The organism is Leifsonia sp. Root112D2 (assembly GCF_001424905.1).
Lineage (GTDB): Bacteria > Actinomycetota > Actinomycetes > Actinomycetales > Microbacteriaceae > Root112D2.
In genome coordinates, this window is sequence record NZ_LMCU01000001.1 from 1,476,404 (window position 1) to 1,589,801 (window position 113,398).

A 113,398-nucleotide genomic window follows, 5' to 3' on the forward strand; every position below is an offset into this window, starting at 1 on the left:
GCGGGGTTCATTGCGACCCCCAACCGCGCGCTGTGGCTGGAATACATCCTGCAATCGCTGCGACCGACTGGTCTGGGCCTGCGGCAGATGCTTGACGTGGCCCTCCTGATCGACGGCCATGCGCGCAACGTCGCCGCGCTGACCCGTGCCGTCGACGCGCAGGATGAGGCGCAGGACGTCGCCGCGCCATGGTTGGCATCGCTGCTGACGCAGGAGCGATTCCCGATGCTCGCGCAGGTGCTGTCCTTAGGCGAACTCGACGAGGACAGCGCGCGTGATCTGGAGTTCGGCCTCGGTCGCATCATCGACGGTATCGGTTTCCTCGCTGCCGAGGTTGACCGGCGGTAAAGCACGCCCACGGCGAACATGCAGTTCGCGCCCAGCGCGGGCGCGATAGCCTTATCGCACCATGAACGCCAAGAAGATCTTCCGCGGCCCGATCCTGTATATCGTGCTGGCCGTGATTGCCGTGTGGATCGGCTCCAGCCTCATCACGATGTCCGGATTCAAGGGCGTTACCACCGAGCAGGGCCTGCAGTATCTCAAGGACGGCAAGGTTGCCAGCGCCAAGATCATCGACGGCGATCAGCGCGTCGATCTCACACTGAGCAAGGCCGACAAGACCAACGGCAAGCTCGTTCAGTTCAACTACGTCTCGCAGCGCGGTGCCGACATCGTGAAGGCCGTCGACAGCGCCAATCTGCCCAAGGGCTTTGACGACGAGGTTCCGCAGCCCAACTGGCTGCTCTCCGCCCTCGGCATTCTGCTGCCCGTGCTGTTTCTCGGCGTGATCTTCTGGTTGATGCTCTCGGGAATGCAGGGCGGCGGCAACAAGGTCATGCAGTTCGGCAAGTCCAAGGCCAAACTCGTCTCCAAAGAGAGCCCCAAGGTCACCTTTGCGGATGTCGCGGGTGCCGACGAGGCTGTCGAGGAGCTTGAGGAGATCAAGGAGTTCCTGAAGGAGCCGGCCAAGTTCCAGGCCGTCGGCGCGCGCATCCCCAAGGGTGTGCTGCTGTACGGCCCTCCCGGAACCGGTAAGACGCTGCTCGCGCGCGCCGTCGCCGGTGAGGCGGGAGTTCCGTTCTACTCGATCTCCGGTTCTGACTTCGTAGAGATGTTCGTGGGTGTCGGTGCAAGCCGCGTGCGCGACCTCTTCCAGCAGGCCAAGGAGAACTCCCCCGCCATCATCTTCGTCGACGAGATCGACGCCGTCGGTCGCCACCGCGGCGCCGGCATGGGCGGCGGGCACGACGAGCGCGAGCAGACCCTCAACCAGCTTCTGGTCGAGATGGACGGCTTCGACGTCAAGACCAACGTGATTCTCATCGCGGCGACCAACCGTCCCGACATCCTCGACCCCGCACTGCTGCGCCCCGGCCGCTTCGACCGTCAGATCGGCGTTGACGCCCCCGACATGCAGGGCCGCAAGCAGATTCTTGAGGTGCACGGTCGCGGTAAGCCCCTCGCCAAGGGCGTCGACCTCGAGGTGCTGGCCCGCAAGACGCCCGGCTTCACGGGCGCCGACCTGGCCAACGTGCTCAACGAGGCGGCGCTGCTGACCGCGCGTTCCAACGCGCAGCTCATCGACAACCGCGCCCTCGATGAGGCCGTCGACCGCGTCGTCGCCGGCCCGCAGAAGCGCACCCGCGTGATGAAAGACCAGGAAAAGCTCATCACGGCATACCACGAGGGCGGCCATGCCCTCGCCGCCGCCGCGATGCGTCACACCGACCCCGTCACGAAGATCACGATCCTTCCCCGCGGCCGTGCCCTCGGCTACACGATGGTGATGCCGCTGGAAGACAAGTACTCGATCACCCGCAACGAACTGCTTGACCAGCTGGCGTACGCCATGGGTGGCCGTGTTGCCGAGGAGATCGTGTTCCACGACCCGACAACGGGTGCGTCGAACGACATCGAGAAGGCCACGGGCATCGCGCGCAAGATGGTCACCGAATACGGCATGAGTGCCGATGTCGGTGCCGTCAAGCTGGGGCAGTCATCCGGTGAGATGTTCCTGGGCCGCGACATGGGTCACCAGCGCGACTACTCCGAGCAGATCGCCGAGCGCGTCGACGCCGAGGTGCGCGCGCTCATCGAGAAGGCGCACGACGAGGCATGGGAGGTTCTCAACGAGAACCGCGCCATTCTCGATCGCCTGGCTGCCGAGCTGCTCGAGAAGGAGACGCTCGACCACAACCAGATCGCTGAGATCTTCAAGGACATCACCAAGCTGCCCGAGCGCCCGCAGTGGCTTTCGAGTGGCAACCGCCCGATTTCGGATGTTCCCCCGATCGCTTTTCCGAAGGCATCCGCCCCCGTGAACCCGGGAGCCGTCGACGGCGGCATCGACTCGGAGCCGCCCAGCAAGCCGAAGCGCGCGCCGGCCCGCAAGCCGCGCCCCGCCACGGCGTAGCGCTGCACAGGAAAAACTTCACCGTGACAACGAAGCCAACGACGGCGATCGACCGGCAGCGCATCCAGGCTGCGGTCAGTGAGTTGCTGCTTGCCATCGGTGAGGACCCGGATCGGCCCGGGTTGCGGTCGACCCCTGAGCGGGTGGCGGATGCCTACAGCGAGTTCTTTGGCGGGCTTGCGGAGGATCCGCTCGAGTACCTGGCCGACTCCGTGCCCCTCGGCGAACACGAGGCCGAGACCGTGCTGCTGCGCGGCATCGAGTTTCGTTCGATCTGCGAGCACCATCTGCTGCCCTTTCTCGGCGTCGCGCACGTCGCGTATCTGCCGAACGAACGCGTGGTGGGGCTCGGTCGGCTGCCACGGGTGGTCGAAGCGCTGGCCGCCCGCCCGCAGCTGCAGGAGCGCCTGACCGAGGAGATTGCCGACACGCTGCAGGAGGGGCTCGACGCGCGTGGCGTGCTCGTGGTGCTCGATGCAGTACACGGCTGCGTGACGACCCGCGGGCCGCGTCAGACCCAGAGCTCCACGGTGACCGTCGCCAGTCGCGGCGCGCTCGCCGACCCGGTGGGCCGTGCAGAGATCATGGCTCTCATCGGCGGAGTGGGCGCGTGAACGCATCCGCACGGCGGCCGCACGGTCGCACACAGATCATGGGCGTGCTCAACGTGACTCCGGACTCGTTCAGCGACGGCGGTCTCTACATCGAGACGGATGCCGCGGTTCGGCACGCGCTCGAGCTCGCGCAGAACGGCGCAGACATCATCGACGTCGGCGGCGAGTCCACGCGCCCCGGTGCGGTGCGCATCGGCGCGGTCGAAGAGCAGCGGCGCGTGTTGCCGGTGATCCGTGAGCTGGCCGATCACGGCATCCGGGTCAGTGTCGACACTATGCACGCCGAGACCGCCCTGGCCGCCGCGAAGGCGGGCGCGGCCATCATCAACGACGTGTCGGGCGGACTCGCCGACGAAGCCATGGCGAATGCGGTCATCGAGACAGGGCTGCCGTTCATCGTCTCGCACTGGCGCGGCCAGTCCGACACGATGAACGAGTTGGCGCAGTACACGGATGCCGCGGGCGAGGTGCGCGCGGAACTGTTCAACCGGGTGGGCGAGCTCGTCGTGCTCGGTGTGCACCCCGACAAGCTGATCATCGACCCGGGGCTGGGCTTCGCCAAGCACGGCGCGCACAACTGGCAGGTTCTCGCGCACCTCGACAGTTTTCTGGGTCTCGGGCTCCCCCTGCTCGTCGGGGCGTCGCGCAAGCGCTTCGTCGGCGAGCTGCTGCCCGAGAACACGCCCATTGCAGCCCGGGATGCACCCAGCGCCGTCATCAGCGCGCTGGCGGCCCAGGCCGGCGCATGGGGCGTGCGCGTGCACGACGTGGTGAGCACGCGTGCCGCGCTCGACGTGGTGGATGCGTGGCAAGCTGGATACGGAGGGGATATCGCATGAGTTCTGCGCAACGTTCTGGCGCCCTACCGCCGGTGGGATCCGACAGCATCACGCTCACGGGCCTGCGCGTGCACGCGCACCATGGCCTCTACGCCTTCGAGCGCGAGGCCGGCCAGGAGTTCGTGATAGACGTCACGGTGTGGCTCGACCTCTCCGCCCCGGCCGCGAGTGACGACGTGCGCGGCACGATCCACTACGGAGAGCTGGCGCTCGAGGTGACGGATGCCGTGCGGCGCGACCCCGTCGACCTCATCGAGACCGTGGCCGAGCGGGTGGCCGACGTTGTGCTCGCCCACGAGGCGGCCGACGCCGTGCGGGTCACGATCCACAAGCCCACCGCTCCCATCGAGGTGCCGTTCGACGATGTTGCAGTCACCATCGAGCGCGCCCGTGCACGCCGGAGCCTGGAGGATCGCGCCAGCGATCCCGCGACGCTTGTCGCCCGCGAGCCTGCGAGCGAGGGCACCTTTTCGACTGGTGCCGGGGAGCCTGCGTGACGCCCGCCGCAATCGTGCCCCGTCCCCAGCGGATGCGGCCTGCCGTGCCGGCCGTGCTTGCCTTCGGCAGCAATCTCGGTGACCGCGAGGCGACCATTCGTGCCGCGGTGGCCGATGCGGGGGCCGTGGCGGGCATCCGGGTTCTGAAGGTGTCGTCGCTTATCGAGACCGCGGCGCTCAAGCCGACCGGTGTTGATCGCGACGCGCCTGCCTACCTGAACGCCGTGGCGACGATCGAGACCGTGCTCGATCCGCATGCGCTGCTGGAGGCCGTGAACGCGATTGAGGCGCAGCATGGCCGCGTGCGCGAGGAGCACTGGGGCGATCGCACGCTCGACATCGACATCGTCGACTATGACGGCAGGCAGAGCGCGGATGCGACGCTGACGCTGCCGCATCCGGGTGCCGCGTCGCGCGTCTTCGTGTTGCAGCCGTGGCTCGAGATCGACCCGGATGCCGTCGTGGCCGGCCGCGGTCGCGTCGAGGCCCTGCTCGCCGCCGTCGGAGGAGAGCACTGATGCGGCGCTCGCACGCCACCCCGCTCATCGGCCTGGGGCTGGCCGGGGCGGTTGTGGGGTTTCTGCTGGAGCTCGGGCTTGTGGCCTCAAGCCTGCCGATGCTTGTGCCGCCGGTCTCGCTGCCGCTCACGCTCGTGGCCATAGCGGCCATCGTGGTGGGCTTCGCGGTTCCCATCTACCGGGCCGTGCACGGCAAGACCAGCGCGCGCATCGACCCGTTCCAGGCGATGCGCGTTGCGGTGCTGGCCAAGGCCTCGAGCCTGGCCGGCGCAATGCTCACGGGTGCCGGGGTGGGCCTGCTGGTCTACATGCTCAGCCGCACCGTGCTGCCCCAGGGCGGCACCATCGGCCTGACCGTCGGCGCGACGGCCGGCGCGGTCATCCTGCTGATCGGCGGCCTCGTCGCTGAGCGCCTGTGCACGCTTCCGCCGCCCCGTGACGAGGACGTTCAGCCGCACCCTTCAGCCAGCTGACGGTTGCAAACGAGAAACGCCGCCCGAGGCGAGCCTCGGACGGCGTGTTGCGTGGGGCATCCGCAATTCGGTGAAACGGCGAGCGGATGCCGCGCGCAGCTACTTCTTCTCGGAGCGCTTGTCGACCGCACTCACGATGCGCCAAGCGATCGGCAGAACCGAGGCGGCAATGGCCCACTTGACGACGCCACCGATGAGGAACGGGTAGACGCCGAGCGCGAGCACGGTGCCGAGGTCATTCGGGAATCCGAGCGAACCGAGGATGAAGGCCATGTACGGCAGGCCGAACGCGAACGGCACGAGGCTGGCGCCGAGGAAGCCCAGGCCGGAGAGCAACGGGCGGCGATCCCAGCGACGCTCGGAGAACCAGCCGATGAGCGCGGCGGCGAAGACGAAGCCGATGATGAAGCCGAAGCTCGGGTTGCTCACCATCGAAACGCTTCCATCGCCGCCCGCGAAGATCGGCAGGCCGGCGAGACCGAGCACCATGTAGAGCGCCATCGAGCTGGCGCCTCGCCATGAGCCGAGTGCCGCGCCCACGAGCATCACGCCGAGGGTCTGGCCGGTGATGGGAACGGGCCACATGGGAATCTGCACCTGCGCGAGGGCGGCGACGATGGCGACTCCCGCCACGATGAGAATAGCGTTGTTGACGGCGCTGCGCGGAATGATGCGGTCGGCCAGTGTCGGCCGGGACAGTGTTGGTCGAGAAGCTGCGATGGTGGTCGAAGACATGAGACCCCTTGCTCGTCTGAGCCGAGCGGACCCTCCGCTCGCACTATTCACCCTAGAGCCAGTTGGGTATCCGGTTGTTTGCACAGCCGACACATGTGTTCATCGAATCTCTTGTGTGATGTGTACACCACAGGTGGACGTGATGACGCGCGACTACCATGGGACGGGGCGCCGCAGGGGCGCCCATCCGCTGATTTCGGGGGTACCGTGTCGCGACGTCTCGACGTGCAGGCCGACTGGAAGCGCGTCTCGCCGAAGTATGTGCTCGTCGTCATCGTGGGCTCGCTGAGTTCCGGCGTGGTCGCCAGCGCCGTGGCCGTGTTCCTGTGGCTCGTCGCGCAGCTCTGGTGGGCCTGGATAGCACTCATCGTCATTGTCGTCATCACTCTCGTGATGCTCATCGTGGCCCCCCGTCGTGCCCGGTCGATCGGCTACGAATTGCGTGCCGACGACCTGCTGTTTCGCCGCGGCATCATGTTCCAGCGCTTCGTTGCGGTTCCGTATGGCCGCATGCAGCTCATCGACATCACGCGGGGACCGGTGGGGCGGATGCTCGGCCTCGCCGACCTGAAGTTCGTTACGGCAGCAGCATCCACCGGTGTCACCATCCCGGGCCTGCCCGATGAAGACGCCGGTGAGTTGCGCGACCGTCTCGTGGAGCTGGCGGAGAGCCGCCGGACCGGGCTGTGACCACTCCCGAGGGGCCGGTGACCGGCCAGCCGCAGGAGCTGGAGGCGCGGCAGCCCGTTGCGGCACAAGCCGAACGTATGGCCGACGGCGAATGGCACCTGCTGCATCCGGCAACGCCGCTGCTTCGGGGCGGCATCGGCTTCATCGCCGTGCTCGGCATCGTGATAGCGAATCTGCGGGAGCGGCTCACCAACATGGCCATCGGCCTGTTCGGCGGCAACCAGGGTGCGCCGCCGAACTCGAACTACGACGGCGACCCCATCGACCAGCTCGTCAACCATGGCCTGGTCGGCTGGGCTCTGCTCGCGCTCGCCGTGCTGCTCCTTCTGGCGCTTGGCGCGTTCTACCTGTCGTGGCGCATGCACAGCTTTCGCATCGGCGAAGACGCGGTGGAGGTGCGCAGCGGCATCCTGTTTCGCAGGCATCGCAAGGCGCGACTCGATCGCATCCAGGGCGTGAACGTCTCACGGCCGTTGTTCGCCCGCATCTTCGGCACGGCCAAGCTCGAGGTCGGCGTCGCCGGGCAGGATGCGAACGTCGAACTCGCGTATCTCGGCTCGGCCCTCGCCGATGAACTGCGCCGCGACATCCTGCGGCGGGCAAGCGGCGCGCACAAGGCTTCGGTCCCTGAGCCTGCCGAAAGGCCCGCCACACCGGATGCTGTGCCAAGCTCAGCGACCGTCTCGCCCACCTTCACGGTGCGCGCGACAGAAACGCTCAACCGTCGCGTCAACGAGTTCCTCGCGCCCGAGCTCGACCCGGACGCCGCACCACCGGAATCGGTCGTCAAGATTTCGCACGTGCGGCTCATCGGCTCGATAGCCCTGCACGGCTTCACGATCTTTCTGTTGATCGTCGTCGGCCTGCTGATCGCCGGCGTGGCGAGCGGCCGGTACTGGCTGCTGTTCGCGGTGCTGCCCGGGCTCCTCGGTTCGGTGGGCTTCTATGGGCGGCGCTTCACGAAATCGGTGAACTACACGATCGCGGGCACCGCCGACGGCGTGCGGGTCGGCTTCGGCCTGCTCTCTACCAGCAACGAAACCCTGCCGCCGGGCCGCATCCACGCCGTTGAGGTGATGCAGCCGGTGCTGTGGCGGCCGTTCGGCTGGTGGCAGATCCGCATCAACACCGCGGGACATTCGAAGCAGAAAGGTGCGGCGGGGCAGCCGAACACCACGATGCTGCCCGTCGGCGACATCACGGACGTCGTGCGCGTGCTGGAGCTGATCCTGCCCGGGTTCGGCACGGAGGAGCATCGCGGGCTGATCACCGCCGGAATGATTGCACGCGCCGGTGACGAGTTCACCGCCGCACCGCGCCGCGCGGTCTGGCTGCGCCCCTTCTCCTGGCGACGCACCGGGTACACCGTCTCAGACGGCGCGGTGCTGCTGCGCTCCGGAGCGGTGTGGCGACGGCTGGTATTCGTGCCGCTCGCACGACTGCAGAGCGTTGAGGTCTCCCAAGGACCAGTGCGCCGGATGCTGCGCCTCGCGATCGCGCGCCTGCACACCGTGGACGGTCCCGTGCACCCGCGCCTGTCGGTGGTTGACGCGCAGGAGTCGCTGGTGATGTTCGAGCACGTCGCTGCCGAGGCGATTGCCGCCGAAGGCGCAGATACGAGCCATCGCTGGAATTCGCGCGCGATGGAGTGGGGGGTTCCGAGGCAGCGTGCTGCCGGGGACGATGACGGGGCTGCGAGCAGGCAGGAGGGCAACGCATGAGTGCACAGCGGTCCGGGCGTCTGGGTGTTGGCATCGTCGGCGCTGGCAGGGTCGGCCCCATTCTCGGTGCGGCGCTCGCCGGTGCCGGACACGCCATCGTTGGTATCTCCGCCGTCTCCGAAGCGAGCCGTGAACGCGCCGGTGCGATTCTGCCGGGGGTGCCGATTCTCGACGTTCCCGCCATTCTCGAGCGCAGCGAACTCGTTATTCTCGCCGTGCCCGATGACGAGCTGGTCGCCCTGGTTGCCGGGCTCGCAGCCACCTCCAGCTGGCAGCCCGGCCAGCTCGTGCTGCACACCGCGCCCGGGTTCGGGGTGGGCGTGCTGGAGCCCGCGCTGAAGGCGGGGGCGATTCCCCTCGCGGTGCATCCGGCCCTGTCATTCACGGGCATGAGCATGGATCTCTCACGGCTGGCCGAGACATACTTCGCGGTGACGGCGCCTGCACCGGTGTTGCCGATAGCGCAAGCGCTCGTCGTGGAGATGGGCGGTGAGCCCATCGTCATCGACGAGGAGGATCGGCCCGCATACGGCGAAGCGATAGCCACGGCCACGGCGTTCTCGCGGTCGATAGTGGGCCAGGCGGCCGGCATCCTTTCGAATATCGGAGTGGAGAGTCCCGGCGCCTTTCTCGGCTCGCTCGTGCGTTCGGCGGTAGATGACGCGCTGCGCACGGCGACCACGACCGGCAGCGCCGATCTTTCCGGACTTCTCGATTCATCACAGCGAGCGGCTTTCGATCAGGAGGATGGGGAATGACCGAGCAGCGCCCCACGGTGTATACGACGGTCGAGGAAATACGCGCGGCCACGGCGGATGCTCGCGGTCGCGGCGACGGCATCGTGCTCGTGCCGACGATGGGGGCCCTGCACGCTGGCCACCGCGAATTGGTGCGCAGCGCCCGCGAGCTCGGTCAGACGGTCGTCGTCTCCATCTTCGTCAATCCCCTTCAATTCGGGCCGTCCGAAGACCTTGACCGCTATCCGCGCACCCTCGATGCCGATCTCGATGCGCTGGCGGGCCTCGCTGACCTGGTCTTCGCGCCGTCGGTCGCCGAAATGTATCCCGATGGCGCGCCGACGACTCGGGTTGCGGCGGGCGAGGTCGGCTCACTTTACGAGGGCGCCTCGCGCCCCGGCCATTTCGACGGAATGCTCACCGTGGTCGCCAAGCTGTTCGGCATCGTGCAGCCGGACGTTGCGGTGTTCGGCCAGAAGGACGCCCAGCAGGTGTTCCTGGTGCAGCGCATGGTGCGTGACCTCAACCTGCCCCCGCGTCGCGTCGCCGTCGTCGACACCGTGCGGGAGGCCGATGGGCTGGCCCTTTCCAGCCGCAATCGCTACCTCGACGAGGCCGAGCGCCTGGCGGCCGTGACGCTGTCTGCGGCACTGACTGCCGCGGCATCCGCTGCCTCACGGGGGGCGGATGCCGCGCTCGCCGCAGCGACCACAGTGATCGACGCCGAACTAGCCGTTAAGCTGGACTATCTTGTTGTCGTCGATCCGGCGACGTTCCTGTCAGTCGCCGCCGATCATCATGGCTCGGGCCTCATGCTCGTGGCGGCACGCGTCGGAACGACCCGTTTGATCGACAACGCGCGCATCACCCTTGACTGAACCTGGACGAAAGACACCCATGAGCGACACGCAGCCCGCCGAACCTGAATTCAGCGACGACGAGGTCAGCCAGCAGAAGGCCGTGCGACTGGCCAAGCGCGAGCGGCTCATCGAGTCGGCGACGTCGTCAGCCGGCGGTGCGTACCCGGTGTCGGTGCCCATCACCGACACGATCCCAACCGTGCGGGCGCGTTTTAGCGAGCTTGAAACGGATGCCACGACCGGTGTCACCGTGGGTCTCGCGGGGCGCGTCGTGCACGCCCGCAACACGGGCAAGCTCTGCTTTGCGAGTCTGCAGTCGGGCGACGGCAGCCGTATTCAAGCCATGGTCTCCCTCGCAGAGGTGGGCGAAGAGTCGCTTGCGGCGTGGAAAGAACTCGTCGACCTCGGCGACCACGTGTTCGTCTCCGGTGAGGTCATCTCGAGCCGTCGTGGTGAGCTCTCGGTCATGGTGCGCGAGTGGCAGATCGCGGCAAAGGCGATTCTTCCGCTGCCCAATCTGCACAACGAGCTCAACGAAGAGACCCGGGTGCGCAGCCGCTACCTCGACCTCATCGCCCGCGAGCAGGCTCGCGTCAACGTCGTCAACCGGGCCAAGGCGGTTGCCAGCCTGCGCCAGACCTTCGCCGAGCGCGGCTTCGTCGAGGTGGAGACGCCGATGCTGCAGGTGATGCATGGCGGCGCATCCGCTCGCCCGTTCGTGACCCACTCGAACGCGTTCGACACGGAACTGTTTCTGCGCATCGCGCCGGAGCTCTACCTCAAGCGCGCGGTCGTCGGCGGCATCGAGAAGGTCTTCGAGATCAACCGCAACTTCCGCAACGAGGGGGCGGACTCCACGCATTCTCCGGAATTCGCGATGCTCGAGCTGTACGAGGCATACGGCGACTACAACTCGATGGCCTCTCTCACGCAGACCATGATTCAGAACGCGGCGCTAGCCATCAGCGGAAACCACGTGGTGACCTGGGCGGATGGCACCAACTACGACCTGGGCGGTGAGTGGGATCGGATCAGCATGTATGACAGTCTGTCTGCGGCATCCGGTCGTCTGATCACGCCGGCGACATCTGTGGATGAATTGCGCGAACTGGCCGCTGGGGAGGAGCTCGACGTCGAGCACCCCACGCACGGCAAGTTCGTCGAAGAGCTCTGGGAGCACTTCGTCAAGGACTCCCTGGTGCGGCCCACCTTCGTCATGGACTTTCCCGTGGAGACGAGCCCGCTCGTGCGCGCACACCGCGGCATCGACGGGGTCGTGGAGAAGTGGGATCTCTACGTGCGCGGCTTCGAACTGGCCACCGGATACTCCGAACTCGTCGACCCTGTCGTGCAGCGCGAACGCTTCATCGAGCAGGCGAAACTCGCCGCACGCGGAGACCTTGAGGCGATGCGTCTCGACGAGGAATTCCTGCGTGCGCTCGAATTCGGCATGCCTCCGACCGGCGGCATGGGCATGGGCATCGACCGTCTGCTCATGGCGCTGACGGGTCTCGGCATTCGCGAGACCATCCTGTTCCCCCTGGTCAAATAGGCGCAGCGAAAGCTGCGCAGTGAAATGAGCGACGCGATGACGAATCCCACGAATGACGACACGCCCGCGGGCGAGAAGCCCACGGGCGATGAGACGCCGAACGACAGTAAGCCCGAGCGCCAGGGTCCCACGAAGGCCCGCATCACCATGTGGATCGTGGTCGGCGCAGTAGCCCTCTACTTCATCGGCAACGGCCTGTACGGCATCCTCACCAAGTAGCAGAAAGGCCCCTCACGCTACGAGCGCGGCGGATGCTGCCCGGCAGCGCCTCGCAGGTGCGCCTGCGTCAGCGCCTCCATCTCCTCGTCGCTCAACTCGTCCATCGTGCGGGCCTCGCGCTTGTCCGTGCGCATCCAGCGCAGGAACAGGATGATCAGCACCGGAATGTCCGAGATTTCGGCGATGAACCAGAGGAAGTCGCCGGAAAGCTGCTGATCCCGCAGAGGGTTGGGAAACCATCCGGGGAACGCGCCAACCAGGGCCGGCGCATGATCGAGCACCGCCCCGTTGAGCCGCAGCAGGATGGCCGGAACGGCATCCACAACCAGTTCCACGAATGCCAGCATGAACTCGGCCGTGATGAACAGGCTCGTTCGCAGCATGCTGCTCTCGACGATGGGCAAGACCATCAGCAGGCCCACGAGCGGCACCAGCAGGGTGATCGACCATTCGCTGAAGGGATTGTCCCGCAACACATACGCCACCGGAGTCAGGAAGATGAGAAAGGCGAAGAAGGCGAAGATCGGCGCGAACATGGCGTTTCCCATGATGCGCACCGGCCACGAGCGCAGCACGCGCTCCATGGTGCGCAACGGAAACCCGCTGAGTGCCGCGCGCGCGAGTTGCACGGGCCGTCCGAGCGTGAGCAGCGACGGAACCGCGAACAGCAGCAGCGCGATGCGGGTCGTGAATGCCCAGCGCAGATCGAGGCTCCACGCGCCGAGAAAGCCGAAGGAGACCCACGCGAACGAGCCGAGTCCCAGCAGGTAGAAGCCGAGCGTGGGCAGCAGCGGCCAGCGGATGCCTGCGCGGCGCGCGAGCACAATCCCCGCCGCGTAGAGTGCCGCGGCTATCAGAAGTGCGACGAGCGCGACCGGGTCGAGACGCCAGGTTGTGAAGAAGTCGATGAGGGAAGGCGTGTGGTCTCCATTCAGGCAGGGGCGTTACCATTATCAGACCATGAATGATTTCTGGAGCGGCGTTATCTGGTCGCTCGCGCCGACCGTCATCGTCGGGCTGCTGTTCTGGCTCGTGATGCGCGCGATCATGCACGCCGATCGCACCGAGCGCAAGGCATACAACCGGCTCGAGGCCGAAGAGCGGGCGCGGCGAGGGCTGCCACCCACGACGATCCCCTAAGTCGACCGCGCAGCAGCGCGGAAATGTCGCCCCAACCGGCTACGGTATCGATAACGACAATCGTCGATCGAGGGGGTGAGGCGATTCGTGGACAGCGCCACCTTCACCGCGATTCTCGTCATCGTTCTCCTGGTGATCGACTTCATCATTCGTATCGTCGCGATCATCGTCGTGCCCCGCAATCGGCGCCCCAGCTCGGCAACCGCCTGGCTGCTCGCCATTTATTTCATCCCTTACCTCGGGGTGCTCTTCTTTCTCCTCATCGGCAGCTACAAGCTGCCGAAGCGTCGGCGTGAGAAGCAGGAGGAGATCAACCGCTTCATTCTCGACAGCACGCACGGCATGGAGCGCGTGCGCAAGGATCACCCGTGGCCGCCCTGGCTCGAATCCGTGGTGCAACTCAACCGCAATCTGGGTTCCATGCCCCTGGTCGGCGGCAACACCGCCAGTCTCATCGGCGACTATCAGGGCTCTCTGGATGCCATGACCGCGGCGATTGCCGGTGCCCGCCGCTACGTGCACGTCGAGTTCTACATTCTCTCGCTCGATAAGACGACGGCACCGTTCTTCGATGCGCTTGAGGCGGCGGTCGCGCGGGGCGTGGTCGTGCGGGTGCTGCTCGACCACGTGGCATCCATGCGGTCAAAGGGGTATAAGAAGACCATTCGTCGGCTCGAGACAATGGGCGCGCAGTGGCACCTGATGTTGCCCGTGCAGCCGCTCAAGGGCAAATACCAGCGACCGGATCTGCGCAACCACCGCAAACTGCTTGTCGTCGACGGCGACCTCGGTTTCACCGGTTCGCAGAATGTGATCGATCGCTCGTACAACAAGCGCTCGAACCTGCGCCGCGGCCTGAAGTGGAAGGAGCTGATGACACGGCTCGAAGGGCCGATCGTCGCCGGTCTCAACGCGATCTTCATCACCGACTGGTACGCCGAGACCGACGAGCTTCTGGGGCGGGAGGTGGAGATCGCTGACGAGATCGAGCACGGCGATACCATCGACTGCCAGGTCGTGCCGAGCGGTCCCGGGTTCAAAGGCGAGAACAACCTGCGCCTGTTCCTGGCGCTGCTGTATTACGCGCAGGAGCGCATCGTGATCACGAGCCCGTATTTCGTGCCAGACGAGTCGATGCTCATGGCCATCACCACCGCCGTCGGCCGGGGGCTGAAGGTCGAGCTGTTCGTTTCGGAAATCGGCGACCAGGCGCTGGTCTATCACGCGCAGCGCTCGTATTATGAGGCGCTCCTCAATGCCGGCGTGACGATCTGGATGTACAAGAAGCCGTACATTCTGCACGCCAAGCACTTCAGCATCGACGACGACGTGGCCGTGATAGGCACGAGCAATATGGACATGCGTTCGTTTCAGCTCAACATGGAGCTGTCGCTCATGGTGCGCGGCCACTCCTTCGTCGAAGCCATGCGCGAGGTCGAAGACGGCTATCGGCGCGACAGCCGCCAACTGACCATGGAGGAGTGGGAGAAACGCTCGCTCTGGAAGACGACGCTCGACAACCTGGCCAGACTCACCTCTGCGCTGCAGTAGCGCATGTGTGCGCTCGCGGGAACGCCGGCACTCAGCGCAGCAGATAAACCTCGCAGTGCGGCTCGGCCGCGCGGGCGAGCCGGCGGTCGGCGGTGATGAGCCCGACCTGCAGGGTGGCGGCGAGTGCGACATACATCGCGTCGTATGGGCTGATGTTGTCACGCAGGCTCCATGCACGGTTGGCCAGAGCGTCATGCGCGTACCTCGTGATGTCAATGCGTGCATAGCTCATGCGGAGCTCGTCGGCCTCGGTCAGGCTGATGGCAGATCGAGTAAGCATCTTGCGAGTGGCATTGAGGAATTCGGGGTCGATCAAATGAGGTGCGTGCAACTCATGACCGGCGATCTCTGGGTGCGTGACTGTGCCCTCCGGGCCGTGCCGTACGAGTAGTTCCACAAGAGCGCCGCTGTCGATCACCCGACTCACCGTTCTTCTCGACCCTCGCGAATGACGTCGAGAATCGTCTCGCGATCAACGCCGAGAGGTTTCCATGCCCGTGACTCTGCATCGCGCAGCTGTGCTGTCTCCTCTGTATGTTCTGCCACTCGACGCTCCCACCGCTCCCGCAGACGCTCACGTTCGGCAACCTCCGTGAGCGTTCGGCGCAAGTACTCAGAAAATGACAGGCCTTTGCGGGCCGCCACGGTCTTCAGGGTGACTTGCACCTCAGGGTCGAGGTTTCGCACTTGTATTGCCGCTCTCATGATCCGATTCTACGCGCGAATGCATGCATATAACAATGACCTGCATGCATTCGCGTGTTCCTCACCAGTCTGTCGCGCACGACCGAGGCTGGGAGCGGCGGAAGGAGAAACTGTGCAGAACTCTTCGAGCCAGCGGATGTGCAGTGTGCTCAGCGGCGGGGGCGCAGGCGCACGTTCGGCAGCGCCGGTGCGGGGAGTGGGGTGCCGTCGTAGTCGGCGACGTGGCCGAACCGGCCGCTCGCATCCACTTCGTCGATGACGTCGCGCTGCCACGCCTCGCGAAATCCGACGACTTCGTCGTGGCTGCGACCCACGAAATTCCACCACATGATCAGCTGTTCGCCGAGTGGTGTGCCACCGATGAGAATGACGCGAGCTGTGGCATCCGTTGTCAGCGTGATTTCGGTGCGACCGGGGCTCAGATACGCGAGTTCGGATGCCTGCACGGCGGCGTCGCCGACCGTAACCGGTCCAGCGTCGACGAGCACGCCGTGCTCGAATGCCGGGTTGAGATCGAGGCTGAGTTGCGCTCCGGGCTCGAGGTCGAGTTGGGCCGCGACGAGTGGGCTGAAGATCGCAACATCGGTGCTTTGGCCGGCCAGCTCGCCCATGAAGACGCGAATCTGCGCACCGTCACGATGCAGAACGGGCGACTCGTAGTGCTCGAAGAACGGCTGCATGGAACGCGCCTCATCGGGCAGCGCAACCCAGAGTTGAACGCCGTGCAGCGCCGTCGTCGCGGGCGTTGAAACCTCGGAGTGGCTGATGCCGCGCCCGGCGGTCATGAGGTTGAGCTCGCCCGGTCGCACCATCGCGTGGCTTCCCACGCTGTCGCGGTGCTCGATCTCGCCGGCGAACAGCCAGCTCACCGTCTGCAGGCCGGTGTGCGGATGCGGCGGCACGCGCATGCCGCCGGTCGCCGAGACGTCGTCCGGCCCGTAGTGGTCGAGAAAGCACCAGGCACCGATCGTGGAGCGCTCGCGCTGGGGCAGCGTTCGCCGCACGGTCATGGCGCGGGGGCCGCCGAGCGGCACGTCGCGAGGCTGCAGAATCTCGATCGGCGGATGCGCGGGAGCGCTCTCGGCTCCGACTGTGTCCGCCTGCGCGTCCGCGCCTGTGGCCGGGGGCGGCGCCGTGCAATCGGCGACCACCTCGGCGGGGTCGGTCTCGAGATTGCTCATGGCGGCATCCTATTCCGCGCCGGGTTGGCGCTCACGGGGCGCGATGCGTCGCATCCGTCGTGGTGACGAGCAGTTCGCCCACCTCGCAGTCGAGCGCGGCGCAGATGGCCTCGAGCGTTGAGAATCGAATCGCCTTCGCACGGTCGTTCTTCAGCACAGACAGGTTGACGATGCTCACCCCGACACGGCGGCTCAACTCGGTGAGCGTCATCTCGCGCTCGTCGAGCAACTCGTCGAGCCGACACCGGATGCCGCTGCCCGGCTCGACTGCCCCGCTCACCACTAAACGAGACCCTCAGTGTCGCGGCGCAGGCGCTCGGCAACGAGCTGAGCCCGCTCCCTGTCCCGCTGCACCTGACCGCCGTACCGGAACGCGATGCCCACGGCAGCGAGGGCAAGCGCGATCAGCACGGGCCAGAGGCTGACGGTGAAGTCTTGCGTCGGGGCCGGCCAGCCGGTCTCCGAGACTCCGGCCGCGACATCCTTGTCGGCGATAGACCACCCGGTGACGGTCAGCACCTGCTGCGAGGCCATGTTGCCGCCGATCGCGTAGCAGACCTGCCAGCCGAGCCCGCCGATGAGGATTGCGGTGGCGGCGATGGACATGATCCGCGGCAGGATTCCGCCGAACGGTTTGCCGCCGAGCAGTTCGAAGCAGAGCATCGCTATCACGATCGCGATGGCCAGGAAGGTGGCGCCGATCAAAGCGTCGCCGCCGGCCAGCCAAGCTCGCGCTGCGAAGTCGAGACCCTTCACCGACACTGTTGCGTTGTCGAAGCCGCCGCCTGCCACGCTTGCCGTTGGCCCCTGTTCGATGACGACGGATGGCTTGAGCGATGGCCAAAAGGTCGCCACGGGCATGGCGACTTCCACGCTTGCCCCGGCAAGCTTTCCGATGACCTGCGCGAGCATTCCTATGACGTCGGCAAGCGCATAGATGACCGCGATGACTCCGGTAGTGCGCAGCAGTCCTCGACCGCGGGTGACCTCGGGAGCCGGCGCGAAGGTGCGGCGTCGCATCCGAGCGAATTCTCGCGTCGATCGACGGGTGAATGAGGAGCCAGTGTGCATCAGACAAGCCCCTCCGTGTCCCGGCGCAGGCGTTCGGCGAGACGTTTGGCGCGAGCCGTCTCGTGCTGCAGGCGCTCGCCGGCCCGGAAGGCGGCAACGATCAGCCGCAGGGCGATGCCAGCGAAGAACGGCCAGGCATCAAGGCTGGCGGCGAACGGAAACTCAGATCGAGGCGGATCCGCGTTGAGCTCGGAAGCAACCATCCAGCCTCCGAAGCCGGTCAGTAGCTGCCCACCCAAGCCTCCGAGAATAAGCGCCCACGCGCTGATCGAGAGCATGCGCGTGAGGGCGGCGGCGAACGGTGCACCCTGTCCGAGTCGAAAACAGAGATACATAATGGCGGCCGCGACCACGACCACGGTGAGAGCCATGACCAGGATGCCTCCAGCGAGCAACAGCCGGGGCCCGGGGCTCAAGCCTGTGACAATGAGCGCTGCGGTCGGGTGGGTGCCGGAGACAATAGACGCGGGCCCGGATGCGGAATCCGTCGGCACCGCGGAATTCGCCGCCAGCGTCACCTGCACCCGCTCACCGAACGTCTCGGCGATGCGTACTGCAGAGGAGCCGATCGTGACAGCACCGGCGATGAATGCCGCGAACGAGATCGTGGCGAGATTTCCGCGATTCGGCCAGTGTGAGGCCGCACCGTGTCGATCGTCGGGGCCGTCCCACTTGTCGGCTTGAGGGGCACGGTTGGAAATCCCGGCCTCGGTGAGTGAAGCGGGTGCATCCGGCCCGGTCAGGTCGATTGGTGCGATGCGGGGAAAACGGCGGCGGCTCATGTCTGCCTTAACGATTGTCGATAACAACGAATATCGATAAAGTAGCGGATGCCGCGAAACCGTGTCAAGCATCCGGTACTGCCGCTGCTCGTGGCTGCGTCGGGCGCGTGCGCCTCCGTCGGGGACGAGAGTGCCAGTTCATGCCGAGAGCAGGTGTTCCACCGGCCGATCTCGGCACGAACTGGCACTCTCGACGAAGCGACCTTGCCGGCTTCGCAGCCCACCCCGTCACGCCTACGGCGAACAGGGGCAGTAAACCACCCGCTCGCTGGTTACTCTCGATGTACCGGCACCAATTCCTGCGCGGTGCCTAAGGAGTCAGCATGTTTGAGAGATTTACCGACCGAGCCCGTCGCGTCGTTGTTTTGGCCCAGGAAGAGGCCAAGATGCTCAACCACAACTACATCGGCACCGAGCACATTCTGCTCGGCCTCATCCACGAGGGTGAGGGTGTTGCCGCCAAGTCGCTCGAGTCGCTCGGCATCTCACTGGATGCCGTGCGCGAGCAGGTGCAGGACATCATCGGCCAGGGCCAACAGCAGCCCACCGGTCACATTCCCTTCACCCCGCGTGCCAAGAAGGTGCTCGAGCTGAGCCTGCGCGAGGCGCTGCAGCTCGGCCACAACTACATCGGCACCGAGCACATTCTGCTCGGCCTCATTCGCGAGGGCGAAGGTGTCGCAGCCCAGGTGCTCGTCAAGCTCGGTGCGGACCTCAACCGGGTGCGCCAGCAGGTCATCCAGCTGCTGAGCGGCTATCAGGGCAAGGAGCAGGTGCAGGTCGGCGGAAACGACCAGACCACTGCCCAGGCCGGCAGTCAGATTCTCGACCAGTTCGGTCGCAACCTCACCCAGGCTGCGCGTGACAACAAGCTCGACCCGGTGATCGGGCGCGAGAAAGAGATCGAGCGGGTCATGCAGATTCTCTCGCGTCGCTCCAAGAACAACCCCGTGCTGATCGGTGAGCCCGGCGTCGGCAAGACCGCCGTCGTCGAGGGCCTCGCCCAGGCCATCGTGCGCGGCGACGTTCCCGAAACGCTGAAGGACAAGCAGCTCTACACGCTCGACCTCGGCTCGCTCATCGCCGGCAGCCGCTACCGCGGTGACTTCGAGGAGCGCCTCAAGAAGGTGACCAAGGAGATCCGTACCCGTGGCGACATCATCACGTTCATCGACGAGATCCACACCCTCGTCGGGGCCGGAGCCGCCGAGGGCGCTATCGACGCTGCAAGCATCCTGAAGCCGCTGCTCGCTCGCGGTGAGCTGCAGACCATCGGTGCGACCACGATCGACGAGTACCGCAAGCACTTCGAGAAGGATGCCGCGCTCGAGCGCCGCTTCCAGCCGATCCAGGTCGCCGAGCCCACGCTGCCCCACACGATCAACATCCTCAAGGGGCTGCGCGATCGCTATGAGGCACACCACAAGGTCTCCATCACGGATGGCGCGATCGTGGCCGCGGCGAACCTCGCCGACCGTTACGTGAGCGACCGCTTCCTGCCCGACAAGGCCATCGACCTGATCGACGAGGCTGGCGCCCGCCTGCGCCTGTCGATCCTGTCGGCCCCGCCGGAGCTGCGCGAGTTCGACGACAAGATCTCCGCCGTTCGTGGTCGCAAGGAGGCCGCGATCGAGGATCAGGACTTCGAGAAGGCCGCGAGTCTGCGCGACGAGGAGAAGAACCTCCTCGGCGAGCGACTGCGCCTCGAGAAGCAGTGGAGGAGCGGCAACGTGCAGACGACCGCCGAGGTGGATGAGGGACTCATCGCCGAGGTGCTCGCGCAGGCCACGGGCATCCCCGTCTTCAAGCTCACCGAGGAAGAGTCCGCTCGCCTCGTGTTCATGGAGAAGGCGCTGCACCAGCGCGTCATCGGCCAGGAGGAAGCCATCAAGGCGCTCTCCCGCACCATTCGCCGTACGCGTGCCGGCTTGAAGGACCCGCACCGCCCATCCGGCTCGTTCATCTTCGCCGGCCCCACCGGTGTCGGTAAGACCGAGTTGGCCAAGGCGCTCGCCGAGTTCCTGTTCGATGACGAGAACGCCATGATCTCGCTTGACATGAGTGAGTACGGCGAGAAGCACACCGTCTCGCGGCTGTTCGGTGCCCCTCCGGGCTTCGTCGGCTTCGAAGAGGGCGGCCAGCTCACCGAGAAGGTGCGCCGCAAGCCGTTCAGCGTCGTGCTGTTCGACGAGATCGAGAAGGCACACCCCGACATCTTCAACTCGCTGCTCCAGATTCTGGAGGAGGGGCGTCTGACGGATGGCCAGGGGCGCGTCGTCGACTTCAAGAACACCGTGATCATCATGACCACCAACCTCGGCACCAAGGACATCACCGGCGGCCCCGTCGGCTTCCAGATCGAGGGCGACACGCAGACCGGTTACGACCGCATGCGTGGCAAGGTCGTGGAGGAGCTGAAGAAGCAGTTCAAGCCGGAGTTCCTGAACCGCGTCGACGAGACAATCGTCTTCCCGCAGCTCTCCAAGCCGGAACTGCTGCAGATCGTGGATCTCTTCATCAAGCGCCTCAGCGAGCGGATGCTTGACCGCGACATGACCGTGGAGCTCACGGTCGCCGCGAAGGAGCACCTGATCGAGGTCGGATTCGATCCCACGTTGGGTGCGCGTCCGTTGCGTCGCGCCGTGCAACGTGAGGTGGAGGATTCGCTCAGTGAGAAGATTCTGCAGGGCGAGCTGAACGCGGGCGACCACGTGCACGTGGACTTCGTGGCCGGCGAGTTCGTCTTCACGACGACGAAGCACGAGGAACCCGTGAGCGTCGGAGTGAACACCGGCACGACGATCGGCGCGGGTTCGGTGACGCCCGATCTCGCCATCACGGGCGAGAATCACGCCGCCGGCTAGACCGCGCGAAATTATTGCACAGAGCGGGGCCGACCTTCGGGTCGGCCCCGCTTTTTCGCGTCCGCGTGTGTCAGCTGGGACCGCGTCGACGAGCCGGGACCGCCGTTTGGGGCGGGCATCCATTGCCGGATGACGTGCTGGACCGGACTTTTGACGGCAAACCGGATGCTTCGGCCAGTTCTTCCGGTTTGCCGTCAAAAGTCCGATCCAGCGTGAATGGCGCGGCGCGCGGGGTGGCCTCAGTGACGCTGGCGATGATGGTTAGTGACGCTCCCACAGGTGGAGGCCCTGCGACATCGCGGCCAGGATCTGCGCTTCCACGTATGACCAGTCGTAGAGGATCTGCGCGTAGGTGAAGCGCAGCACCGTGTAGCCCCGCAGAGCCAGCCGGGCGTCCTGCATGAGATCTCTCGAGCGCTGCGACGACGTGGAGTGGGGACCATACCCATCCGCTTGAATGACCAGCCGATCGCCGATGAGTCCGTCCACCGGATGCCCGTCGATGACGATCTGAATGCGCAGTGCGATGCCGCGTTGCCCCAGTCGAACTCGGATGACTGTTTCGATACCGGAATCGGCTCCGCCGTCGCAGTCCTCGATGACGGCCTGCAGCCGCCCGCCCACGGAACGTGCGAGGCGCTTCAGTTCGGCGAGATCAAGCATCCGCTTGTTGATGCCGGAATCGATGATCGCGACCGCAAGCTCATGCGGCTGGCACTGGGCGATGTGCAGAAGCATGTTCGCCAACGGTTCGATCGTGTCGGTGAGGTGCACAGGCGCCGGTCCGCGCCCCCAGTGCAGCAACGGAAGCGGGGCGGCGCGATCTGTCACCGGCGCCGAGAATGTACGCGGCACCGAAACATGCAGGCGTTCGTCGTCCAGGGCCCATAGTCCGCGAAAGCGTGCAGCCGAGACGCAGCTGAGGCGCCCACCGAGCCGCGCCGCGCGCAGCAGTGCTGTGTCGCATCCGTTTACCGCAACACGATGGCGATCAACCCGTTGCAAAAGACCCGCGTCGATCTCCTTGCGCACGCGGTATGGCGTGACGCCGAGGTTGCGAAGCGTCGTGCGGTGCATGATGCCGCCATGTGAGCGAACGATTGATTCGACGTACATGCCACGAGGATGCCGTGAGAAGAGTTGCGCATGGAGCAGCGGAAGCGAATCTGTGGATAGTTGTCAGCGAGCGGTGCCTGTGGAGGAGTTGGAGGCCCGAGACGGCAGGCCGAGGGCAGGGCCCGTCGACCGACGGCGGCTGTTGCGCTGCGCCGGACTTTTGGCGGCAGACCGGATGTCTCGATCGATTCTTCCGGTATGGCGCCAAAAGTCCGGTCTGCGGGAGCAGGACGGAAACGGGGCACGAGAACGGGAACAGGACGGGCGCGGCGCGGGCGCCGGCGGCGGCATCCGTAGACTTGAGGGGTGAGCAGAGACCCCTTCGTGATCAGGCGTGCACGTACCGGTGACGTTGCGGCCATCAAAGAACTCGTGGAACCGCTCGTGCAGCGACGTATCCTGCTCGGCAAAGAGACGGTGGTCTTCTACGAGGCGGTGCAGGAGTTTCGTGTCGCCGAGACCCCGAGCGGCGAACTCATCGGATGCGGCGCCCTGCACGTCATGTGGAGCGACCTCGGCGAGGTGCGCACCCTCGCCGTGGCGCACGACTGGCTGCGCAAGGGTGTGGGACACGCGCTGCTCGAGAGGCTCGAATCCGATGCGCTCCAACTCGGGCTCAGCCGCCTGTTCTGCCTCACCTTCGAGTTGGAGTTCTTCCAGCGCAACGGCTTTGAAGACATGGGTGACGTCACCGTCGATCCCGAACTGTATTCCGAGCTGCTGCGCTCTCCCGACGAAGGGGTCGCCGAGTTTCTCGACCTGGCCCGGGTCAAGCCCAACACCCTCGGCAACACGCGTATGATCAAGCACCTCGACCAGCACGCGCCCCTCAACACGCCCTAAGCAGGTGACGCTCCGTCGCAATGCCGGGCGTCGTCTCTGCGCGCCGATACTCTGAGGGCATGTCGACGTTCAAGCACCCCGTCGGCCCGCAATCGGGCAAGGTCTACTGGCGACGGCGGCTGCTGGTGATTCTCGGCGTCGTGGCCGTGATAGTCGTCATCGTGCTCATTGTCGTGCGCCCCGGTGCGGGCAAGGCCGACACCGCGAAGACCCCGCCGCCGAGCACCACGACAACACCCAAGACCTCCTCGCCCCCGAGCACCGTGATACCGACGGATGCCACTACCGCCGAGGGCGCGCCCTGCAAGACCGCGAACGTCACGGTAGAGGCGCTGACGGATTCGACCAGCTATGCCGCTGACCAGCATCCGCTGCTCTCGCTCTCGTTGACGAACACGGGGCCGAAGTCCTGCACGATCAATGCGGGCACGGCCAAGCAGGTGTACACGATCACGAGTGGCTCTGAACAGTACTGGATCTCCACCGACTGCCAGACCAAGCCGGTGAACACGGAGATTTTGCTGGCGCCGAACAAGACGGTCACCTCGACACCCATCGCTTGGGATCGCACCCGTTCGGACAAGTCGACATGCACGGAGACGCGCACACAGGTTCCGGCGGCCGGTGCCTCGTATCATCTGCAGACCTCGGTGAACGGCATCGTCTCGAAGACCACGAAACAGTTCGCCCTGAACTGAGCGCCGTAAGGTGTGAACGAGGCGTGCCCGAGGCGTGACCAACGCCGCACGTGTGACCAGCACCGTCAGGAGATAGCGTGACCGACCCGACTGCACAGACGCCACCGCCCGGCTGGTACGACGACCCCGCTGGATCATCGCAGCTGCGCTGGTGGGACGGCACGCAGTGGACACAGCATCTGCGTGCGAGGGCGGATGCTGCTGCACCCGTCACCGGGACGTCCACCGCAACAACACCGCTCGCATCCGCTGCGCCCGCTTATGCCTCGGGGGTCGTGCCGCCCGTTGCGCCTTCGAAGGTGGCCGCCGGAACTCCGGTCTACACCGGCTTCATCTGGGCGATCGTGCTGCTGCCCGTACTCTCGATCATCGCCCTGGGCTTCTTCGACATCCGTGGCTACATGCTGCGGTCGATACAGCTCGACGGCCAGGCTTCGTCGTCGATGGCCGGCATGTCGATGCTGTTCGATCCGATGTACCTGCTCATCATGGTGCTGGGCTGGGCGGTCTACGCCGGTACCGTGGTGCTTGCCTACTTCGATTGGCGTGCCCTCACTCGCGCCGGATTCGTGGCGCCGTTCCACTGGGCCTGGTCGTTCCTCAGCGCAACGGTGTACGTGATCGGCCGCTCGGTCATCGTGCGCCGACGCGCCGGTCATGGCCTCGCGCCGATCTGGGTGCTCATCGGCGTGGTGATACTTGGCGTCATCGTCGCAGGGGTGAAGGTGGCCGACGCCATCGCGGGTATCGTCGCCACTCTTCCGAGGTACTGACACGCGACGCTTGCAAGCTCGCCGCGCATAACTCATGCAGATTTGCGCGACGCTCCACCGCATCCGCGTATCTGCGGAGAGGCCCGCCGCACGAGGCAGATTCTGCAGGAGTTGTGAACGCAGCGGCGGCGATACAGTCGTTACATGAGCGATGACGGCAGGCTCTCTGACGGAAGTCTCTCTGACGGCAGGCTCTCCAAGGTTGGGCGCACCGCGTTTGCGGTGGCGCTGGCACGTGCGATCGAGAGCGAACGCGACGATGCCTGGTTCGTCGACCCTCTGGCCAGGCAGGTCGCGCCGTTCGTCTCGGTCGAGTCGATGGACAAGCTCAGCCCCGGCCTGGTCGCCTGGATGGCCGTGCGCACGCGCTTTCTCGACGAGCTCATGCTGGGGGCGGCCGGGCGCGGCATCCGCCAGTTCGTCACGGTGGGCGCCGGTCTCGACGCCCGCGCGTTCCGGCTGGCGCTGCCCGCCGACTCCACCGTCTTCGAGGTGGACAGGGCGGATGTCTTCACCCAGAAACGCGCGCTGGTGCTCTCCGCGGAGCTCGCGCCGGTGGGCAGCCGTCGGGAGATCGTCGCGGATGTACTCGATCCCGCGTGGACTGCGGCGCTCGAAACGAGCGGGTGGCAGCGCGGCGAGCCGACGCTGTGGCTGCTCGAGGGCTTCCTGATCTACTTCGACGAGCGGGCTCGCACGCGTCTGCTCACAACGCTGGCCGAATCATCGGCCGCGGGAAGCGAGCTCGGGTCGACGGTGGATGCGCGCGCGGGGGCGAAGCGGCATCCGCTCTGGCATTCGTTCGAGGGCGTCGACCTCGGCCGGTGGTTCGCCGAATGCGGGTGGGAGGCCACGCTGACGACGATGCGGCAGGCATCGGCCGGCTACGGTCGCCCTGTGCCGCCGGGGCGCGGCGAGACCCCGACCCTTGTCGCAGCCCGCCTTGCCCCGGTGGTTGACCACCGGTAGGCACGACGCAAAACCTCGTACCCTCGTACCCTCGTACCCTCGTGCCGTCGACCGCAGACTCGCAAGTCGCGAGCCTAAAAGTCGCCAGCCTAAACGTCGCCAGCCTAGAAGTCGGGAATGCCGCGTTCGTCGTCGGCGCGCGCGAATGCGGTGACCATCGCCTCACGGATGTGCGCCGAGCGGTCGTCGATGCGGGTGCGAAAGCCCAGGCGGCTGGCTTCGCTCGCGCGCTGTTTGCCGCTGGAAACGGGCCGGATCTCCCCGGCCAGGCTGATCTCGCCGAACGCCACCGTGGTGTGCGCGATGGTCTCGCCCTTGGCAGCGGATGCGATGGCCAACGCTATCGCGAGATCCGCGCCGGGCTCGGTGAGGCGCACGCCACCCACGGTGGAGACGTAGACATCCTTGTCGCTGAGTTTGGTGCCGGCGCGCGACTCGAGCACGGCAAGCAGCATGGCCACGCGCGAGGAGTCGACTCCGTTGGTCACGCGCCGCGGATTGGGGGCGCTGGTGGGGAGCACGAGCGCCTGCACCTCGACGGGCAGCGGCCGGCGCCCCTCCATGGCCACCGTGATGCAGGTGCCCGAGACGGGCGTGCCGCCGCGGCTCAGGAACAGCCCGCTCGGGTCGGCGACCTCGGCGATGCCATCACCCGTCATTTCGAAGCAGCCGACTTCGTCGGTGGGCCCGAAGCGGTTCTTGAGCGCGCGCACGAAGCGCAGGCTCGTCTGCCGGTCACCCTCGAACTGGCACACGACATCGACAAGATGCTCGAGCAGGCGCGGGCCCGCGATGGAGCCGTCTTTGGTGACATGGCCAACGAGCAGCACGGGCAGGTTGCGCTCCTTGGCCACGCGAATGAGAGTGGATGCGACCTCCCGCACCTGGCTGGGCTGGCCCGCCAGCCCCTCCGAGAGGGAACTCGAGACGGTCTGCACCGAGTCGACGATGACGAGCTGCGGCTTGGTGGCATCGATCTGCGCGAGGATCGTGGCCAGATCTGTCTCGGCCGCGAGAAACAGATTGTCGTGCAGCGCCCCCGTACGCTCGGCGCGCATGTGCACCTGGCTCACCGATTCCTCGGCGCTCACATACAGCACGCGCGACTTGGCCGCCGCGGCCTTCGAGGCCACCTCAAGCAGCAGGGTCGACTTGCCTACGCCCGGTTCGCCCGAGAGCAGAATGGCCGCACCCGGCACGATGCCTCCGCCCAGCACCCGATCGAATTCGTCGATGCCGCTGGGCCAGTGGGTGACGGCATCCGCAGTGGTGAATGAGGTGATGGGGCGCGCGGCCCGGGATTCTTCAAGGCGTACCGGCTTGAGCGCACGCAGGATGCCGGTGCTCGCGCCGTTCTCCACCACGGTGCCCCACTCCTGGCACTCGCCGCAGCGGCCGGCCCACTTGGGGGTTGTCCAGCCACACTCAGTGCACCGGTAGTTGGTCTGGGCCTTGGCCACGCACGCCTCCTCGATCTCTACTCACTGTAAGCGAGGCCACCGACAGCGGCGGATCGCTACACGGTCGCGGCGTCAGACTCCTCGGTCGATGTGATCGCGTCGGCTTCTGCTGCCGCGATGCCCTGTTCCTGCTCCAGTTCTGCGTCGATATCCGTCGCAGCCTGCTCGAACTGTGAGTTGTACAGGCGCCAGTACGCACCGCGCGCGGCGATCAGTTGCTCGTGCGCGCCCTGTTCCACGATGTCGCCGTGCTCCATCACCAGAATGAGGTCGGCATCGCGGATGGTGGAGAGACGGTGCGCAATAACGAACGAGGTACGCCCCGACCGCAGCGCCGCCATCGCATTCTGCAGGAGCAGCTCCGTTCGAGTGTCGACCGACGAGGTGGCCTCGTCAAGAATCAGCACGCTCGGGCGCGCCACGAACGCACGGGCGATGGTGATGAGCTGCTTCTCACCCGCCGAGACGTTGGAGGCATCCTCATCGAGCAGGCTGTCGTAGCCGTCGGGCAGTGAGTGCACGAAGCGGTCGACGTAGGTGGCCTTGGCCGCCTCGAGAACCTCGTCGTCGCTCGCATCCTGCCGGCCATAGCGGATGTTCTCGCGAATCGTTCCGGCGAACAGCCACGGGTCCTGCAGAACCATGCCGGTGCGCGAGCGCACATCGTGCCTGCGCAGATCGGCGATGCTTTGCCCGTTGAGCAGAATGCGTCCGCTGTTCAGCTCGTAGAAGCGCATGATGAGGTTCACGAGTGTGGTCTTGCCCGCGCCCGTCGGCCCCACTATCGCCACCGTCTGCCCCGGCTCCACAGAGAAGCTGAGGCCCCGAATGAGCGGGCGGTCGGGAGTGTACGAGAACGCGACATCCTCGAACACAATGGTGCCGTCGCCGTCTACGGGGGTGGCAGCGTCCGTCGCATCCGGCTCCTGCTCGTCGGTGTCGAGCAGATCGAAGACGCGCTCCGCGGATGCTGTGCCCGACTGCACGACCGCCGCCATTCCGCCAAGCTCCGAGAGGGGTTGGGTGAACTGCTGCGAGTACTGGATGAACGCCTGCACGTCGCCGAGACGCACCTGACCGCTCGCGACCATGAGCCCGCCGAGCACGGCGATGCCCACATACGTGAGGTTTCCGATGAACATCATGCCGGGCATGATGATGCCGGAGAGAAACTGCGCCTTGAAGGAGGCCTGGAAGAGCTCCTGGTTCTCGGCCTTGAACTTGCTGAGCGCGTCCTGCTCGCGACCGAAAACCTTGACGAGTGCGTGACCGGAGAACGATTCCTCGACGCGGGCGTTGAGCCGCCCCACCTTGCGCCACTGAATGCCGAAAGCCTTCTGCGACTTAGGCCCGATGATGCCGAAGATCACGGCCATGAGCGGCAGGCTCACGAGCGCGACGAGGGCGAGTTGCCACGAGATCGAGAACATCATGATGAGCACGCCCACCACGGTGAGCACACTCGTCACGGCCGACGAGAGCGACTGCTGCATCGTCTGCGTGATGTTGTCGATGTCGTTGGTGACCCGGGAGATGAGCTCGCCGCGCTGCACCTTGTCGAAGTAGCTGAGCGGAAGCCGGTTGATCTTGGTCTCGACATCTTCACGCAGCTTGAACATGGTGGTCATCATGATCACGTTGATCACGTAGCCCTGCACCCAGCTGAGAATGGATGCCACGAAGTAGAGCGCGAGCACCAGGATGAGCACCTGGGTGAGGCGCACGAAGTCGACGCCCTGGCCCGGGGTAATCTGCATGGCCGAGACGATATTGGCGAGGTCCCCCTGACCGGATGCGCGCAGCTGCGCGACGGCTTGCGCCTGCGTGAGGCCAGCGGTGAGATTTCTCGAGATGACGCCCTCGAAGATGATGTTGGTCGCCTCGCCGAGCACCTTGGGCGCGATGACGGAGAGCACAACTCCTATCGCGCCGAGGAGCGAGACGAAGGTGAAAGCGACGGCATGCGGCTTCAGCAGGCCGAGCAGCCGGCCGAAGCTCTTGCCGAAGTTGCGGGCCTTGCCCGGCTTGACGCTCGACCAGTCGTCGGCGCCGAGACGGGCCTGCTCGGCAAGCTCGAGTTCGAGCTGTTCCTCTTCGGAGAGCGGGGCAGGGGTCGAGGTGTTCGTGCTCATGACTGGGCCTCCACGCCGAGCTGGGATTCGACAATTTCGCGGTAGGTCTTGCAGGTCTCGAGGAGTTCCTCGTGCGTGCCGAGGCCCACCATGCGGCCGTCGTCGAGCACGACGATGCGGTCGGCGTCGACGATGGTCGAGACGCGCTGGGCGACCACGATCTTGGTCACCTCGGGAAGTTCGCGCCAGAGCGCCTGCCGCAGTCGGGCATCCGTGGTGAGGTCGAGCGCAGAGAACGAGTCGTCGAAGACGAGAACCCTGGGCCTGTGCACGATGGCTCGCGCGATGGCGAGGCGCTGGCGCTGGCCGCCGGAGACGTTGGTGCCGCCCTGGGAGATTCGAGCGTCGAGACCGCCCTCCATCTCTGCAACGAAGTCACGGCCCTGCGCGATTTCAAGCGCATTCCAGAGCTCCTCATCGGTCGCGCTCTCCCTGCCGAAACGCAGATTGGATGCGACGGTGCCTGTAAAGAGGAACGGTCGCTGCGGAACGAGCCCGATGCCGTTCCACAGGGCATCAAGGTCGGCGTGGCGCACATCGACCCCGCCGACGAGCGCGCTCCCACCCGTCACGTCGAAGAGACGAGGAATGAGCGAGACGAGCGTGGTCTTGCCCGCGCCGGTGGAGCCGACGACGGCAACGGTCTCGCCGGGAGCGGCCGTGAAGGTCACCCCGCCCAGCACCGGATGCTCGGCGCCCGGGTAGGTGAAGCTCGCGTCGCGGAACTCGACGGTGCCGGGCGTCGGAAACTCGGTGACCGCATCCGTGGGCCGGGTCAGTGTCGACTCGCTCGCGAGCACCTCGCTGATGCGCTCGGCGCTGACGGCGGCGCGCGGAATCATCATGGTCATGAAGCTCGCCATGAGCACGCCCATGAGAATCTGCATGATGTACGCCATGAACGCGAACAGGGTACCGACCTGGATGTCGCCGTTATCGATGCGAATGCCACCGAACCAGATCACGCCGACGACGGTGACGTTGAGCACGAGCATCGCGAGCGGAAAGAGCAGCACGAACAATTCGCCGACCTTGCGGCCGATCATCATGATGTCGTGGTTGGCGCCCTCGAAGCGTTTGGCCTCGATGTCTTCACGCACGAAGGCGCGCACCACTCGGATGCCGGTGAGCTGCTCGCGCATGATGCGGTTCACGGCGTCGAGCTTGGTCTGGTAGCTGCGGAACAGCGGCACCATGCGCCCGATGATGAGTACGGCGATGATGAGCAGCGTGGGCACGGCCACCGCGATGAGCCAGCTGAGACCGATATCTTGCCGCAGCGCCATGATGATGCCGCCGATCGCCAGCAGCGGCGCGGTGACCAGCATGGTGGCGCCCATCATCGCGAGCATCTGTACCTGCTGCACGTCGTTGGTGTTGCGGGTGATCAGGGAGCCGGGCCCGAACTGCGAAACCTCACGCTCGGAGAACGCGCTGACGCGCTCGAACACACCATCGCGGATGTCGCGGCCCATCAGCATGGCGGCCCTGGCAGCGAAGAAGGTGGCGATGATCGAGCAGGTGATCTGGCCAAGCGAGATGACGAGCATCAGCACGCCAGTCGACCAGATGTAGTTGGTGTCGCCCTTGGACACGCCCTTGTTGATGATGTCGGCGTTGAGGCTCGGCAGGTAGAGGGAGGCCATGGCTGACGCGAACTGGAACAGCAGAACGGCCGCGAGCAGCCAGCGATACGGCTTCAGGTAGCGCAGGAGGAGTCTTCCAAGCATGGGAGTCCTTCGAGGTGTGTGATGGCCCGGTTTGCGGTGCTGACCGGAGCCGGAGGGCGACGATGGTGAAGTTGTGAGGCTGGTGACGTGTGCTACCGGCTCAGCGTATGACGCACGTGCGACATTCCTGCCGGGACGGAGCCCTGCCGGAACGGAGAAAAGAGCGCCTTCTCGTCCCCGATGCGATCTGCGCAGCATTAGAGCATGTCACTTGCCCGGCCCGAGGTCAAGCATTCGGCCACAAGTCCGTGCGGGTTTCGAAGGGCGAGAGCACACTGGGCCCATGTCCAACTTTCAGTTCACGCTGCATTCCGGACGAAGGATCGGCATCACGGCGATGGGGGAGCCGGCGGCCTCCCGGGTTCTGGTGTTGTGTCATCCGGCGCCCGGTTCGTCGCATTTCGACCCCGACCCGATTGCGTCCATGCACCGCGATGAGCACATTATTGCCATCGACAGGCCGGGCTATGGATCATCGGATCCCCTGCCCGCGGGCCAGTGGCCGAGCGTTGCGGGGGCTGCCGACGACATCGCCGAATACCTGCGTTCCTCGGAGAACTCTGCGCATGCCATCGACGCGCACCAACTCGACAGCGTGGGGGTCGCGGGCTGGTCGGCCGGCGGCCGGGTGGCGCTCGCGCTGGCCGCGCGGCATCCGGATATCGTCGACCGCGTCGCCGTCATCGGCACGCCGGCGCCCCACGAGGAGGTGTCGTGGATCGCGCCCGAGTTCGTCGAGCTGAGCGCGCATCTGGCCACGCTGTCTGCGCAGGATGCCGTCGAGCAACTCAGCGAGACGTTCAGCACCCGGATGTCGGCGCAGATGCCGTCGGAGGATCCCGAGAAGCCGGTGCCACTCGTCGGACTCGGGGCGACGGATGCCGACGCTGGCGTACTCGAGATGCCCGGCGCTCGGGATCGGCTCGAGGTGATGGTGCGCGACGCGTTCCGGCAGGGCCCGATCGGTGTCGTGACGGATATTCTTGCGTACGCCGCCCAGCCGTGGGGCTTCGATCTGAGCGACGTGGCGTCGAAGGTGCTGCTGCTTTACGGGGAGGCCGATGAGAGCGTTCCGCCTCGCCACGGCGAGTGGTACGCGGGGCATCTGGCCGATGCGCAGGTGGAGACGGTGCCGAATGCCGGGCACCTGCTCATTGTGCCGATGTGGGCGCGGGTGCTCTCTCATCTGGCGGCCGGATCGACATGGACGTCGATGCCCTGACGCCTTTTCGCCGAACGACCGACGCGGTCACCGCGGGCAGAAATGCGGATGCCCACACCCGGTAGCCGCCGTCATTCGGGTGGAACAGATCGATGGCGAACTCGGTGAGGATGCCGCGCAACCCGCGACGCCTGGTCGTCTCATGCAGAGGCACCACCTCAAGACCGTGCTCGGCGGCCACCTCGCGCACGATGCGGTTGGCCACAGCAACCTTGCGCTCGTTCCAGGGAAGGTAGAAGCACGGCAGGTCGGCGACTATCGCGTGCTTCGGCAGGGTAGCGAAGACCTCGCGGATGTTCGCCTCGAACAGTGCGGCGTCGAATTCCACGATGTCGTTGGCCCCGATGGCTACCGTCACCAGGTCGGGCTTGAGCTTGCGAAACTTTGGAAGCTGGTCGGCGACCGCGAGGGCCGTTGTGGCGCCGGAGACGCTGAGATTGACGACGCGCAGGCTCTGGCCGGTGAGTTCGCGCATCCGCTCAGCGATGAGGCCCACGTAGCTGTGTGCGGGGGTGCTGGCGCCGATGCCCTGTGCGGCGCTGTCGCCGATGGCGACGTAGAGCAGGGAACCCTCCTGCTTGGCATAGTCGCGCCACCACTTGGAGTTGACCGGCAGCGTCTCGTTGAGAATCGCGGAGTTGCGCCGCATGCGCTCCTGGGCCGCCCGAATGCCGAGGGCGCCCGCGGCACCCACCACGACGGTGCCGGCCAGCGCGACGACCGTGCCGAGTACTCCCCTATTGGTGCCCACTGCTCAAACTTTACGCCGCGCGGTGGTTCTCGCCCGGCGGATGCGGCCGGTTGGTGAATGCAGCCCGGCTCGCGTAAACTCATCCGCGGTACCGTGTCCGAGCGGCCGAAGGTGCAACTCTCGAAAAGTTGTGTGGGGGAGACTCCACCGTGGGTTCAAATCCCACCGGTACCGCCACCAGAAACCCCCCTGTATCCCTTATAAACACTGGGATTCAGGGGGTTTTGTTAACTCTCTGATGCGTCCTTTGACCACAATTTGACCACATTTGAATCGGACTTGGCCTGATTGAGCGCGATTGCCACCGCGTCTAGGTCGTCATCGAATAAATCGGCATATGTGTCAAGAGTCATGGCTGCAGAGGCGTGTCCGAGCATTCGCTGCACGGCTTTGACGTTTGCACCTGCCGAAATGGCAAGGCTCGCGGCGGTATGCCTGAGGTCGTGGATTGTGAGCGACGTGGGCACGCCTGATCGCCTTTTGGCGTACACGAACCAGCCGCGTCGGGCATCGGGCTGGCGCTGGTGGTTGATCCCATCTCCGAATAGGAGCTCGTCGCGGTTGCGAGCATCGCCTTGTTGCTCACAGAGTTCCTTGATCGGGAGGGACAGGAATTCGGGGTAGGGGACGCTGCGCGATTGGTGCGACTTAGGCGTGCCGACGTGGATCGTGCCGGACACGCTGACGGCATTCTCCACAACGTTGAGGCGTCGTCGGCGAGTGTCGATGTTGCGGATGCGGATTCCGGTGGCTTCACCCCAGCGAAGACCTGTATAGGCGAGCAGGAGTACGAGAGTGGAGTGCTTCCCGGACTCGTCGGCTAATGCTTGCACCTGTTCGTGGCTCAGGTATATGTGTGGCTTCTTGATCTTCCGGGGGAGGTCAATTCCGCGGGCAGGATTCGAAGGTATGCGGCGGTCTTTCGTGGCGTTGTCGAGAATTGCGGCAAGTACACCGTAGGCGCGCAGCACCGTGGTTGCTGACCTAGGTTGAATCGTTTTCCCGTCGCCCGTTGTGAGTCGGGACACCCAGGCTTGGACGTCCGAGTGTCGGATAGATCCGACTTGATGTTTTCCCCAGTACGGTTCGACTTGGAGTCGCCATGCGATTTGGACCGGACGGAGGCTTGACGGCTTCAGGTGCGTTTGTTGGACGATCCAGTCCCTCCCGAGGGCTTCAATGGTCGTCCTACTTGCTGCGGGGTCGATGAATTCCCCTGTCGCCTTCTTAACTTCCACGGACGCAAGGTAGAGCTCCGCGTCTCGCTTCGTCCTGAAGCCCCGCTTTGTGGTCTGAGCGTGATCTGGCTTTCGGTAGTTGACGCGGTACCGTTTTCCTTCGGTGGTGACGTACGCGGTGATAGTCCCCATGACTCTACGATCCTGGTTCGCTGCCTGGCTCAACGGTCCAGCCTGCTGCCTGGAGTAGATCTTCGAGGTGGCGTGCCTCGGATAGGACGGCGGCTAAGCGGCTCTCCGTGACTGGGGCTGCCGTCTGCAGGTCTGGGTCTCCGGCCTCGGACTGGACTTCGAGGACGGTCTGAAGGCGCCGGGCTTCTCGGCGAAGTGCGAGGAGTTCACGGAGGGCATTGAGTTGATCAATATCAGTTCGCTCCGTTGCAACTGCCGAGCGATAGCCGCCCATGGGCGTGGCAGTGAGCCAGGAGTCGAACTCGGCTGCGCTCATGTCTTCGAACGAGTCGTCGAGATTGGGCAGGTCCAGTTTCGCGTCGGGTGTGCCCATGGGGGCGAGAAGAAAGCTGGGCGGGATGTTGAGTACTCGGGCGATGTTGAGGAGCTGGCTGACGGTGAGTTCGACTTTGCGGCCAGATTCGATGTTCTCCAGGGTCGCTGCGGTGACGTTGCTTCCGGGCATCGCTGCGGCAAGTTCGCGCGCGGTGCGATAGCCGCGTTGCCGTCGAGCCGCTTTGATACGTGCGCCAATGCTCGATTCCGAGCGATAATTCGTCATTTCGACAGACTAGTCGCGTTTTTATTGTCAAACTAACGAATTGGGCTTATTGTCATTTCAACAGTCAGATGTTGATTGTGTTGTCAAAATGACGGAGATTCATGATGATTGGGGAATTCATTCAACCGTCGGATGTTGTTGAACTGACGGGATTGTCGATCGCGGCACTTGCGCAGCTGCGGTATCAGGGACGGGGGCCGCGGTTCTATAAGCCGACGCCTCGCACTGTCCTATACAAGAGATCCGAGGTCATCGACTGGCTGGAATCGAGCGCTCAACTCCGCACCGGGGTGTCGGCATGAGCGCCAAGTCCGCGGACGGGAGCCCGTTGCGGGTCGAGGCATGCGCGGATGTCGTGGAGGACTATGGCGGATACCTGGTTCCAGTGGATCCGATGGAGGATCTCCAGTGCGACAGCTGCCAGTGAACAGAGGGCGTCTCTCCGGTGTGTCCAAGTCGGTATACCCCCGAATGGGGGTAGCCTCTGGTGCTGATGGAAGAGGTGCGCAACCGCGGTTCCGAGGCGCGAGTGCGCGTAGTCGGGGTTACCGGCGGGCGGTGACCTCCAGTGGCTGATCGTCCATCACACACTCCCGGGAACCGGTTCGTGCTGTGGGCAACCAGCGTAGGAGTCTGCGCGCTCGCCGCAGGCGGCTTCACCCTGTCCTTTTCAGCGCTTGATGATTTGGCTGTCGCCTCGGGGATCGATCATCAGTTGGCGTTCTTGTGGCCGTTGATCGTGGACGGGTTCATTGTCGTGGCCACCGCGGCCGCATTCGCCCTGCGCTCTCGAGGCCCTGCCGTGACCTGGTACCCGTGGCTGGCACTGGTTCTGTTCTCGGCCATCAGCGTCGTCGGCAATTCCATCCACGCCGCAAACGCCGCCCGGATCGGCGTGCCGGTCCCGGTCGCAACAGTGGTCTCCGCTGTCCCAGCGATAGCGCTTCTCGTGGCAACCCACCTTTTGGTTGTCATCGTCGATAGCCGCCGCCAGCCCGCAGCGGGGGCGATAGGACAAACGGTGCGTGCGGCAACGTCAGCGGATCAGCCGCAGAGGCGGTCCGGCCCAGTCGCGGCACTTGTCCGTGTCGGCGAGCCGGATGTGGTGGCGCGACTCCGGGAGCGGCGCACGGCAGGTGCCGCGATCACGGGGGCTGTTATTGCCGACCTGGAGGGTGTCTCGGCCCGCACTGGTCGTCGCCGCCTGGAGGTGTTCCGGGAGAAGTTCCCGGAACTGTTCGAAACCAGTGAAGGAACATAACGAGGGATGTGATGGCAATGTCGTGGGGGACTCTCGCGCAAACCGAAAACACCAACTGCCTGAACGAATTGCTGCACGCTGTCGACTCGATGCGCGCATTCGTCATCGACCGGATGCGCGGCCGCCCCAACGAAGTCGACCAGGTTCTTCAACTGGTCCGCGAGACGGTATGGCATCGCGCCCACACTTTCAATCCGAACCTCGGCGGCTGCAACGCCTTCGTGTTCGGGATCACCCGCAATGTGGTTCGCCGCGAACTCGTCCGCCGCACCCCACCCACCGAGGAACTGGACGAGGAGATACCCGAGGTTCGGCAGCCTGACCCGCTGCAGGCATTAGTGGCCCGGTTCGACACCCACCGGTGGATGCGCCTGGTTGCCGATGCCGTGGGCGAGACCGACTGGGCACTCATGGTCGAACTCGCCCTCACCCACACCGACCCGTCCGTTGTAGCGAGAGAGCACAAGCTCACCCCGCGCAGTCTGCGAACAATCCGGGAACGGGTTGCCGTGACCGCCGCCACCATTCGTGCAGCACTCGCCGCCGCGGACGGAGACCTGCCCGTCACGGCATCCGTGATCGTGCATTGCCTCCCGGCACAAGGCGGACTGCGAGAGGTCGCAGGCATGCTCAACGATGACGCCTCCACTATTGCCGCGAAATTACGCATCCATCCCGGCTCGGCCCGGGCGCGCATCGCCACCGCGAAACGGCTACTAACGGTGGCGCAAACCGTCCTGGAACACGAGCTCGCCGCATGAGCGCCCTCGCCACTGGTCTCGGCGCCACCATCGCCCGATCCAAGGCCGGCCGCAGGCTGCTCGCGCTGTGCATGGCCGCGATCGTGGCTGTGCCCATTCTTCTGGTTGCGGTACCGGTCTCGATGATCGTCGTCATGGGCAGCGGCTCCGTGCACGCCTTCGGCGGTGCATGCCTCGGCGCTGCACCAACTGTCGGCCCTGGCCAGAGCGTCGATGGGTATGGTCCCGCGCAGTTGAAAGTCGCTGCAACGATCATCACCGGCGGCCAATCCCAGGGCATCGATACGCACGGGCAACAAATCGCGGTCATGGTCGCCATGGGCGAATCCTCTCTCACCGCACTTGACCACGGTGACGCCGCCGATAACACGACCATCGGAGTATTCCAGCAAGGTGCCTCCTACGGTAGCCGTGCGAAACGGATGAACGTGGCCACGGCCGCGTCTGCCTTCTACTCCCGCATGATCGCCGTACCTGGGTGGGAGACAATGGACCCGTCGACGCTCGGGCATATGGTGCAGCACAACGCCGACCCGCACCACTACACGCCCTACTTCACGCCGGCTGGCAACATCGTCGCCGCACTGACTGGCGTCGCCAGCAAGTCTTGCGCCGTTCCGGTGGATGCCAAGGCTGCGGCTGCGATCCTTGTCGAGGCGGTCAAGTCGGGGAAGTTGACCTTCCTTGAGAACAGCTACCGGCAGCAGATCTTCAACATCGCGACCGGCACAGCGACGCAGGCATGCACCCTTGACCCGCACATTCTGCAGATCATGGTGATCGCCGTGAACAACTTCCGCCAGGTCGGAGTCAGCGACCTCAACCGGCGCTGCACCGGAGACACCCCGGGGATCGGGACCGCCTCAGCGCACTGGCAGGGCAAAGCCGTCGACTTCTATGCCCTCAACAAACGCTCCCTCACCGGCAATGACGACCTCTCCAAACAACTCATCCACATCCTCGACCCCTACGTCCCCCACGGCTCCGGACTCGGGCAAGTCGACTGCCGGCCCGGCGCTGACCGCTTGCGTGAACTGAAGAACTTCACCGCGCAATTCCGTGATAGCTGCGATCACCAACACATTCAGGTCCCCTAACGAGGGAATTTGAGGATGTGCGCGCCAAAACCGGGTCCGAACGGGAACGTGTAAGTGAAGTGGTACACGAAAGGGCCACAGGGGAGGGAGCTGAGCCTCATGCGCAAGACAACCGCTGTCGGATCCGTTGCGCTGGCTGTGCTCCTCGCAATCTGTGGATGCACCGCTGCACCACGGCCGCCGCAGCAAGATCATGCTTTCACGACCGTGCCCACTCCCTCCGTGTCAGCCCCGGCCAGCACTAGGCCGTTGGCGTCTGAGTTCGTCGACTCCGTGCTCGTCACCGTCTATCCCGCAGGGCAGTTCACCTCGAGCGTGGGGTGCGGTTGCAAAATCAACGACAAAGCGACCGAGGAACTCTTCCCTGCAGGAACACCCGTGCTTGTGCTGCGGATCAGTCTCAGTGGAGTGTGGAAACCCACACAAGGCGACACCACCACGCAGAACGTTACCGGCACAACGCTGACGGGCACCCGTTTCGACGGGCGCCCCGAAGCCGCGGTCCTCGACACCACAGACGGCAGCCGCGCCGCACACCGATTGGGCCTCCCCTGGCTGCCAGCCGGGCTCTTCGCCGGGCACTCCACCTGGACCGTCCCGAACAAGCACGAGCGGTCCTTCGTCGCAGCCTGGTACGTGCCCCAGGGAGTCGACCGGCTCCTGTTGAAGGTGGATATCCCCTCCGAAGGCAAGCCAACTGATCTGTTCGTCGATCTTCCCGACCCGGTCCTGAAGCTCCTGAACGCGAGCGCGAACTAACGGCAGCCTCATGCACGGACAAGACGTACCAGCTGAATGAAACACGGATTCCGAAACAGGTGAATGAAGGAGAAAGTGATGTTTGCAGCAGTGACTGAAGCCTTGACCGAAGCCGTCATCCGCGCCCACGCGCGTACCGGCCTGATCTACTCGGTCAATAGTCCAACCCCCGACTTCTCAGGGCCGGGAGTGTCCGCCTTGCAGTCGGTCGCGAACGTCGTTTTCGCGATAGTCCTCACCCTGGCCGTTATCGGCGGACTTATCGCCGCCGGCTTCATCGTGGTTGGCCATATTTCCAGCAATGGCCGCGTGCAAAAGATGGGCATCGTCGGACTGGTCAGTTGCGTCTGCGGTGTCGCGGTTGCTGGCGGCATTGCGGGGCTGATCAACTGGGGCCAAGGCCTCAAGATCGCCTAGGCACCCTGATGATCATCCAACTGGCTGCCGCTGACCCGTGGTCGCCGAACTATGGCTGCTTCGTCACGGACTGGGGCTGCGGGGCCGCCCAAACCGTCGCTGGATTCATGGGCTCCATGATCCGAAACCTTGGCGACTTCATCGCCACACTCATCAGTGGTTCCTTCAATACGAATATCGATCAAGGTAGCTGGAATGTCGCCCATAGCCAGTTCCTGTTTTGGATTGCTGTGGTCTCCCCGGTGATTCTCATCATCGCCCTTGTCCAGATCGGCATCGCCATGGTCCTCCAGGATTGGGGCCGCATCGGCCGCACCGCCGCCGGGGCAGCTCTGGCGATCCCGTTCAGTGCAATCTGCGTCTGGGCGATGCAACAGTTCTCCTCGATCACCGACGATGTCACCGTGAATCTGACCAGCACTATTCAAGGCGGGAGCCTCGCTGACGGCCTGCTGCGGGTCCTGGGGCTGACATCCGCGCCGGCGCAAACGACCATCCCTGGCCTGGCTGCCGCAGCGTATGGCCACGACTCGGTCATTTACGGCCTGTCAGCCCTCGGAGCCACCGCCCCGACGGAACTCGGCTCCTATGCTCTGGCGCTACTGCTTGTCAGTGTCATGATGATCGCCTCGCTGTTCTTGTTCATTGCCATGTCCATCCGCGAGTTCGGGCTACTGGCTCTTGCGGCGATGGCGCCGATCGGCCTGATGATGATCGGCCAACCGAAGTTGTCCGCGTGGGCGCACAAGTGGATGAACGTCACCACCGGTCTGCTGCTGGCTAAACCGTTGGCGGCCGGCATCATCCTGCTCGCCGTGCAGCTAACGAAGTCCTCCACCAGCATCGCAGTCATCCTCATCGCCGCCGGCGCAGTGGTCGCCGCCGCGTTCTCGCCCCTGTGGGCAACCAAACTGGTTTCCTTCGCCGGCACCGAAGTCGGCACAGCCCTACATCATCGCTTCTCCGTAAGAGATCAAGTCTCCCGAGCCGGCACGGCGACCGCCCCTGTGCGAGCGGCAACCCGCGTCGTGAAAGCAGGTCGATAACCCATGAGCACACTCAGCGCGGAAACCCTCCTCAGCGAAGAAGGCGCACCCCGAGTCAGATTCGCCTCCCGAGAACGCCGCGGCGTCTTCCTCGGCCTCAGCTTCAGCCAGCTAATGGTCATCGGCAGCGTCGTCGCAGCCCTGCTCATCACCCTGCTGGTCAATGTGAACGCGATCTGGGTGGTGCTGCCGGTCGCAGCCATCGTGTTCTTCTTTGGCGTCGGCACCTACCGGCGGGAGCCGATGATGCTGATCATCTGGCAAGCCACCCGCTACGGCATCCGAGCCATGAAGGGCCAAACGAAGTTTCGCCGCGACGTGTGGATGCGTGTATCCGCCGCAAGCCTCACCGTCGGGCAAGCTCATGCCGCTGAAATCGCGCCCCACGTTGCTTCCCGATTCCTGCTACCTGGGGCGCTGGGAGATGTGCAGATCGTGCAGATCCCGGGCACGGGTGCTTTCGTCTACAACGCCCGCGGCAACCTTGCCTCCATCACGCTGAGGGTCGGCTCGCGGGCGTGGGCATTGCGGGACAAAGGCACCCAGGAGGGCGCCTATGACGGATTCGTGGAATGGCTCAGCTCCCTGGAAAACATGCCGGGCCTGACCGAAGCCACCGCCCGCATCCGCGTGGACCGGGCCTCCACGAACGAACTGCGCGACTACCTGAGCGCCCGGCAAGAACAATTCCACCCAGAGGTAACACCAAAACTGGTGCAGGAGTATTGGAAGCTGACCCAGGCCGCATCGAAACGGTCAATGGGATTCTCCAACACAGTGACCTTGACCTTCTCCACGGCAAAGCTCAACGCGGTGATCCGGGACGCGGGCCGCGGCATGGCGGGGTTGGCCGCCGTGCTGAAAGAACGAGTCGCGGCCTTGGAAACAGCCATGGAACACGCCAGATTGAGCATGGCCGGATGGCTAGACGCCGACGAACTCGATACGGCGCTTGCCGCTGCCGCAGATCCGGTTGCTGCCTCGAGTCGGCGCGAGAGGCAGGGCGCCGAACAGAATTCCGTCCAGCTGAATCCGCCGATCATGGGTATCGACGAAGGCTGGGACCACCTGCGCGTCGATGAGAGTTGGCATCAAACGTTTTGGATCGCCGAATGGCCTCGAACCGATGTGCGAACCGGGTTCCTGGAACCGCTGCTGTATGCCGGCGACTCCACCCGGGTGATCACTCTGCAGGTGCGACCGATCGCCATCCACAAGGCTCTTGCCGAAGTCAACCGGGCACAAACCGACATGGAGACCGCCGCGACAATCCGCATGAAGCTGCAGTCACGCATCACGCTCGAGCACGTTCGCGAGGCCGAAGCCCTGGAGGTGCGCGAGAGCGACCTCGTTGACGGGTTTGGTGACGTGCAGTTCCGTGGCTTCGTCACGGTCTCGGCCGAGTCCACGGACGCCTTGGCGAAGGCACGCAGCGAGATCGAACAGGCCTCCCACACGGCCCGGGTCTCACTCGCGTCGTTGTCAGGGCAGCAAGCGGCCGGCTTCGTCACTGCCGCGCTTGTTGTGCCGGTAGAGGGGGACTGATCATGCGACACAACACCGTCATCGGCCGACTTCCCGCCACCGAGACCGCGGCGGAACGCGCACTGCGACGCCGCACCGAACACGAGCAAGCTCCGGCTTCTGCTCGGCGCCGTTCCGTGTTGATACCGGGGGAGTTCCCGATGTCGAAGATGCCGGCCTGGGGCTGGCATCACCCCGAGAACCTGCGCGGCCCCCTCCGGGCAGCGCCGCCGGCACACCGAGGATCCTCGAAAGTGTTGGGTGGCGCGTACCCGTTTCTGGCCGAAACCGGCGACATCCTCACCGGCGCATACATCGGCGAAAACCAACTCTCAAGGGCCCCATTCTGCTTCGACCCCTGGGACGCCTACTCCGCCGAAGCCGTCCGCTCCCACTCGGTGGCGATCATCGGGGTCAAAGGCACCGGCAAATCCATGCTCGCCAAATCCTGGTCCACCCGCCTCGCCCGGCTGGGGCGGAAGATCGCCGTCCCGCACGACCCAAACGGCGAATGGGTGAACGTTGCCGAATATGTGGGCGGCAAATCCATCAGCGTCGGCCCCGGCAAGCCGGCCCGCATCAACCTGCTCGACGAAGGACCCCGCGACCGGGTCTTCACGGATATGGACTGGAATCAGAACGTGCTGCAGTACCGGCGGGCGACAATCAAGACCGTGGTGCGGCGGCTGCGCGAAGGCGGCAACCTGGAACCGGTCGAACACACAGCCCTGGATATCGCTCTCGACGCCCTCCGCAGCCAAACAACTGTGACCGTCACCCACGTATACGACCGACTCATCCTGCCGGATGCGGACCTGCCGGCTGAAGTGGCCGAGGCCGGGCACCGTCTCGCGCACGCGCTGCGGCGCATGGTCTCCGGGGACCTGACCGGGTTCTTCGACGGCCCTTCCACCGTCCGTTTCGACTCGGACACCCCCATGATGGTCGTCGACACCTCCGCCCTGAAAGGCGCCTCCCCGGAAGCGCAAGCGCTGGCCCGTCTAGCGACGGCGAACTGGATCCGCCGCTCCACCCTCGGCGGCAACCGGCAAGCAAGGGTCATCGTCCACGAAGAAGCCGCCGTCGAACTCCTCAACGACGTCTCCGGCGGCGACGGCCTCGCCGACCGGGTCGAGGATGAGAAAGTGGCCCGGCATTTAGGCACCAGCAACTGGTACCTGCTACACCGCATCGCCGACCTCGACGCCCTCGGCGACCGCAACAGCGCACTGCACTCCCGCGCCCTGGGACTGTTGGCCGATTGCGAAACCCGCGTCTCCTACGCCCAACACACCGGCGAAATCGCCAGGTCAAGGGAAGTCCTCGGCTGGAACGATACCCAATCAGACCTTGTCCGCAAGCTCCGCAAAGGGGAGGGTCTTTGGCAGATCGGCCAGGACCGGGTCGCGAAGGTGAAGAACATTTGCACCGACTACGAAATGGGAGTCTTCCGCACTGACGCGCTCGGCGGTGAACGCCGATGAGACACGCACCCGCCCCGTGGGCAACAGCCGCGCTCTACGCCCTGTTCGGTGCCGTCATCGCTGGAGGACTGGCCACCGGTATCGGCATAGTAATCATCCATCTGGCGTGCGGGAGCGGAGGGGAGCCGACCGGGGTCTTCGCCGGCCTTCAACTTGCGTTCGGGGCCGACACGTCTGGGTTCACGATTCCGGCTGGCTGTGCCGCACCCGTCACTGCTGTTCGCGTCGCCGACATCGTTGTCCTGGTTCTATTGATTGCTGCGGTGGTTGCTGTGGCTGTGTGGTGGTTTCGGTTCAAGCAATCCGACCGGTACTTCATCCGTGAACTCAAACTCCGCGATGGCCTGGCGAAACCGGGCGAGATTAGACGCTTCGTCTCCGCCCGCGCCGCCCTGCACCGTGCCCACACGCTGCGGCCGTTGACCAAGAATGCGGTGCCGTCGGATGTGGGCTGGAAAGTGGGCCGCTCCCACGGCCAGGACGTGTTCGTGTCCATTGAAGACTCAGTCGTCGTCGAAGGCGCACCCCGCTCCGGCAAAGGTTACCGGTTCATCATCAACGCCATCCTCGACTGGACCGGCCCCCTGATCACCACCTCCACCCGCAACGACAACCTCTCCGCCACCATGAGCACCCGCGAGAAGCGCGGCGAGGTCACCGTTTTCGATCCACAGGAACTCTCCGGGGTGCGCTCGAGCCTACGGATCTCACCCATCACCGGCTGCGAGGACCCACTCGTTGCCGACCAGCGCGGGCAGGCCATCGTCGCCGGCACCGCCCTCGGCGCTTCCCGTACGAATCAGGAGTGGGCGCACGTTGCCTCCTCCGTTCTCTCCCGGCTCCTGCACGCGGCCGCCGTCACCGGCCGCGGCGTTGACACTCTCGCCAGATGGGGATCCAACCCCCGCCTCGCGCTGGAAGCAGTCAGTATCCTCACCAACCAAGGCACGCCCGGATGGGCCGAAGACTTGGACGCGATCATCAACGGCGACGAGAAACTCCTCGCCTCCTCCTGGTTCGGCGTCTCTGGAGCCGTCCGCCCTCTGGCCATCCCGAGCATCCGCGAAGCCATGACACCCGACCGAGGAGATGAGTTCGATCCGGATCGTTTCCTCTCCGGCCAAAACACCCTCTACCTGATCGGAACCGGCGCCGGCGCCGGATCCGTCGGCGGCTTCCTCGGCGCAGTCCTCGACGACATCGTAGAAACCGCCCGCCGCAAAGCACTCGCCTCACCCGAATCCAGACTCAACCCGCCATTGGCGCTGATCTTGGACGAGATTGCGAACATGTTCTCCTGGCCGGCACTGCCACGGATCATGGCCGACGGCGGCGGCATCGGCATCTCCACCATCGTCGTCCTCCAAGCCCTCTCCCAAGCCGAAACAGCCTGGTCTCGGGCCGAAGCCGACACCCTCTGGTCTGCTGCCACCGCCAAACTCCTCCTCGGCGGAGCCTCCGACGTCGACCACCTGCGCGACATCGAATCGCTCCTGGGCACCCGCCGTATCCGCAACACCGGCCACTCCTACACCGACAGCAGCTCCACCACCAGCATCAATAGTGAGAAGACTCCGGTGATGGCTCTCGACGAGATCCGGCGAATGCCCGAAACACTCGGGCTTCTTGCCTACCGCAATCGCCGCGGTGTCCTTCTTGACCTTCACGGGTGGACCGCCCGGGCCGATGCCGCGACGATCAAGACCGGCAAGAGCCGCACGGAAGCCGATCAACAGATTTTGTTCGGGCAGCAGTATGAGGCGGCCCAGGAACGGCGCACCAGGATCGGTGGGGCGGCCTGATGTCCAATCATCGCCGGCCCGCACGGTTGAACAGTTACCGCGGCCACTACCTGCACTCACTGGCCTGGTTTGCCCGCCGTGCCCGCTGGTTTGCCGAGGAGCAGCTCGAGCATGGTGAAGTCCGCTGCGCTCTTTGCCGTGGTGTCGGTACGGATCGTACTTTCGAGTTGCACCACCTTGACTACCGGGGCGTCATTGAATCCAGCCACGGCTGGGCAGCCCACGAACATCACGACGATCTCGTCGCTTTGCACCCGCGCTGCCATGAATGGGTTCACACCCTCATCGACCGCGACAAAGCCCTCTCCGGCCTCGTCTCCCGCCGCGCCGCCTCCGCGCAAGCGATCGCCCGCCTGCGGACCAAGGTCGCACAAACACTCACGGACGGGGAAACCGCATGAACGAGGAAACACCGATCGAGGATCTCCTCGACGCCCTGCCAGCCGAATGGGACGCCAACTCGGGCAATCGTGATGCCGGGATGCTGGGGGTCACCGTCATCAACTGGCGCACCCTCGAGGATGACTCCGCTCCCGCAGTATGGATGCAATTGGGCGACTGGGTCGACTGGCTCACCCGCCGCTACAGCATCCCGGCCCGCAAGATCCCACCTTGCTGGTACCAGCACGGGGCACTGGTGGAAGAACTCTCCGCCCTGCACACCGCCTGGCTGGTGTCCTTCGACGCCATGGACGCCGGTTACGGGCCCATCGGCTGGCACGAACGCCTTGCCGCAGCCCTCCCACGCCTGACGACCTGGTACAACGGCGAATGCCAGACCGGCCACACCACCCTGACAACACCCCCACAAACCACGCCCGACGACACCGAAGTCTGGAACAACTGGATCGGCGAATCCCACAGCGGATAGAAGATGCGCGCCTGGTGCGCGCGCAAATACTCCTCGAATTGGAACTTGTAGGTGAAAGCGATCGACACCAGGTCGAGAGCACCGAAGGAAAGGCATGACAATGAGCACACGAGTTCCCATTACCATCGAGGGAAACCTCACCGCTGACCCCGTCTACGGCGAATCCGAGAACGGCACCAAATACGCCAAATTCACCGTCGCCGTCACCGACCGCAAACTCGAAGACGGCAAATGGATCGACGGCGACACACAGTTCCACCGCACCACCGTCTTCGGCCACACCGCCGAGCACGTTCGCGAGAGCATCACCAAAGGCGACACCGTCCTCGTCAACGGCACCCTCGAATTCCGCCACTGGACCGACCAAGCCACCAGCGAAGCACGCGTCTCCACCGAGATCGTCGCCGACGCCATCGGACCCTCACTCCGGTATGTCAGCGCCGAACTCAACCGCCGCACCCCAAAAGCTGACGGCCCGGCCGCCTCAACGACCGCGCCCGTCACCACACTGCAACCAGCCGACGCCGCAGAAGTAGCGTTCTAAACCTTGATAGCACTTCGCGATCAGTCAGGGGCCCGGATACTGTCCGGACCCCTGACTGATCGCAAAGATGCAAGCGGCCGCCAACGACGGCGAAGCGCCGCCTCTCCCCGGTCAGCTAGATGCAACCTGGCGCGCGCGACGTATGCTCCGGTCATTCCAAACGGTTGACGCGCTTCCATTCGTCGACATTGAAGCCGCGGAAACCCGCACTTACCTCAACATTCACGCCGCGCGGATGCTGGACAGTCTCCACATCACAAACCTCGACGTCTCCATGGTCCGAGGTCGCTCACGGTGGCTCACTCGCGGGCTCGCGGAATGCGTATACAACTCACGAAACAAGGTCGGCGACGCCCTCTTCGCAGGGATCCGATACATCTCCCGATTAGGCGACTATGAATGCTGGGCTATATTCGACGGGACCGACGTCGTGCAACTCACCGAACAACGCGTCGACATCGACAACCCTGCACTCGTCACCGTCGCAGAACGACACGGACTGGCGCTCGTATGAAGTCAAAACTGAATGAGCTTGCTGAACTTCCGAAAGCTTGAAACCCAGCGACTAGAAGTATCTCCTTGATGTTTGGTCGTTGCGTATACCCCACGCGGGATTTTATTGACCGGGCACTTTCTCGGGCGGGGCTTGCCGGACGGTCCCGCCAGCGCGTGCGCCTTGAATCAGCCCTCGATTGAGACCGCCCGTCAGCGATCGGTCTATTTGCTGGCCGTCGCGCAGTTGGCGAGCGCACCACGCGAGTCTCCGAGGTCTGCCGATTCTCGACCGGAGGCTATTTGAGGAGGTCCTTTTTGCGACCCTCTTCGATGAGGTACGACACAAACGCGGAACATACTACGAGTACGTACTTGGCAAGCGCTTGGTCAGCGTCGGCTGCTTCGACTCCTGCGTGGCGTATGCCCGCAGCGTCCGAGGTCCAGCCGTACATCTTCGACCATGCGCTCTTGAGGGCGGGGTGGATTGTCAGACCTGCGGATTCGAGCCTGCCCAGCCCGGCTCCGAGAGTGCCTTCTCCGGTCACCCTCTTGACAATGGCTTCGACTGCGGAGATTGATTCCTTAATGGAGTTGGGGTAGTCGGGATTTTGCCGGTCCGCGAGTAGCTCGACTGCGCGGTCGAGGGCATGACGGGCCCCGGCGATACTGTCGGTATTCTTCTGAGCGCTCACCACTGCCTCAGCCTCGGCAGTGGTATCGATCGGCGTTATCTCGTTGCCGATAAATCGATAGCCGACGAGGAAATGCTCAAAGCGGTTGTTGAACGTGTCCGTGAACGTCGATCGAAGGTCTTCGGTGGCGTGCGTCTTGTAGCGGTCGAGGTACTTGACGACTGCCTCGATCAGGTCGAGTACGTCGTACCAATCAGCATTGAGAATTGAAGCCTTGATCTCCGCCCATACGTTGGCCTCGCTCTTCATTTCATCGCGAGGTCTCTTATACTCCCACGTCCACACGGCGCCCAAGACGGCTGCTTCGGTGGTGTCGGCCGAATATGTTTGAGAAGCCACGTTCCGCAGGGTGCCGCGGAGGGTCACAAAGACATTCCAAAGCTCTGTGCGGGTCTCGACGTCGAGGGCGTCGCGCTGGGTGAGCGAGCGAACGGCGCGTTTGCCTATGCGTTCAGCGAAGGAAGTCATGTGGTCAGGCTACTAATCGGCGGCGACAACAACGTGCTTTTAAGGCGCCGGACGTTTTCGACTTTGAGAAGGCGCGAGTACACGGTCGCAGGTAGGCATCGGGCGCGGCGCGAACGATGGCACACCATTTGTGGGTATACACGGTGATCTCGCGCTGCTCGATGGCTGATCCGTTTATGCGATAGTTCTTCGCACCGCCTCAGACCGTACGGGGAATCGACCGGCGGAACCGCGACACGCACGATGGCTGAGGGATTTGACCGGTGCAGTCTGAACAGCCAGATACAAGTCCGGCGACAAGTAACGTTGTCGACATGACGCTCGTCGTTGAATTGGCAGATAACGCCGTCGACAGGTACACCGACACACTCTCCGAGGTCGCCGCAGCGCTTGCTGTCTCTGATGTGGAAACTGCTCGTGAGCGGTTAGCACCAATCTCCGGAGAGTTGTGGACGGGGCGGCTTTCTTTCGCGGTCTCTGCCGGTGCCGGGGCCCCCAGCACGACAGCGCGCAATGTTTCCGACCGGATCCGAGCGCAGGTTTTCCTTCGCGACGGCCTACGCTGCACCTACTGTGGCGGCAGGGCCATTCCTCGTTGCGTTTTAGTGGCGATCAGCGACGTGTTCCCAGAGTCATTCGCTTACGACCCGCACTACGGCCGCGGTCGAATCCACCCTGCGTTCTGGGCTGTGGCCCCAGAGGCGGATCATGTCCTGGCGCATGCCCGCGGTGGGGCCGGGGAGATGGACAATCTGACCACCCTGCACACAACGTGCAACGCGCGGAAAGCAAATTTGCTGGTTGCAGAGCTGCCCGTGGTCGTTCCCGCCAAAGAGATCCCGGGATGGGACGGCCTTCTTGCCGAGTACGCGGGGACCGTTGCCGCCGGAAATACTCACGGAAAGCGACACTCCGCCCCCGGGTACCACCAACGATGGTCGAGGTACTTCGAGTTGCAATCTCTGGGATCCGTGTTTGATCCTGGTCTCAACGCCACGCCCCTGGACGACCGACTCGATGAAGGTCTACTGCCAGATGAGTTGTACAGCAGTACGTTGCCGAGTGCACCTTTCGTCGACCGGTGAGTGCGACGTCGCTCTTCATCGATCTGGCGCTCGTTCAGCGTCCCGTCAACGGACGAGGTGACAGGCTACTCCCCGCGAGCCGCGGTTTCTACGGAGTTCTTGCTGGTCTGATCGTTACGGGATCGCACTACGGTGGCACGGTCGCAGGCTGGGCCCGGTTTGCCGCATCTTGGCCGGCGGGCATCAGGCGACGACCGAAGCAATTGCATCGGAGCCACCACGCGACAGCAACGATGTGGCGATTGTGCCAGCAAGACCACCCAACAGCGCGCCGATAGCTTGCCTCGTTTCGGGGCCTCGCAGCGCCTGATCCAGACCGGTGCGAACGCCGGGGGAAAAGCTGTAGACGAGTCCGCATATAGTGCCCGCGCCGCCTAGAACGACCGGGGCAAGCCACTTGGGGGTGTTCTTATCCATGAGTTATTCCTGTCTGCTCTACAATATGTATATACGAGATGTTATATTCGTATGAGTTGAACTTATACATGTATTAGTAAGGTGTCAACATTATGGGCAACCGATCCGCGGGCGAGGTGCTTGCCGAGGCGCGCAAGAGCCTCGGTTGGAGCCAGGCAAAGCTCGCCGAGACTCTTGGCTTCAGCACTGTCCTAATTTCGAAGATCGAAAGCGGCGTGCGCACTCCATCTGAAGCGTTCATCCAGGCTTTGTCGTCTCATCTGCCCGAGAAGGCGGAGGCCGTTCAGGAAGCTGCAGGCTCTGAGACTCATCCGGATAAGCGCAAAAACGCGAGCCTGAAAATCGTGGATGCGATGAAGCTTGCGAAGAAGAACGGCGAGCGAGCCAACCGACTCAAGTCGCGGGCCGAGCACGCCCAGCGCGAAGCAGACGAGATCGCCCAACATCTCGACGAGAGAGTCAATGAGTTCGATCGTGAGGTGGTCGATCCGTTCTCTCGACTTGTGTCGCGCGTTACCGACCTGCCCGATGACGTAATCATGCACGCGGACCTTCAGCCCTCGCGTGCAAACCCCGAGTTCTCCGACGCGCTCAAAGACTCCCAATTGAAGACCAGCAAGAGCATCGTCTCCCTACTAGGCGCGGGCGTCCTCGGAAGCGGTGCCGGTGCAGCGGTCGGGGCCGGAGCTGCAACTGCCACGTACATGACGGTCGCGAGCATCGCTATGGCATCCACAGGCGCCGCGATCTCTAGCTTGTCCGGTGCTGCCGCCACCTCGGCGACTCTCGCCGCCATCGGTGGAGGTAGCCTGGCCGCAGGCGGCTTGGGAATCGCGGGAGGAACCGCGCTGCTCACCGGGATCGTCGCGCTGCCGGTAATTGCCGTTGCTGCGGGTGCTGTGTTGGCAAGCGGCGGGCGCGTCCTGGAAAAGCAGAAGTCGGTCGAGCAAAAGATCCAACAGGCCGAGACTGACTTTGAGGCGAATGAGGTCATCTTGCGCAGGTTCGTGGCTCGCGCGGGGAGGATCAACGAGATCTTGTCCGTGGCACTACTCGCTGCGCGTAACCATCGACGCACCATAGAGCGCGCATTGCCTGATCAAAGCGACGTTGCATGGTCTGAACTCGATCCATCCACGCAGGCTTCGGTGCGGCGCGTGGCAGAAATCGTCCTAGCGTGCCTGACCGTGCTCGCGCTGCCAATTGGCATGAACCTGAAGCAGGGCGCACCGAAAGACGCCATGCACGCCGAAATCGTCGACGAGAACTCTGTTCCTCAAATCGCGCCCGAACTGGAAGCGGGCCGCGAGCTTGAAAACGAGTTCATCGACTACGCAATCGAAGAGTCGTTCGGCCAAGTCGTTCGCTGAAGGTTCCCCTTACGGAGCGGACAAGGTCCTGCCAAGAGGCTCTATTGCGGCCGACACCGGATCGACCAGAATCGGTGGGTTTGCATCAATAGGCGGCTTGAACCGGTTGCGACCCGCTGCCCATAGTCCCGTTGCATCTTATGGATGTCCTTAAATAGGGGGGCGTAAGAAGATTGGTACCGATGGCCGGGGTATCAGTGCAGACTGAGTTTGTGATTGGTGAAGCACCGTTGGCTAGGCCGTACGGCGTCTCAGCCGAAGACGCGATTTTGTTGTGCCGTGAATGGATGATTTACCTCGGCGCGACCGACACTGTTGCCGCATCCAGCGAGAGTCGTAAGCTCTGCGATTTGTACAGCTCTCGCTACCTCGCGTGGGTCGACAACCGGCGCGGGAACCTCGAAGAGGGCCAGGTGATGCAAGCGGCCGATCTCTCCTCGACAGACGGGCGACGAGGCTTGATTTTCGTCCGTGGGGGCGTTCTCCCCGAGGCACGACAACAGGCGGATCGGCTTGGGGTGGCTCTCCTAAGATACGATGCCCGAAACGGCTCGCTTGAAGGTAGAAATCAGGCCGGGTTCGCAACCCGCGCATCGGGTTTGGGCAACTCATAATCTTGCGTGCTGGCGCCAAATCAGAGTGGTGTGAGAGCAGATGATCGTCCGATCGATCCGGTACCGGCGATCGGGCCGGTTTGGACTGCATCGGCTCTGGCTGCGCGGCTGAGCTCGCTTCGAGCTGCCGTTCGGGATATGTCGAGTGTCTCTTCGATCGGGCTGCGTTGCATCGTTTCGGTGAGTTCGGTCCGCGCCGACTTCAACGTTGGCGTGGTCACGACGACCTGGTTGTCCTGTCTCCCGCGGGTGAGGCCTACGTAAAGTCCGGCTGCGTCGACGCCGGGTCCGACGATGGATCGATCGGTCGTCTCGCCTTGGACTCCATAGACGGTTGAGGCGTAGCCGAGGTGGACGTGTGCGGCAGCGTAGTCGTGCGTGATCTTTCGAAGCTCGGACGCGTCGGAGACCGATTCCAGAATCACATGGCTTGTGGTGATGTTCTTAATGATCCACGTTTGACGGTTATCGACACCGGACGTCGAGTCATTCCTGCGAGTCTGGACGATGTCACTCTCAAAAATCGCCTGATCTGCCTGGCCAACGACACTTCGTTCTGCGGTGATGTCGCCGCGTTGAATTCGTTGCGCTTGGATGGCCTCGCTGATTTCTTGCGCCTCCGCATGGGTGGCAGTGACGAGCGCGACTGTTTGACGGTGCCGCGCGGCGTCAAACCAGCCATCGACCAACGTTTGACGGGCCTCGGCGTCATTGTTGGCGAGAAGCACGTGTCCGGCCTTGATGAGTTCGTCGGCGACATCGCCGGCATCTTCTGGACCTTCGGGATCGCGCAGCCGTGAAGTGAGTTCTGCCCAATCAGGATCTCGAAATCGGTGAATGACGTCCAACTCGAGTTGGTCGAAAGCTCGGCGGCGGAATAGAGCCATAGCACCGGAGTGCCCCACGGGCAGAGCTTGATAATCATCGCCAACCACGGCGACACTGGCGCCTGTACTCTCAAGGACCTCGAGCAGGGCATTCGCGGCCTCGAGCTCAAGCATGCCGGCTTCATCGACGACGATTCGATCGCCTGAACGGATCTGCTTCCGCGGTCCTGAATACTCGAGCCCGCTGGACGAATCTACTTCGCCACGCTGCAGTCGCGTCCATTCGGTTGCGCCAGCCTGGTTGGTGGCCCAACGCCATCCGTAGTCGTGCAGGAGTTGGTGCAGCGAGGAGGACGCACTGTTAGTTTCGCGTCCGGCCACGGATGACGCCTTCTTCGTCGGCGCCACGATGATCATGTTGTGGCCGTGCCGGCGGAGTGCGGCGCCAGCCACTTTCAGCATCGTGGTCTTACCGGTCCCGGCTGCGCCAGTGACGCTGACCACTCGGGAACTACCGGCGATTGCTGCTGCACCACCGAGCTGCCCGATATCCAAAACTCGCTCGGGTTCAATCTCTCGCCCGACGGCGAGCACTTCCTCGCGCTGCAACGGTTCGCCGGGCGTACAGATCGATTCGATCCGGTGCGCGACCGCGGTCTTGACACTGGCTGTGCTGGTGGCCATGAGTCGTTTGACATGGTCAGGGATGTTCGGCTCGGTCAGCAGGGTGACCGTATGCGCACCGATGGCGTCGTTGGTCACCCTGTCGATGATCGCATCCAGCTCGGACCGGTCAGTGACGAGCCCGGTCGAGGCGATAGCCCGGACGGCTCCGGCCCGGACGTCCATGACGTTGAATCGTCCGCCGGTGCCGGTTGACCGGTTGTCCGCGTCGACGATCGCTTTCGCGGCCAGCAGGCCTAAGTCAAGGGCTATGACCGGGACCGCATCGACAGTGACCGGCACTCGTTCGTGGCCGAGATTCTTGTCGGCCGCCAGGAGTTCGCCTCTCACCAATGTGGCCCAGTCGTCTTCGTTCAGGTGGCCGGGCTTGTTCGGTCGATCGGTTGCCCATGCCCACCGGTCAATCTGGTTCAGCACATCCCTGGAGGGTTCTTGTCCAGGGTGCTGTTCTTTCCACCATTGCGTGCGGACGGTCTTGTTCGCTTCGATCTGTGCTGACCGCTTCGACAACGGCCGGACAAGATGTTCCAGTTGGCCGATCTCGCCGCGACCATTCAAGGTCAGCCCTTTGGCCGCCAACGCGGCCACCCACACTGGGTCCGTCCGGCAGGCCAAGTCCCCTTCGGCGTTGACCACGTTCTGGAACCGCAACGCAACCCGGGTATCCACGTTGGACCACTTGCCGTCGGTGCCTTGGACTTTGACGTTCAACCACAGATGACGATGCATGTGTGGATCCAACGACCGGGACCGCTCATGCTTCAACTCCACCACCTCAACCCGGGTCAGGTTCTCGCGGATGCAGCCGGCCTTCCCGCGCCTGGCGTTGAGCTCGGTCTGCCACATTTTGATGATCCGGTCCCGGAGCCGGTCCTGCAGATCCTCATACGCGGCATTCAGCTCGCCATCTAGCATGGCTGCGATCGAGAACGACTTCGGTGCGTTGATCGTGGCGTCCAAGACGAGGTCTGCGACTGGCGACTCGAGGTCCCGGCCGCGCCGCTGCCCGGTGAGCGGATCGATGCCGTCGACCCAGTCCCGCAACTGATTGCGGGTCAGAAGGTCGTCACGAATCGCGCCATCTTCGACGATGTACCGGGTCATCACCGCGTCCGCATAATCCGCCGCAGCCAGGACGCCGTCGGCGGTTCTGGCGGTCATGGTCGAGTCGCAGACCCCACCGAATGCGTACGCGATCGCTTGCTTCACACCCTGCGAAGCAATCCCTCGTTTCCATCTCGCGACGCCCCCGCGCATGCGACCAGAATACTCCTCGTCACGGAAAGTGCCTGCGTGCATTAGCTCTTTTCGCTATTGCCTTTCGCCCTTCGCGCTCGTTTCTCGCGGTCGCTTTACCTCGTCCCTTCTCTCACCCATCGCCTTCTGTCTCTTCTCTTGTTGGTTTCTTCTCCGCCGCGCCTCTCGACCCCGTTCCGTCGCTGGCCTGAGCACGCATCCCGCTGCGGGACATAGAAGGACCCCCGGTGCCGGGTGAGTCGGCGTCCGCTCGGCGCCGGTTCTGGCCGTGATGTGCCGTCACGAACAAGCCTTGAAGCCGCTCTCGCGGTCACGTCCCGTTGAGTGGTGGAGTTTCTCGACACCGTGCGGGTCAGTTGTTTCAGTTGAGGCGGCGCTGAGTTCGGGCAAGGACGCAGGGTCCCCGTGCGAATCATGACGGTGGGTCTCGCGTAGCCTGAAAGTGTGACCAGTCGTGGCAAGCCTCTCGCGGACGATGATCCGCGCCATGGCACTTCCAACGGCTACGGCAATCACGGGTGCCGGTGCGACGCCTGCCGAGCAGCACATGCCGCTGCTCATTCGGCCTACATCAAACGACAGCGCGAAGTCGGGCGCGTCCTGGGAACGCACGGTTCAAGCCTCGCCTACGACACTGGGTGCCGGTGCGACGTGTGCCGCCTGGCGCACAACGCGCGTTCGGTCGAGAAGAAGCGTCGCCAGCGGGCGCGACGCGCGGCGAGTTAGTCTGCCGCGTCTGGGTCCTCGGCGTCCGGTTCACCGTCGACGGACGCATCGTTAGGGTCTACCGTCTGCCCGCCCGGGTCCGAGAACTCGTAGAGCAGCGGACCGGTAAGGGCCTCCACGTTGATGGCCTCAGGGCTGGGCTCGGCTCTGCCCTCGGCATAGGCTAGGCGAACGGCTGCGATGTAGGCCAAACGCACCGCCTGGATCACGAGCACTCGTCGCAAACCCTCCGAGACCTCGCCGCGCTCGCGTGCTACTGCCGCCAAGCGTGAGATGGTCTCAGCTCGACGCGCGATGCGAATGTCCGGGTGGCTACGCTCGGTACGGATCTCGGGTGTGATCAGGTCGCGACGGAGCGAGGCCGGAAGGTCGATCCGGTCACCCTTCGGCGGGATTTTCTCATTGAGGATGGCTTTGAATCTGGAGTTCTCGATGGCATTCAGGTACGCGGTGTACTCGGCCTCGTCGAGGTGCTTCTTCGCGTCGATGAACGCTTGCGCCTTCTTATCGCGCAGGTTAATCGACTCGTACTCCCACAGCGGCCAGATCTCCACTGCGGCCACCTCGAACAGATCGAGGATCCGCATTGCGGCGGCGTCGGTGCGCTGGTTAGTGAGGTGTCGACCGAGCCGAACTCGCAATTGCTCGTTCGTTTGGCCGACGTAAATGGGCTCGCCGTCGTAGTCGTAGAACGCGTACACCCCCCACTTAGCATCAGCCCACTTCCGGTCCTGGTAGTCCTTGACGCTCAAGAACTCTTTGAGCAAACGTCGGAACTCTTGGACGTCGGTCGCCGGGAGTTTGCTCTTCTGGGGCTTCTTCGGCTTCGGGGCGGGCCTCGCCGTGCTCTTACTGGACACTTGCGCGCTCCGTCACTACGGCACGAGCCATCGTTCCCTTGACCATCGGCATGAGGTAGTGCTGCCCGAGCCACTCAACGGCTGGAACGGCCACGGCATCGCCGAAGCCGAACAGTGCCTGGTTGTTGCGCGCGGCGCTTAGGTCATAGTCGCCAGCGCCCATCAGCCGGGCATACTCGCGAGGCGTCATCCAACGGACCTGGAGCCGCTTGTTACCGAGGCGGACGACTGCCTGCTTCGACGACCCACCGCGCGCCGTGCGCAAACAACCCGAAATATCGTCGGGCCGGACCTCCCAGACCGCGACACCGCCACGCGTGCGACGGTAAGCCGTGCGGTACTTCACGCCCGACCCACGCCGCAGGCTCGCCACACGTTCGCGCTGGAGAGGCGAGAGCGACGAGACGAACGCCTCGGTACGTTCCGCGCCCCACCACCGCTCGTCATCTCCCGACATTTCTTCGACCATCTCGCCGAGCCCCTCCAGCTTCGGGGCGGGTGGTGCGGGGAGCTTTGCGCGGTGCGTACGCAGGCTCTTGTCTCCATAGACCCACTGGAGCCAGTCGGGTCGAAGTTCGGAGTTAGGCTCCGCTACGTCCTCCGGAGGGTTCTTCGCGCCGACCAAGAAGAGCCGGGGGCGCGACTGAGGCAGGAATCGGCGCGCGTCCATCGCAAGGACATCAACTGAATAGCCGAGGTCGTTGAAGGCACGAATAGCCGCAGACAGATCATCCCCGCCGTGGGACGTGGCCAACCCTGTGACGTTCTCCAAGACCACGACTTCGGGGCTGTCGTCGTTGAGTTCCTTGAGGAGTCGGATGAAGTGCCAGAAGGTCCCCGACTGTGCCCCGGCGAGACCGGCGCGGCCACCTGCGAGGGAGAGGTCGGTGCACGGCGATGAGGCCCACGCGAGGGCCGCATCACGCGGGAGGTCGGCCACCTTGACCTTGCCAACATCACCGAGTGCGAAAGCGTGCTCGTCCGAATGCGGAAACTGAGCGTCGTACATCGCCTTCTTATCAGGCTCGTAATCGTTGGCCCAGGCCACACGGAACCCTGCCGACTCCAAGCCCATCCGGGCCAGGCCGATGCCCGCGAAGAACTCCAGAACCTTCGGGCGGGCCGCATTGATCGGCGTAATTTGTCCCATGTTGTCATGGTAGCGATCGCCGCCGTAAATCCCATCCAACCGCTACGGGTGCGTTGGTCCGACTAGGAACCTCTACTCGGAACCGATCAGCGTTTCGAGTTGCAGCAGGGCCGAGTTTGTCCTGCTGAACCGTTCCGTCTCACGCTCGTCCTCGCCTGCGGTTCGAAGGACTGCGCCCGCTTCGGCGAGTAGTTCGACACCGCGAGCGGTCGAGCCTGTTTCAAGGAATAGCACTGACGCGTTATAGAGGCAGATCGCTTCAAGAACACGGTTCGAATCAGCGAGGAGTGTACTGTCTGGGTGTCGGGGCGCGTGCAGACGCAACAAGTCCACCGCCTCGTCGAGTGTCGTTCCGGCGTCGCTGAATCGCCGCTCCTCTGTGAGAAGAGAGCTGAGCATGATTAGGTTGCCAATCAGTTCGTCGTAACGCGTCCAGTCCCACGAGTTCGCCTTGGCCTCGTCGCGCCGCATCCCGACAAGAAACGTCTGGGTCGAGAGGTCAATGAGGTCATCTCGTCCACGGATCAAGAATGGGCGTCTGCGGTTTGAGTTGAATCCGAGTGGCCCAGGAGTCTTCATAGGCACGACTGTATCCGCAACTTGGTCCGACTTCGGAACCGCTCATTGGAGGCCGTAAGCTGTGACCGACCAACTAGGAGGATCCATGAGCGACATTCGTACTCGGACGTGCTCGTGGTGTGGCGTGCCCGGACACGACAAGCGCTCTTGCGCCGTGCCTCCGCACGCGGGCCAGTGCAGTGTCTGCAACTACCACGGTCACGACCGGCGCAACTGCCCGCGTCAGTAGCGGCTTCTGAGAGGTGTCGAGCAAATGAGCGATCTGACTTTGAAGGTGGGCTGCGACTACTGCGGCGCGCAACCGGGGGAACACTGCCGCACCTCGTCCGGCGCGGAGGCATCGTCAAACCACGGTGCGCGAAACGCTGTTAGTGGTGCGTTCTTCCGGCAAGGCATGGACTTCGGATACGAACAAGGCTTTGCCGATGGGGTAGCCCAGAAGGAAGTCTGACTAGGCGACGGCCCCGGACTCGGGGCAACGCCGCCCCACGTCGCTGTTGACCTCGGCGGGCTCCATCCGGTGCAGGCAGATCGGGCAGTTCGGGGAACTCAGCACCTCGTCACGAACCCGTCGAAGCTCCCTCTGCCGCTCCAGATCGTCCATCCCACCATGCTACGCAGGCTCGAGCGGCTACGCGCGGCGCTCCGTGGGGTCTTCCTTGACCTCGTGCGGGTGCGCAGGCATTCGTGGGGCCCCTCGGGCTCGCCAGGTCGCGGGAGAAGCGCGGAGCGCCTGGACATGCAGAAGCCCCGACCCGCCGCGAAGGCAAGCCGGGGGCTCCGTTGTGTCGGCTCAGGCTCCGGTGTCGATGCCGAAGGTGCGGTCGAGCTTGCGCACGGCCTCGACAGTGTCCGCGTTGACCACCGGCTCAGTGTTCGCCGCCATGAGCGCCTCGAACCCTTCCGGGTCCGCGCTGAACAGCGCCGTGAGGCCACCGCCGGTCTCCCGGCCCTCGATGGTGTCTGCGATCACCTCACGCCGCGCGGCCTGCTCGTCGAACTGCGCCTGCGCGTCACGGGCGATGACTGCCTGCGGGTGCCCCGACTCGGCCAGCGCATCGAACACCCGCTCGTGGATGCCCCTGACCACCGATGCGGGGTCGTCCGAGCGGAGCACCTCGGGGAACACCTCAGCGTTCGCGGCGATGGCGGCGAGGCGCTCGGGGCTCGCACCCCGCACGACCTCCTTCAGTACACGGCCCGAGTCCAGCAGCTTCTGGACGATTGCGAGCTCGCGCGCCTGAACGGCCACCGCGTCTGCCGTTGCCGGGGTGAGCCCCGCAATGACTGTGGAGCGGTCGACCTTCGGGGCCTCCGGCTCGGCGGGGAGGTGCTTGCGCAGTTCACCCCGCGCGGCCATCACCCCCGTGTGGCGGCGGCGCGTGATCGCGCTCTTGGTGAGGTCGGAGTCCGCGAACTTGACCGCCGTGGGGGTGTCGGCGCGGAACTTCGCGACTGCGGCGACGAGCGCCTGCTTGTTTACTGCCATTTGAGTTTCCTCGTTCCATGGGCGGGCCTCGCGGCCCTGGGCGGCCCCGCCGACTCCCGACGGGGGTCTGTTAGGCGGCGGTGCGGTGAGTCTCGATGCGCCACTCGAAGGGCGGCAGGAACACTCGCTCACGGGCGGGATGAATGCGATCGCTTCCGCATCAATCAGCTCCTGATACAGCGTTTCGGTCGCGGACCGGATGCGGTCAGTGACATCGGTCAGCTTCAGTTGAGCCAACAGCATGTGGGCGAATTTGATCCGCGCCCGATTCGGATCGTAGTTAGGACCTTGGACCTTGAGAGACGGCACAGTTCGCGGGCCTGAGTTCGTCTTCAGCGGATCGCGATAATGGTTCCCTTTAGTTCTGGCATCCTTCAAATCTGGGATCTCTGGTTCGTCGACCGCGCAGCAAGGCCGATCGTTCTACCGCCGTGCTTTCATCGGGGGCTCCACGCGAAGCTTGGATTGACGGGGCGCGGGAACCGCTGGTCTGCTGGTTTCTAACCGCGAGCTCCGCGTCCACACTTTGCCCACATTTGGGGAACTTCCAACGTGATCCTATGAACTCACTGTGATTTCAAAAAAGCCTTTGACCAGGTATTCAAAGATTCAACGACGATGATTAGCTGGAGGTACTAGGGTTCTTGTCCCTCCACGAGTCCCCGCGCAGAGGACTAGCTGGATAGCTTCCGTTCCTCGCATTGCGGTCATCGTCGCTGGTAGGGCCCAGATCCGTCAGCCGTTCGTACCGGGGGCAGGGGGAGGGGTCTCAGCCGCTCCCGGCCGGCCCGTTTCGCCCGCTGGCAACAGATAGGCGCCCAATTCTTGTTCTCCGATGTTGCCAGGCGTGAGGATCTCGGTGATGGCGTGTGCGGCGGTGGATCTGATGGCGTCCGTGTTTGCGTTGCTTCATCCGGCGATGTAGCCGATGTTGTAGGTGCTGGTGGCGATTCCGAGCATTCCGGCGACGATGTAGGCGACGGATCAGAGCGCGATAATGAGGGTTCCGGGGTCAAGCGCTTGCGCTATGTCCATGGGTGGTTCTCTGTCGGTGATCATTCCTGTCACTTGGTCCAGGCCCGCAACGCGATGGCGGGCGACACGGTCGAATTTTGACGAATCGGCGAGCACGTACGTCTTCCGTGAGTTGCGGAGGATGCTGCGGCGGGTGATCGCCTCGTCGAGATGGAAGTCGGTAAGGCCGGCAACGGCATCCACCCCGCCGGATCCCAAGAATGCGATGTCTGCGTAGATGTCGTCAAAGAAGTTGACGGCTTGTCCGTTCGATAGCGCGAGGTCACCGGATCGGAGCCGACCTCCGCTGACCAGGACCTCAAGGTTCGGCCTGTCGGCGAGTTCGACCGCTGCGAGCAGTGAGCACGTTGCCACCACCCCAGCGAATTCGTAAGGAAGCGACCGGGCCACCTGGAGGGCTGTCGTCCCGACGTCGATGATAATCGTTTGGCCCGGCTGGATCAGGGCTGCTGCTGCTGCACCTATGCGGCTTTTCGCTGTTCCGGCGATCGTAGCGCGTTCCAAGAATGGCGGTTCATCGCCCACCGTCGGTACCACAGCACTTCGAGCGCCGCCGTGCACGCGTTCCAGTACCCCGTGTCGTTCAAGTGCGGCGAGATCGCGTCGAATTGTCTCTGTCGATACATCGAGAGACTTTGCTAGTTCATCCGTGCTGATGATGCGGGATGTGCGAAGGAGGTCGGAAATTCGTGCGTGGCGTTCGCTCGCGAGCATCGCTATCACGCTCCATTTCCCGCCGGTCTGCATACCTGCCGCGGCCATTGTCGCATTGCTGACACGATTAGTTGCGTATTGAACATGCTATCGACTTGACACAGAAACACACAAGAGTCCACACTAAGTCAACGCAAACAGGCAAAAGTGGGCAATTGTCCGCATGGTCTTCGTCCTGTTTGTTCCGCCCTTACTCGTTCGCTGTACGTTTTTCAAAGGAGAACCTCGCATGGTACAGAATTCTTCGGGATCAGGCGTTGCCCCAACGGCCGGGGTCAATGTTTCCGAGTTCGGCTATAAACAGGAACTGAGACGAGGGACGGGGCGCTTTGCATCGTTCGCCGTCGCGTTCGCATTTGTCTCGATCGCGACCGGGATCTTCACTACGTATGGCTCTGTGCTTAATAGTTCTGGACCCGCTGGTATTTGGACGTGGCCGATCGTCGTCATCGGGCAGCTGATGGTGGCGTTCATTTTCGGTTCGTTGGCGGCGCGCATTCCCGTGACCGGCTACGCGTACCAGTGGATGTCTCGGCTTGCCAACCCCGTTCTCGGTTGGATCATGGGCTGGATCTCGTTCACGTTCCTTGCAATCGTGGTCGTCGCCGTCGACTATACAATCGCCTCGACAGTTCTTCCCGTTCTGCTGAGTTACCAGGGCAGCGCAGCGAACGCGTGGGTGATCACGGCTTTTGTGATCGTGCTCCAGGCGTTGCTGGTGGCGTTCTCTACAAAGTGGACCGAGCGGGTGAACAATTTCGCGGTCTCTGCCGAGCTCATTGGCATGGTGCTCCTCGTGCTCCTTTTGCTCATCGTCGGTTTCATTGCCAAGGAGCTCAACGTCGGTAACCTTTTCTCAACCGGCGCGGTTCCTTCGGAAGGATACTTCTCCTTCGGTACGCTGACTCACGTCGGCCCGTGGATGATGGGAACTCTGCTTGGAGCTTTCACGATCGTTGGGTTCGAGTCGGCGGCGAACCTTGCAGAGGAAACCAAGGAGCCAGCCCGCGTCGTACCGCGAGCAATGTGGCAAGCAGTTTTTGCGTCTGGAGTTCTCGGTTTCCTCTTCCTCCTCGTGGTGACACTTCTCGCCGGTGATCCGGTGAAGCTGGCCAAGTCGGCTACTCCTATTGCTGACGTCATCACACGAGTTCTCGGCCCCATTGTTGGAACTGGGCTGCTCGTGCTGGTTGTCATCGCGATCTTCGCCTGTGGGATGGTTATCCTCATGTCCGGAGTCCGCCTTGTCTGGGCGATGTCAAGGGACGAGCGGTTCCCGGGACATCAGGTGTGGAAGAGGGTCTCGCCCCGGTTTGGCACTCCGACAGCTGCCACTGGGCTCGTCTTCGTTGTCGCTCAACTCATCCTCGCCGTTTTCGCGCTGCAGACGGACGCTCTCTTCAGCCTCTTTGCCGCGGCGACCCTTCTTCCGGCCGTCATCTATGCGGCGACGGTTCTGCTTTACATCATCAAGCGCAAGAGTCTTCCGCCCAGTAAGGGGTTCAGCCTGGGCAGGTTCGAGATTCCAGTGATCGTCCTTGCCGCAGTTTGGCTGGTCTTTGAGCTTCTGATCTTCCGCGACGCGTCCTTCGCTACGGCGTGGGTGTATGTGGCGATCATGGTCGGCATCGGTGCGATCTACCTGGTGTTCCTTCTTATCCGCCGTGGCGGAGCGTCGGGCATCGCGATGCCCGACCTCCACTCAATTGACAAGGAGCTTGATGAAGACGCCGAACGGGTCGTCAGGTAGGCAATGACTACGGTACTGGCGATCGATCAAGGTACCTCGGGTACCAAAGCGGTGGTGGTGGACGGGGATGGTGTCATTCGCGGCCTTGCGGAGCTCCCTGTCCGCCCGCACTACTTTGACGGTGGGGCGGTGGAACAAGACCCGATCGAGTTGCTGAACTCCGTACTCGATGCGGGCCGCGCCGCCGTGCAACAGTCGAAAGCGGTTGTCGACGTCGTGACGCTCGCGAACCAGGGGGAGACGGTACTGGCGTGGGATCCGGATACTGGCAAGCCGTTGTCGAACATGATTGTTTGGCAGGATCGGCGGGCCGAAAGTGTCACGGCTCGAATTTCGGAAAGGAGCCAACTCTTCGCCGATCGAACCGGCTTGGTCCTCGATCCATATTTCTCGGCTCCGAAGCAAGCTTGGATTCGCGAGAACGTCACCCGAAGCGGCGTTGTCACCACTTCAGACAGCTGGCTGATCCACCAGCTCACCGGTGAATTCGTTACCGATGTCTCTACCGCGAGTCGATCGCTGGTCACCAACTTGGATACGGGCGAGTGGGATCGGGAGCTCCTAGAACTCTTCAAACTCGGCGACGAGCCGCTCCCCACGATCCTGCCGTCGGATGCGATGGCAGGCACCACTAACGCGTTTGGCGCCCTGATGGGAGTGGGCGGCCTGATCGTCGATCAGCAGGCTGCCTTGCTCGCCGAGAATTGCCTCGAGCCCGGTGACGCGAAATGCACTTTCGGTACCGGCGCGTTCCTTTTGGCGAATACCGGGACGAAAGCCAGCCGTTCCAGCGTTGGACTCTCCGCCTCAATCGCCTGGTCCAGCGCGGCTGAACTCACCTACTGCTTCGATGGCCAGGTCTACACTGCTGCATCAGCCGTGCGTTGGCTGCAGAGCATGGGGTTCATCAAAACTGCGGCGGATCTCGACAGCGTGGCAGCGGCGGACGCCGCAGGAGTACTCAGCGTGCCGGCGTTCGCCGGCCTCGCGGCGCCGTGGTGGCGGCCCGAAGCAAAGGCGTCCATCACTGGGATGTCATTGTCAACCGGTCCTGAACACGTCGTGCTGGCCGTGCTTCAGGGAATTGCTGCGCAGGTTGCCGAACTCGGTTCGCTCGTTGCAGCAGATGTGGGGCGGCCGTTGCAACGCCTGCGCGTCGACGGCGGTCTCACCCAGAGCGCCGTGCTCATGCAGTCGGTCGCCGACCTTCTGCAGATCGAGATCGACGTGTACCCCTCTCAGCACGCCACCCCTCTGGGTGCGGCGGCTCTCGCCCGAGTCGCCGATAACCCCGGTCTGTCCCTCGCGAGCGCAGTCATTCCTTGGGAGCCCAGCATCACCTACCAGCCGAAGTGGTCCTTGGAACAGGCCACCGAGTTCCGCGCCCGGTGGTCCGCGGCTACAGAAATAGTTCGTTAAGGAGAACCACAATGAGCCAAGCTGCATCGCCGACATTCGACGTGGCCGTCGTCGGCGCCGGAATCGTCGGATCCGCCATCGCTCGCAGACTTGCCGCCTATGAGTTGAGCGTCGTGCTGCTGGATGCGAAAGCCGACGTCGGGGACGGAACAAGTAAAGCCAACACCGCGATCCTCCACACCGGCTTCGACGCGTCCCCCGGAACACTCGAGTCGCGCATGATACACGAGGGTTACCACTTGCTTTCCGAGTACGCCAAGCAAACGGGCATCCCCGTCGAGCACACGGGCGCGGTGCTCGTTGCCTGGGACGATGAGCAGCGCGACGTGCTTCCATCCCTGAAGGAAAAGGCCGAGAAGAATGGGTACGACAAGACTCACCTCATTGATTCAGCAGAGGTTTACAGCCTGCTGCCGCATCTCGGCGAGGGAGCGTTGGCCGGTCTCGTTGTGCCTGACGAATCGATCATTTGCACGTGGACGACGAATCTCGCACTGGCCACCGACGCGGTGCTTCGCGGCGTAGAGCTCAAACTCCTGCACAGGGTCTACAAGATCGAGAAGGTCGTCGACGCAACCATTCTCCACACGGATGGTGGGGAGGTGACGGCGCGCTGGGTCATCAACGCGGCGGGGCTTGGTGGTGACATTCTTGACCGGCTATTCGGCTACGACCGGTTCTCTATCACCCCGCGACGTGGTGAATTGCTCGTGTACGACAAACAGGCTCGCCCATTGGTCGACCGGATCGTTTTGCCGGTTCCGACTTCCCGCGGCAAGGGTGTCCTGGTCAGTCCAACGATCTACGGAAACGTGATGCTTGGCCCCACCGCCGAGGACCTCAGCGACCGTACAGACACGAGCACGAGCGAAAGCGGCTTCGCGTTCCTCTTGGAGAAAGGCAAGAAGCTCATGCCGAAACTCCTCGACGAGGAAGTCACCTCAACATACGCCGGCCTTCGTGCCGCCAGCAGCTACCCTGACTATTTGATCGAGGTTGACCCGGATGCGCACTACGTCGTCGTCGGTGGAATCCGCTCCACCGGCCTCACCTCTGGTATGGCAGTTGCGGAGTATGTCGAGCGTCTGCTTGCCGAGAGCGGAGCGATCACTCTGACACCGCGGCACGACCTACCCGATGCGCCCCATATGCCCAACATTGGGGATGCCTTCCTGCGTCCCTATCAGGACGCGGCTCGAATCGCGGCGGACCCCGCCTATGGAAAAATCGTCTGCTTCTGTGAACGCGTGACCGCAGGCGAGATCCGTGACACTTTCCATTCCCCCATCCCGCCCACAACGCTCGAAAGCGTTCGGCGTCGGACAAGGGCACAGAACGGTCGCTGCCAAGGGTTCTTCTGCGGCGCCGAAGTTCAAGAGCTCCTCGACACACGCGGTGAGAGCGCCGAAAGGCCACGAGTTTCTTCCCTGGAGGCTCTTCGATGACTGACGATGCAAACGTCCTCACTCCGGCGGTCCTCATCATTGGCGGCGGCCCTTCTGGTTTGCGTGCGGCAGCCGAATTGGCACCTCACGTCAGCGGACAGGTACTTGTCGTCGAACGCGAGAGCAGCGCAGGCGGCATTCCACGTCACAGCGACCACCCGGGTTATGGCATCCGGGATCTGGGGAAGTTCATCAGCGGACCGAAGTACGCGAAAATCCTCCGGGACAAGGCGACCCGCGCGGGAGCGCGTATCCTGACCGACACGATGGTCACGGACTGGGCGGGGGAACTCTCCGTCAACGCGACCTCCCCAATTGGGCGCATACGGATCGATGCACGCGCGATCGTGCTCGCCACCGGGGCTCGAGAACGGCCGCGTCCAGCGCGCCTCATTCCCGGTGACCGCAGTCACGGCATCTATACGACCGGAAACCTTCAGAACGTCGTTCACCTGAAACACGGAACGGTCGGAAAACGGGCGGTCATTGTCGGAGCGGAACTCGTGAGTTGGTCCGCGGCGCTCACCTTGCAGCACGTGAAGTGCAAGACGGTTCTGATGACCACCGAATACCCAAAGCCTGATTCTTACTTCTTCTTCAGCGCACCCGGAAAGATCTTCTTCGGAACCAAGGTTGCCACGCGCACTCGCGTGACTCGGATCATCGGTCGTCCGAGTGTCGAGGCTGTCGAGATCGAGAACCTGGACACGGGAGAACGACAGCAGATCGCGTGTGACACCGTGATCCTCACAGGCGATTGGATCCCGGATAACGAACTGGCCCGTGCGGCTCACCTGCCGATCGACCCTGTCAGCAAGTCGCCGATCGTCGATGAAGCCCTGCGAACGACGCGTCCCGGACTCTTTGCAGTCGGAAACCTGCTTCACCCGGTCGATACTGCGGACATCGCCGCGCTCGACGGTGCTGCTGTCGCTGACCACGTACTGGATTATCTTCGCGGTGTCAGCGCGCCAACGGGACATGTTGATGTCCGCGTCGATGCGCCATTCCGGTGGGTATCGCCTGGACGGGTGACGCTTGGGAGTGTAGAACCTCCGCGTAATCGCCTACTTCTGTGGAGCGACAAATTCGTTGCGTTCCCGCTTGTCACCATGAGGCAGGAGGGTCAGGTCGTGGCAAAGAAACGGCTGTGGTGGCCCGCCGCGCCGGGGCGTGTGTTCAGGATCCCTTCGAGCATGTTCCACGGGCTCGATCGTCGACGGGGCGCCATTACGATCGGTTTGAACGAGTAGCCAGAAGAACAAAAGTCGGCGCCGCCCTCCAAAGACAGTGATATTCATGCCAGAGAGCAACTCTGCCCCCAGCCAGGCGAACCTCACGATATATGACCTCGATGGCGTCCTCATCCACGGAGACACCATGGCCTCCCTGGTCACGAACCGGCTCAAACAGAAGCCATTGCGGCTCTTGGCGGCAATCCCTTTGGTTTTTGGCACGCTGCTCGCGTCCTCGCGTGGGGAGGCCAAGCCGCGGTTTAATCGCGCGCTGGTCTCCCTCGCGCTCAGAGGCCTGGACGAAGCCGAGTACATCGATTTGGCTCGAATTACCGGCCTTCGGCTCGGCCTTCTGCCGGGTATACCCAATCGTGACGCTATCCTGGCAGCCCGGACCGCGAGCGGGAGTGGCACGGTTATCGTGGTGACAGCATCCGAATTCCACCTTGCGAGGGCCTACCTCGACACTGTGGGTTTGCATGCGATACAGCTGATCGCGTCGGAGCTCGCGTTCGACATGAAACGGGGTCCTCACCTCGCCATTCACAATGTCGGCCCGACGAAACTCGCCCGGTTGATTGTTGAACACTACGACCCGAGCCAGGCGGTCCTCTACACGGATTCATCCAGCGACCTACCGCTCGCGACAGTTGCCAAACACACTGTCCTCGTCAATCCCGACCGACGGTCTCGGCGAACCGTGTTGAGCCGCGTGGCCGACGTGTCCCTCGTGTACTGGTCGTGAGAGTGCACGGGTGGAGTTGTCCTCTTCGGTAATTGCGAACTCGTTGCTCTGGACCAGCACGTCGACGGAGGCTTTGCCCGTCTTATCGGTCTCGCGACGGCTACCACTGCTTTGTAGATGGGAGTTCATGGACATCGTCTCGGGTATCCGCAGCCGAAGGTCGGAACCGAGTACGTCGGTACCGGCAGGCGGCGGGGATCAAAACTGAAGGTCACGTCCCGGGTGCCGTTACATCGCTCGTCGATGAACTTGAACCTTTGTCTCAGAACAGTGTGGCCTCGATTGGGCCTGTGATGGACGAATCGTTGCGGGGAGCGCGAGGGGCGCCGTCCCCTCGCGGCCGGTTTCCGCCGGCCCCCTCCGGGTGTTAGGCGTCGAGGTGTTGTCCCTCGTCGTTGTCGGATGTGAGGATCTCGGCGATGGTGTGTGCGGTTTTGAGGACGCGTCCGGCGGTGGATTTGATGAGGTCGGTGTTTGCGTTGCTCCATCCGGCGATGTAGCCGATGCTGTAGCTGCTGGTGTCGATTCCGAGCATCCCGGCAACAATGTAGGCGACGGATTCAGCCTCGGTTTCCATAAGCCCGCGGTGTTGGGCGTGTTCGGTCATGTCGTCGATGTGCCGGAGGACGATGTGTGCTGTCTCGTGGATCATGGTCTTTGCGGTGTGCTCGGCTGAGAGTTGGTCGTCGATGACGATGAGGTGGGTTTCGGGGGCGGTGTACCCGCTTTGTCCTCCGGGGAGACTCTGGTATTCGATTTTCCAGCCGTTAGCGGTCAGGTGGTTGCTGAGGGTATCCACGATCCCGAAGTCGTCCGTCCCGGTAAGCGGACTGCTGAGGGTGGATATATCGTCTGCTCCCTCGATGGGATCAGTCTGCTCGATGTCGAACACGGTCAGGATTGGGTAGCGGGTGATGGTCTTTTCGATGTCGTCGCCGTTCTCGTCTTCCTCGATGAGTTTCTGTTGCCGGTATCCGAAGATCCGGATGCCGGTCTCGCCTTTGCGAACCTGGCGGCCTTTGGCCTGCCAGGCGCGGAATCCGGCGACAGTGGTCGCGTCGGGTCGTTGGGAGAGGATGAGGAGGAGGTTGTTGAGGCTGTAGGCGTGGAACGATTGGGCGAAGCCGAGGAATCGTTTCCACTGGTCGGTGTTGCGCAATGCGTCGACTTGGTCGGTGATGCTGGCGTGGAGCGCTTCCGCTTGGGCCTTCTTTTCCTCGGCCGTTTTGCGTGGTGCTCGTGTCGTTGTGTTAGTCATGATCCTTTACTCCCCGTTTGCTTAGCCAAGTGGTTGTGCTTGATACGGGGACCAGATGGCGAAGCGGAGGAAGCCACCATGAGCGGGGACCTGGGCCGGGTGAAAAGTTTCTGGCGAAATAAGCGACGCCAGGGAGCGCGTCAGAAAGTTTTCATCCCCGGGCCAGGCAGCGAAGCTGCCGCGTTGGTGGAGGGGGAGTGCAGCCATATGATCAACGCGTCAAGCACAACCACCAGCCCGTCATCGGCCGCGGTGCAAGCGATCAGCGCTGCTACCCCAATTGCGCATCTGATCCGCGCCTTGGGAACCCGTGACGGAATCACCCTCCTCACCGTGATGCATGTGCGGTCCCTGGTGCTTTCTGAGCTCATGGACGGCTTGGTGTTCGGCTGCGAATCGTGAAATGGGAGAACCCACGGGGGAGCATCGACCGGTTGTCAGCTTTGCCTGGACTGCTCGTGACATCCGTCACTGGCCTGTGCCGGGTTGCACCGCTAGCTTTGGTTCGGAGACCAATTCAACGACCGACTCACTCGTGTCCATCGACCACTTCCGGATGGACTTCGGTAAAACGACGGTCATCCGGGGCGGTTATGTCGGCTGAAGGCTCCGGGTCGTAGCCTGGGGGAGCCGCCGTTGGCGGCGCTGTGCCTGTCGTCAGTTCAAGCCCGGGCGGCGGCGTAGGTCAGTGCTGCGGGCGGTGATTGGTCCAGTGTTCGGGTCGGCGGCTTTGCGCGTCTGCCCGACAGTCTCTGCGTTCGGGCTCTCATCGGTTCCAGGTTGGTGTCGGTCGCCCGCCGGGGCGCTGGCGTCGCTGATCGCCGCTCTCGCGGCACCGGCTCTGGGGTGTCGCGTCGCCGCCGATACTGCTTTTCGTGCTCGGGCGATGACTTCTGTTTCGATGTCGAGTCCGGGTTTTCCTTGAGCTTGTCTGGCGCGCGAGTCGAGCTCCGCTTCCTCGCGCAGTTGTGCGCCGTGGCGCTCGAGGTATTTCTTGGCTCGTTCCAGTTCAGCGAATCGGCGCCGGGCGAGGGCGGACGATTTGGACCATTGCTCTAGTAACTCCGGCGGCGTTGGCTCGTACTCGGTCTTGACTCGCTGACGCTCCTCGAGTGATCGTTTGCGGGAGAAGAAAACGTCGGCGGCGGTAATCTCCTTGCGTCGCACGGCCGCGGGAATGGTCTGGACGGATCTTGGCGGCAGGCCGGCCGCCTTCAACCGGTTGATGAGGCGGCGCCTGTCGCGGTTCTCCTGAAGGATCTTGGCGTACGTGTCGGGATCGGATCGGTACGACCGTTGCAGCTCGGCGCGATGCTCCCGATTCTGGGTCCGCCCGCGTCGCGCATCTTCGCGCCGGGACGTTTCGTGCTCGTCCCGCCATGCCGCATGAGTCTTCGCCACTGTCTTCTGGTGGCGTTCGTAGTATCGGCGGTTTGACGCTTTGACTTGCTCGGGGTGGCGTTCCCGGTAGAGCTTGTCATGGCGGCGCTTGCGCTCAGGGTGCCGGGCCGACCATTCTCGTACTCGGTCGCGATCACGTTGTCGTTTTGCCTCGTTTGCGGCCTTTTTGATGGGTTGAAGCTGCGCGAATCTGTGGCGTGCGAGAGCTGAGCGTTCGGCCCATTCGTTCAACATGCTCAGAGGTGTGGCTTGCTCCAGCTGTTCTCGCAGCCGTTGCCGCTCCTGGGCGTTACGGTGGCGTTCAAAGAAGTCCGAAGCGGCGAAGTCATCCTCATGGGTACGCAATGCTGGGGCATGATGCACTTTCGCGACTGGAAGGCCAGCGGCCTCCAGCCGTCGATTCAGCTCCTCAGGACCGAGACCGGTCACGCCGTCTCGGGCTCCTCCGGCACGAGATCCAGAAGTGCACGAAAGACCTCTTCGCGATGTGCGGTGGGATTGGTGATCACACGTCCAATCGAGGAACGCAACTCCGCAAGCTCATCCTCCGGAAGATCGCTCAACGGTTCAATGCACCAATCCACATCCTGTTGAACGGTGTAGCTGGGTTCATCGACATGGACTTCCGGGTAATACATCAGCGCAGCGAGTGCGATTCGCTGCAAGGCGTCATCGACTTGGTCGCGTTCTGGCACTGTCAGTTCCCCTCACCGTGGCCCACTTTGCGTACTTCGATCGTATTGCCGACAAGCGGCACCTGGAAAGGTCTCTCTTCGAGTTGTGGAGAATGCGGTGCGGTTATCCATGGCCAGGTTTCTCGGTCCTGGTCGACGACGAGCCGTGTGCGTGAGCCCGTGTGTCATTGGGTTCGGTTCAACGACTAGGCCGTAGTCGGAGCGGGCGTCAGGCCAAATCCGTGGGCGTGGTGGGGTCTGGGCGCGGCTAGTGGAGCCGCCGTTGGCGGCGCTGTGTTTTCTGCATTTTGTTTGTCTTTCCGCCGACCGATCGTAGCTCGTTGCCGGTGTTCCGTGCCGGGCTTTCGCGGCATATCCTCCCTCCGGTCCGGTATTCCACGGTCCCGTCACTGCTCACCTCTCACTCGCAATCGATCTCTCCGCCGGAAGGCAAACAAAAACGATCGACCATAAGGGGAGTGAGTTTCATGCGGGTATACGTGATTGATGCGGGAAACAGTGTGCCGGAACAGCGCCGAGGAATCATCGGTATCGATGGGCCCGGAGCACCGACGCTGGGGGAGAAGGTGGAGTGCATTGAGACGGTGACGCGGCTTGCAGATCAGGGGTGGGCAATCGCCGCCCGGTTGAGCACACCGATCGGTCGGCTCTCCGAGCGCGCAGCGAAGTCGATGGGCGTTCCCATCCTCGAACTCGAAGGGCTGCAGCGGGATGGAGCCTCTCGGCTCCCTCTGGGGATCCAGCAAATCATTCGGGAGGCGCGCCTGACACGGTAGCGGCGGGCGCGCGTTCCTGGCCGGCGCTGCGATGTTGCCAATCCGTTGCGAATCGAAGAAGTAGCCGGTTCCCGGGCGTCTGATCAATCAGCGCGGAGGCGGGGCAGGTGCGTGCGCCGGTGCCGGATCGTATGCTGTGCTCATGTGTGCAAGCTACGGTCTGGGCGGCGGCCCGTATCTCGGTGATGCGGGGATGTTCGATCTACGCCCGTTGGATGAGAAGACGAGTCGGGCGGCGTTGCTGCAGTGGATTGAGGAGTTCAGCGGTAAGTCGAAGATCACCAGGCATGACCCGAAGACCGACACCACGAACTTCAATCCGATCATCCGGCAAGTCGACGAAGCTCGTCAGCTCGACTTTGCCTGGTGGTTCCTCTGGATCGGCGGGCAGATCCCGAAGTTTGTCACCTTCAACGCGCGCGACGACAAACTCACCAAGGTGAGCTCCTGGGTGAAACCGTTCCAGTATCGACGGGCCCTACTGCCGGCGACTTGGTACGTGGAGAAAGGCAAGACGTTCGAGCTCAACGGCGGCGAGCTGTTCGCAATGGCGGCCATCTACAACGTCGATGTGATCGACGGGGCACCGATGATCTCGTACTCGATGGTGACCCGGGATGCTGTTGGTGAGGCGCTCACGGCCAACGACAGGATGCCGCTGATTCTGCCGAAGTCGATGCACGATGAATGGTTGAATCCTGACCGTGTCGGGGATGACGAGCTGGTGGAGGCTGCCGTGTCGTCGGCGGATGAGATCTCGGAGATGGTAGCTATTCAGGGTTCCAAGGGCACTATGCAGGCGTCCCTGTTCTAGAGTGGCCAGGTCGCTGGTCCTGAGCTGATCGAGCCCGTGCAGCTTCCGCCTCCCGGTACGCCATCAGCAGTTCGTGCGGATCCGGCTCAACGGCCGGCCTGTCAGCGCGAGACGCGGCCAGGTGATGGCGCCACGAGCTGGATGCCAGATGGTAGTCCCAGCCTGCCTCCGCGGCGGCTTCGATTGTGCGACACCAGCCGACGAGCCGCCGATCAGACTTGCGGCCATGGCCGGTGACCACACGGAACCATACCTCCCGTTTGGGCCCGAACTCGATACGACGGATGACAACGTATGCGGTGCGCTCTTGAGGGTCGACCATCTCCCACTCGACTGCCGTGACGCTGAGGATCGGGTGCCAGTTGGCCATGCGATCCTCCATCTTGGCGTGTCGCGCCGAGTGTGCTTATAGTCTCTGACTATCGAAGATATGTTCGAAGAACCGGAGAGTCAAGATGATCACTCACATCGCCGACATTGTCACCGTCTGGCTCGATGACGCCGGCACGCCCACCCGCCTCGTCTGGCGTGGAGACCGATATCAGGTCACGGATATCCCGACCCCGCGCGAGGATCTCGTGATGGGGCTCATGCACCCGCCTCGTGTGGATGGCTGGCGGTTCCAGGGCACGCGCGACGACGGGCAGAGCCTCATCTTTGACGTGCGACTCAACCGGGATCGGCAGGAGTGGGAGTTACTCGCCGTCTACGACTGACCAGCAGCCTGGACCAAGGTGCCGCATCCGTCGCACCACCAGGCGCCGACGACCGGCACCATCTGCTCGAGGCACTGCGGACAGTTCGGTGCGTTCGTCGTTTTTGCGGCTGCGAGAATGCGGAGTCTCAAGGTTTTGTGTCGCGAGGCTGGTGAAAATATTCGTAGTTAAGTGAACAGTCCCGCGGCAGGCGGCAGGCGGCAGGCGGCAGGCGGCTGGTGCTTCGCGTAATCCTTGACGCGCTTGGTGTTGGTGAGTCCGTGGTCGGTGTAGATCAGGTTCGATCGAACGTCGAGGGCTTCGCCCTCGACGCCAAGGAGGTCAGCAAGCTCATCAGCATCCTTCGTTACCGTTTGAACGAACAGGTTCGTGAGGCCAACCGCAAGAATCCGATCTTCTCGACTAGCCAGGCCGACGCGCAGGCCGAAGCGCAGGCCAAGGCTCACGCCTCGCTGCGTGTCCTGCGCGAGTTCGCGAGCTCTTCGCTCTGACAGCGCCTTCCTACCCCTGCCCTCGTGGTGGGGGTAGGAGTGTGTGGCGACAGTTACAGAACTTAGTTGGCGTTCAGACCGTGACTGCGGCTATCCAATGCCAGCTTGAAGTGACCCTCTGCCGCGTCGATTACGTGCGTAGGAGTGGACGGATCGAAAACGCGCAGGAGAGAGAATCTGAAGGTTGCCGGGTCAAGGCCAATAAGCTCCCGATTGCCGCCGTTCCCGTTCGTTGCGTAGGCATGCCAGCGCTGGGAGATGTTCTCCAGGCCGTCAGCCTTGCCTACGTAATGACGACCGTTGCGAGTGTCCGTGATCAGGTAAACACCCATCACAGAAGATAGAGCCGTACGCCAGGCCAAGTAGCGGTGCTCACGCATGACGGCTTGCAGCTTCTCGTAGCTGAGGATGAGTTGATCGAAGCCGGGGAAGGGTATCGGTCGTGAGTTGGCTATCTCCAACACGGGATAGTTGGCGGCCGTGGTGCCGTTGATCTTCCAGCTACGTGCAGCTTTCCACCCGATGACGAGCCTATCTCGGAGGTCGGCCATCGCCTCGGAGACCTCAAGATCGAAAGCCCGAGTCTCTCCTTCTCTCGGAAGTTCGCCCTTGTTCGTCACCACAGCCCAAAGCCGCGCCCTGTCGCCGCCTTCGGGAATGAACACTAGCCACGTCTTAGGTGGTGCAGCCGGGAAGCTACGTGTGCTGGAAGACTGACGGCTCGTGTAGTACAGGATCTCCTCAGCCGTAGAGTCGGCATTGAGGCCCCGCAAGCCGCTGTTCTCGGGTTCGATCACGTAGGCGTGACGAATCGCCAGTGTTGCTCCGGGATCGATGCCAGCGCTGAGTAGCAAGGGTTTAAGGGTCAGAGTCACTTGGTCAGCGTATCGGGGGCGCGACCCTTCACCGATGTCACCCGCGACCGGCATGATCAGTGTCCGCCTGACCACCGCGAGCCGACAAGGGGCGAGCACCCGCCAAGACTTTCCCCACACCCAAGGAGCGCCGCGAAGCAGCCCTGGACCGCTGATACATCAACTGTCAGAGATGTCCTGATGCAGATTTGTCAGGCATCTCCTGACGCATCACAGTGACATCACATGCGGCAGCAACACTCGCTGACCACATCCTGACCACAATTCGAGAAGAATCGCCACTGTTCACGCAGATTCAGGCAACTGAAAAACCTTGCAAATGAAGGGATGTGGAGGGATAGCTGCGGCATCACCGGGGCAGAATTAGGGTTCAAATCCCACCGGTACCGCCACATGTGTGATGCCCCGTCGACGAAGTCGACGGGGCATCACACATTTTCTCGGAACCCGTGGCCCATCGGCCATCCGAGCCGCCTGGCCTGTTTCAACGACGACCTGTCCCCCCGCCACGAAGCGCGTGCGTGGCGGCTTGCCGACACGCCGCAAGACCACCGGTACCGCCACATATGCGATGCCCCGTCGACGAAGTTGATGGGGTGTCGAACGAGACTCTCACCTTCGGATGCGGTCGGAAGTGGTCGCAGGCGCCTCGGACGAAGAGCGTGCGCTCACCATGGACGACCGGCCTGCAGTCGCCGCTCACCGCTTCCGGCGGCGGCGGGCGATCGCGATCGCGATCAGCACCAACCCGAGCAGTAGAACGATCGGGCCCATGGTGGCCCATAACGAGGAACCGCTCATCACCGACCCGCGGAGCACGTTGAGCCCTTGGAGGGTCCACACCAATCCGACAGCGCTCAGGATCACGCCGGGGACCAGCAACGGCCAGATGCGCTTCACGATTCCCAGCCTACTTCCGTTCGCGTCGATCAGAACGGAAGCCGCGGCCCTGCGGTCCCATCATCAGCGTCGGGTCTTCACTCCCTGCTCAACGTACTGTGCAAATCCTGACCCGTCGCCTTCTGGTACGTCTTGAGGCTTGAGTAGCTCTGGCCCAGCCATCCGAATGAGACATGCGCTGTTCCACTCACTGCGAAGGTGTTTTTGTCGCTGACGTTGTGGCCGCTGACCTTGTCTGCGTCTGCCCGGTCCACGGTCCCGAGGAGCGCACCGGCGTCGTTGGTGGCCGTGACGGTGTTGTTCTGGAACACGTTGTTATGTGCGTAGAACTGGATGAGAATCTCCGGCGAGCCGTCGTTGAGCTTGTTGTTGTTGCGCAAGGTGTTGCCGATGAAGCGGTTGTCATACGACTGGCCGGTCTTGACGTCGCCGCAGTCGCTTGCGCCGTCACAGTAACCGCCGGTGGCGATTCCGACGTACAGGCTGTTGGTGATCGTGTTCGATCGCACGTCGACATGATCTGCCGAACCGCGCGCGTTCTCAGCGGCAACTTCGATTCCGATGTCGTTGCCGGTCACCACGTTGTTGCGAATGACGACGTGTGTAGCCCCATCCACGTAGATGCCGTCGGCACAATTGCACCAACCGCCGTCCTCGTAGTAGGCAGGATTGCCCTGCGACCGGATGTAGCTCACCTGGTTGTCTGAAATCACCCCGTTCCTCGCGCGATTGAGATCGGTGTATCGATATTTGCCAGTCAGTGTCGATTCGTAGCCGATTGCGTCGATTCCGATGTTGTTGTTGTCATGGATGTCGTTGTTTGAGATCGACCATCCGTCGACGTTGCCGTTCACGACAACACTCTCGCTTGCGCCAAGACTCAGGTGGTCGACCGTGTTACCGCGGATCGTCAGGTCGCTGATGGAATGGGCGGCATTGTCGCCGTATGCGGCAATTCCGTGAGCGTTGATGTCGAAGCTGCCGAGTGTCTGATTATCGTTGCCGAGATCATGCACATGGTTGCCGCTGATGAGCAGGTGATCGCCCGATCCGTGGATATAGATGCCGATCGGCATCGCGTTCAGGTTCGTGGATCGATAGTCGGTGATCTCCAGCCCCGTGAGCGTGACATGGGAGCTGTTGCTGATGTTCACCATCGCGGATCGACCATCCGCCGGCGTGAATCGTGAGCCATCGAGTGTCACGTGTTCATGGCGGTGAGCCTGCACCGTTATGCCGTTCACGCCGGTCAAATCAATCTTTTGGTAATACCGCCCACCGCGGATGTCTATGGTTCCGCCGGCAGACAGCCGCTTGACGGCGGCGTGAAACGTGGCGAGTGGCGCAGAGGCCGTTCCGGCTGCGCGGTCGTTGCCATTGGCCGCGACGGTGATTGTCGTGGCCGAGGCGACCGCGGAAGCAGGCGCTACGACGACGAACCCCGCCAAGGCGATAACGGCAAGCGACGACAAGAGGAGAGCACGGAGAGTCGACAACATGGTGAATCCCATCTACGAATACCCCGCCTCGAGCAATCCTCTGGCGACATGTGCCGGATCCACCACGATCGGCAGCCGGCTGGGCTCTTCGTAACAGACGCGAAGCTACCACTCAATTCCACGCAGGGGCACGAATGCGCAACGTGAGTGAGCGATCGCCTGCCTGCTGTGTGATTGACACGCGAACCGACGGCCCGGAACGGCGCCCATGGAGCCTATTCGACTGCCGGTCGAGAGCGGCTCATGAGGGCGATGCCGACGGTGGCGAGGAGTCCGTACACGGCTGGCAGCAGGAACACCAGTGGCAGCCCGAGGAAGCTGACGCCGATTCCGCCGGTCAGGCCACCGAGGGCGCTGGCAATGGCGGTGGAGCTCATGAATATTGCTGAGGCGGTGGCGACGGCGCCGGGCAAGAGGCGTTGGGCGACGATGATTCCGAGGCCGGCGAAGATTCCCCAGACGCCGCCCATGAGGATCTGTCCGGCGAACATACCTGCAGCCGATCCGGTGAGAGCGAAGCAGAGGTTGGCGCCAACGCCGAAGGCGGCGCCGAGGATCATGAGGCGCATCATTCCGGTTCGACGGGCGACCACAATTGCAAGGGGCATCACGAGGAGTTCGATCAGGGGTTGGATGCCGATGACGGCTCCGCTGACGACCGCGGGCAGGTGCATGGTGTCGTGCATGTAGATCGGCAGGTAGCCGTATTTGATCGGTTCGCCCGCGTAGACGAGAACGTAGAGTCCGGTAAAGGCCAGCAAGGGCAGCATGACGCGCAGCCCGCGGCGGTGCACAACATGCTCGGATTCCGCCGCCGGTAGTGGGGTGCTTGCAGTTGGTTGTTGTGGGCGGCCGATCCGCATGAAACCGAGCGGCAAAACCTGCGCAAGAGTGAAGATCGCGGTGGCGGCGAGCATCGTGCGTGGTCCGAAGGCGGCGGCGAGAAAAGAGCCGAGAACGGGACCGATGACCCATCCCGCCGTGAGCGCCATGCGCACGACGGAGATGACGCCATCGGCGACGGGGTTCTTGGTGCTCTCCAGGTCGTCATGGATCGCGGCGAACAGTTGGGAGCCGGCGGCGCCGGAGAAGGCAAGAACGAGCGCGCTGATGACAAACGGCATCCACGCTTGTGTGGAGAATGCGATTGCCATCCAACCGACAAAGCCCGCGAGCGCACACAGCCGGAAGAGCCCGAGTCGTTTTCCGGTGCGGTCGGAGCGGGCGCCGACGATAAAGCCGGCTATGGGCGCTGTGAGATTCGTCAGGTAATAGAGGCCAGCCGTGGTGAGTGATACGTGGAGGTCGTTGACGAGGAACAGGGCGATCTGCGGGGCGGCGGCGGAGATGCCAAGCCCGGACAGGAAGAGGGCGATGGTTGCACCGCGGTAGAGCGGGGAAGCGAAGGTGGTGCGTAACGCGGAGGGCGTGGTCGCCAAGTCTGCGGGCGGGGTCACTGGCTCCTCCTCGAGTCAGATTCGAAATCGGACAATGTGCGGCGGCTCACTGACGGCGACAGCGACCGTCAGTGAGCCGGTGCGCTTGAGGTTATCGTGCTCGAACTCCACGAGTCTCGAATCGTGAGCGGATCCGGGCCCAGCAGCCGGGTCTGGCTCACTGTGGTGTGACGATCTTGTCGATCTCCGATTGGCGTGTGTGGCCGTCGAGATGATCGTAGAACGGATGCCCCGGTTGTAAATCCGCTCGGTACACACGCTTGCGAGTGAACGAGGATGCGTATACCGCGGTGACGAACTCCATCGTGGATCTGCTGCTCTGAAGCGTCGCCTCATGTTTACGCTCTGCCAGCGTGTCGTCGACCAGCCTGCTCAGCTGTGCTTCGTGACTGGACGGGGTGTCGATGTCGGCCGTCGCATCCCACACGCCCCGATCATCGCGTGCCCCGGATGATTCGCTGGGGGCACCGGGAGTGATCGAGTGGGGGCCCAGCGGCCCGGGTGCGGGAACGAAGCTCCAGTCGTGATCGGAGTAGCCATAGAGGTGGTTGAGTTCGAGGCTGCCGGACGACGTGTCGATGCGGATCCGTGAGAGTTCGCGCGGCGAGACGAGACTGTTGATCACTGTTCCTACAGCACCACTTTCAAAGACGACGGTGGCCAGGGACACGTCCTCGAATTCAACATGACGATCAAGACGGAATGCGTGTGCGTCGACTGAACGCCATGGGCCGAGCAGGTAGAGCATCAGATCGATCTGGTGGATCCCGTGGCCGAGGGTCGGGCCGCCGCCTTCGCCGTCCCAGGTGCCGCGCCACTCGGGGTCGAAATAGCTGCGGGGCCGGAACCAGGAGGTCTCACAGAGCGCAAAGTAGACCGATCCCAATGCACCTTTGTCGAGCAACCGATGTGCACGCTGAGCCCCCGACCCGAATCTGTGTTGGAAGATGGCGCTGACGTCGCCGGCGCTCTCACGTTCGGCCTTCTCCAGCTGGTCCATCTGAGCCAGGCTCAGCACGGGGGGCTTTTCGAGGACAACGGAACGGTCCGCCCGGAGCAATTGGATGGCGAGATCCGCGTGCGTGCCTGGGGGAGTCGCTATGGATACCAGTTCCGGGTTCGTGTGTGCCAGCAGTTCGTCCACGGATGAATACGCCGTCGAGCCGTAGCTCGCAGCCAGCTCAGCGGCCCTGGCGGGAACCACGTCAACGACGCCGACGAGTTCTGCGTTGCTGTTGGCCGCGTAGCTGGCGGCGTGAAGTGGGCCGATCGCCCCTGCGCCGATCACCGCCACTCTCAGCCTTCTCGAATGTGGCACAGGCATCATGCGGCTCCCCTGACCGTGGCGTTCTGCTGTGCGGTGAGTGCAAGGCGCATGGTCTCGAAGGTGTGATCCTGAGGGCATGCGGTCTGCGTGCGCTGACGCACGTCGCGGAGCAGATCGCCGTAATAGGTGAGCTCGGTGTCGGAAGGATCGATATATTCCGTTCCCCGGTCGTCTACGAGAAACAGATGGTCCCCGCCCGCACGCCCGACCAGGTCAACGTACTTTCGGATCTCGATATATCCCTCAGTGCCAAGAATGAGCAAGCGACCGTCGCCCCAGGTCGGCAGGCCAGCGGGGGTGTACCAGTCGACGCGAATATAGCCTTGAGCCCCGTCTGCGCGAAGCAGAACCTCGCCGAAATCCTCGAAACCGGGCCGATCCGGGTGCGCGAAGTTTCCCACCGTGCTTGTCACGATTTCTGCGCTTTTCTGCCCTGTCAGCCAAAGGAATTGATCGATCTGGTGTGAGGCGATGTCAGTCAGGATGCCGCCATAGCGCCGTTTGTCGTAGAACCACTCCGGTCTTCCCGCACCGCCGGCGAGATGAGCGTTATCGCCGACTCGGTGCGGGCCAAGCCCGAGCACCTGCACGACCTTGCCGATTCGGCCCGCTCGCACGAGTTCGCCGGCTCGGGCCACCGCGCGCACCTCGAAGCGTTCGGAAAAGGTGACGGACCAGAACCGTTCGCTCTCGGCGACGGCGACCGCAATGGCATCGAGTTCATCAAGGCTGACGCATCCGGGCTTATCGGTCACGACATCCTTGCCGCATCGCAGGGCCTCAATCGCAATCGCACTTCTGCGGTCGGGTACGGCGGCAGTGATGATCAGGTCGATGTCTTCCTTGGCGATCAGACCGGATACATCGCTTCCAACTGGCACATCCGGATATTGACCGAGCACCTGTTTCGCGACATCGCTACCGAGATCGTCGCTTGCCAGCCCGACGAGCACACCGCCCGCGCCGATCATGCCCGCGATCTGCCCGAGGATATGTGCGTGGTCCAGACCAACGGCGGCGAAGCGTATCGGGTTGTGTGGGTCTTCAGGGACCATCGTCGTTTGCCTCTTCTTCACTGTGGGACCGCTGAGGCTCCGGTTGATTCAATAGTTGTTGTTCGTGCAGTGGACGTTCAGTGGTGGCTCGACAGCCCGTGCATCGCAGACGTCAGGCGGGGTTAGCCTGGGGCGGGGGTACCACGGTGCCGTCGACGGTGCGGGGAACTCCCCACGGGTTCGCTTCCTGCAAGGCGGGCGGCAGCAGCGCGTCGGGGGTGTCCTGATAGGCGACGGGCCGCAGGAATCGTCCGATTGACGCCGTGCCCACCGAGGTGAAGTGCGGTGCGGTGGTCGCGGGGTACGGTCCGCCATGCTGCTGTGCGTATGTCACCGAGACGCCCGTCGGCCAGCCATTGAACAGCACGCGGCCCGCCTTGTCGGCGAGTATCTCAACGAGTTCGCCGGCGTCATCGCCCGGTTCGCCCTGGATCGTTGCAGTCAATTGCCCGCGCAGCGTGCGCGCGACGGCGAGCAGCTCGTCTTCTGAGCTGTAACGCACGAGCACAGCGGCAGGGCCGAAGTGCTCCTCCAGCAACTCATCGGCGTGGGCGACGAAGGTGTGGGCATCCGTGCCGTACAGGGTTGGCGTCGGCTGCTCGACGCGATCGGGTGAGCCGGCAAGCAACTCGACATCGTCGCGGGCCGCGAGCGGCGCAAGGCTCGCGAAGTACCCATCGCGCATGCCGTCGGAGAGCATCGGTCCGCCTGCGATCGCTCCGACCGCGGCAACGACGAGGTCGCCCAACGGCGACGATTCGGGAACCAGCAGCACCCCGGGCTTCGTGCAGAACTGCCCGACGCTCAGGGTCATCGACGCGGCGAAACCGTCAGCGATCTGCTCCGGGCGCGAGGCGGCTGCGGCTGGCGTCACGAAGACGGGATTGATGCTGCCGAGCTCGCCATAGAACGGGATCGGCTCGGGCCGCGCGGCGGCCAGGTCGAACAACGCGCGGCCTCCGTTGAGCGACCCGGTGAAGGTCGCAACGGTGAGGCGTGGATCGCTCACCAGCGCGCGCCCCGTTTCGCGACCTTCGACCAGCGCGAAGACCCCGCGCGGTGCTCCGGATGCCGCCAGCGCGGCCTGCACATGTGTCGCCACCGCGCGGCTCAGCTCCGGATGGGCCGAATGGGCCTTGACGACGACGGGTGCGCCGGCCGCAATTGCCGCTGCGGTGTCGCCTCCCGCAACGGAGAACGCGAAGGGAAAGTTGCTCGCCGCGAACACGGCAGCGGGGCCAAGCGGGCGCAGCACCCGGCGCAGGTCGGGCCGGGCACCCATCGGCCACTCGGGGTCGGCATGATCGATCGTTGCCTCGAGGAACCGGCCCTCCTGGGCCACCTGTGCAAACAGCCGCAGCTGGAAGGTCGTGCGTACGAGTTCGCCGGTCAGACGTGGCTTGGTCAGGTGGCTCTCGCGCATCGCGAGCTCGACGAGCGCATCCGCGTCGGCGTCAAGCCGGTCGGCGATGGCGCGCAGCCAGCCGGCTCGGGTGGTCGTCAGCGAGGCCGCGAGCGTGGGCGCGACATCCGCCGCATCCGCCATCGCGGTTTCGAGCTCAGCAGTTATCCCGTTCGTCTCGCTCATTTCGTCACTTTCTGCCCTGTCGACCCACGCGGGAGGCCACGTTCGTCAGGCGACCGATGCCGTCGATATCGACGGTGACCTCGTCGCCGGCGCGCAGCGTGAAGTCGGCCTCGGGCACGATACCCGTGCCCGTCAAGAGAATCACACCGTCGGGAAAGTCGAGACCGCGGAACAGCCAGTCGGCGAGCTCGTCGAGCCCACGTGCCATCTGATCGGTCGACGAGGCACCCTCGAACACGAGGGCGCCGTCGCGGCGAATCTCCAGCCCGATAGCGAATGGAGTCTCGGCGACCCAGGCCGGCACGATCTCGGGCCCGAGAGCACAGGCCGCGGTGAACACCTTTGCCTGCGGCAGGTAGAGCAGGTTTTCGCCCTCGATCGAGCGGCTCGACGCGTCATTGCCGGGAACGTAGCCGAACAGCGCGCCGCTCGAATGCAGGACTATTCCGAGCTCGGGCTCGGGCACATTCCACTCCGAATCGACACGCACGCCAATGGTCTCGTCCGGGCCTCGTGTGCGCACACCGGTCGACTTGAAGAACAGTTCCGGACGCTCGGCGCCGTAGACGCGGTCGTATGGTGTGCCGTCGCTTGCCTCCTCGATACGGCCGTCGCGACTGCGCAGGTAGGTCACACCCGCCGCCCACACCTCCTGCTGCGGATCGATCGGGGCCAGCACGCGGTCGGGGCTGGCACCGCCTTCCGCGGCCTCTTCGACGGCCTGCCGCGCCGCCATTGGCGAAAGACACAGCAACTGCGACAGGCTCATGCCCAGCCGGGAATATTCATTACCGCGGCGCACAAGCCACAGGGTTTCCCCTCCGGCGTCCGCACGGGTGAGCGCCAATGCAGGCCGCGCCCGCGTGGCATCCGTCTCGGTCAATGTGACTCCCTCGTGACGACGGAGCCGCTCGAGCCGACGAGAAAGTCGAGGTCGGCGCCGGAGTCGGCTCCCTGAACGTGATCGATGTACAGCTTTTGCCAGCCGCGGTCCGAACGCGCGAAGCCGTCTGCCGCGCGCTGGGCGACCGTGCGGTTCGCGAGCTCGGCCTCGTCGACGAGTAATTCGAGGCGGCGGCCCGGAACGTCGAGCGAGATGAGGTCGCCATCCTGCACCAGGGCGAGCGGCCCGCCCGCCGCGGCCTCCGGGGCCACGTGCAGAACGACGGTGCCGTATGCCGTTCCCGACATGCGCCCGTCGCTGATGCGCACGACATCGCGAATCCCCTGCTTCAACAGCTTCTGCGGCAGCGGCAGGTTCGCGACCTCGGGCATGCCGGGGTAGCCCTTGGGCCCGCACCCGCGCAGCACGAACACTGAGTCGGCGTCGACGTCGAGATCAGGATCGTCGAGTCGCGCGTGGGCATCCTCGATGGAGTCGAAGACGACCGCGCGCCCAGTGTGCACCAACAGCTCCGGGGTCGCGGCAGCGGGCTTGATAATCGCGCCGCGCGGAGCGAGGTTGCCTCGGAGAACGGCGATACCGGCGTCGTCCTGCAGAGGATCTGCGCGGAGCGAGATGACGTCGCGATCCCACACATCGTGGCCGCCGAGGTAGTCGGTGAGCGGTTGGCCGGTGACGGTCTGCGCGTTCGGGTCGAGCAGGTCGACAAGCTGGTCGAGCACGGCCAGAAAGCCTCCGGCGCGAAAAAGGTCTTCCATCAGGTAGTGGCCGGCTGGCTGTAGGTTGACGAGCAGGGGCACCTGGCCACCGATGCGATCGAAGTCCTCCAGGGTGAGGTCGATGCCGAGACGGCCGGCGATGGCCAGCAGATGTACGACGGCATTGGTCGAGCCGCCGATGCCGGCGAGGGCGATGATCGCGTTGTGGAATGACTCCTTCGTGATCACCTGCGAGATGCGACGGTCTTCCAGAGCGAGCTCTACGGCGAGTCGACCTGAAGCGTGGGCGGCCTCCAGCAGCCTGCTGTCGGCGGCCGGAGTACCGGCAACGCCGGGAATAGTCATGCCAAGCGCCTCGGCCATGAGCCCCATCGTGGAGGCCGTGCCCATGGTGTTGCAGTGGCCCTTGCTTCGGATCATCGTCTTGTCGGTCGCCTCGAACTCCGCCTCCGCAAGGTTTCCGGCGCGTACCTCCTCTGACAACTGCCACACTCCGGTGCCACAACCCATCCGCTCGCCGCGGAAATATCCGTTCAACATGGGGCCGCCGGGCACCACGACGGCAGGTATGTCAACGGATGCGGCGCCCATAAGCAGAGCCGGGATGGTCTTGTCGCATCCGCCCAACAGCACGGCGGCATCGATCGGGTTGGCCCGCAGCATCTCCTCGATTGCCATCGCGGCCATATTGCGCCACAGCATCGCAGTTGGCTTCATGAGTGTCTCGCCGAGCGAGACCACGGGCATGTTGACAGGCACGCCGCCCGCCTCCCAGACGCCCTGCTTGACGTACTCGGCGACCTCGTTCAGGTGCATGTTGCAGGGAGTCAGGTCGCTTGCGGTGTTCGCGATGGCAATCTGTGGGCGCCCGTCGAAGGCATGGTCGGGTACTCCTCTGCGCATCCACGCACGGTGAATGTAAGGGTCGCGGCCTTCGCCGCCGTACCAGCCCTGGGAGCGGACCATTCTTGACCTCACTGTCACGAAACATTTCGTTAATATTACGACTGTTTTTCCCTGCGACCTCAGGCTAGGGAAGGGGCGTGACTCTGTCAAGCTTCGGCGGCTGCCTCAACGAGCGTGCACTCGAAATGCGGTTGGGGACCAGATCGGCGTTTGCCCTGGGTCTGCGCAAAGGCCGGTGGTCAGCTGCCGGGCGGGGCGAAGAGCGGGCGTGCGTAAGACGGGTCTTCTTTGCTGCGGCGAGCCCATAAGCGGTGATAGGCCTCGTCTTGAGCATCCAAGGCGGCCGAGTATTCCGCTATGAGAACGCGGCGGGCAATTCGCCATTCGTTGTCGCGACGCTCGAATCGGTCGATGTAGCGTCCGCCGCTGAGGCCAAGGCGAGGAAGCTCCGGGCGCGCGTCAGGCTTCAGCCCGATGATGAGTTGAAAGTAGGTCTCCGCGTGGGCGAGGTCGCCGTCAAGATCGATCGACGTATTGATCAGGAGATGTTGACTGAACGTGCGGTGCGCGTCGCGCACTTCCCAGTCGGCGATCAGGGCTTCAGCCGCCGGGTGGTAGTCGATAGTGCCGCCATGGTGATCTGTTGCGTCCGGGTGAAAGGCAGAACGGACCATATCGAGATCCTTGCGGTCGAGGCCTCGCGCGTAGCGATTCAGGCAGTCGAGAATCGCTTGTCGATCCATGAGGTCACGAACCGATTTGACTATGAATTCCTCGTCCATCACATCTCTCTTTTTCTGATTCTGCGTTGATCGGGCTTCGAGGGCTCCACTGCAGATCATCGGGTTGGATGTCGCTTGCTCGCAGCTCGCGCCCCGAAAGCATCCGATCAGTGTTCATTATGAGCACGTGTGGTTCATAATACGAGCAATTAGCGTCGAGCGCGCAGGGGTATCGACCGCATCGCTGACGAGTGTTGACACGGCATCCTGAACTGGGGTAAATTCTACAGATGAAATCAACTTTCATACAGTGAAGTATTAGTGAAGTGGATACGCAGTGCAAACACGATGGTCGGTGCCGAGTGTCAGCCGCCCTTGATCGCAACAGCGTGCTCGGTGATGGGCTACAGGCGAGAGACCCGCTCTTGAACGATCAGCCGGCGGTCTCCCTGAGCGGCGTTTCGCTTTCCTACGGTTCGGTTCTCGCGGCGCACGACCTCAGCTTTGATGTCGGGCCGGGGGAGTTCGTCAGTCTCATCGGTCCTTCCGGCTGCGGCAAGAGCTCTGCGCTGCGAGCTATAGGCGGCCTGCTGCCGGCACAGGTCGGCGAGGTCACCGTCGCGGGTACTGCCGTTCGGGGCCCGCGGCCGAAGGATGTCTCATTCGTCTTTCAGGATCTTGCTTTGTACCCATGGCGCAGCGCCTTGCGCAATGTTGAGGTCGCGCTTCAGTTCGCCGGTGTCTCTCGTCGGCAACGGCGTGCTCGGGCGGTCGATGCCCTTCAGGCGGTGGGGCTGGGTGACGTGCCGGACCGGTTCCCCAGCCAGCTCTCGGGCGGAATGCAGCAGCGGGTTGCCATTGCGCGAGCGTTGGTGTCGGATGCCAAAATCCTGCTTCTGGACGAACCGTTTGCCGCCCTCGACGAGCAGACCCGACTGCGACTGGGGGGCCAGCTGCTCACCCTGCTTGAGGAGCAGGGCAAGACCGTCGTCTTCGTGACACACAGTCTCTCGGAGGCCGCATATCTGTCGGACCGCATCGTGGTGATGAGTCCGCGGCCCGCCACGATCAAGGACATCATCACGGTGCCGCTCGATCGTCCGCGGCATCCTTCGTTGATGCGTGCGCCTGAGTTCCACGAACTCACCGATCGGCTGACGTCGTTGCTTTTCGATGATGAGTCAGAGTGATTATGACCTCCTGGCGCAGGCCCGTCACATACGTGGTGGTCATCGCGGTGATCCTCGCCGTCTGGTGGTCTCTCACCGCGTCCGGAGCGGTGAAGCCCTTGCTGTTGGCCGACCCTTCGCGGGTGTGGGCGGCGCTGGGGCTGCTGTTCGAGCATCCGTCTGCGGTCTTCGGACCCATCGGAGTGACCGTGGCGGAAACGACTATCGCCTTCATCGCCGCGTCCGTGCTGGCCATTCCGATCGGCCTGTTCGTGGGGTCCTCCGAGCTGCTGCGGCGTGCGTACGAGCCGCTTCTCACCACCGGCAGCGCGCTTCCTCTTGTTATTCTCTACCCGGTTCTCGCCGCGACCATGGGCATCGGCGGCAGCTCCAAAGTGGCGCTCGGCCTGCTGTATGCGTTCTTCCCGGTGGCGATCGCCACGGCGCAGGCCGCCGCGACCATTGACCGGCGGCTCATGGTAGCCGCGCAGGTGATGGGTGCCGGTCGCGCCCAGGCCGTGCGCTCTGTTGTTCTGCCGGCGATCTCATTGCCCATCATCGCGGGGATGCGCGTGGCCCTGGCCCTCGCGTTGGTCACCATCATCGCCGCCGAGTTCATCTCCGGATCCGATGGCGTCGGTTACAACCTTGCCGCAGCCAGCCAGGGCCTCGACACGCCCGCGCTATTCGCGTGGGTCGTCATCGCCTGTGCGTTGACCATCGTCGTCAACGTCGTATTCACACTCGCAACGAACACCATATTGAAAGGGATAAAACGATGAAGATTTACCCGAGAATCGCACTGGGATTGGGCGCAACGGCATTGCTGCTCGCCATTTCGGCATGTAGTGGCGGCACATCGACACCGTCAACGGACTCGGGCGCGCCTGCAGCGCCGGCGAAGATCACCCTGGGGCTCGTGCAGGGGCAGGATTTCATTCACGCGATGCCTGCGCGTGTTGCCGAGGCACAGGGATTCTTCACGAAGGCCGGCCTCGATGTGAACATCGTCGCCTTCACGAGCGGATCCGATCTCACGAAGGCGATGGCCGGCGGAAGCGTCAATGTCGGTGCCGCCACAGGTCTGGATGCCGTCTCCGCCGCCGCGCATGACGTGAATCTTCAGGCCTTCTACGGCGTCGAGGGCGCCAGTCCCATGGCGCTGATCGTTCCCGCGACATCCACGATTCAGACGTTCGCAGATCTGAAGGGAAAGAAGGTGGGAATTTCCGCCTTCGGCTCCATGACGGACTACACGCTCCGCGCCGCGCTGAACAAGGTCAACGTGCCTCTCAGTGAGGTGAAAGAGATCCCTCTGGGCGCGCCTGCGTCGACGATGGCCGGAATGGCCAATGGTGACGTCGATGGATTCATCCTGCCCGTGAACTTCGCCTTCACAGTCGAGGCAAAGGGGTCGGGCAAACTGGCTCAGCCGGTTTCCGATGTGCTGGGAAGCAATGATCAGTTTGCGATCCTGATGGCCCAGGACACGTACATCACAGCCAACACTGCCGCTCTCAAGAAACTCGCCGGGGCATACACGGAGGCCATCAACTGGATGAAGGCCAATAAGGACGCCACCATCAAACTCGCGATGGCCAAGTTGGGCATGACAGACGTGATCGCCGCCAAGACATACAGCGCGCTGGTCGATACGTTCACTCCCGATGGCACGCTCAACGCGTCTGGTCTTGAGTCCTATGCGAAGGCGCTCCCGGAGCTGAAGATCGCCACCGCTGTGCCGAAGTCATCGAGCTACATGACGAACTCGGTTCTGGGCAAGTAACTCGACCGGTTGCGAATCATGAGGAGGGTGGCAGCGTTGTCTACGGCAACTTCAGCAGTGGGAACTGTCTCCTCACCGGCGCCTGGACGCAGTGCGCTGGCCCGAAAGGCCAGCGCACTGCGGTGGGGCACCGTCGTCGCGGGCGTCGTGGTGTGGGAGCTGATCTGCCTGGGTCCGCTGCGCAATAACGACTACCTCGCGCCTCCAAGCTCGGTGCTCACGGCTGGGTTGCCGGCCGTCCTTCAGCCGGACAACCTGCTCGCGCTGTGGCAGACGACATCCCGATTCCTGGAGGCGTTCGTCGTCGTGGCCATCGTTGGCACGATTCTCGGACTGGTGCTCGGGCGGCTGCACCGCCAGATTTTTCACGGTGCCAGGGATGTTGTATCCGTTCTCTATGCGCTGCCGATGGTGCCGTTCTTTCCTCTCTTTGTGCTCTGGCTCGGGCTGGGAACTCCATCGGAGGTCGCGTTCGGTGTCATCCACGGAATCATGCCCGTCATCCTTATGGTGATGACCGCGAGCGCACGAATCGACCGTAACCTGGTCACATCCGGGCAGACGATGGGTGCCAGCCGCATGCAGCGTTTGTCGTTCATCGTGCTGCCAGCCGTGGTACCTGAGATCATCGGTGCTCTGAAGATCGGCGCAGCATTGTCGCTGCTGGGTGTGCTCCTGGCCGAGCTGATGATCTCGATTGATGGGGTCGGACAGTTCATCGCCAACCAGGTCACTAATCACCAGGCAGCAAAGCTCGATGCCATGGTGATAGTCGTCTGCGTGGGCGTCGTCGTCATCAATTCCCTGCTCGGGCTGCTTGAGCGACGGGCCTCACACTGGCGTAGCTGATACAGCTCGCCGAATCATGCTCGCCAGACCGGCTCCCTCACCGCCGTCTTCACCCATGCGCGAGGGGTTCCGTGCGCTCGCGGCACCGAAGTTGCTACCCTCGAAGAGATATGTCGTCGGAAATCCCTGCTCGTCGCCACGGCCGCCACGCCGCGGTCGCTGCGCCAGCGCCATCGACGCCACAGGCCCGCTCATCGTTCAGGCATAACATCGCCGTCGGCGTGACGGCGCTGGCGCTGGTGGCCGGCCTGTTTATCGCGCCCGCCGAACGGGCGGAGGCGCTGCCAAGTAACGCGACGGCGCATCTGGCTGATCAGGAGTTCGCCGTCGGCGGAGCCGTTCGTGCCGAGCCGGTTTCGCGCGATTCCGTCAGTGCCACCGACGGCGTGCAGACTCTGAGTTCAAACGGCACCAACGCGGACTGGGCCAAGCTCGTGCTCATGTACGGCGGGTGGCCGCAGAGCGAGCAGAATGTCACGGTCATCCTGCGCTGGATGCGGCAGGAGAACGGCACCAACAATTGGTGGAACAGGAATAACCCCCTGAACAACGGCTACGGCTCCGGCGGAGGCGCGGGTCTCGGTAGCTATCCCGATCTCGCCACGGCCGCCGATTACGCCGCGGCGAATCTGGTGCGAGGCTACCCGGCCATCGTCGCGGGCCTCGCGTCAAGCGCGTCGGCGGATGCTACGGCGCGGGCGATCTGGGCGTCGCCCTGGTCGACCAGCCACTACGCAAACGGCTCCCATTGGAGCAGCGCACCGGTCGACATCGTCAAGGCGCCCGCCTCGGCCTGGTAGCCATTGAGCCGGGGCCTGTCGATGGACTTCCGAGGCTTTCGCAAATGGCTCGGCCGTAGACCGGTCGAGCAGTGCGGCCGGCCCCCGCGGCCCGACGGTGCGGTGCGGACTCGGCAGTTCTCCCTTCTACTCGTCGTGGTCTGAGGCGTGCAGGTGCGCGCGTTCCCCGTCGTTGTCGAAGATCGTGAGAATCTCCACCGGGCCGCCGTGCGCACCGAAGTGGTGCGGGGTCATCGTTGAGAACTCGGCCGCGTCGCCCGCGGCAACAAGGATCGTTCGATCGCCGAGTTGCAGGCGCACGGTGCCGGAGAGCACGGCGAACCACTCGCGCCCCGGATGCACGCCTAACGGTGCCGGCGGCCGCTCGCCGGTGATGCGCATCTTCGCCACTGTCACGCCGTGCAGCGTGCGTTCACGGGAGAGCAGCCACGTCGTGAGCCCGCGCGTGTGCTCGGGTTGCGGCCGGATGACCACATCCTCATCGTCGTCGGATTCAATAAGCTCATCGAGAGTGGTGTCGAGCGCACGGGCAATCGGCACCAACTGGTCCAGGGCGATTCTGCGGTGGCCAGTCTCGATTCGGCTCAGCGTTGACGGGCTGAGGTAGCATCGCGCGGCGAGGGCATCCAGCGACCAGCCCCGAGCCATGCGCAGCCCGCGGATGCGTCGGCGAATCACCGTGTCCAAATCACTGTCTTGCGTCATGCGCAAGAGTGTATGCCTCAAGCGCAGGAATCGCCTAGCGTGGAGGGATGACACACCACTCGCATGACCGCATCGACGGCCCCTCGCACGACAGCTCGGTCGACACTACACACGACCACGAGGCGGGGCTGGCGGATTTGCTGGATTTGGACGCCGAAGTGCTCGGTTCCTACCTGGACGACGTGACGGCGTGGGTCGCGGGCTATGCTCCGGATGCCCCGGGCACGATCGTCGACATCGGCGCCGGAACAGGAACCGGCAGCTTCGCGCTCGCCGCTCGCTTTCCGTCGGCCGAGGTGCTGGCGATCGACCGTTCTCTCGCGATGCTCGAGCGCATCGGGGCGTCGGCGCGTGAGCGGGGCTTGACTGAACGCATCCGCCCTGTTCGCGCCGATCTGGATGAGTCATGGCCCGAGCTCGGCGGGCTCGATGTTGCGTGGGCGGCCTCGTCGTTGCACGAGTTCGCCGACCCTGACCGTGTGCTGCGCGACGTGCACGCGGCGCTGAAGCCCGACGGGCTGTTGGCGGCCATCGAGATGGACACCCTGCCGCGCTTCCTGCCCGACGACATCGGACTGGGCCGCCCCGGGCTGGAGGCACGCTGCCACGAGATCCTCGCGCACCTGGGATGGAACGCGCATCCGGATTGGCGCCCGCAACTCGAGCGGGCGGGTTTCGAGATTGTCGGCGAGCGCAGCTTCACCATTGAGCAGAACCCCGCGTCGCCGAGCACTGGGCGTTATGCGGATGCGTACCTGCGCCGCATCCGCTCTGCTCTCGAAGGCAGGCTGGCCGCCGATGACCTCGGCACGCTCGACCAGCTTTTGGATGCCGCCAGCCCGGCCGCCCTGGTCAACCGCACCGACCTGACTGTCGGGGGCAGCCGCACCGTCTGGGCTGCGCGCCGCTAAGCCCGCCGTCGTAGGTTGCTACGCACCGGAAGGCATTCAGGGAATGATTTTTCCTCCGGTCACACCGAGGGTCTCGCCCGCGACGAAACTCGATTCCGCCGAAGCGAGAAAGACGTACGCCGGAGCCAGTTCGGCCGGTTGACCAGCACGCCCGAGCGGTGTGGACTTGCCGAATTCGGGCAATTTCTCGGGCGGCTGGCCCCCTGAGACCTGCAACGCCGTCCAGACCGGTCCCGGCGCGACGGCGTTGACCCGGATCCCCTTGGGCCCGAGTTGCTGCGCAAGTGCCTTGGTGAAGGTGTTGATCGCGGACTTGCTCGTCGCGTAGTCGACAAGGATTGGCGCTGGCGAGTAGGCCTGTATCGATGTGGTGTTGATGATCGTGGAGCCCGCGACCATGTGCGGAAGCGCCGCCTTCGTGAGCCAGAACATGGCGTAGACATTCGTGCGCATGGTTTGGTCGAACTGCTCGTCACTGAGGTCTTCGAGATTGTCGCAGTAGAGCTGCTTGCCCGCGTTATTAACCAGGATGTCAAGCCCGTTCAGTTCACTGACCGCCCGTTCGACGGCGCTTCTGCAGTGCTCGGCATTACCGATATCCCCGGGAATCATCACCGCTATACGTCCGGCATCCTGCACGAGAGAGGCGATACGCCGCGCGTCGGTCTCCTCCTCCGGCATATAGGAGAGGGCAATGTCGGCGCCCTCGCGAGCGAAGGCAATGGCGACCGCAGCTCCGATGCCGGAGTCGGCGCCGGTGATGAGGGCTTTGCGCCCCGTGAGCCGGCCGGTTCCCCGATACGTGAATTCGCCGAGGTCGGGAGTCGGCTCGAGCTTCTGCTCGATGCCGGGCTCGGGCTGGGTCTGTGCGGGGGGTTCGATGGAGGGATAGCGTTCGACGGGGCTCTCGAAGGTGTATTAGTCCGTTGCCATGAGCTTTGTGCCTTTCGTTTGAGAGGTGATTGCTTCATCGAAGCTCGAGACCCGGCGCTGGCACAGGGGCTTGACATTGCGAAAGCAACGGCCGGCTTATCTACTCCCCCTCGGCTGCTCGGCTGCTCGGCTGCTCGAGGGATGCTGCAGGGCGGCTGCGGATGGTCTTTGGAACGACGACCAGCAGGAGTAATAAGGCGAGGAGAACGACGACAGCGGCCGCGACCCCGACCAGCCGCGAAGCGACAACATCGAAGATGAGCTCCGTCACCCCGGCCGTGAGAAGCGAGATGAGTGCGAGCATTGTGTGCAGAAACCTGTCCCCGGCTTTGACCGTGAGCTGTTTCTCATGGTGTCGGAAGAAGGTTCTGTGCAAACTCACCGGAGCGAGGCCCACGACGGTTGTGAGGGCAGCGATCAAGACCAATGCGAGGTACAGGCTGATCTGAAAGGCGTCGAGCTGCTGGAAACGCTGCTGAAAGGCGAGCGTGAGCAGAAAGCCCGCGATGATCTGGGTACCGGTCTGGGAGATTCGCAGTTCCTGGAGTATGTCCCTCCAGTTGCGGTCCGCGCGCTCGTCCGCGGTCTCCTCTCGACCGTTTCCATCGGGGACGTGGCCGGAACTATCGTGATGATCGGGCATTTCAACCTCCAGAGATCGTGAACCAGATGCCGTAGAGACCGGCCACGCACATGACAACGGTGACGATCCATCCCAGCGTTTGTGCCAGCCACCGATTGCGATATTTACCCATGATGGTCTCGTCTCGCGAAATGATCATGATGATGATCAGAAACGGTCCCGCAGCAATCCCGTTGACGATGGCACTGAGCACGAGGAGGTGGATGGGGTTCGCGACGAACACGCTGAGGACGGTGCCGGCGATAACCGCCACACCGAGGCCGGCACCGTCCACAGCATCCCATTCGAATACGTGGCCCCCGCCTGTGCGTAGGTAGCTACACCCGACGGATCTGCCGTCGTCGTTCCCGAATCTTCTCCATTTCACGCCGCAGCGTTTGTTTGCACAGTACCCGCGAAATGGCGCGACAGAAGCTGAAATCCCTCTCAGACGCGAGCGAAAAGGAATGGGGTGTTACGCCCATGGAATGCGGAATCAGAACCCCAATCGTCGATCTGATATTCAGTGCCCGAGCCGTGAAAAGGCACCACGGGGTCATCCGGCAGGATGAGAGAACGACCCCTCAGGCTGACGATATCGATCGGCATCCGCGCTTGGCTGGACGCATGAACAGTGCAGACGGACTCTCGCCCACGACGCGCCCCGGGGGCGCCATCGATCCCGCCTCGGTGTCGCTTCCCCCGACCCGCATCGTCGACCTCACCGCAGCGACGCACTCGGATGTCGCCATCGTCGCTCCCGACGAACGGTAGCGCGGGCGCGGCACGACCCACCCCTGCGGTGGACGACGGTTGCGTGGGGTTCTCTGCCCCGGAACCCCATGCAACCGTCATCTCGCGATAAGGCAGGGCTGATTGTTTATGACGTATTGACACGTGTATCAATCAGAAGCGATCATTGATACGTCACGCGGCGGTCGGCTGCGCACAATCAAGGAGAGCCATGACGGATGCCCGTACCCTGCCCGCGTCTCCGCTCGCCGGGGCGCATATGGCCGAGGAACTCGCCTCACAGCCGCAGAGCTGGGAACGTGCCGCCGCGATGGTAGACGAGCAGCGCCTGCTGCCGGCATCCGGTGCCCGTATCGCCGTGGTCGGCTGCGGAACCTCATGGTTCATGGCGCAGGCGTACGCGGCGCTGCGCGAGAGGGCCGGTCATGGTGTGACCGACGCGTTCGCGGCATCCGAGGCATTCGTCAACCGTGACTACGACGCGATAGTCGCCCTGACGCGCTCGGGCACCACAACCGAGGTTCTCGAACTCGTTGACGCTGTGCGCGGCACAACCCGCACGATAGCTGTGGTCGGCGACATCGACAGCCCCCTGGTCGGCCTGGTCGACGAGGTCATCGGGCTGCCATTCGCCGATGAACAGTCCGTTGTGCAAACCCGCTTCGCCACCACGACTCTGGCCCTCGTGCGCGCCTCGCTTGGTGAGGACCTGACAGGCGTCATTGCGGATGCTCGCACCGCGGTCGACGAGCAACTCCCCGACGAACTCGTCACGGCCGAGCAGTACACCTTTCTCGGTACCGGATTCACCTACGGTCTGGCCAACGAGGCCGCGCTCAAGATGCGCGAGGCGTCGCAGTCGTGGACCGAGTCGTACCCGGCCAAAGAGTACCGGCACGGGCCGATCTCGATCGCGGCGCCCGGGCGTGTGACGTGGATGTTCGGCGAGCCGCCCGTGGGGCTCGACAGGGAGGTCGCTGCCACCGGCGCTCACTTCGAGAATCGTGCCATCGACGCAATGGCCGACCTGGTGCGCGCCCAGCGCGTTGCTCTCGCTCGCGCACTGCGGGCAGGGCTCAACCCTGATCTGCCCCGTAACCTCACGCGTTCTGTCATCCTCGACGTATGAGTGAGCGTGCTGGGGACGAGGCAGCTTCGACCCGTCAAGAGACCAACGACGAGCCGCGCCATAGCGGGCTGAGCCTGGGCGAGGGGGCGGCCGTCTACGCCTTCGACGTGGGCGGCACCGACACCAAGGCTGTGGTGATGGACGAGCACGGCGACATTCTCGAGGTGATCAGGGTGCGCACCCCACGCGCCGATATCGACCCCGCAGAGGCCGTGCTGGCAAACGTCGTGACGCTTGCAGGGCAGTTCGCCGTCGACCATCCCGAGATCGTTCCGCAGGCGGTGGGACTTCTTGTTCCCGGCTACGTCGACGATGTGGCCGGCGTGGGTATCTACTCGGAGAATCTGGGCTGGAGAGACGCTCCGTTTCGCGAGCGGGCGCAGCAGTTGCTCGGGCTGCCGGTGTTCTTTGGGCACGACGTGCGGGTCGCGGGGGAGGCGGAGCACCGCATCGGTGCCGCTGCACCGTTTCGCGACGTCGTCATCATGGCGATAGGCACCGGCATCGCCGGAGCCATCTTCATCAATGGCGAGATATATGCCGGTGGTGGAATGTCCGGCGAGATGGGCCACTCGGCCGTGGCGGACGGTCCCGACTGCGTGTGTGGCAGCCGCGGATGCCTCGAGGCCGTCGCATCCGCCGGCGCCATCGCCCGGCGCTACACCGCCGCAACGGGTGAGACCGTCGATGGCGCGCGCGAAGTGCTGCAGCGTTCACGGGCGGGCGATGAGATTGCGTCTGCAATCTGGGAGAGTGCCCTCGATGTGCTCGTTCTCGACCTCTCACACACCGTTGCCCTGCTCGCGCCCGAGGCCATAGTGATCGGCGGCGGCCTGGCGCAGGCCGGAGACGCGCTGTTCGAGCCGTTGCGATCGAGACTGGATGCGATGCTCACCTTTCAGAGGCGCCCCCTGCTCCTGCCCGCGAGCATCGGCGAGAACGCGGGAGTGATCGGCGCGGCGATGCGGGCGCGGGAACTGCTCGATGCGCCCGCGATGGGCGGGGCATCCGGGGTGTCGGCATGATTCTGACGGTCACCCCGAATCCTGCGCTCGACCTGACCTATCACGTCGACGCGCTCGAGATCGGCGAGACGCACCGGGTCGATGCTGCACGCAGCCGGGCTGGCGGCAAAGGCCTCAATGTCGCCCGCGTCGTGCACCAGACCGGCAATGCCGCTCTCGCGCTTGCGCCACTCGGCGGCGCCACCGGGCGTGAGTTCGAGACGGAGCTGAAGGCGAGCGGGGTACCGCATGCATTAGTTCCGGTGAGCATTAGCACGCGCCGCAGCGTCGCCATCGTGGATGCGCTCGGGGGCGAAACCACGATCCTGAACGAACGAGGCGAGGCGCTCGCACCCGCCGACTGGCACACGCTGGTGGATGCCGCGGCCCGACTCGCCGACGATGCCGACTGCATCGTCGGCTCCGGAAGCCTGCCGCCGGACGCACCTGCCGACTTCTACGCGAACCTCGTGGGACTGGCCCGCGATCGTGGGCTCCCGAGCATCATCGACGCGACCGGCCCGGCGCTGTTGAAGGCGGCGCAGGCGGGCGCCAGCGTGCTGAAACCGAATCGGCTCGAACTCGCGGACTCAACCGGCGAGAGCGACCCCGTCGTCGGCGCGCGTCGGCTCATTGAGTTCGGTGCGGGCATCGTGCTGGTCTCGCTGGGCGCCGACGGCATGATCTGCGTGACCGCGGATGCTGCTGCCCCGGTGGTGCGCGCACGCCTCGCCTCGCCGCTCGTCGGCAACCCCACCGGCGCGGGCGATGCGGGAGTTGCGGCTGTCGCCGTTGCGCTCGTCACCGGCGAGAGCGACCCGGCCCTGCTGCTGCGCCACGCCACCGCATGGTCCGCCGCCGCCGTGCTGATGCCGGTGGCCGGCGAGATCTCCGAGAGCTATCGCGAGCTCGAGGCCCAGCTCGTCATCGACCGATTCTGACCGCAGACCCGACAGACCCGACCCAACCATTAGGACGCCATGACTCTCGCCCCCGCCCGCACCCTTATGCAGGATGCCGTCGCGGCGTCCCGCGGCATCGGCGCCTTCAATGTGATTCACCTGGAGACCGCCGAGGCGCTCGTGGCGGCCGCCGAACAGGCGGGCAAGTCCGTCATCCTGCAGATCTCTGAGAACTGCGCGAACTATCACGGTGGGCTTGAGCCGATCGGGCTGGCCACGCTCGCCGTGGCGCGCGCCGCACGCGTGCCGGTTGCCGTGCACCTCGACCATGCCGAAAGCGAAGAGCTCGCCCGCCTGGCCATCGAGCTGGGCTTCGGCTCGGTCATGTTCGACGGGGCGAAGCTCGACTACGCACAGAACGTGGCGGCGACCGTGCGGGTTGTCGAGTACGCCCACGCGAACGGCGTCTACGTGGAGGCCGAGCTGGGGGAAATCGGGGGCAAAGACGGAGCGCACGCACCCGGTGTGCGCACCGACCCCGCCGAGGCCGCTCGCTTCGTGGCCGAGACCGGCGTTGATTCGCTCGCCGTTGCGGTGGGTTCCTCGCACGCGATGACCGAGCGCGTCGCATCCGTCGATCTTGAACTCATCGGCAGGCTGCACGAGGCGCTGGTCGTGCCGCTTGTGCTGCACGGATCATCCGGGGTCTCGGATGACCAGATCGTGCGCGCCATCGCCGCGGGCATGACCAAGATCAACGTCTCAACTCACCTCAACGGATTCTTCACGGGCGCGATTCGCGACTACCTCGACGAGAACGTGGCGGTCGTCGACTCGCGTAGGTATGTACGCGCGGGTCGCGACGCGTTGGCCGGGGAAGCGGCACGGTTGATCACGCTCTTCGCGCACGCGGGCGCCAGGGCGGAATGATGGACAGATCGGAACGCCTGGCCGCAGTACTCGACCTGCTTGCCGAGACCGGCCAGATCGACGTGGACGACATCGTGACGAAGCTCGGTGTGTCTGCGGCGACGGCCCGACGCGACCTCGACGGCCTGGCCGAGCAGCAGCTTTTGACCAGAACTCGGGGCGGGGCGATCGGCCAATCCGTGGCGTACGACCTGCCGATCAGGTACAAGCGCGAACAGCACACTCCTCAGAAACAGCGGATCGCCCAGGCCGCCAGCGACCTCGTGGCCCGCGGCTCCGTAGTGGGGCTGTGCGGTGGAACGACGAGCACGGCCGTCGCCAACGCGCTGGGATCGCGCGCCGACCTCATGGAGGTGTCGCCGACGGCAAATCTCACGGTCGTGACGAACGCCATCAACATCGCGGCCCAGCTGGTGATGCGCCCGCAGATTCGCACGGTCGTCACGGGTGGGGTCGTGCATGCGCACTCCTACGAGTTGGTCGGGCCGTACAGCGACATCGTGCTCGATCGCATCACGATGGACATCGCGTTCATCGGGGTGAACGGCATGGACCCGGCCTTCGGTGCCACGGTGCACGACGAGGGCGAGGCCGCCGTCAACTCCCTGATGGCTCGCCGGGCGACCCGCGCGGTCATCGTGGCCGACTCCAGCAAGATCGGACGGCGCGCATTCGCCACCCTCGAGGGCGCGAACCTCAGCACGCTGATCACGGATGCCGGCATCACCGACGCACAACGGGCCGCGTTCGAGGAGAACGACTTCGAGGTGATAGTGGCGTAGGGGCATCCGGTCGATTCGGTGCATACGATGGCGTCATGAGCACACAGCAGCACAAGATCCCCTCCGGTTTCGGCGCACGCTCCACGGCCAAGGAGGTGCTCGCCGGAATCGATCTCGATGGAAAGCTCGCAATCGTGACGGGCGGATACTCCGGGCTGGGTATCGAGACGGTCGCCGCGCTCGCGGGAGCCGGTGCATACGTGATTGTGCCGGCCCGTCGTCCCGAGGCCGCGCGCGAAGCCCTCGACGCGCATGGACTGGCCGATGTGGAGGTCGAGGAACTCGATCTCTCCCAGCTCGCAAGCGTGCAGGCCTTCGCTGAGCGGTTCCTCGCCACGGAGCGCAGCATCGACATTCTCATCAACAACGCCGCGATCATGGCGTCACCCGAGGCGCGGGTCGGAGACGGCTGGGAGTCGCAGTTCGCCACGAACCACCTCGGCCACTTCGTGCTCACAAACCTGCTCTGGCCAGCGCTGGTCGCCAGCGGTGGCGCCCGGGTTGTCGCCCTGAGTTCTACGGGGCACAAGCTGTCCGGCATCCGCTTCGACGATCCCCAGTTCACGAGTGGCTACGACAAGTGGCTCGCTTATGGACAGGCGAAGACGGCGGACAGTCTCTTTGCCGTGCAGCTCGACGTACTCGGTGCCCCCTTCGGCGTGCGTGCCTTCGCGGCGCATCCGGGCGGCATCATGACCGAGTTGCAGCGTCACCTGCCGCGTGAGGAGATGATCGCCGCCGGCTGGATGAGCGAAGACGGCACCGTCAATGAGCGCTTTAAGTCGCCCGAGCAGGGTGCGGCTACATCGACCTGGGCGGCGACCTCGCCCCTACTCGCGGGAATGGGCGGCGTCTACTGCGAGGACTGCGACATCGCCGAGCCGACGGTTGTCGGCAGCCCCGACGCCAGAGTTGTGGGTGTGGACGCGCACGCCATAGATCCGGATGTCGCGGCGCGGCTGTGGGCATACTCGGCCGAACTCACGGGCGTCGACGCGTTCCGCGTCGAGTGACCGGCAGGCAGCATCCGGTGACCGTACGCGTCATTGATGCGCCGGTCTTCTCGCAAGAAGACGCCTCGAGAGGGATCAGTCGTCGTCGTCGAGGGTGACATTGATGGCGGTGGCGGCGATGCTGCGCCAGTCTGTGCCCTCGTGGTACGTCTCGGTCTCGCCCGGCAGGCGTACGCCATAGACCGGCTCGTGTTCCTCACCGACCGGTGAGACGTAGAACAACGACCCGACAGTCTGCCCGTCGGCACTTCGGATGACCCACTCGTCGTCGCCGATCAACCTGATGCCGTACGCGCCGCCCCGATGTTCGAGCGTTGCCGTCTCGCCGAGTCGCAACTCATCCTTCGGCGGCTGAGAAAGGTGGGGTTGTTGTACGCCAGTGTTGTCAGACATCCGCTGTCTCCCTTCGGCCACCTCGCTGGGCCCGTTGCGCACAGTGTACGACCGTGGATGCGACCCCGGCTAGTGCGAGCGCGCGCTCGTGCGTAATTCAGGAGTGGAGAGCACCTCGCGACCGCTCCATGCGGATGCGACGGGCGCGACACGCCTCCACTCCTGAATTGCGTCAGGGGCCCGGGCGGACGTGTTGCAGCGGAAGGCGCTGTGGGCGCCTTATTCGGCGGCGCGGGCGCGGCGGGCGGCGTCGCGCTCTTTGACTCGAATCTGCTCGGCGCGCACCTCCGCCTGGGTGGCGCGCTCGCGCACCAGCCACGCCGGCGGCTTCTGCAGCAGGGCCGTGATCTCGGCGGTGGTCAGCGGCTCGTCCGCGTCTCCGCGCGCGAGTCCGGCGATGGAGACGCCGAGCTTGCCGGCGACAACCGGGCGCGGATGCGGGCCGTTCTTGCGCAGTTCGGCCAGCCACTCGGGCGGGTTGGCGTTGAGTTCGGTGACTTCGGCGCGCGAGATCGCGCGGCCCTGAAACTCCTCGGGGGCGGCGGGCAGGTAGATGCCGAGCTTCTTGGCCGCGGTTTCGGGCTTCATGGTCTGATCCGATTTGTGCGACGTCATCTGCCCAGCGTATCCGCTGCATTAGCCTGTGAGGGGCGCCGCGTGTGATCGCGGCCGTGGTGAGAGGATGCGCATGGGCACGGATGCGGCATCCGCTTCGTTTCGTATCGGCTTCATGCCGGGCGTCACAACGACCAAATGGACCCGCATCTGGGCCGAGCGGCACCCGGATGTGCCGCTCGAGGTCTTCGCGACCGGCGTCGACGAGCAGGTGGCAGTGCTGCTCGATGACCGCGCCGATGTGAGCTTCGTGCGACTGCCGATCGACGACGAGGGACTCAGCGTGATTCCTCTTTACCTCGAGGAGGCGGTGGTGGTCGTGGGCAAAGATCACGCGATTGCCGACGTCGATTCGGTGACGCTCGCCGAGCTCGAGGGCGAGAGGCTGCAGGATGCGACGGGGGCGCTGAAGGACGCCGTCGAGCTGGTCGCCGCCGGGGTCGGCGTGCTCGTGGTGCCGCAGTCGCTCGCGCGACTGCACGCGCGCAAGGACGTGACCTATCGAACGGTGACGGATGCCGGCCAGACGCAGATCGCGCTGGCCTGGCTCGCGGAGCGCACGACCGAGCAGGTCGAGGAATTCGTGGGCATCGTGCGCGGGCGCACGGCGCAGAGTTCGCGCACGACTCCCACCCCGCCGAAGGCGAAGAAGCCGCCCAAGAAGAAGGTGGCGCCGAAGCCGGTTGACCAGGCGCGAGCGCGCGCCGCGAAGGCGCGGAGGCGGCGCGGTCGATAACGGCTTGCGAGGACCTAGTCGTCGAGCAGCACCTGCTCGAGGGCGTGGGCGCCGATGGCGGCGAGTCGGGGATTGTCGTCGGAGAAGGCGGCTATGGCGGTACCCATGTTGAGCGCCCAGCCGCGGGCACGCAACCAGGTGTCGTCGTCGACAGCGGCAAGCGCGTCGGTGCGGGAACGGAACGCGGCGCGCGCCTCGGCGTCGAAGACCAGCCAGGCCGCCGCGAGATCGGTTGCGGGGTCCCCGGCCGTAACGTCGCCGAAGTCGATGACGGCGGCCAGGCGCGTGGGCCGGCCGGAGGCATCCGTCGTCAGCAGAATGTTGGCGGGGTGCGGGTCGCCATGCAGCCACAGCGGCGGCCTTGACCAGGCGGGCGTCTCGACAAGGCGCCCCCACAGCGCCGCAATCTCGTCGGCGTGCTCGATCGAGCCGCCGGCGAGGCGATCGTGCACCGCGTGCGTGCGGCTCACGAGCGGCACACCTCGCACCGGGTTGTATGGCGCATCGGCGGGAGCCTCGGTGTGCAGCGCTACCAGGAACTCGGCGAGTTCGGCGGCCACCGGAGCGCGCGCGGCCGCGTCGAGCTCGGCGGCGGCCGTCGCCTCGAACCATGGCGTGATGCTCCACGCCCACGGGTAGTAGTCGGTGGACACCCCGGCGCGAACCGGCACGGGCGTCGGCCTGGGAAGCTGCGGGGCCAGGACCGGCAGCCAGCGCTGTTCATTGAGCACCAGCTCGGCGGCGGCCTCCCGGCGCGGCAGACGCACGCTCAGCGACTCGCCCAGGCGAAACAGCGCGTTGTCCCAGCCGTTGGCGACGAGCGTGACCTTGTCGGCAAGATCCGGATGCTGCTCGTCGACCAGGCGTGCCACGAGCGCCGCGTGCACATCGAGTTCGGCGGCGGGCATGTCCATGTGAGTGCTCCTGGTTCGGTGGCTGGTTTCGAGACGGCCGCGGGCGGCCTCCTCAACCGGCGAAGACTCGAAGCCGGCGAAGCGCCTTACGGCTTCGTGAACCTGCCGGCGGCGGCATCCTCCGGGGCGTTCTGCTTCATGATGAAGTGCTGCTTCTTGCCGGTCGCCGTGTACGGCAACTCGCTCACGAAAGCGTAGCGACGGGGGCGCTTGTAGTCGGCGAGCGAGACGCTGTCGCGGCAAAACGCATCCAGTTCCGCGGCTGCCGCCTGGGCGTCTGCGAGCGTGCCGGCGCGCGGCTGCACATAGGCCACGACGAGCTCGCCCCATTCCTCATCGTGCAGGCCGACGACAATGCTGTCGGCGACATCCGCGTGCCCGGCCAGCACCTCCTCCACCTGAACCGGGTGCACGTTCTCGCCACCGGAGATGATCATGTCGTCTTTGCGGCCGATCACCGTCACCATCTCGGTGTCATCCCAGCTGGCCAGGTCGCCCGGATACATCCAGCCCTCGTGGAATTTGAGTTCCTGTTCCTCGGGGTTGTGCATGTAGGCGTAGCCGCTCTTGACCGTGCGCATGATGACCTCGCCGATCTCGTGGCCGTCCTTGGCCACGACGTCGTCCGGGGACGCGACGCGATCGGGGTAGACCTTCACGACGGCCACGTCGTCATCGAGACAGGCGCGACCGGCCGCGCCCGCGGCATCCGGCAGATCTTCGGGGCGAAGGTAGGTGTTCCAGAAGGCCTCGGTGGTGCCGTATCCATTGGCGATGCGTGGGCTGAGCACCCGCTGGTAGCGCAGCGCGGCGGCGCGGTCGAGCGGGGAGCCCATGGTGACGATGCCGCTCAGCGACGAGAGATCGCGGGGCGTGGCTTCCTGCGCATCCGCCAGTCGTTCGAGGTTGGTGGGTGCACCGATCACGTACGTGAGCTTGTATTTCTCGATGTTGTCGAGCACGGTGGCCGGGTCGAACTGTGGAAGCGTGACGACCTCTCCGCCCACGAAGAACATGGTGTTCGGGCCCGCGCAGTAGTTGCCGCCGCGGTGGAACCACGGCGACATGTTCATGGTCTTGTCGGTGGGGCCGAGCGGAAAGTGCATCACCACGTCGTGGGCGCTGAGCGTCTCGTTGAGGCTGGTGAGCGGCACGGCCTTGGGCATGCCCGTGGTGCCGCTCGTGTACAGGCGAGAGGTCTCATCCCAGACATTGCCCCCTGCCGGGGCGCGAAAGCTCGGTGCGTCGCTCGCCAGCAGCTCGTCGAAGCCGATGGATCCGGGCACGCGCTCGCCCTCGCCGACCGCCACGATGACGGGCGGCGTGTATGTCGCCAGGCCCAGTGCCTTCGCGGTGTCGTCGGATGACCGTGCGTCGTAGATGAAGATGGCCGGTTTCGACGTGTTGAGAATGTGTGCGGTTTCTGCCGGTGCGAGCCGAAAGTTCATGGGCGAGCTGATGGCGCGGAGCCCCTGCGCCGCCACATAGAGAAATGCGAACTCGGGCACGTTCATGAGCTGGTAGCCCACGATGTCGCCGATGCCTACGCCGTGCTCAGCCAGGCCCTTGACCAGCCGGCCGGTCACCTCGCCGAGTTGTTTGTATGTCCAGCTCTGGCCGGTGGTGGAGTCGGTTAGCGCGGTGCGATTCGCATAGCGGTGGGTGTTGCGCTCGACGGCGGCGGCCCAGGTGAAACGCTCCTCGAACACCTTGCGAAACTCGCTCGGGTCGTAATCGCTGTTCGTCTCGGTGTTGATGGGTGTGATCGTGGTCACGGAGAACCTCATCTCTCAAGCAACTGCGCCGGCGCCATTGCCGGTGATGATGTGAATCTATCGCCCGGTAGCTTAGCGCGCTGGAGCAGCGCTGCCGGCCACCGAGCTCGAACAGCGCGCGGGCTCCTAGTTCGGTTGGCAGTGCGGGCAGAAGAACGTGTCGCGCTGTTCGAGCTCGGTGCGACCCAGACGCATTTGCTGGATGCGTGTGCCGCAGCGTCGGCACGACTCACCGGCTCGACCGTAAACCCAGGTGCGCCGACCGCGACGCAGTTCCCCGGTGGTCGTGCGTTCCGGGCGGTCGCGGTTGGCGGTGATGAGACGCCGGGCCAGTGCCACCGCGGCCGGCAGATCGACTTCGGCGACCGGGCGCGTGGGGAGCATTCCGCGCAGAAAACACAGTTCATTCACGTAGACGTTGCCGAGCCCCGCCAGGTTGCGCTGATCCAGAAGCGCGACGGCGATCGCCTGCTCGGGGTGTTGTGCGAGCCGACGAATGGCCTCGGCCTCGTTCCAGTCAGGGCCGAGCAGATCGGGCCCGAGATGGCCGACCAGATCGACCTCGCAATCGCGGGCAACAACGTCGAGCTCGCCGAGCGCGAAGCCGACCGCCTGGCGGTCGGCGGTCTGCAGCACGATACGCGCCTCGAAGGCGGGGCGCGTCCAGCGCTCACCGTGATGGTAGAGACGCCAGGTGCCTTCCATCTTGAGGTGGCTGTGGATCGTGAATCCACCGACATGCATGAGCAGGTGCTTGCCGCGACTGACGACCTCGTGCACCGTCTCGCCGGTGAGGTCGACGGTGGCGAATGCGGGTACCCGAATGTCGCATCCGGTGAGCACGCTGCCGCCGAGAGCGGCGTTCAGCCGTCGCGCCGTCTGATAGACGGTGTCGCCCTCAGGCACGGTATTGACCTGGTGAGTGAGGCCGACCGGCGGCGGTCATGAGCGCAGGCGCAGGCCGCGCGGGGTGGCCGTGAAGCCTGCGGCAGTGAGCGCGTCGCCGACCGGGGTGCCCAGTATGAATGCACCGTTCACGGTTTCGATGGTGAGCTTCTGCACGTGCCCGCGCAGCACCAGGCGGGCGACGGATGCTGCCGCGGTGGCCAGCACCTCGGCGTCGGCCGAGAAGGCGAGCAGAGTCTTGCCCCCGCGCTCGATATAGAGCACGAGTGCGCCGTCGACGAGTGCCACGAGGGCGCCGGCCTTGCGAGCGGCACGGTGGCCTGTGCCTGTGCTTGCAGAAGGGGCCGATGCGGACGGCCATGGCAGCGCCGCGCCGTAGGGGTTGGCGGGGTCTGTCGCCGCGAGCGTGACGGCGGCCAGGGGCGCCTGCTGCAACGGGTCGAGGGTGAAGGAACGCAGCCTGTCCACCGTGGCGCCGGTCGCGAATTGTGCGGCGCCCAGCGTCTCCACGAAGTAGCCTCGGCGGGCACGCCCCGATTCCTCGAAGCCGCTGAGCACCTTGTATGCCAGTGCGAATCCGCCCGGTGCGCCCTCGTTCATGACGGAGCCCCGGGTGACGACGCCATAGCGTTCGAGCAGGGTCTCGGCCTGTGCGTGGGCGCGCAGCGTCGCATCCGTTTCGGCGAGAGGTAGAACCGACCAGCGACCGCTGGCCGTGGGCGGCCCGGTGCGGCTCGGCATGGACGGTCGGGCGTAGCCTCGCCCGCGATACATGCGCGATCGGGGCGGCGCGGCCTGTCGGCGGTGCGCGCCGGCGCCGCCGGTGAGCACGCGCAGCGGCGCGAAAGTGTCGTTGGTGACGAGCCCCGCCCAGGCAAGATCCCACAGCGCCGTGACGAGGGCTGTGTCGTCGGTTGAGCCGACGGCATCCGACAGCTGGCGAAAGAAGAATCCGCCGCCCGTGCCGAGCGCAACCAGTATCTCGCGCTGCAACTCGTCGGTGTCGTGCTCGAGCGGCAGAGGCAGGGTGAGCGGCGCCGATTCGGCCAGATGCAGAGTGACCCAGCCGTCGTGGCCCGGCAGCGAGCCGCCGCCCGCCCACAGCACCTCGCCCGTCGCGGTGAGTTCATCGAGCATGGCCGGGCTGTAATCGGAGACACGGCTGGGCAGCACCAGGGACTCCCATGCCGACGCAGGAATACGGGCGCCGGCCAACTGCTCGATGACGGATGCGACGGCATCCACCCCGCGCAGCGTGCCTCCCACGTGTTGCCATGCCGGCAGGAACCGCCCGAGCGCCTGCGGTTCGACGGGCTCCACCTCGTGCCGCAGCGCTGCCAGTGAGAGCCGACGGATGCGCCGCAGTACCTCAGCGTCGCACCATTCGGCACCCTGCGCGTCGGCCCGGAACTCGCCTTCGACGACGCGGCGATCGTGGCCGAGGCGGCGCAGGGCGTCGTGCACTATCGCGGTGCCGAGACCGAGACGGGAGGCGACATCCGCCACGGTGAAGGGGCCGTGAGTGCGGGCGAAGCGGCTGACGAGATCGCCGAGCGGGTCGGCGACCGGCTCGATGAACGCGAGAGGCACGCCGATGGGCAGCGGCACGCCGAGCGCGTCCCGCAGCCGCGCAGCGTCTTCGATGCCGGCCCACTGTTCGCGGCCGGCGAAGCTCACCCGCAGGGCGCGCTTCGTGTCGACGAGTTCATCCAGCAACGCTTCGGCCTCGATGACCGAGGGCTCGAGCCGCGCGGCGACCTCGTTGGTCGTGAGTGGCCCGAGCAGGCGCAGCAGATCGGCGGCGCCCTCCACGTCGGCGCGCGCCTGCCGCTCGGGGGTCAACCGTTGAAGCTCGTTCTCGACGCGCTCGATGACCGCGGGGTCGAGCAGCTCGCGCAGTTCCACCCGGCCGAGCAACTCGGCCAGCATGCCGGCGTCGAGCGTGAGCGCGGCGGCCCGCCGCTCGGCCAGCGGGCTGTCGCCCTCATACATGAACGCGGCGACATACCCGAAGAGAAGGGAACGCGCGAACGGTGACGCGGCATCCGTCGTGGTTTCGATGATGCGGATGCGCCGCTCGGCGATCTGCGTTGCCAGCGCTCCAAGCGCAGGCAGGTCATACACGTCGCGCAGGCACTCGCGCACCGTCTCGAGAATGATCGGAAAGCTCGGGTACTTGCGGGCAACATCGAGCAACTGTGAAGCCTTTTGCCGCTGTTGCCAGAGCGGTGAGCGCTTGCCCGGGTTGTATTTGGGCAGCAACAGGGCGCGCGCCGCGCACTCACGAAAGCGCGACGCGAACAGCGCGGATCCGCCGACCTCGTCGGTGACGATGGCGTCGAGCTCGGCCGGGTCGAAGACGAACAACTCGGCGCCGGGCGGCTCGGATTCGGTGTCTGGAATGCGCACGATGATGCCGTCGTCGCTTGCGACGCAGGCGCCATCGATGCCGAAACGCTCGCTCACCCGCGAGCCGACGGCCAGCGCCCAGGGCGCGTGCACTTGCATGCCGTATGGGGAATGCAGAATAAGACGCCAGTCGCCGAGCTCGTCGCGAAAACGCTCGAGAACGAGCGTGCGGTCGGTGGGCAGGTGTCCCGTGGCCTGCTTCTGCTCGGAAAGGAACGCGATGAGGTTCTTCGATGCGCGCTCGTCGAGGCCTGCCGCCTCGCATCGTGCGGTGGCGTCAGTGTCGGATGCCCCGCCCAGCTCCCGGGTGAACGCACCTATCGCGGCCCCCAGCTCGGCGGGCCGCCCCAGGCTGTCGCCCTTCCAAAACGGCAATCGCCCGGGCTGGCCGAAGGCGGGCGTGACGAGCACGCGATCGTGGGTGATCTCCTGGATTCGCCAACTCGTCGCCCCGAGCGCGAACACGTCGCCGACGCGCGACTCGTACACCATCTCCTCGTCGAGTTCGCCGACGCGGCTGCCGGCGGCGGAGCCTGCCGATGGGCGCGGCTCGCCGACCATGAACACCCCGAACAAACCGCGATCGGGAATGGTGCCACCGCTCGTCACGGCGAGCCGCTGCGCACCCGGTCGCCCGGTGAGCGCGCCCGTGTCGCGGTCCCACAGAATGCGCGGGCGCAACTCGGCGAACTCGTCGGAGGGGTAACGCCCGGCGAGCAGGTCAAGCGTGGCGTCATATGCGCTGCGCGGCAGGCCCGCGAACGGAGCGCTGCGCCGCACGGTGTCAAACCAGTCGTCGGCATTGATGCTCTCGAGGGCGACGGCCGCAATGGTCTGCTGGGCCAGAATGTCGAGCGGATTCGCGGGAACGGCGAGTTCTTCGATGAGGCCGGCCGACATGCGCTCGGATGCCACGGTGGCGTGCAGCAGATCGGCCCGATGCTTGGGAAAAAGTACCCCACGGGAGACCTCTCCCACCTGGTGTCCGGCGCGCCCGACGCGCTGCAGGCCGCTCGCGACCGACGGTGGCGCCTCCACCTGCACAACGAGATCGACCTCGCCCATGTCGATGCCGAGCTCTAGGCTCGAGGTGGCGACGACGCAGCGCAGCCGCCCGGTCTTGAGGTCGTCTTCGATAATGGCGCGCTGCTCCTTGGAGACCGAGCCATGGTGGGCGCGCGCCAGCACCGGCGCATCCGAGGCGGAGCCGTTGCTCTGCCCGGAGCCGCCCATCATCGCGGCGGGTGCGCGTTTCGACACCCGCTGGTCGAGTAGCTCGCGCGAAGCCGAGCGTATCGAGACGGGAGCCGGGGTCTCGATAGGCTCGTTCCTCGTTACTCGACCGGCAGAACGTTCCTCATAAATCTCGTTCAGCCGGGCCGTCAGCCGTTCGGCCAGCCGGCGCGAGTTCGCGAACACGATCGACGAGCGATGCTCGAGAATGCGATCGACGATCGCCTCCTCGACGTGCGGCCAGATCGAGCCGTTCTGCCGCCCGTCGTCGCCGTCGCTGGCGGCCGAACCCAACTCGCTCATGTCGTCGACGGGAACCACCACGCGCAGATCGAAGCGCTTGACGGATGCCGGCGCCACGATCTCCACGCTCGCCCGGCCCCCGAGAAACCGCGCCACCTCCTCGGGCGGACGAACGGTGGCCGAGAGCCCGATGCGCTGTGCGGGCCGGGCGAGCAGCGCATCCAGCCGCTCGAGCGAGACGGCCAGATGGGCGCCGCGCTTGGTCGCCGCTACCGCGTGCACCTCGTCGATGATCACCGTTTCGACCGTGCGCAGTGTCTCGCGCGCGGCCGAGGTGAGCATGAGAAACAGTGACTCGGGCGTGGTGATGAGAATGTCGGGCGGCGCCTTCAGCATCGACCGACGCTCGGATGCCGGCGTGTCACCCGAGCGCACGCCCACGCTCACATGGGGTGGCTCTCCACCGAGCCGCTTCGCGGTCTGCGTGATGCCGACCAGGGGCGCGCGCAGGTTGCGCTGCACGTCGACGCCGAGCGCCTTGAGCGGTGAGATGTAGAGCACCCTCGTGCCGGGCTCTTCGGCAAGCTCAGCAACCGACGGGCCCGAAGCGGCCGGCACCGTCGCCAACTTGTCGATTGCCCACAGGAACGCGGCCAACGTCTTGCCCGAACCGGTGGGCGCAACCACGAGAGCGTGCGAACCTCGGGCGATGGCTTGCCATGCGCCCAGCTGGGCATCCGTCGGCGCGGCGAACGCCCCGTCGAACCACGTTCTGGTGGCTGCGGAGAACTGTTCGAGCCCATCGCCCATTCGACTATCTCAGCACACGCCGCTGACAGCGTGGGTACGTGCGTCTGGGGGGCACCACCGTCCGCCACGAAGGCTACCGCAGACGCACTCGGTGGGTCTAGATTCATGGTGTGGCACGCGGTGCTCCGCAGCATCGTCGTGCGGCAGAAGAGCGGTGATCATGGTTGACGATCAGGGTCTGTTTGGGCAGGCGGCAGTCGCTGAGAACTATCGTCGCTATCTGCAGCCGTACCTCTTCGATCCGTGGGCGAAGCGGCTCGTGAATTTCGCGCAACCCCTGGCCGGACAGACGGTGCTGGACGTCGCCGCAGGCACGGGCGCGGTGACCCGCGCCGCGGCATCCGCTGTGGGAAGTGCCGGTCGGGTGATCGCCAGTGACATCAGCCGCCCGATGCTTTCCTCCCTGGAATCGGCGGTGGCCGCCGATTCGCATGCGCACGACGCGCCGGTCGAGATTCTCGAATGTTCAGCAACGGATATCGAACTGCCCGACGCCTCCGTGGATGTGGTGTTCTGTCATCAGGGTCTTCCGTTCATGCCCGACCGCGTGGCAGTCGCTCGTGAGTTTTACCGTGTGCTTCGACCGGGCGGAACTGTCGCCGTCGCAGTCTGGGCGCTGGGCGAGCGTCTCGACCCTTTCGACGGCTATGCAAAATTCGTGCGAACACGCCTGCCTGATTCAAGGTTCGCGCGCGCCATGTCAGACGGTTCGCTTTCCATGACGACGGATGCGGTGGCCGACGCGTTGCTCGGCGGCGGCTTCGTAGACGTTGTCTCGTCACTGGAGCGGCTCACGGTGCAATGGCCGACGGCCGACGAAGAGGCCCGCGGAATGGCGGGTACCCCGTTCGGCCCGGAGATCGCTTCACTGGACTCCGCCGCGCAGGCGGCGTTCCTCTCGGAGCTGACGACCATGCTCGCCGATGAAAACGGCGACGCAGTGCCCCACGTGATGACGTCAGTATTCGGTCGCGGCATGGTGCCCGCCTAGGCGAACGATCGGGCGCTCGGCGGCCGTTGGCGCCCTCTGCTTGTCTCATGCCGCACTCGTGGGCGGCGTTCGCGATCCTAATTCAGGCCGGATGGGGCGGCACGCCGGCGGGGACGCCGCGACGTGCCGCTGTTGCGCGATTTCGGCCTGAATTGTGCGGGCGCGGGCGCGGTGCGGCGTGGGTAGGTGGTCCCGGCGCCCGTCAGTTCAGGTGCGTGCCCAGGAACGCCGCGACATCCGTGAGCTCCTGCTGCGAGACCGCGTGCGCGAGACCCTCGTAGATGCGGGTGTCGGCGTTCGCGTGCGCAGGTAACCAGTCTGCGGTTCGGGCGATGGCGTCGGCGGGAATGACGTCGTCATCCGTGCCGCGCCCCCAGAACACCGGCGGCCGCAGCTGCGCAAGCTCGGCGTCCCCGGGCGCGGCACCGGATGCGACGAAGCCCGAAAGCTGCACCGCGCACGCGAAGCGGCCCGGCGCGTGGCGCAGCAGTTGCAGGGCCATCGCAGCACCCTGGGAGAAGCCGAGCAGCCCGACGGCGGGCGCGGCAGGCTGCGCATCGAGCCAGTTGAGCACCGCGAGTGCCGCGGCATCCACGATTTCGGGGTGCGGGCGCCCCGCGGGATTCGCGCCGACGGCGCTTTCACGCGGGAACCAGGCGTATCCACCGCCCTCGGGGATCGGCGCGCGCAGTGACGCGACTACCGTGTTCAGCGGCAGATAGGGCGAGAGCCCGAACAGGTCGCCCTCGTGCGAGCCGTAGCCGTGCATCATCACGAGCAGGGGCTTGCCCGCGCGGTCGCTCTCGCTCGCCGACCACAGCACGGCGTGCGCGTCGAGTTTCAGTGCACCGGATGCCGTCACGGCCCCTCCTCTGGCTTCGTACCTGACCATCATCTCGTGACTGGCGAGGGGCGAGCTGCGGGCGGGTGCAAATCTCCTGCACAGGCGCGTTTCCCCTGTCAAGCGAATTGTCTCTTGCATTTAAAAGCTAATGGTATTAGCTTTACGGCTATGGACAACATTACCGAGCAGGCATCCGTCGCATTTCTGACTCGCCCCGACGGCCGCATCTCCTACGCGGTGCAGGGTCATGGCCCGCTCGTCGTTGCGGTCCCCGGCATGGGCGATCTGCGCTCCAGCTATCGCGAACTCGTCGCGCCGCTTCTCGACGCGGGGTACCGAGTGGCCGTCACCGATCTGCGCGGGCAGGGCCAAAGCGACACGAATTTTCGCGAGCACGGCGACATCGCCACCGCTCGCGACATCATCGCGCTGATCGACAAGCTGGGTGGCCCCGCCGTCGTGCTCGGCAACTCGATGGGGGCCTCTGCCGCGGTCTGGGCGGCGGCAGAGCGACCGGATGCCGTGGCCGGCCTGGTCTCATACGCACCGCTTCTGCGCGAGCCGCCGACATCCGCGGTCGCCCGCGCCTTCAACCGCGCGCTCTACCGTGTCGCCCTGATGCGGCCCTGGGGCGCATCGTTCTGGGCGGGCTACTACCGCAGTATCAACAAGGGCACGACGGCACCGTGGCTTGGCGAGCAGGTCGACGCGATCCGCGCCAACCTGAAGGAGCCCGGCCGACTGCGTTCATTCCGCGCGCTGGCGATGGGGCTCGATCACTCCGTTGTGGAGGCGCGCATCGACGAGGCGAGCGCCCCGCACCGCGCGTTCATCGGCAGCCTCGATCCCGACTATCCCGATGCTGCGGCCGAGGTCGACTGGCTGAACAGCATCGGTGTGCACGCAGAACTCGTCGAGAATGCCGGTCACTACGTGCACGCGCAGCGACCCGATGCCGTTCTGCCTGCGACGCTCCGGTTCCTCGAGGGGCTGCGGGCGGCATCCGGCGACGGCTGGGCGGCGCGCAATGCCTAGGGCGGGCCTGAGCAGAACCGCGGTCACCGCCGCCGCGTTGCAGCTTGTCGATGACGGCGGTGCAGCGGGCTTCGCGAATCTCACGCTCGCCGCTGTCGCCGCCCACGCCGGCGTCGCCGTTCCCAGCCTCTACAAGCACGTGGCGTCGCTGGGCGAGCTGCGTCGGGACGTGGCCGTCGCATCCGTCACGCAGCTGACCACCGCATTGACGGCGGCCACGATCGGGCGCTCGGGAGCCGAGGCCGTGCGGGCATTGGCCGCGGCACTGCGCGCCTTTGCCCGGGAGCAGCCCGGCCGGTATGTGGCGACGCAGGTTGCAGCCGACCCGGATGACCCTGCCGCCGAGCCGCTCGCCCACGCCGGCGAGCAGAGCATTGCCGTGATCGCCGGGGCGCTGCGTGCATTCGAGCTCGCTCCCGAGCTGCTGATCGATGCGATCCGCGTGCTGCGTTCGGCACTGCACGGCTTCGTGCTGCTCGAGCTTGGGGGCGGATTCCGCCTGCCGCACGACATCGATCGCAGCTTCGCCGTGCTGCTGGAGATGACCATCGCGGGCATCGAACGACTGGCATCATCCGCTCCACCGGCGAGGGTGTCGAGGGCAGGGGCATCGGGCGCAGCATCCGTATGATCGAAGCATGAGCGTGCGCA

General features: G+C 64.5%; 113 protein-coding genes and 1 tRNA gene (2 of these 114 cut by a window edge). 65 read left to right on the forward strand and 49 right to left on the reverse strand.

From position 1 onward, the window contains the following. From ASC63_RS06765 to ASC63_RS06795, 7 genes are all read left to right on the forward strand, one after another. On the forward strand, positions 1-348 hold the 3' portion of the coding sequence (locus ASC63_RS06765; protein WP_055811079.1) for a TetR/AcrR family transcriptional regulator C-terminal domain-containing protein. Its footprint begins 381 nt before the window's first position; only the last 348 of its 729 coding nucleotides appear in the window; its start codon lies off the left edge, out of view; it ends in the stop codon at positions 346-348. Between the two features lie 61 nt (positions 349-409). Next, positions 410-2,416 (forward strand): ATP-dependent zinc metalloprotease FtsH, encoded by a 2,007-nt coding sequence (gene ftsH / locus ASC63_RS06770; RefSeq protein ID WP_055811082.1) that lies wholly within the window; start codon positions 410-412, stop codon positions 2,414-2,416. Positions 2,417-2,439: 23 nt separating this feature from the next. Continuing rightward, positions 2,440-3,030, forward strand: a complete 591-nt coding sequence (gene folE / locus ASC63_RS06775) for a GTP cyclohydrolase I FolE (RefSeq protein WP_055811086.1) — start codon at positions 2,440-2,442, stop codon at positions 3,028-3,030. Between the two features lie 38 nt (positions 3,031-3,068). Further along, the gene (folP, locus tag ASC63_RS06780; RefSeq protein ID WP_055815083.1) at positions 3,069-3,869 is read left to right on the forward strand and encodes a dihydropteroate synthase; all 801 of its coding nucleotides are present in this window, start codon (positions 3,069-3,071) and stop codon (positions 3,867-3,869) included. Next, on the forward strand, positions 3,866-4,366 hold the full coding sequence (folB, locus tag ASC63_RS06785) for a dihydroneopterin aldolase (RefSeq protein ID WP_082487354.1): 501 nt from the start codon (positions 3,866-3,868) through the stop codon (positions 4,364-4,366). The genes folP and folB overlap by 4 nt, the downstream gene beginning before the upstream one ends. Then, positions 4,363-4,884, forward strand: a complete 522-nt coding sequence (gene folK, locus ASC63_RS06790) for a 2-amino-4-hydroxy-6-hydroxymethyldihydropteridine diphosphokinase (protein WP_235491950.1) — start codon at positions 4,363-4,365, stop codon at positions 4,882-4,884. Before folB ends, folK begins: the two co-directional genes overlap by 4 nt. Beyond that, positions 4,884-5,357, forward strand: a complete 474-nt coding sequence (locus ASC63_RS06795; protein ID WP_055811088.1) for a DUF3180 domain-containing protein — start codon at positions 4,884-4,886, stop codon at positions 5,355-5,357. The genes folK and ASC63_RS06795 overlap by 1 nt, the downstream gene beginning before the upstream one ends. A 99-nt stretch (positions 5,358-5,456) precedes the next feature. Here the strand turns inward: ASC63_RS06795 and ASC63_RS06800 are convergent, their stop codons facing one another. Next, positions 5,457-6,092 carry a biotin transporter BioY gene (locus ASC63_RS06800; RefSeq protein ID WP_055811091.1) on the reverse strand — a complete coding sequence of 212 codons (636 nt, stop codon included), beginning with the start codon at positions 6,090-6,092 and terminating at the stop codon, positions 5,457-5,459. Between the two features lie 207 nt (positions 6,093-6,299). Between ASC63_RS06800 and ASC63_RS06805 the strand changes: the two genes are divergently transcribed. The 6 genes from ASC63_RS06805 to ASC63_RS06830 are packed head-to-tail and all read left to right on the forward strand — an operon-like array spanning position 6,300 to position 11,871. Further along, positions 6,300-6,782 (forward strand): PH domain-containing protein, encoded by a 483-nt coding sequence (locus ASC63_RS06805; RefSeq protein WP_055811094.1) that lies wholly within the window; start codon positions 6,300-6,302, stop codon positions 6,780-6,782. Beyond that, complete coding sequence (locus tag ASC63_RS06810; RefSeq protein ID WP_055811097.1) at positions 6,779-8,503, forward strand: PH domain-containing protein; 1,725 nt, start codon at positions 6,779-6,781, stop codon at positions 8,501-8,503. The genes ASC63_RS06805 and ASC63_RS06810 overlap by 4 nt, the downstream gene beginning before the upstream one ends. After that, positions 8,500-9,261, forward strand: a complete 762-nt coding sequence (locus ASC63_RS06815; protein WP_055811100.1) for a Rossmann-like and DUF2520 domain-containing protein — start codon at positions 8,500-8,502, stop codon at positions 9,259-9,261. Before ASC63_RS06810 ends, ASC63_RS06815 begins: the two co-directional genes overlap by 4 nt. Then, positions 9,258-10,118, forward strand: coding sequence for a pantoate--beta-alanine ligase (gene panC / locus ASC63_RS06820; protein ID WP_055811103.1), 861 nt, complete (start codon positions 9,258-9,260; stop codon positions 10,116-10,118). Before ASC63_RS06815 ends, panC begins: the two co-directional genes overlap by 4 nt. Before the next feature lie 19 nt (positions 10,119-10,137). Further along, complete coding sequence (gene lysS, locus ASC63_RS06825; RefSeq protein ID WP_055811108.1) at positions 10,138-11,652, forward strand: lysine--tRNA ligase; 1,515 nt, start codon at positions 10,138-10,140, stop codon at positions 11,650-11,652. Between the two features lie 36 nt (positions 11,653-11,688). Then, positions 11,689-11,871 carry a hypothetical protein gene (locus ASC63_RS06830; RefSeq protein ID WP_157487606.1) on the forward strand — a complete coding sequence of 61 codons (183 nt, stop codon included), beginning with the start codon at positions 11,689-11,691 and terminating at the stop codon, positions 11,869-11,871. A gap of 17 nt (positions 11,872-11,888) precedes the next feature. Here the strand turns inward: ASC63_RS06830 and ASC63_RS06835 are convergent, their stop codons facing one another. After that, on the reverse strand, positions 11,889-12,806 hold the full coding sequence (locus ASC63_RS06835) for a cytochrome c oxidase assembly protein (protein ID WP_442915065.1): 918 nt from the start codon (positions 12,804-12,806) through the stop codon (positions 11,889-11,891). A 25-nt stretch (positions 12,807-12,831) separates the two neighbouring features. On the opposite strand from ASC63_RS06835, the gene ASC63_RS06840 reads away from it, so the two are divergent. Both ASC63_RS06840 and cls read left to right on the forward strand, forming a co-directional pair. Further along, a complete protein-coding gene (locus ASC63_RS06840; RefSeq protein ID WP_055815090.1) occupies positions 12,832-13,011 on the forward strand; it encodes a hypothetical protein in 180 nt (59 codons plus the stop codon). A gap of 87 nt (positions 13,012-13,098) precedes the next feature. Further along, positions 13,099-14,562: a cardiolipin synthase gene (cls, locus tag ASC63_RS06845; RefSeq protein WP_055811117.1), complete on the forward strand. Its 1,464-nt coding sequence runs from the start codon at positions 13,099-13,101 to the stop codon at positions 14,560-14,562. 31 nt (positions 14,563-14,593) lie between these two features. On the opposite strand, the gene ASC63_RS06850 is transcribed toward cls, so the two are convergent. The 6 genes from ASC63_RS06850 to ASC63_RS06875 form a co-directional block, all read right to left on the reverse strand. Beyond that, entirely contained in the window at positions 14,594-14,989 is a 396-nt protein-coding gene (locus ASC63_RS06850) for a type II toxin-antitoxin system VapC family toxin (RefSeq protein WP_055811120.1), read from the reverse strand. After that, a complete protein-coding gene (locus tag ASC63_RS06855) occupies positions 14,986-15,267 on the reverse strand; it encodes a FitA-like ribbon-helix-helix domain-containing protein (protein ID WP_157487607.1) in 282 nt (93 codons plus the stop codon). Before ASC63_RS06855 ends, ASC63_RS06850 begins: the two co-directional genes overlap by 4 nt. A gap of 149 nt (positions 15,268-15,416) precedes the next feature. Beyond that, the gene (locus tag ASC63_RS06860) at positions 15,417-16,448 is read right to left on the reverse strand and encodes a pirin family protein (protein ID WP_055811126.1); all 1,032 of its coding nucleotides are present in this window, start codon (positions 16,446-16,448) and stop codon (positions 15,417-15,419) included. Positions 16,449-16,479: 31 nt separating this feature from the next. Continuing rightward, complete coding sequence (locus tag ASC63_RS06865; protein WP_055815093.1) at positions 16,480-16,728, reverse strand: helix-turn-helix domain-containing protein; 249 nt, start codon at positions 16,726-16,728, stop codon at positions 16,480-16,482. A 2-nt stretch (positions 16,729-16,730) separates the two neighbouring features. Further along, entirely contained in the window at positions 16,731-17,468 is a 738-nt protein-coding gene (locus ASC63_RS06870) for a hypothetical protein (RefSeq protein WP_055811128.1), read from the reverse strand. 50 nt (positions 17,469-17,518) lie between these two features. Then, positions 17,519-18,301 (reverse strand): hypothetical protein, encoded by a 783-nt coding sequence (locus tag ASC63_RS06875; RefSeq protein WP_055811131.1) that lies wholly within the window; start codon positions 18,299-18,301, stop codon positions 17,519-17,521. 323 nt (positions 18,302-18,624) lie between these two features. On the opposite strand from ASC63_RS06875, the gene ASC63_RS06880 reads away from it, so the two are divergent. Further along, positions 18,625-21,165: an ATP-dependent Clp protease ATP-binding subunit gene (locus ASC63_RS06880; protein WP_055811133.1), complete on the forward strand. Its 2,541-nt coding sequence runs from the start codon at positions 18,625-18,627 to the stop codon at positions 21,163-21,165. Positions 21,166-21,426: 261 nt separating this feature from the next. Here the strand turns inward: ASC63_RS06880 and ASC63_RS06885 are convergent, their stop codons facing one another. After that, positions 21,427-22,281 carry an endonuclease domain-containing protein gene (locus ASC63_RS06885; protein ID WP_055811135.1) on the reverse strand — a complete coding sequence of 285 codons (855 nt, stop codon included), beginning with the start codon at positions 22,279-22,281 and terminating at the stop codon, positions 21,427-21,429. Between the two features lie 306 nt (positions 22,282-22,587). On the opposite strand from ASC63_RS06885, the gene ASC63_RS06890 reads away from it, so the two are divergent. The 4 genes from ASC63_RS06890 (at position 22,588) to ASC63_RS06905 (ending at position 25,564) form a co-directional block, all read left to right on the forward strand. Then, entirely contained in the window at positions 22,588-23,124 is a 537-nt protein-coding gene (locus tag ASC63_RS06890; protein ID WP_055811138.1) for an amino-acid N-acetyltransferase, read from the forward strand. Between the two features lie 59 nt (positions 23,125-23,183). Next, positions 23,184-23,822, forward strand: a complete 639-nt coding sequence (locus ASC63_RS06895) for a hypothetical protein (protein WP_055811141.1) — start codon at positions 23,184-23,186, stop codon at positions 23,820-23,822. Positions 23,823-23,899: 77 nt separating this feature from the next. Beyond that, positions 23,900-24,595 (forward strand): DUF2510 domain-containing protein, encoded by a 696-nt coding sequence (locus ASC63_RS06900; RefSeq protein WP_055811144.1) that lies wholly within the window; start codon positions 23,900-23,902, stop codon positions 24,593-24,595. A 144-nt stretch (positions 24,596-24,739) separates the two neighbouring features. After that, positions 24,740-25,564, forward strand: coding sequence for an SAM-dependent methyltransferase (locus ASC63_RS06905; protein ID WP_055811147.1), 825 nt, complete (start codon positions 24,740-24,742; stop codon positions 25,562-25,564). 104 nt (positions 25,565-25,668) lie between these two features. Here ASC63_RS06905 and radA read toward each other — a convergent pair whose 3' ends face one another. The 3 genes from radA to ASC63_RS06920 are packed head-to-tail and all read right to left on the reverse strand — an operon-like array spanning position 25,669 to position 30,886. Further along, positions 25,669-27,024 (reverse strand): DNA repair protein RadA, encoded by a 1,356-nt coding sequence (gene radA / locus ASC63_RS06910; RefSeq protein ID WP_055811150.1) that lies wholly within the window; start codon positions 27,022-27,024, stop codon positions 25,669-25,671. Positions 27,025-27,080: 56 nt separating this feature from the next. Beyond that, positions 27,081-29,156: an ABC transporter ATP-binding protein gene (locus tag ASC63_RS06915; RefSeq protein ID WP_055811153.1), complete on the reverse strand. Its 2,076-nt coding sequence runs from the start codon at positions 29,154-29,156 to the stop codon at positions 27,081-27,083. After that, a complete protein-coding gene (locus tag ASC63_RS06920) occupies positions 29,153-30,886 on the reverse strand; it encodes an ABC transporter ATP-binding protein (protein ID WP_055811156.1) in 1,734 nt (577 codons plus the stop codon). The genes ASC63_RS06915 and ASC63_RS06920 overlap by 4 nt, the downstream gene beginning before the upstream one ends. A 283-nt stretch (positions 30,887-31,169) precedes the next feature. On the opposite strand from ASC63_RS06920, the gene ASC63_RS06925 reads away from it, so the two are divergent. Further along, positions 31,170-32,108 (forward strand): alpha/beta fold hydrolase, encoded by a 939-nt coding sequence (locus ASC63_RS06925; RefSeq protein WP_055811159.1) that lies wholly within the window; start codon positions 31,170-31,172, stop codon positions 32,106-32,108. Here the strand turns inward: ASC63_RS06925 and ASC63_RS06930 are convergent. Further along, the gene (locus ASC63_RS06930) at positions 32,038-32,859 is read right to left on the reverse strand and encodes an SGNH/GDSL hydrolase family protein (RefSeq protein WP_235491957.1); all 822 of its coding nucleotides are present in this window, start codon (positions 32,857-32,859) and stop codon (positions 32,038-32,040) included. The genes ASC63_RS06925 and ASC63_RS06930 overlap by 71 nt on opposite strands. Before the next feature lie 87 nt (positions 32,860-32,946). On the opposite strand from ASC63_RS06930, the gene ASC63_RS06935 reads away from it, so the two are divergent. Further along, a tRNA-Ser gene (locus ASC63_RS06935) sits at positions 32,947-33,036 on the forward strand. A gap of 50 nt (positions 33,037-33,086) precedes the next feature. On the opposite strand, the gene ASC63_RS06940 is transcribed toward ASC63_RS06935, so the two are convergent. Together ASC63_RS06940 and ASC63_RS06945 are read right to left on the reverse strand one after the other, a co-directional pair. After that, the gene (locus ASC63_RS06940) at positions 33,087-34,229 is read right to left on the reverse strand and encodes a site-specific integrase (RefSeq protein ID WP_055811162.1); all 1,143 of its coding nucleotides are present in this window, start codon (positions 34,227-34,229) and stop codon (positions 33,087-33,089) included. Between the two features lie 4 nt (positions 34,230-34,233). Continuing rightward, the gene (locus tag ASC63_RS06945; protein WP_055811165.1) at positions 34,234-34,830 is read right to left on the reverse strand and encodes a helix-turn-helix domain-containing protein; all 597 of its coding nucleotides are present in this window, start codon (positions 34,828-34,830) and stop codon (positions 34,234-34,236) included. A gap of 298 nt (positions 34,831-35,128) precedes the next feature. Here ASC63_RS06945 and ASC63_RS16740 point away from each other — a divergent pair, with 298 nt between their 5' ends. The 14 genes from ASC63_RS16740 to ASC63_RS07010 all read left to right on the forward strand — a co-directional run bounded on the left by ASC63_RS16740 (position 35,129) and on the right by ASC63_RS07010 (position 46,910). After that, positions 35,129-35,257, forward strand: a complete 129-nt coding sequence (locus ASC63_RS16740) for a hypothetical protein (protein ID WP_268765144.1) — start codon at positions 35,129-35,131, stop codon at positions 35,255-35,257. 180 nt (positions 35,258-35,437) lie between these two features. Continuing rightward, positions 35,438-36,091, forward strand: a complete 654-nt coding sequence (locus ASC63_RS06950; RefSeq protein ID WP_055811170.1) for a DUF2637 domain-containing protein — start codon at positions 35,438-35,440, stop codon at positions 36,089-36,091. Positions 36,092-36,102: 11 nt separating this feature from the next. Continuing rightward, the gene (locus ASC63_RS06955) at positions 36,103-36,852 is read left to right on the forward strand and encodes a hypothetical protein (protein WP_157487608.1); all 750 of its coding nucleotides are present in this window, start codon (positions 36,103-36,105) and stop codon (positions 36,850-36,852) included. Further along, entirely contained in the window at positions 36,849-37,949 is a 1,101-nt protein-coding gene (locus ASC63_RS06960) for a hypothetical protein (RefSeq protein WP_055811176.1), read from the forward strand. Before ASC63_RS06955 ends, ASC63_RS06960 begins: the two co-directional genes overlap by 4 nt. Positions 37,950-38,222: 273 nt before the next feature. After that, the gene (locus tag ASC63_RS06965) at positions 38,223-38,708 is read left to right on the forward strand and encodes a hypothetical protein (RefSeq protein WP_157487609.1); all 486 of its coding nucleotides are present in this window, start codon (positions 38,223-38,225) and stop codon (positions 38,706-38,708) included. Positions 38,709-38,786: 78 nt separating this feature from the next. Then, on the forward strand, positions 38,787-39,125 hold the full coding sequence (locus ASC63_RS06970; RefSeq protein WP_157487610.1) for a hypothetical protein: 339 nt from the start codon (positions 38,787-38,789) through the stop codon (positions 39,123-39,125). A gap of 8 nt (positions 39,126-39,133) precedes the next feature. Further along, positions 39,134-40,171: a hypothetical protein gene (locus tag ASC63_RS06975; RefSeq protein WP_055811185.1), complete on the forward strand. Its 1,038-nt coding sequence runs from the start codon at positions 39,134-39,136 to the stop codon at positions 40,169-40,171. A gap of 3 nt (positions 40,172-40,174) precedes the next feature. After that, entirely contained in the window at positions 40,175-41,716 is a 1,542-nt protein-coding gene (locus ASC63_RS06980; protein ID WP_055811186.1) for a PrgI family protein, read from the forward strand. Positions 41,717-41,718: 2 nt separating this feature from the next. Then, positions 41,719-43,179: a hypothetical protein gene (locus ASC63_RS06985; protein WP_055811189.1), complete on the forward strand. Its 1,461-nt coding sequence runs from the start codon at positions 41,719-41,721 to the stop codon at positions 43,177-43,179. Next, on the forward strand, positions 43,176-44,981 hold the full coding sequence (locus ASC63_RS06990) for a type IV secretory system conjugative DNA transfer family protein (RefSeq protein ID WP_082487362.1): 1,806 nt from the start codon (positions 43,176-43,178) through the stop codon (positions 44,979-44,981). The genes ASC63_RS06985 and ASC63_RS06990 overlap by 4 nt, the downstream gene beginning before the upstream one ends. Then, a complete protein-coding gene (locus tag ASC63_RS16250; protein ID WP_157487611.1) occupies positions 44,981-45,382 on the forward strand; it encodes a hypothetical protein in 402 nt (133 codons plus the stop codon). The genes ASC63_RS06990 and ASC63_RS16250 overlap by 1 nt, the downstream gene beginning before the upstream one ends. Continuing rightward, complete coding sequence (locus tag ASC63_RS07000; protein ID WP_055811195.1) at positions 45,379-45,852, forward strand: hypothetical protein; 474 nt, start codon at positions 45,379-45,381, stop codon at positions 45,850-45,852. The genes ASC63_RS16250 and ASC63_RS07000 overlap by 4 nt, the downstream gene beginning before the upstream one ends. A gap of 94 nt (positions 45,853-45,946) precedes the next feature. Further along, entirely contained in the window at positions 45,947-46,396 is a 450-nt protein-coding gene (locus ASC63_RS07005) for a single-stranded DNA-binding protein (RefSeq protein WP_082487364.1), read from the forward strand. A 67-nt stretch (positions 46,397-46,463) separates the two neighbouring features. Continuing rightward, the gene (locus ASC63_RS07010) at positions 46,464-46,910 is read left to right on the forward strand and encodes an RES domain-containing protein (RefSeq protein WP_157487612.1); all 447 of its coding nucleotides are present in this window, start codon (positions 46,464-46,466) and stop codon (positions 46,908-46,910) included. A gap of 277 nt (positions 46,911-47,187) precedes the next feature. Here ASC63_RS07010 and ASC63_RS07015 read toward each other — a convergent pair whose 3' ends face one another. Beyond that, positions 47,188-48,051, reverse strand: coding sequence for an AbiJ-NTD4 domain-containing protein (locus tag ASC63_RS07015; protein WP_055811204.1), 864 nt, complete (start codon positions 48,049-48,051; stop codon positions 47,188-47,190). Positions 48,052-48,365: 314 nt separating this feature from the next. On the opposite strand from ASC63_RS07015, the gene ASC63_RS07020 reads away from it, so the two are divergent. Beyond that, positions 48,366-49,136 (forward strand): HNH endonuclease, encoded by a 771-nt coding sequence (locus ASC63_RS07020; protein WP_055811209.1) that lies wholly within the window; start codon positions 48,366-48,368, stop codon positions 49,134-49,136. A gap of 183 nt (positions 49,137-49,319) precedes the next feature. On the opposite strand, the gene ASC63_RS16255 is transcribed toward ASC63_RS07020, so the two are convergent. Continuing rightward, the gene (locus ASC63_RS16255; RefSeq protein WP_157487613.1) at positions 49,320-49,553 is read right to left on the reverse strand and encodes a hypothetical protein; all 234 of its coding nucleotides are present in this window, start codon (positions 49,551-49,553) and stop codon (positions 49,320-49,322) included. A 92-nt stretch (positions 49,554-49,645) separates the two neighbouring features. Here ASC63_RS16255 and ASC63_RS07025 point away from each other — a divergent pair, with 92 nt between their 5' ends. After that, positions 49,646-50,923 (forward strand): helix-turn-helix domain-containing protein, encoded by a 1,278-nt coding sequence (locus ASC63_RS07025; protein ID WP_055811213.1) that lies wholly within the window; start codon positions 49,646-49,648, stop codon positions 50,921-50,923. Positions 50,924-51,557: 634 nt separating this feature from the next. Here ASC63_RS07025 and ASC63_RS07035 read toward each other — a convergent pair. The 4 genes from ASC63_RS07035 to ASC63_RS07050 form a co-directional block, all read right to left on the reverse strand. Then, positions 51,558-54,209: an AAA family ATPase gene (locus ASC63_RS07035; RefSeq protein ID WP_235491960.1), complete on the reverse strand. Its 2,652-nt coding sequence runs from the start codon at positions 54,207-54,209 to the stop codon at positions 51,558-51,560. A gap of 818 nt (positions 54,210-55,027) precedes the next feature. Then, positions 55,028-55,891, reverse strand: a complete 864-nt coding sequence (locus tag ASC63_RS07040) for a GIY-YIG nuclease family protein (RefSeq protein ID WP_200936807.1) — start codon at positions 55,889-55,891, stop codon at positions 55,028-55,030. After that, on the reverse strand, positions 55,881-57,041 hold the full coding sequence (locus tag ASC63_RS07045) for a DNA cytosine methyltransferase (protein ID WP_055815102.1): 1,161 nt from the start codon (positions 57,039-57,041) through the stop codon (positions 55,881-55,883). Before ASC63_RS07045 ends, ASC63_RS07040 begins: the two co-directional genes overlap by 11 nt. Positions 57,042-57,113: 72 nt before the next feature. Further along, positions 57,114-57,620, reverse strand: coding sequence for a hypothetical protein (locus ASC63_RS07050; protein ID WP_157487614.1), 507 nt, complete (start codon positions 57,618-57,620; stop codon positions 57,114-57,116). Between the two features lie 253 nt (positions 57,621-57,873). On the opposite strand from ASC63_RS07050, the gene ASC63_RS07055 reads away from it, so the two are divergent. Continuing rightward, positions 57,874-58,071 carry a zinc finger domain-containing protein gene (locus ASC63_RS07055; RefSeq protein ID WP_055811221.1) on the forward strand — a complete coding sequence of 66 codons (198 nt, stop codon included), beginning with the start codon at positions 57,874-57,876 and terminating at the stop codon, positions 58,069-58,071. Here ASC63_RS07055 and ASC63_RS16260 read toward each other — a convergent pair whose 3' ends face one another. From ASC63_RS16260 to ASC63_RS07065, 3 genes are all read right to left on the reverse strand, one after another. Beyond that, entirely contained in the window at positions 58,072-58,224 is a 153-nt protein-coding gene (locus ASC63_RS16260) for a hypothetical protein (RefSeq protein WP_157487615.1), read from the reverse strand. It abuts the gene before it with no gap. A 189-nt stretch (positions 58,225-58,413) separates the two neighbouring features. Further along, positions 58,414-59,109: a hypothetical protein gene (locus ASC63_RS07060; protein WP_055811224.1), complete on the reverse strand. Its 696-nt coding sequence runs from the start codon at positions 59,107-59,109 to the stop codon at positions 58,414-58,416. Positions 59,110-60,093: 984 nt separating this feature from the next. Further along, entirely contained in the window at positions 60,094-60,906 is an 813-nt protein-coding gene (locus ASC63_RS07065) for a DeoR/GlpR family DNA-binding transcription regulator (RefSeq protein WP_200936809.1), read from the reverse strand. 181 nt (positions 60,907-61,087) lie between these two features. On the opposite strand from ASC63_RS07065, the gene ASC63_RS07070 reads away from it, so the two are divergent. The 5 genes from ASC63_RS07070 to ASC63_RS07090 are packed head-to-tail and all read left to right on the forward strand — an operon-like array spanning position 61,088 to position 67,452. Then, the gene (locus ASC63_RS07070) at positions 61,088-62,608 is read left to right on the forward strand and encodes an amino acid permease (RefSeq protein WP_055811229.1); all 1,521 of its coding nucleotides are present in this window, start codon (positions 61,088-61,090) and stop codon (positions 62,606-62,608) included. A 3-nt stretch (positions 62,609-62,611) separates the two neighbouring features. Beyond that, positions 62,612-64,027 (forward strand): FGGY family carbohydrate kinase, encoded by a 1,416-nt coding sequence (locus tag ASC63_RS07075; RefSeq protein ID WP_055811232.1) that lies wholly within the window; start codon positions 62,612-62,614, stop codon positions 64,025-64,027. 11 nt (positions 64,028-64,038) lie between these two features. After that, complete coding sequence (locus tag ASC63_RS07080; protein ID WP_055811234.1) at positions 64,039-65,472, forward strand: NAD(P)/FAD-dependent oxidoreductase; 1,434 nt, start codon at positions 64,039-64,041, stop codon at positions 65,470-65,472. After that, positions 65,469-66,725, forward strand: a complete 1,257-nt coding sequence (locus tag ASC63_RS07085) for an NAD(P)/FAD-dependent oxidoreductase (RefSeq protein WP_055811237.1) — start codon at positions 65,469-65,471, stop codon at positions 66,723-66,725. The genes ASC63_RS07080 and ASC63_RS07085 overlap by 4 nt, the downstream gene beginning before the upstream one ends. A 46-nt stretch (positions 66,726-66,771) precedes the next feature. Further along, a complete protein-coding gene (locus ASC63_RS07090) occupies positions 66,772-67,452 on the forward strand; it encodes an HAD family hydrolase (RefSeq protein ID WP_157487616.1) in 681 nt (226 codons plus the stop codon). Positions 67,453-67,819: 367 nt separating this feature from the next. Here ASC63_RS07090 and ASC63_RS07095 read toward each other — a convergent pair whose 3' ends face one another. Next, the gene (locus ASC63_RS07095; protein WP_055811244.1) at positions 67,820-68,710 is read right to left on the reverse strand and encodes an ArdC-like ssDNA-binding domain-containing protein; all 891 of its coding nucleotides are present in this window, start codon (positions 68,708-68,710) and stop codon (positions 67,820-67,822) included. A 78-nt stretch (positions 68,711-68,788) separates the two neighbouring features. Between ASC63_RS07095 and ASC63_RS07100 the strand changes: the two genes are divergently transcribed. Beyond that, positions 68,789-69,112: a hypothetical protein gene (locus ASC63_RS07100; RefSeq protein ID WP_055811247.1), complete on the forward strand. Its 324-nt coding sequence runs from the start codon at positions 68,789-68,791 to the stop codon at positions 69,110-69,112. Positions 69,113-69,367: 255 nt separating this feature from the next. Here ASC63_RS07100 and ASC63_RS07105 read toward each other — a convergent pair whose 3' ends face one another. Together ASC63_RS07105 and ASC63_RS07110 are read right to left on the reverse strand one after the other, a co-directional pair. After that, on the reverse strand, positions 69,368-70,540 hold the full coding sequence (locus ASC63_RS07105; RefSeq protein WP_157487617.1) for a hypothetical protein: 1,173 nt from the start codon (positions 70,538-70,540) through the stop codon (positions 69,368-69,370). Beyond that, positions 70,537-70,806, reverse strand: a complete 270-nt coding sequence (locus ASC63_RS07110) for a hypothetical protein (protein ID WP_055811254.1) — start codon at positions 70,804-70,806, stop codon at positions 70,537-70,539. The genes ASC63_RS07105 and ASC63_RS07110 overlap by 4 nt, the downstream gene beginning before the upstream one ends. Before the next feature lie 918 nt (positions 70,807-71,724). Here ASC63_RS07110 and ASC63_RS07120 point away from each other — a divergent pair. Together ASC63_RS07120 and ASC63_RS07125 are read left to right on the forward strand one after the other, a co-directional pair. Next, the gene (locus tag ASC63_RS07120; protein WP_082487721.1) at positions 71,725-72,396 is read left to right on the forward strand and encodes an SOS response-associated peptidase family protein; all 672 of its coding nucleotides are present in this window, start codon (positions 71,725-71,727) and stop codon (positions 72,394-72,396) included. A gap of 455 nt (positions 72,397-72,851) precedes the next feature. Further along, positions 72,852-73,112, forward strand: coding sequence for a hypothetical protein (locus tag ASC63_RS07125; protein WP_055811264.1), 261 nt, complete (start codon positions 72,852-72,854; stop codon positions 73,110-73,112). A gap of 167 nt (positions 73,113-73,279) precedes the next feature. Here ASC63_RS07125 and ASC63_RS16265 read toward each other — a convergent pair whose 3' ends face one another. The 11 genes from ASC63_RS16265 to ASC63_RS07180 all read right to left on the reverse strand — a co-directional run bounded on the left by ASC63_RS16265 (position 73,280) and on the right by ASC63_RS07180 (position 85,615). Beyond that, on the reverse strand, positions 73,280-73,558 hold the full coding sequence (locus ASC63_RS16265; RefSeq protein ID WP_157487618.1) for a hypothetical protein: 279 nt from the start codon (positions 73,556-73,558) through the stop codon (positions 73,280-73,282). 107 nt (positions 73,559-73,665) lie between these two features. After that, entirely contained in the window at positions 73,666-74,478 is an 813-nt protein-coding gene (locus tag ASC63_RS07135) for a GIY-YIG nuclease family protein (RefSeq protein WP_055815107.1), read from the reverse strand. 699 nt (positions 74,479-75,177) lie between these two features. Then, positions 75,178-75,378, reverse strand: a complete 201-nt coding sequence (locus ASC63_RS07140; RefSeq protein ID WP_055811270.1) for a hypothetical protein — start codon at positions 75,376-75,378, stop codon at positions 75,178-75,180. A 77-nt stretch (positions 75,379-75,455) separates the two neighbouring features. Next, on the reverse strand, positions 75,456-76,877 hold the full coding sequence (locus ASC63_RS07145) for a right-handed parallel beta-helix repeat-containing protein (protein WP_055811273.1): 1,422 nt from the start codon (positions 76,875-76,877) through the stop codon (positions 75,456-75,458). A 215-nt stretch (positions 76,878-77,092) separates the two neighbouring features. Beyond that, a complete protein-coding gene (locus tag ASC63_RS07150) occupies positions 77,093-78,334 on the reverse strand; it encodes an MFS transporter (RefSeq protein ID WP_082487366.1) in 1,242 nt (413 codons plus the stop codon). 157 nt (positions 78,335-78,491) lie between these two features. Beyond that, positions 78,492-79,628, reverse strand: a complete 1,137-nt coding sequence (locus ASC63_RS07155) for a Gfo/Idh/MocA family protein (RefSeq protein WP_055811276.1) — start codon at positions 79,626-79,628, stop codon at positions 78,492-78,494. A gap of 29 nt (positions 79,629-79,657) precedes the next feature. After that, positions 79,658-80,716 (reverse strand): Gfo/Idh/MocA family protein, encoded by a 1,059-nt coding sequence (locus ASC63_RS07160; RefSeq protein ID WP_055811279.1) that lies wholly within the window; start codon positions 80,714-80,716, stop codon positions 79,658-79,660. Positions 80,717-80,828: 112 nt separating this feature from the next. Beyond that, positions 80,829-82,304, reverse strand: coding sequence for an aldehyde dehydrogenase (NADP(+)) (locus ASC63_RS07165; RefSeq protein ID WP_055811281.1), 1,476 nt, complete (start codon positions 82,302-82,304; stop codon positions 80,829-80,831). A 4-nt stretch (positions 82,305-82,308) separates the two neighbouring features. After that, positions 82,309-83,187, reverse strand: a complete 879-nt coding sequence (locus tag ASC63_RS07170; RefSeq protein WP_235491970.1) for a fumarylacetoacetate hydrolase family protein — start codon at positions 83,185-83,187, stop codon at positions 82,309-82,311. Continuing rightward, positions 83,184-84,893, reverse strand: coding sequence for an IlvD/Edd family dehydratase (locus ASC63_RS07175; protein WP_055811285.1), 1,710 nt, complete (start codon positions 84,891-84,893; stop codon positions 83,184-83,186). The genes ASC63_RS07170 and ASC63_RS07175 overlap by 4 nt, the downstream gene beginning before the upstream one ends. A gap of 179 nt (positions 84,894-85,072) precedes the next feature. Then, the gene (locus ASC63_RS07180) at positions 85,073-85,615 is read right to left on the reverse strand and encodes a nuclear transport factor 2 family protein (RefSeq protein WP_055811288.1); all 543 of its coding nucleotides are present in this window, start codon (positions 85,613-85,615) and stop codon (positions 85,073-85,075) included. A gap of 365 nt (positions 85,616-85,980) precedes the next feature. Here ASC63_RS07180 and ASC63_RS07185 point away from each other — a divergent pair, with 365 nt between their 5' ends. The 5 genes from ASC63_RS07185 (at position 85,981) to ASC63_RS16485 (ending at position 90,159) form a co-directional block, all read left to right on the forward strand. After that, positions 85,981-86,745, forward strand: a complete 765-nt coding sequence (locus ASC63_RS07185; protein ID WP_055815115.1) for an ABC transporter ATP-binding protein — start codon at positions 85,981-85,983, stop codon at positions 86,743-86,745. Positions 86,746-86,747: 2 nt separating this feature from the next. Continuing rightward, positions 86,748-87,506 carry an ABC transporter permease gene (locus tag ASC63_RS07190; protein ID WP_055811291.1) on the forward strand — a complete coding sequence of 253 codons (759 nt, stop codon included), beginning with the start codon at positions 86,748-86,750 and terminating at the stop codon, positions 87,504-87,506. Further along, complete coding sequence (locus tag ASC63_RS07195) at positions 87,503-88,510, forward strand: ABC transporter substrate-binding protein (protein ID WP_055811294.1); 1,008 nt, start codon at positions 87,503-87,505, stop codon at positions 88,508-88,510. The genes ASC63_RS07190 and ASC63_RS07195 overlap by 4 nt, the downstream gene beginning before the upstream one ends. A gap of 36 nt (positions 88,511-88,546) precedes the next feature. Beyond that, positions 88,547-89,359, forward strand: a complete 813-nt coding sequence (locus tag ASC63_RS07200) for an ABC transporter permease (protein ID WP_162242883.1) — start codon at positions 88,547-88,549, stop codon at positions 89,357-89,359. 110 nt (positions 89,360-89,469) lie between these two features. Beyond that, a complete protein-coding gene (locus ASC63_RS16485; protein ID WP_200936811.1) occupies positions 89,470-90,159 on the forward strand; it encodes a hypothetical protein in 690 nt (229 codons plus the stop codon). 126 nt (positions 90,160-90,285) lie between these two features. Here ASC63_RS16485 and ASC63_RS07210 read toward each other — a convergent pair whose 3' ends face one another. After that, complete coding sequence (locus ASC63_RS07210; protein WP_055811299.1) at positions 90,286-90,864, reverse strand: helix-turn-helix domain-containing protein; 579 nt, start codon at positions 90,862-90,864, stop codon at positions 90,286-90,288. A 47-nt stretch (positions 90,865-90,911) separates the two neighbouring features. On the opposite strand from ASC63_RS07210, the gene ASC63_RS07215 reads away from it, so the two are divergent. Next, a complete protein-coding gene (locus ASC63_RS07215) occupies positions 90,912-91,775 on the forward strand; it encodes a class I SAM-dependent methyltransferase (protein WP_055811304.1) in 864 nt (287 codons plus the stop codon). 36 nt (positions 91,776-91,811) lie between these two features. Here ASC63_RS07215 and ASC63_RS07220 read toward each other — a convergent pair whose 3' ends face one another. From ASC63_RS07220 to ASC63_RS07230, 3 genes are all read right to left on the reverse strand, one after another. Further along, the gene (locus ASC63_RS07220) at positions 91,812-92,657 is read right to left on the reverse strand and encodes a glucose 1-dehydrogenase (protein ID WP_200936906.1); all 846 of its coding nucleotides are present in this window, start codon (positions 92,655-92,657) and stop codon (positions 91,812-91,814) included. Positions 92,658-92,808: 151 nt separating this feature from the next. Then, positions 92,809-93,351: a DUF6328 family protein gene (locus ASC63_RS07225; protein ID WP_055811305.1), complete on the reverse strand. Its 543-nt coding sequence runs from the start codon at positions 93,349-93,351 to the stop codon at positions 92,809-92,811. A 1-nt stretch (position 93,352) separates the two neighbouring features. Further along, positions 93,353-93,625 (reverse strand): hypothetical protein, encoded by a 273-nt coding sequence (locus ASC63_RS07230; RefSeq protein WP_055811311.1) that lies wholly within the window; start codon positions 93,623-93,625, stop codon positions 93,353-93,355. Positions 93,626-93,957: 332 nt separating this feature from the next. Between ASC63_RS07230 and ASC63_RS16270 the strand changes: the two genes are divergently transcribed. The 7 genes from ASC63_RS16270 to ASC63_RS07265 all read left to right on the forward strand — a co-directional run bounded on the left by ASC63_RS16270 (position 93,958) and on the right by ASC63_RS07265 (position 99,843). Next, the gene (locus tag ASC63_RS16270; RefSeq protein ID WP_157487620.1) at positions 93,958-94,104 is read left to right on the forward strand and encodes a hypothetical protein; all 147 of its coding nucleotides are present in this window, start codon (positions 93,958-93,960) and stop codon (positions 94,102-94,104) included. A gap of 190 nt (positions 94,105-94,294) precedes the next feature. Further along, positions 94,295-95,212, forward strand: coding sequence for an SIS domain-containing protein (locus ASC63_RS07240; RefSeq protein WP_055811317.1), 918 nt, complete (start codon positions 94,295-94,297; stop codon positions 95,210-95,212). Then, complete coding sequence (locus tag ASC63_RS07245) at positions 95,209-96,237, forward strand: ROK family protein (RefSeq protein ID WP_082487376.1); 1,029 nt, start codon at positions 95,209-95,211, stop codon at positions 96,235-96,237. The genes ASC63_RS07240 and ASC63_RS07245 overlap by 4 nt, the downstream gene beginning before the upstream one ends. Continuing rightward, positions 96,234-97,157 carry a 1-phosphofructokinase family hexose kinase gene (locus tag ASC63_RS07250; protein WP_055811321.1) on the forward strand — a complete coding sequence of 308 codons (924 nt, stop codon included), beginning with the start codon at positions 96,234-96,236 and terminating at the stop codon, positions 97,155-97,157. The genes ASC63_RS07245 and ASC63_RS07250 overlap by 4 nt, the downstream gene beginning before the upstream one ends. A 39-nt stretch (positions 97,158-97,196) precedes the next feature. Further along, positions 97,197-98,048 (forward strand): class II fructose-bisphosphate aldolase, encoded by an 852-nt coding sequence (locus ASC63_RS07255; protein WP_055811323.1) that lies wholly within the window; start codon positions 97,197-97,199, stop codon positions 98,046-98,048. After that, positions 98,048-98,830, forward strand: coding sequence for a DeoR/GlpR family DNA-binding transcription regulator (locus ASC63_RS07260; RefSeq protein ID WP_055811326.1), 783 nt, complete (start codon positions 98,048-98,050; stop codon positions 98,828-98,830). The genes ASC63_RS07255 and ASC63_RS07260 overlap by 1 nt, the downstream gene beginning before the upstream one ends. A 35-nt stretch (positions 98,831-98,865) precedes the next feature. Then, positions 98,866-99,843: an SDR family NAD(P)-dependent oxidoreductase gene (locus ASC63_RS07265; protein WP_055811329.1), complete on the forward strand. Its 978-nt coding sequence runs from the start codon at positions 98,866-98,868 to the stop codon at positions 99,841-99,843. Positions 99,844-99,918: 75 nt separating this feature from the next. Here the strand turns inward: ASC63_RS07265 and ASC63_RS07270 are convergent, their stop codons facing one another. Then, positions 99,919-100,236, reverse strand: coding sequence for a hypothetical protein (locus tag ASC63_RS07270; protein WP_157487621.1), 318 nt, complete (start codon positions 100,234-100,236; stop codon positions 99,919-99,921). Between the two features lie 219 nt (positions 100,237-100,455). Continuing rightward, the gene (locus ASC63_RS07275) at positions 100,456-100,851 is read right to left on the reverse strand and encodes a DUF5997 family protein (protein WP_055811333.1); all 396 of its coding nucleotides are present in this window, start codon (positions 100,849-100,851) and stop codon (positions 100,456-100,458) included. A gap of 73 nt (positions 100,852-100,924) precedes the next feature. On the opposite strand from ASC63_RS07275, the gene ASC63_RS07280 reads away from it, so the two are divergent. After that, a complete protein-coding gene (locus ASC63_RS07280; protein WP_055811336.1) occupies positions 100,925-101,587 on the forward strand; it encodes a LysR substrate-binding domain-containing protein in 663 nt (220 codons plus the stop codon). A 14-nt stretch (positions 101,588-101,601) separates the two neighbouring features. Here the strand turns inward: ASC63_RS07280 and ASC63_RS07285 are convergent, their stop codons facing one another. From ASC63_RS07285 to ASC63_RS07300, 4 genes are all read right to left on the reverse strand, one after another. After that, positions 101,602-102,501 (reverse strand): aminoglycoside phosphotransferase family protein, encoded by a 900-nt coding sequence (locus tag ASC63_RS07285; RefSeq protein ID WP_055811338.1) that lies wholly within the window; start codon positions 102,499-102,501, stop codon positions 101,602-101,604. 86 nt (positions 102,502-102,587) lie between these two features. Beyond that, positions 102,588-104,276 (reverse strand): class I adenylate-forming enzyme family protein, encoded by a 1,689-nt coding sequence (locus ASC63_RS07290; protein ID WP_235491972.1) that lies wholly within the window; start codon positions 104,274-104,276, stop codon positions 102,588-102,590. 126 nt (positions 104,277-104,402) lie between these two features. After that, positions 104,403-105,182, reverse strand: coding sequence for a DNA-formamidopyrimidine glycosylase family protein (locus tag ASC63_RS07295; protein WP_055811345.1), 780 nt, complete (start codon positions 105,180-105,182; stop codon positions 104,403-104,405). 36 nt (positions 105,183-105,218) lie between these two features. Then, a complete protein-coding gene (locus ASC63_RS07300) occupies positions 105,219-109,877 on the reverse strand; it encodes an ATP-dependent helicase (protein ID WP_055811348.1) in 4,659 nt (1,552 codons plus the stop codon). A gap of 160 nt (positions 109,878-110,037) precedes the next feature. Here ASC63_RS07300 and ASC63_RS07305 point away from each other — a divergent pair, with 160 nt between their 5' ends. Continuing rightward, the gene (locus ASC63_RS07305; RefSeq protein ID WP_162242884.1) at positions 110,038-110,868 is read left to right on the forward strand and encodes a class I SAM-dependent methyltransferase; all 831 of its coding nucleotides are present in this window, start codon (positions 110,038-110,040) and stop codon (positions 110,866-110,868) included. A 202-nt stretch (positions 110,869-111,070) separates the two neighbouring features. On the opposite strand, the gene ASC63_RS07310 is transcribed toward ASC63_RS07305, so the two are convergent. After that, positions 111,071-111,730 carry an alpha/beta hydrolase gene (locus tag ASC63_RS07310; protein WP_235491973.1) on the reverse strand — a complete coding sequence of 220 codons (660 nt, stop codon included), beginning with the start codon at positions 111,728-111,730 and terminating at the stop codon, positions 111,071-111,073. 150 nt (positions 111,731-111,880) lie between these two features. Here ASC63_RS07310 and ASC63_RS07315 point away from each other — a divergent pair, with 150 nt between their 5' ends. The 3 genes in view from ASC63_RS07315 to ASC63_RS07325 are tightly spaced (at most 7 nt apart) and all read left to right on the forward strand, a layout consistent with a single transcriptional unit that may run on beyond the window. After that, entirely contained in the window at positions 111,881-112,747 is an 867-nt protein-coding gene (locus ASC63_RS07315) for an alpha/beta fold hydrolase (protein ID WP_055811357.1), read from the forward strand. Further along, the gene (locus tag ASC63_RS07320) at positions 112,740-113,378 is read left to right on the forward strand and encodes a TetR-like C-terminal domain-containing protein (RefSeq protein WP_055811360.1); all 639 of its coding nucleotides are present in this window, start codon (positions 112,740-112,742) and stop codon (positions 113,376-113,378) included. Before ASC63_RS07315 ends, ASC63_RS07320 begins: the two co-directional genes overlap by 8 nt. Before the next feature lie 7 nt (positions 113,379-113,385). Continuing rightward, positions 113,386-113,398 carry the start of an NUDIX hydrolase family protein gene (locus ASC63_RS07325; RefSeq protein WP_055811363.1) on the forward strand. 581 nt of this gene lie beyond the right edge of the window, so only the first 13 of its 594 coding nucleotides appear in the window; it begins with the start codon at positions 113,386-113,388; the stop codon falls past the right edge of the window.

Bases quoted from the DNA above. Each gene is read 5' to 3' on its own strand.
- ASC63_RS07270 (WP_157487621.1), bottom strand. From the start codon at position 100,236: ATGTCTGACAACACTGGCGTACAACAACCCCACCTTTCTCAGCCGCCG.
- ASC63_RS07025 (WP_055811213.1), top strand. From the start codon at position 49,646: ATGGGCAACCGATCCGCGGGCGAGGTGCTTGCCGAGGCGCGCAAGAGC.
- ASC63_RS06940 (WP_055811162.1), bottom strand. From the start codon at position 34,229: ATGGGGACTATCACCGCGTACGTCACCACCGAAGGAAAACGGTACCGC.
- ASC63_RS07280 (WP_055811336.1), top strand. From the start codon at position 100,925: ATGGGCACGGATGCGGCATCCGCTTCGTTTCGTATCGGCTTCATGCCG.
- ASC63_RS06800 (WP_055811091.1), bottom strand. From the start codon at position 6,092: ATGTCTTCGACCACCATCGCAGCTTCTCGACCAACACTGTCCCGGCCG.
- ASC63_RS07070 (WP_055811229.1), top strand. From the start codon at position 61,088: ATGGTACAGAATTCTTCGGGATCAGGCGTTGCCCCAACGGCCGGGGTC.
- ftsH (WP_055811082.1), top strand. From the start codon at position 410: ATGAACGCCAAGAAGATCTTCCGCGGCCCGATCCTGTATATCGTGCTG.
- ASC63_RS07060 (WP_055811224.1), bottom strand. From the start codon at position 59,109: ATGGCAGTAAACAAGCAGGCGCTCGTCGCCGCAGTCGCGAAGTTCCGC.
- ASC63_RS07165 (WP_055811281.1), bottom strand. From the start codon at position 82,304: ATGAGCGAGACGAACGGGATAACTGCTGAGCTCGAAACCGCGATGGCG.
- ASC63_RS06980 (WP_055811186.1), top strand. From the start codon at position 40,175: ATGAGCACACTCAGCGCGGAAACCCTCCTCAGCGAAGAAGGCGCACCC.
- ASC63_RS16250 (WP_157487611.1), top strand. From the start codon at position 44,981: ATGTCCAATCATCGCCGGCCCGCACGGTTGAACAGTTACCGCGGCCAC.
- ASC63_RS07020 (WP_055811209.1), top strand. From the start codon at position 48,366: ATGACGCTCGTCGTTGAATTGGCAGATAACGCCGTCGACAGGTACACC.
- ASC63_RS06815 (WP_055811100.1), top strand. From the start codon at position 8,500: ATGAGTGCACAGCGGTCCGGGCGTCTGGGTGTTGGCATCGTCGGCGCT.
- panC (WP_055811103.1), top strand. From the start codon at position 9,258: ATGACCGAGCAGCGCCCCACGGTGTATACGACGGTCGAGGAAATACGC.
- ASC63_RS06945 (WP_055811165.1), bottom strand. From the start codon at position 34,830: ATGACGAATTATCGCTCGGAATCGAGCATTGGCGCACGTATCAAAGCG.
- ASC63_RS06795 (WP_055811088.1), top strand. From the start codon at position 4,884: ATGCGGCGCTCGCACGCCACCCCGCTCATCGGCCTGGGGCTGGCCGGG.
- ASC63_RS07080 (WP_055811234.1), top strand. From the start codon at position 64,039: ATGAGCCAAGCTGCATCGCCGACATTCGACGTGGCCGTCGTCGGCGCC.
- ASC63_RS16485 (WP_200936811.1), top strand. From the start codon at position 89,470: ATGTCGTCGGAAATCCCTGCTCGTCGCCACGGCCGCCACGCCGCGGTC.
- ASC63_RS06915 (WP_055811153.1), bottom strand. From the start codon at position 29,156: ATGAGCACGAACACCTCGACCCCTGCCCCGCTCTCCGAAGAGGAACAG.
- folB (WP_082487354.1), top strand. From the start codon at position 3,866: ATGAGTTCTGCGCAACGTTCTGGCGCCCTACCGCCGGTGGGATCCGAC.
- folP (WP_055815083.1), top strand. From the start codon at position 3,069: ATGGGCGTGCTCAACGTGACTCCGGACTCGTTCAGCGACGGCGGTCTC.
- ASC63_RS07175 (WP_055811285.1), bottom strand. From the start codon at position 84,893: ATGGTCCGCTCCCAGGGCTGGTACGGCGGCGAAGGCCGCGACCCTTAC.
- ASC63_RS07210 (WP_055811299.1), bottom strand. From the start codon at position 90,864: ATGACGCAAGACAGTGATTTGGACACGGTGATTCGCCGACGCATCCGC.
- ASC63_RS16270 (WP_157487620.1), top strand. From the start codon at position 93,958: ATGAACAGTGCAGACGGACTCTCGCCCACGACGCGCCCCGGGGGCGCC.
- ASC63_RS06975 (WP_055811185.1), top strand. From the start codon at position 39,134: ATGATCATCCAACTGGCTGCCGCTGACCCGTGGTCGCCGAACTATGGC.
- ASC63_RS07190 (WP_055811291.1), top strand. From the start codon at position 86,748: ATGACCTCCTGGCGCAGGCCCGTCACATACGTGGTGGTCATCGCGGTG.
- ASC63_RS07225 (WP_055811305.1), bottom strand. From the start codon at position 93,351: ATGCCCGATCATCACGATAGTTCCGGCCACGTCCCCGATGGAAACGGT.
- ASC63_RS06895 (WP_055811141.1), top strand. From the start codon at position 23,184: ATGTCGACGTTCAAGCACCCCGTCGGCCCGCAATCGGGCAAGGTCTAC.
- ASC63_RS06860 (WP_055811126.1), bottom strand. From the start codon at position 16,448: ATGAGCAATCTCGAGACCGACCCCGCCGAGGTGGTCGCCGATTGCACG.
- ASC63_RS07215 (WP_055811304.1), top strand. From the start codon at position 90,912: ATGACACACCACTCGCATGACCGCATCGACGGCCCCTCGCACGACAGC.
- ASC63_RS07065 (WP_200936809.1), bottom strand. From the start codon at position 60,906: ATGGCCGCGGCAGGTATGCAGACCGGCGGGAAATGGAGCGTGATAGCG.
- ASC63_RS16740 (WP_268765144.1), top strand. From the start codon at position 35,129: ATGAGCGCCAAGTCCGCGGACGGGAGCCCGTTGCGGGTCGAGGCATGC.
- ASC63_RS07195 (WP_055811294.1), top strand. From the start codon at position 87,503: ATGAAGATTTACCCGAGAATCGCACTGGGATTGGGCGCAACGGCATTG.
- ASC63_RS07320 (WP_055811360.1), top strand. From the start codon at position 112,740: ATGCCTAGGGCGGGCCTGAGCAGAACCGCGGTCACCGCCGCCGCGTTG.
- ASC63_RS07180 (WP_055811288.1), bottom strand. From the start codon at position 85,615: ATGGACGAGGAATTCATAGTCAAATCGGTTCGTGACCTCATGGATCGA.
- ASC63_RS06925 (WP_055811159.1), top strand. From the start codon at position 31,170: ATGTCCAACTTTCAGTTCACGCTGCATTCCGGACGAAGGATCGGCATC.
- ASC63_RS06960 (WP_055811176.1), top strand. From the start codon at position 36,849: ATGAGCGCCCTCGCCACTGGTCTCGGCGCCACCATCGCCCGATCCAAG.
- ASC63_RS07050 (WP_157487614.1), bottom strand. From the start codon at position 57,620: ATGAAGACTCCTGGGCCACTCGGATTCAACTCAAACCGCAGACGCCCA.
- ASC63_RS07035 (WP_235491960.1), bottom strand. From the start codon at position 54,209: ATGACCGCCAGAACCGCCGACGGCGTCCTGGCTGCGGCGGATTATGCG.
- ASC63_RS07260 (WP_055811326.1), top strand. From the start codon at position 98,048: ATGGACAGATCGGAACGCCTGGCCGCAGTACTCGACCTGCTTGCCGAG.
- ASC63_RS07045 (WP_055815102.1), bottom strand. From the start codon at position 57,041: ATGGGACAAATTACGCCGATCAATGCGGCCCGCCCGAAGGTTCTGGAG.
- ASC63_RS06855 (WP_157487607.1), bottom strand. From the start codon at position 15,267: ATGAGAGCGGCAATACAAGTGCGAAACCTCGACCCTGAGGTGCAAGTC.
- ASC63_RS07265 (WP_055811329.1), top strand. From the start codon at position 98,866: ATGAGCACACAGCAGCACAAGATCCCCTCCGGTTTCGGCGCACGCTCC.
- ASC63_RS07250 (WP_055811321.1), top strand. From the start codon at position 96,234: ATGATTCTGACGGTCACCCCGAATCCTGCGCTCGACCTGACCTATCAC.
- ASC63_RS06970 (WP_157487610.1), top strand. From the start codon at position 38,787: ATGTTTGCAGCAGTGACTGAAGCCTTGACCGAAGCCGTCATCCGCGCC.
- ASC63_RS07055 (WP_055811221.1), top strand. From the start codon at position 57,874: ATGAGCGATCTGACTTTGAAGGTGGGCTGCGACTACTGCGGCGCGCAA.
- ASC63_RS07015 (WP_055811204.1), bottom strand. From the start codon at position 48,051: ATGACTTCCTTCGCTGAACGCATAGGCAAACGCGCCGTTCGCTCGCTC.
- ASC63_RS07315 (WP_055811357.1), top strand. From the start codon at position 111,881: ATGGACAACATTACCGAGCAGGCATCCGTCGCATTTCTGACTCGCCCC.
- ASC63_RS06840 (WP_055815090.1), top strand. From the start codon at position 12,832: ATGAATGATTTCTGGAGCGGCGTTATCTGGTCGCTCGCGCCGACCGTC.
- ASC63_RS07075 (WP_055811232.1), top strand. From the start codon at position 62,612: ATGACTACGGTACTGGCGATCGATCAAGGTACCTCGGGTACCAAAGCG.
- ASC63_RS06985 (WP_055811189.1), top strand. From the start codon at position 41,719: ATGCGACACAACACCGTCATCGGCCGACTTCCCGCCACCGAGACCGCG.
- ASC63_RS07145 (WP_055811273.1), bottom strand. From the start codon at position 76,877: ATGTTGTCGACTCTCCGTGCTCTCCTCTTGTCGTCGCTTGCCGTTATC.
- ASC63_RS07120 (WP_082487721.1), top strand. From the start codon at position 71,725: ATGTGTGCAAGCTACGGTCTGGGCGGCGGCCCGTATCTCGGTGATGCG.
- ASC63_RS07300 (WP_055811348.1), bottom strand. From the start codon at position 109,877: ATGGGCGATGGGCTCGAACAGTTCTCCGCAGCCACCAGAACGTGGTTC.
- ASC63_RS07100 (WP_055811247.1), top strand. From the start codon at position 68,789: ATGAGCGGGGACCTGGGCCGGGTGAAAAGTTTCTGGCGAAATAAGCGA.
- lysS (WP_055811108.1), top strand. From the start codon at position 10,138: ATGAGCGACACGCAGCCCGCCGAACCTGAATTCAGCGACGACGAGGTC.
- ASC63_RS07285 (WP_055811338.1), bottom strand. From the start codon at position 102,501: ATGGACATGCCCGCCGCCGAACTCGATGTGCACGCGGCGCTCGTGGCA.
- ASC63_RS07240 (WP_055811317.1), top strand. From the start codon at position 94,295: ATGACGGATGCCCGTACCCTGCCCGCGTCTCCGCTCGCCGGGGCGCAT.
- ASC63_RS07255 (WP_055811323.1), top strand. From the start codon at position 97,197: ATGACTCTCGCCCCCGCCCGCACCCTTATGCAGGATGCCGTCGCGGCG.
- ASC63_RS06880 (WP_055811133.1), top strand. From the start codon at position 18,625: ATGTTTGAGAGATTTACCGACCGAGCCCGTCGCGTCGTTGTTTTGGCC.
- ASC63_RS06870 (WP_055811128.1), bottom strand. From the start codon at position 17,468: ATGCGACGCCGCACCTTCGCGCCGGCTCCCGAGGTCACCCGCGGTCGA.
- ASC63_RS07005 (WP_082487364.1), top strand. From the start codon at position 45,947: ATGACAATGAGCACACGAGTTCCCATTACCATCGAGGGAAACCTCACC.
- ASC63_RS07085 (WP_055811237.1), top strand. From the start codon at position 65,469: ATGACTGACGATGCAAACGTCCTCACTCCGGCGGTCCTCATCATTGGC.
- ASC63_RS07305 (WP_162242884.1), top strand. From the start codon at position 110,038: ATGGTTGACGATCAGGGTCTGTTTGGGCAGGCGGCAGTCGCTGAGAAC.
- ASC63_RS06920 (WP_055811156.1), bottom strand. From the start codon at position 30,886: ATGCTTGGAAGACTCCTCCTGCGCTACCTGAAGCCGTATCGCTGGCTG.
- ASC63_RS07275 (WP_055811333.1), bottom strand. From the start codon at position 100,851: ATGACGTCGCACAAATCGGATCAGACCATGAAGCCCGAAACCGCGGCC.
- ASC63_RS07000 (WP_055811195.1), top strand. From the start codon at position 45,379: ATGAACGAGGAAACACCGATCGAGGATCTCCTCGACGCCCTGCCAGCC.
- ASC63_RS07010 (WP_157487612.1), top strand. From the start codon at position 46,464: ATGCAAGCGGCCGCCAACGACGGCGAAGCGCCGCCTCTCCCCGGTCAG.
- ASC63_RS07160 (WP_055811279.1), bottom strand. From the start codon at position 80,716: ATGGTCCCTGAAGACCCACACAACCCGATACGCTTCGCCGCCGTTGGT.
- ASC63_RS06905 (WP_055811147.1), top strand. From the start codon at position 24,740: ATGAGCGATGACGGCAGGCTCTCTGACGGAAGTCTCTCTGACGGCAGG.
- ASC63_RS06955 (WP_157487608.1), top strand. From the start codon at position 36,103: ATGGCAATGTCGTGGGGGACTCTCGCGCAAACCGAAAACACCAACTGC.
- ASC63_RS07095 (WP_055811244.1), bottom strand. From the start codon at position 68,710: ATGACTAACACAACGACACGAGCACCACGCAAAACGGCCGAGGAAAAG.
- ASC63_RS07090 (WP_157487616.1), top strand. From the start codon at position 66,772: ATGCCAGAGAGCAACTCTGCCCCCAGCCAGGCGAACCTCACGATATAT.
- ASC63_RS06990 (WP_082487362.1), top strand. From the start codon at position 43,176: ATGAGACACGCACCCGCCCCGTGGGCAACAGCCGCGCTCTACGCCCTG.
- ASC63_RS16260 (WP_157487615.1), bottom strand. From the start codon at position 58,224: ATGGACGATCTGGAGCGGCAGAGGGAGCTTCGACGGGTTCGTGACGAG.
- ASC63_RS06875 (WP_055811131.1), bottom strand. From the start codon at position 18,301: ATGAGCCGCCGCCGTTTTCCCCGCATCGCACCAATCGACCTGACCGGG.
- ASC63_RS06885 (WP_055811135.1), bottom strand. From the start codon at position 22,281: ATGTACGTCGAATCAATCGTTCGCTCACATGGCGGCATCATGCACCGC.
- ASC63_RS07125 (WP_055811264.1), top strand. From the start codon at position 72,852: ATGATCACTCACATCGCCGACATTGTCACCGTCTGGCTCGATGACGCC.
- ASC63_RS07245 (WP_082487376.1), top strand. From the start codon at position 95,209: ATGAGTGAGCGTGCTGGGGACGAGGCAGCTTCGACCCGTCAAGAGACC.
- ASC63_RS16255 (WP_157487613.1), bottom strand. From the start codon at position 49,553: ATGGATAAGAACACCCCCAAGTGGCTTGCCCCGGTCGTTCTAGGCGGC.
- ASC63_RS06830 (WP_157487606.1), top strand. From the start codon at position 11,689: ATGACGAATCCCACGAATGACGACACGCCCGCGGGCGAGAAGCCCACG.